The sequence below is a fragment of the Marinifilum fragile genome, assembly GCF_963677365.1.
Classification (GTDB): Bacteria; Bacteroidota; Bacteroidia; order Bacteroidales; family Marinifilaceae; genus Marinifilum; species Marinifilum fragile.
Genome location: NZ_OY781962.1, coordinates 749,730 through 865,072, shown reverse-complemented (window position 1 = coordinate 865,072; position 115,343 = coordinate 749,730). Strand labels below are relative to the sequence as shown.

The following is a 115,343-nucleotide window of genomic DNA, read 5'->3' as shown; positions in this document are numbered from 1 at the left end:
CTGGTTTATCGGTGGTAAGTGTGCGTCTTAAAGATGAAGTTGCTCCAGAAGATCTCCAGGCTATCTGGGATAAACTTAGAAGAAAACTAAATAGCCTAAGAGATCTACCTCAGAGTGTAAATCCAAGTCTTAATGATGATGATGTTGGTGTCGTGTATGGAATTATGGTCGGTTTAATAAGTGACGGGTACTCTTATGTAGAAATGAAAGAAGCTGCCGATGACCTAAAAGATGCCTTAATTAAACTTGACGATGCAGCCAAAGTCGAACTCGGAGGTGTGCAAGATGAAAGAATTTTTATTGAGTTTGACGAATCTCAACTAAAAGAATATGGATTAAGCTCGTCCAAGCTGCAAAACATTATTGCATCCACCAACATTTTAGATTCTGGTGGAGAAATTAACCTTGAATCGGAAAGAATAATTCTCGAACCAACAGGCAACTATGAATCATTGGAAAGTATTAAGAATACGCTGATTCCAATAGGTGATGGAAGTCATGTTGTACAATTGCGAGACATTACCAGCATTCGCAAAGCATATGTTGAGCCTGCCAGTACCATTGTTCATGTAAATGGTAAACCAGCCATTTCACTCTCTATTTCCTTAATCGATGGCGCTAATATTATTAAGTTGGGCGAAGATGTAGATAAGATTTTAACAGAGTGGAATGAACAATTACCAATTGGTTTAGATGTTCAACGTTTAACTTCATTAGATCACTATGTTGATAAAAGTATCGATAATTTTATCGGCAATTTGATTCAATCCATTGTGATAGTATTGGTAGTAATGTTAATCTTCCTGGGATTAAGAACAGGTTTGATTATCTCCAGTTTGATTCCTATTGTAACCATCATGACTCTCATGTTAATGGGGATCATAAATATGGGATTAAATCAGGTAACATTAGCTGCCTTAATCATGGCACTAGGAATGATGGTAGACAATGCCATTGTTGTGTCAGAATCGATAATGGTTAAAATGGAAGAAGGAATGACGGTAAAGGATGCTGCCGTTTCATCTTGTACCGAGCTAATTGTTCCATTGTTGATTTCGACTTTAACTACTTCGGTAGCTTTCTTATCCTTCTATTTGGCAGAGTCAACCATGGGCGATATTATGGGACCAATTTTCGTAGTGATCACATTGGCCTTGGTATCTTCCTGGATCGTTTCTCTTACCATTATTACCATGTTGTGTTTCTACTTCTTAAAAGTGAAACCTAAGGAAGAAGCTAAGCCTAACTTCATGGATCGAATTTTCGATGCTTTAAAAGTTTATTACAAATCCCTTATTCTATCGGCTTTAAATCGTAAAGGAATTGTGATTGGAGGAATTGTTTTGCTATTCATATTATCCTTAAAAGGTTTTAGTTTGGTACCGTTTATTTTCTTCCCGGATAGTGATAGAAATATGATTACCGTTGACATCAACCTTCCTCTGGGAACTAAAATTGAGCAAACCGAAAAGGTGGTAAAAAAGATTGAAAAACACATTGCTGAAGAATTACAAATGAATGATGAGAGAGAAAAAGGAATCATTGACTGGTCTTCCTTTATTGGGCAAGGTCCAGAATCATATGACTTGGGATATGCTCAAGATGAAGCAAACTCAAGTTATGCTCACATCCTTTTAAATACTAGCTCCTTTGAAGAAAATGCAGAAATGATTCGTCGATTAGATGAGTACAGCTTTAAACATTTCCCAAATGCCGACATTAAGGTATCAGCTTTGGGTTCAGGTGGTGGTGGAACTCCAATTGAAATTAAAGTAAAAGGAAATAATCCTGATGTACTTGCAGACCTATCTGAGAAAATCAAATCAAGACTATCAAAAATTAATGGAACTAAAAACGTTAAAGATGATTGGGGACCAAAAACCAAAAAATTTGTAATTAATATCGATCAGAACAATGCACAGATTGCCGGGATCACCAATCAGGATATCGCTACTTCATTAAAAACCGTGCTGGATGGTTTTCAAACTGGTGAATATCGCGAAGATGATAAAAACATTCCGATTCTATTAAGAGGTTTTTCAAGCCAAAATCAAAGCTATGAAAAGATCGAAACCATGAATGTGTTCTCTCAAAGTTCAGGAAGAAGTGTTCCGCTTTCTCAGGTGGCCAGCATTATTCCTCAATGGCAATATGCAAAAATTAAACGCCTTGATTTGATTCGTAGTATTAATGTTTCCAGCGAAATCACAGAAGATGGTAATGCGTCTGAAATTATGAAAGAAATGCTCCCCTGGTTGGACGAAGATGTGAAAAGTTGGCCAACTGGCTACAATTACGAACTTGGTGGTGATAGTAAAAATACTTCCGAAAATATGGGTGCAGTAATCGCATACCTGCCATTATCTGCATTTCTAATTCTGTTATTGCTGGTAATTCAATTCAATTCGTTTAGAAAAACAGCAATGGTGGTAAGCACCATTCCACTGGGGATTATTGGCGTGGTAATTGGTTTAATTGCACTTCGCTCCTATTTTGGTTTTATGGCTTTCTTGGGTGTAATATCACTTGCCGGAATTGTGATTAATAATGCCATTGTTCTAATTGACAGGATTGAAATTGAACTCTCCGAATTGAAACGAACACCTCAAGACGCTGTAATTGCGGCCTGTTTGCAAAGATTCAGACCAATTCTGTTGACCACATTTACGACTTCTCTGGGACTGATTCCTTTGTATCTGGGAGGAGGTTTAATGTGGGAACCAATGGCTGCTTCAATTATGGTAGGCTTACTTTTTGGCACAGTAATTACGCTGATTTTTATACCTGCTCTCTATAGTGTATTCTATAAAGTGGATTATAAAGATTATCAATTTAACGAAGCACTTCTAAAAGATTAAAACAAATAAATTCAAGCAAGCCTGTCAGTGAAAATTGACAGGCTTTTTTATGCACATTAACAAATCAATAACAAGCCAGATTATTCTGCTTCAACGATTAATAGTATATTTAATACTTACAAGTCTTATTTATACAATATCATGAAAGTGAAGATTCTATTCTCGATTACCTTACTATTTGCAATCAGTCTGACAGTTAAATCTCAGTACTTTAAAACCTTAAATTTTAAGGAACTGGAACCTAAATTCCATCTACAGAATGATACCACCTATGTTATTAATTTTTGGGCCATGTGGTGCAAACCCTGTGTTGAGGAGCTTCCTGAATTTGAACACATCAGAAAATCATACGCAGATAAAAAAGTCAAGGTCTTATTGGTAAGCCTGGATTTTGGTTCAAAAGTAGAGGAACGCCTGACCAGATTTCTTACGAAGAAAAATATAACTGCCGAGGTTCTAATTCTCGATGATCCGGATGCAAACTCATGGATTGGTAAAGTGGATGACCAATGGGATGGTGCATTACCTGCAACAGTATTATATACAAAGGATAAAAGAAAATTCTTTGCCAGGAAAGTAACTTATTCTGAACTAGCAGAGACAATTGATAATTTGAATAGATAAAAATTTTAGTATTAACCAATTTATTTAGATGATGAAAAAGATATTATTACTTAGTTTCCTTCTAATATCAGTAGCAGCAATTCATGCTCAAGGATATAAGGTAGGCGATTTAGCAACAGATTTTAAGCTGAAAAATATTGACGGCAAAAACATCGCATTGGCTGATTTTAAAGATGCAAAAGGATTTGTAGTGATCTTTACTTGTAACCATTGTCCATATGCCGTGGCTTACGAAGACAGAATCATTGATATCGATAAAAAATACAAGAAGAAAGGCTTTCCCGTGATTGCTATTAATCCGAACGATCCTGCTATTGTTCCAGGAGATTCTTTTGAAGGAATGCAACAAAGAGCAAAAGAAAAAGGTTTTACATTCCCTTATCTTTTTGATGCAAAGCAAGAAGTTTACAGGAATTTTGGAGCTACCAAAACGCCACATGTTTACATTTTAAGCAAAAATGGTAAAGATCTCAAGGTAGAGTATATTGGCACCATCGATAACAATTATAAAGATGCCTCGAAAGTAAGCACCAAATATGTTGAGGACGCCATCAATTCTCTTTTAATGAATAAAAAGCCCGCAGTAACCTATACAAAAGCAATTGGTTGCTCGATTAAATCAAAAGGGTAAAACAATTATGAATCAATGATTAATTGAAATACAAAAACCTCTGTCAAGCTTGATTAATTTCAACTTACAGAGGTTTTTTATTGCCTTACCTCACTCTATCTCTCCTTGAGGAGAAGGTTGGTATGAGGTAATTATTCAGTAATTTTCAAAGACAGCTTCCCTACAACTCTTCCCGTTTCACTATATTGATGTGCTTCTACAATATCATCCAATTCATAAGTCTTGTCGATGTAAGTTTTAAGTAATCCTGCATCAACAAAATCGGCTAACAACTCAAGGTCTTTTTTACTTTCCTGCACAAAGATTTTTTTCATTTTCTTAGAGCTAACCAAATTATGAATTGAACCCAGCAAAAGAATATTAAATGAAGGTAAAGTGGTGACATAAACACCACCTCTTTGTAACAAGTGTTTTATTTTTGAGTATTCCAGATTGCCAACCACATCGAAGAAAATATCATACTCCTCCTGAACTTCCAACAAATTTTCATTTTGGTAATCAATCACTCGATCAGCTCCTAGTTCTTTTGCAAATTCAACATTTCGCGTACTGCAAATACCTGTTGCTTTACATTTAAATGCCTTGGCCAATTGTAAAGCAAACGAACCAACACCGCCCGAACAACCATTAATCAAAACACTCATTCCTGCTTTTATACCACCCATATTGCGCAAAGCCTGTAGGGCTGTTAACCCAGCCAAAGGAATCGTAGCTGCCTCTTCAAAATTCATATTCTGAGGCTTAAGAGCCAAATGATCGGGAGTTGTAGCCACATATTCAGCATACGCTCCATTCTTGATAATATCTACTTTGCCAAACACCTCATCGCCTACACGATAAAACTGCACCTTCTTGCCTACTTCCAATATTCTGCCTGCAATATCTCCACCCAAAACACAAGGCAATTTTTTTCTCATAAATAGCTTCAGCAATCCTTTTCTTATCTTCCAGTCTACCGGATTAACGGAGGATGCATAGACCTCAACTAAAACTTGATTTTCTTTTATTTTTGGCCGATCCAGATTGGTAATTTCCAACACTTCAGGAGAACCATACTTTCTTATTACAATAGCTTTCATCGTCGTTTTCTGTTCAGTTAGGTTAAATTTGCACTGAGTACAAAACTCACTAATCAATTTACGACAAGTTTAGCTCAATTTCAAGGTATCAGATAGTATCTCCCACTTACTACTTATCAGCTAAAAGGTATGTAATTTCAACATAATCAGTCAATACAATTGGATCTGGATTGGTGAATGATTGCGAACCCGAATATTCGGCCTTACTTATTCTCATTTCGGCCATATGTTGCTTTGGTCCATAGATGCTTTTAACTGTGCCGTAATTAATATTCTGGATGCTTTTAAGCTGAACCTCTGCCGATTCTGCCAACACCTTCGCTTTGGTTTTGGCATCATTCACAGCCATTTCAATTAATTGGGCCTCGGTAGATTTAATCAACTCAGGACTCAAACCATAGTTGGCATTATAATTCAGCTCAACATCTGATGACTTTAACACTTCAAGACAAGAGTGAATGTTTTTTGGTTTAGCTTCCAACTTTAGCTTGATACTGTAATTAGCTCGGTAACCATCAGGAATTTGTCGGCCCGATGAATAGGTTTTTTCTTCATTAATTCGCTGACCAACATCAAATATTTTCAAACTCTCAATCTTTGCCAATTTCAAAGATTTCTTTAATCGATCAACATCGGAAAAATTTTTATCCAAACAAGCCTCATATTCACTGGCCTTGGTACTTATATTTACCGATATCTCCACAATATCAGGTTCTTGAAAAATCTTACTCTCTCCTCTTACATCTAATGTAGGAGAGGTATTTTGAGCTTTTACACAAATGCCAGCAGTCACGATCAATACTAATAGAATTAATTTCTTCATCATTTTTAATTTAATGGTTTGCTATTTCTTATATGATCCGAAAATCAGGGATGAAAGTTTTCAGTCAATTAAAAGATATTTTAGTCTTTTTTAACTATCTTGCGTCCTCTTAAATTCAAAACACGTTTGATTTAGGAACGATTACTTGCAATAAGTTATCAATGTAAATTATCAACAAAAAAGGCTCTCTTGGGAGCCTTTTTAGTTTGTACAATCTTACCTCATTTTATCCCAATCGCCATCAAACAACAATTGGGCCAAGTTTTTTCTATCGCGTTTAGACGATTCTATTTCTCTCATACTTTCGGGCAACTGTTCCGGATTTCCCAAGTATCCGACAGCAATCATGGTAACAGCTTCAAAATCTTCTGGGATTTCAAAAACCTCACGAGCCTTTTCTGCTGAGAAACCAGCCATTTGATGCATGTACAAATCCATACTCATAGCCTGTATCGACATGTTTCCAATGGCCAAACCCAAATCATGACGCGCATGGAAATTAATTTTTTGATTGCGGGCAAAACTCTTGGATACTACTGTCAAAATGATCATCGGAGCAGTTTTTACCCACATCTGATTATACTCGCCTAAACAAGAAAACAACTGCTCATATCTCTCAGGATAATCTTTTGTAGCATATACAAATCGCCAGGGCTGTTCGTTATAACATGATGCAGCAAAAGAGGCTGCCTCAAACAATTTTTCAATCTTATCCTCCTCTATCTCCTGATCGGCAAAAGCTCTCGGACTCCATCTTTTGTCGATTAATTCGTGTATCTGTGCCATATGAATTGATTTAAAGTTCTTTCACAAACCCCAAATATCAAATCCCAAGCTCCAAAAGATAATAATGTGGGGTTTGGTTTTTGGATTTTGAAGCTTGAATCTGAATATAACTCTTTTTTAACAATTATTAAGGACTTGGTAGTATTAAATTCTATATATTTGGAGCTGATTTTAATATCATTACATCAATTGTAGAGATATTGTTCCGGTATGAGTTGTATCTAATTTTAAAAACAATTCGTAAGCAATGAATGTTTAAAAAATATCGGAATTAATCAATTAGAAACGGTTTAAATTTGTTTTTAGAATTTTTTATCGATGAAAAATGAAGCGTAACAAGGCAAATTTTGTGCGAATAGTGGTTCTATTTAAATAGAATTTAACGATGTTAGGTTTCATTTTTTCATATAAAAAAGCTGAAGGATAAATTACAAACGGTTTCTTAAAATCTTTGAAATAAGGATGAGAGCGAGCATTTATTTATTGATACCTCTGTTACTATTTATGCTTTTGGTAGACATATACACCTACCGTGGCATAAAACCTCTGATTGCAAGAATAAAATATTCTCTTGCACGACACAGCTTAACGATACTATTTTGGGGCATTTCAGTTTTTATTTTTGCTGCCTTTACCACATTCATGTTTGGTATTAAGCACGTGCAAAAAGCAGATGCCTACATCTATTCTGGCTATTTGGTGGCCGGGTTTGCGTTATTTTATTTTCCAAAGTTTGTATTCATATTTTTCGTCTTAATAAAGGATATACAAGGGGCGATTAGGAGAACCATTGCATGGTTCAGAGAGAGAAGGAATAAAAGTGTACCACAATTAAATTCGAAGAGAAAGATGGAGAGATCCGAGTTTTTGTACCAGATGGGATTGGTATTGGCAGCCATTCCATTTGCATCTATCCTTTACGGAGTAACCAAAGGAAAATTCAACTACCGAGTAATGCGCGAGAGCATTCGTTTCAACAATCTTCCAAAAGCATTTAAGGGATTAAAAATTGTTCAGATATCGGATATGCACCTGGGAAGTTTCAACAAAAACTTCGAGAAGGTAGAAAAAGCCGTAGAACTGATTAATGGACAAGAACCAGATTTGATTGTTTTTACTGGGGATTTGGTAAACAACTTTGCCGAAGAGACCGATGGTTGGGCTCCCGTACTCGCTAAAATGAAAGCTAAAATTGGCAAATACTCCATACTGGGCAATCACGATTATGGCGATTACTCTTATTGGCGATCGGAAGAAGATAAAGCTAAAAACCTTGCGGCAATCAAATATTTTCACAAGCAAATGGGATTTCGATTGTTATTAAACGAAACCGAAACCATAAATATTAAAGGAGAAGAAATTGCTTTGGTAGGTGTTGAAAATTGGGGCAAACCTCCATTCCCTCAGCATGGCGATTTAAGCAAAGCTACACAAGGCACCGAGCATCTTCCGTTTAAAATATTGTTGAGCCACGATCCTTCGCACTGGGACGAAGAGGTGATTAAAAACTCGAATATCGACCTAACTTTTGCAGGACACACCCACGGAATGCAGTTTGGAATTGAGCGTGCAGGAATCAAGTGGAGTCCGGTACAGTACAAATACCCTCGCTGGGGCGGATTGTACCGCGAAGGCGATCAGTACCTGTATGTGAATCGCGGATTTGGATACATCGGTTTCCCTGGTAGAATTGGTATGCCACCCGAAATTACCGTGGTAGAATTGGCATAAAACAAAAAGCTCCAATGAATATTGGAGCTTTTTTTTATTTCGACTCATCGTAAATTGGAAGCCTTATTTTAAAACTTGTACCATTGCCCACGTGGCTTTCAACTTTAATTTCACCATTGTGCTTATCAGCAATTTCTTTAGAAAGGAGTAAACCATATCCCGATCCCATTTCACCTGAAGTACCCAGACTCGATTGAGGATGCTCTTTATCAAACAAATTGTTCAGTTGATTTTCATCCATTCCCACTCCTGTATCTGTAATATCAATTTCGATCATATTACCGATTACCCTTGTTTGCACAGTAACAATGCCTTGTTGGCGCGAAAACTTAATTGCATTTCCTAAAATATTTCGAATCATTGTAGCAATTAAATCTTTGGTACCAAAAGTTGATTTGGCCTCTCCAAATATTTGCACCAACTGTATCTTTTTTAATGCTGCAGTAGGTTGTACAATTTGTAATACTTCTGAAATTAACCTGTGTACATCTATTTTCTCTAAAGTAGACTCAGCTTGTTTTTCAAGATCACGTGCATACACCAGTAAATTATCCAAAAGTTCCAGATTCTTTGTAGAAATATTGCAAATCAATTCAGCATACTTTTGGGATGCTTTATCTTCACTCGCTTCTAAATTCTCCAGCAATAATCTCGAAAAACCAATCAACGAATGAAAGGGACTTCTTAAATCATGACCAATGATCGAGAAAATCTTATCCTTAGCAAGCATCAATTCATGTATTTGCTTATGCTGAATTTGCAATAAGGAATGTGTAGAGACTTTTGAAAGTAACTCTTCCAACTGAAATGGTTTTGTGATTACATCCCTACATCCTACTTTAAATGCTTTCGAGATATTTTCCTGATCGGTTTTCTCGGCCATAAAAATAACGGGAGTATTACTGTTTAAATCACTCACTCTTATTTTTTCAGCAAAAGCAAAACCATCACGTGGCATTCTGATATCGATTAACAATAGGTCAAACTCAATTTCGTTGCACAGTTCATATGTTTCCTCGTATGAACTTGATGTTCTTACGTAATAGTTTGAATCTTCAAAAAAGCTTGAAATCAGATGTAGGTTTTCAGGTTTATCATCAACTACCAGGAGTTTGATAACATTTAGTGTATTCATTTTAGATCTTTAGTTCGTAGAAATAGTCTTCCAAATTTATATTATTTTCCAACATGTACAGTTTCAATTTTATATCTGATTCAACAGTATGATTGAGAAACCATTCTTTTAGAAATGCATGAAATCCTTCAAAATTACAATTTTTAAACTTTGCCAGATTAAATTTTTCCAACAATTCAAAATGTTCAATTTGATGCTCTTTAAATACAGGATAATTCATCCTGCGCATTGCATTTTCTTCACTAATAAAATGAAATTCTGCATACTTTTCTATTTCATGCATAATTCTATAAAGCTCTTCATCTGAACGCTTTAAATTGATTTCATGTTTAAATGAATTCAACAATTCTATAAAGATTTTATGTTCGAAGTCTATTCTCGCAATACCTGTTTCAAAATCGGACTTCCATTCTATAATCCCATCTAATCCTCTACTTCCCATACACTTCTGTTTTAATGTTAGTATAATGTTGCCTAACAAACACCTTGCAACTTGTGGTAACTCCCAACAATCAGCCAGTTCGCACATTGGGTTTTGGCGTTATGTCTAATATATGAAATTATGTGTAAGAATCTCTCATTTATTTTCAATAATTATATTACCATCTCTTAACATCCTCTTTATCAGAAACAACTATCTTTTTATTAGATATCATTCATTAGTTTCTAGTATAAAATCAATTTTCTTGTTCAAATAATATCTAAATCATTTTAGCTAAAATGATACATTCGCAAATAGCTCCCACGCTATCAGGGCTGTCCTTTTTATTTAACCTACCATTACACAAAAACACACTGTATTTATTGGCACACAGAACTTCTACTTAACCTAAGTTAACACGTTACCCAACGTGGTAAAATACGTTGGTAAACCTACTAAAATACGTTACCTAAATGGGTACAATAGGTTAGTATACCTATTCGAAACACTTACCTGACCTATTTGAATAGGTTGATGGACGTATTATAATAGGTTACCCAAGTGGGTAAAACAGGTTGGTGTACCTATTACAGTACGTTCCCTAAATGGCTAAAGTAGGTTAGTAAACCTATTTGCAATACTTACCCAACCTATAAAAATACCTTAAGAAAGCTCACTCCTCCACGCTACTTACACCTTCTAAATACTTATACTTTACAAGTCTTATTTTTAATGATAATGAATTAGTTTACAAGACAATATAACATGAAATTTATGATTAAATTTATATGTGCAACCAGAAATTGATGAAGCCTTGATACTCTTGCAAAACGCAAGTGCATTTTTATCAACTTTAGCACACAAACAAAAGATTTTAAACAACTTACAAAAAGTAACAGATAAGTGATATAACATCAGCATGATGTTATTCCTACGTTATGTGCAACCACGAAAGGATAAAATTTAGATTATGAATTATACATTCTTGATACTTATATTTTTTATTTTTCTAATTCCATTTTCTGTGAATCAAAAAATATACTCCTTTGACAAACCTGACTTTAAAACATCAAAAGTCATTAATATTCTTTGGTGTATTTTTTTGATTTGGTATGCATCAATTAATGGGAATAATGTTAAAATGTTAATTTTTGACTTTGTAGCATTCAAAACTAAATACCTACAAAATGTTGGAAGTATAAATGGGGTTGTAATATTTTCAAGTGAACTGCTTGATATCTTTCTAAATTTATACTTAATTTTTATTGTATTCTTCCTGGTTCGGAGAGACAAAATATACAGAAAAAGACTTGTATATTTAATTCCATTATTATTCGTAGTAAACACAGTCGAAGGTTATAGAGTGCTTGTAATGAATCTTGAAGAACAGGTTTCTTTTCTTCAAAGTTTTCTTTTTCCGATAATTATTTCACTATTGATATTTGTGCCACTATTTTTGACATATAATAGTAAGACTTTCAGAAAAATGATGATTTTGAATAATGAGGAAGTGAGAAAAATTGTTAAAAATGAATAAATGGCAGCCCCTGCTAGCGCGAGCTTGTAGCTCGTGCTCTGCGAAGCAGAAGCAGAAGCAAAAAACTTAAGTAAAAATAATATGAATTCTAAATGAGTCGCAAGTATAAATTCCATAACAAAGAGGGGTTGTATTTTGTAAGTTTTGCAACTACCTACTGGATTGATGTTTTTGTACAAGAACAATACTTTTCGGCCATAGCCAATAGTCTTACTTATTGTTGTACGCATAAAGGGATGTGTATTTTTGCATACTGTATCATGCCAAGTCATATTCATCTGATATTTAATCATGGGGATTCTAACCCCAGTAAAATATTAAAAGAATTTAAAACTTTCTCCTCAAAAGAAATTCAGAAACTGATTGAAGAAAATCCTCAAGAAAGCAGAAAAGAATGGATGCTTTGGATGATGGAAAGAGCAGGAAAGATGAACAGTAATGTAAAGTATCGACAATTTTGGCAGCAAAACAATAAGCCAATAGAGTTATGGAGCAATAATGTAATAACAGAAAAACTAAACTATATTCACAATAACCCTGTAGAAGCAGGATTTGTAGAAGAAGCACATCATTGGAAATATAGTAGTGCAAAAAATTATGCTGGGGAAACAGGAATGATACCTGTTATATTGATATAAAATAATTTTTTCTGCAAGCAGAGCACGAGCTACAAGCTCGCGCTAGCAGGAGTACCTATTACAGTACGTTCCCTAAGTGGCTAAAGTAGTTTAGTAAACCTATTTGCAATACTTACCCAACCTATAAAAATACCTTAAGAAAGCTCACTCCTCCACGCTACTTACACCTTCCAAATACTTATACTTTACAAGTCTTATTTTTAATGATAATGAATTAGTATACAAGACAATATAACATGAAATTTATGATTAAATTTATATGTGCAACCAGAAATTGATGAAGCCTTGATACTCTTGCAAAACGCAAGTGCATTTTTTATCAACTTTAGCACACAAACAAAAGATTTTAAAAACTATAAAAAGAAACCCATAAGAGATCTAAAGTGCATTGCACTATACACATGCGTTAGACACAAGCAACAAAGACGAAAACAGAGAATAATTACTAAAAAACAACAATATGAGCAACTGTAAATTTTCATCTAAAAGGGTATTGGTATTCATTTGCCTACTAAGTGCAATTGCAATTAGTTGTGAAAAAGAGTCAACCCCATTAACATTACCAACAATTAAATCATCTAAAATTTTTACTCTTAGTTCAAATGCCATAACAATCAAAAGTACTTTTGATATTACCAATAAAGAAGGTATCACAACTATAGGCATCTGCTGGGATTCACAGTCTAACCCTTCCGTATGTGGCAACTTTACGAGTAGTTCTTTAAGCGATAGCATCCTGTATACTAGAATTGAGGGACTGGTACCAAATACTAAATACTATGCGAGAGTTTACGCAAGTAATAAAGACCAGGAAGTATATGGCCCAGAAATTGAGTTTACAACCAATAACACTGTCGAAGATATCGAAGGAAATTTTTACAACACAGTTACTATTGGAACCCAAACCTGGATGGTTGAAAACTTAAAAACAACTAAATATAATGATGGATCAGACATACCGTTTGTCAGCAGCAGTACAAATTGGGCCGAATTTAACTCTTCTGGCTATAATTACTATGATTATCAAATCGTAAACAAAAATCTTTATGGAGCATTATACAACTGGCAAGTAGTGAACTCGGGAGAACTATGTCCTGATGGCTGGCATATCCCTACCGATAAAGAATGGACTACATTAATCGATTACCTCGGAGGTGAAGATGTTGCATCTGAATTTTTAAAGGCTGTAGGAAACATTTGGCCTTCCACAAATAATGAAGCAAATAATTACTCAGGATTTTGTGCTCTTCCTGGAGGTGAATCAGGAACAGCTCTTGGCTCTTTTTCAGGACTAGGTAGAGAAGGAATATGGTGGTCATCCACAATAGATCATTCTTCGGGGGATAGCGAGGGATGGAATATTACTAGGGCAATACTTGAAAATAGCACGGTACAAAGAAATGGATTTAGTTCCAATGCTGGAACCTTAAATTTCTTATCTGTTCGCTGTATTAAAAACTAAAATCCAATCCTAAAAAATTTATCCCCGCCAGCGCGAGCTTGTAGCTAAAATAAAAATAATATGAAATCTCAATGAGTCGTAAGTATAAGTTCCACAATAAAGAAGGTTTGCATTTTGTTTGTAAGAGTTGAAAATGAGTACCCTCTATTGTAATTTCAGGTAAAAATATGACTAAAACATCAGACTATAGTTTATGACAAAACAACTCAACATACTACTTGCCTCTCTTGTTCTTTTGTGCTCGTGCAAAGGGCAAGAATCGGTGATTGACAATAGTGTAGTGAAGGATTTGAATATTGATCGCTACCTGGGAAAGTGGTACGAAATTGCACGCTTCGATCACAGTTTTGAAAGAGGTTTGGTGGGGGTAACAGCACACTATTCCATGCGTGAGGATGGGAAAATAAAAGTGGTTAACTCGGGATTTAAAGGAAGCTTGGATGGTGAGAGTTCGGAAGCCATTGGCAAAGCGAAAATTCCTAATCCAAACCTTCCTTCCAAATTGAAAGTTTCCTTCTTCTGGATTTTTTATGGCGATTATTTTGTTCTGGAATTAGATGATGATTACCAGTGGGCCATTGTTGGCAGCAACACCGATAAATACCTTTGGATACTGTCACGAAATCCACAGATGGAGGATCAATTGTACCTCAAACTTCTGAACAAATTAAAAGCAAGGGGTTACGATACCAGCAAATTGATAAAAGTGGAACAAGGAAAGGAATAAAATGAATTACTTATCTCCCTCCTACTATTTCGATTATGAAAGCGATGTGATTCAAAAGCTCATATCTGAATTTAAAGATGATCGCATTTCTGATAAAGAAAAGGCGATTGGTATGTATCTAAAAGTGCGCGACAATTGGAGATATGATCCTTACACCATCAGTTTGGCAAAAGAGAGTTTCAGAGCTAGTTTTATTGCACAAAAGTCGACTGGTAACTGTGTTGAAAAATCAATATTGCTTATTGCATGTTTGCGTGCTTTGGGTTTACCTGCCAGACTACATTTGGGAAAGGTTAAAAATCATATTGCGGTGGAACGACTTACCGAAAAATATGGAAGCAACGAGCTTACACCTCACGGCATGCTAAATGTTTACTTGAACCACAAATGGTTGAAACTATCGCCAGCATTTAATAAAAGTCTGTGTGAGAAGTTTAAGGTAGCTCCACTTGACTTCGATGGTGAGAACAATTCTTTTCTACAACAGTTTAATAGCGAAGGAAGTCTTTTCATGGAATACACTGCTGATTATGGACATTTTAAGGATGTACCCCTGGATTTTATGAAAAGAAATATAAAAGAACACTATCCTCATATTTTTGATACAGGTGAAGATATTATTGAATTCAAGCTTTAAAATTACCAACAATACACACTCATTAAATTCTCTTCTTACTCAATGAACAAATCCAAACTCCAATCCCTCGAAATTTCAGCAATTGTAATTACCGTATTGGCCAAATTTCTGTTCATGGATTATTTAAACTGGCGATTTCCTTTCGTATTGAGCGCAACCATTTTGTGGTGTGCATACATTTGGTACAGAAAGAAGAACAACAAGGAAATACTAAAATACTGGGGATTTAGAACCGATAATTTTAAAAGTGTTTTAAAGGTAGTTCTCCCCTTCGGTCTTACTGCAGTAATCGCATTTTTTACAATTGGTGGCATTCAAGGAACTATTAATGTAACATGGCACATCATCCCGGTTTTGTTGTTTTATCCACTATGGGGCAGTATTCAACAATTTCTACTAATTGGTTTGGTGGCAGGAAACCTGTACGACAATCCAAATCGCAAACTTAATAAGCACATTATTGTACTGTTTGCAGCTACCCTATTCGCTTTGGTTCACTATCCCGATTACTGGTTGATTGGTGGTACCTTTATTTTGGCAATATTCTATGGCTATGTTTATCTAAAGGAGAAAAACTTGTATGTTCTGGGAATCTTTCATGGTTGGTTAGGGGCTTTGTTCTATTACACGGTATTAGACAGAGATCCTTTTTATGAAATATTTGGAAATTTGTTGAATTTGTAGAATAATCAGCATGATTATTTAGCAATGGTAAGCCCGATAATCATCGGGACCATCTGACCTTAACAAGAAAATTATAAACTGATGAATAAAATAATCCTTGGCATTCTTTTGGGAACTATACTTAGTTCTTGCTCCTATAAGAGTATTTACTCACTAAAAGAATTTCATGTAAATCCATTACAGTCAGAATATCATTCAGGATACTCAGAATGCACGACTGACAAATACAAAATTCAGTTGAAGTATATTAACAGAAATGAAGACAAAATTGACTTTGAGGCAAGAATTACCAACACCTCCAAGGATACCATTTTTATTGATCCTAGCTTGTTTCACTATAAGGGATATCGAAAAACTGAGATTAGTTTGTACAACCACATTCAAACCTATTCTTGTATTAACTCTGATAGTTTATTACAAAGAGCATTGGTAGTGAAACAAGAGTTAAGCCATGCCAAAAATCCATACGCTCCCGAAAACTACAAAACAAAAACAATTGTATCCGAAGCTTTGGTTACTGGTGCAATTTATACCCTTTGGGGAGTAAAGGATGATGAAGATAACTACGAATCTCGTGAAGAAAAGGAGGCAAATTGGGAAAAAGAACTTATCCAAGCATTAAAACGCTGCGATGATACCATTGACTACCTTCAAAACCAAGCCATTTTAAATACAAGCTTGGCACCAAACGAAATGGTAACAGGCAAATTGCGTTTCACCCTGATATTAAAAGCAAAACGGGTGAAGTTTCATTTTCCTGTACCTGGATATCAAACCTCATCCTTAATTTTCGATCAACAAGCATTTTACCAATAGAGCCTTCAATTTCATTCGCTTTTTAGCTCATTACTTATAAGTTCATCCTACAGGAACATATAGATTATATCGCATTAAAAAAAGCCACAAACTCTTTTCGAGTTTGTGGCTTTTCTATGATTGGATGTAAGTTTAATAGGCTGCCAAATTGAAAGAAATCAGGAAATCGGCAAACATGCTATTGGTTTGATTTTCGTAACCCAATCGAACTCCCAAGTCAAGGGGAGCCGAAAATCTTAATACATGCAAATCAGTTCTTAGTTCAATGCCACCTGAGAAATAGTCATTCTTAAATGGGAAAATTTCTCCTTCTTCATTTTCCAGGTATCTTTTCTCATATCCATAATCTGCAAAGGCATTCATTTTAATTCGCTTAAAATAGGCCAATGGACCCAGATTCCAGTCCGGATAAAAAAGAGGCATTGCATAATCTGCTCCAACACTTGCAATGTGTTTTCCATATAAATCAATCATCCCTCTTGGGCTCTTTACCATATTCGAAAATCGAGAATGATTTAACGATCGGTATTGATACCCACCATACAACTTGATTCCATGATGTTTTACAATTCCAGGGAAATACAAATGTCCCTCGGCAGACCAGGTATTGCCAAGATCACGATCGCCCCAAGGTGAATGTCGGTAGTTCACCTCCAATATCTGAGCCCATTGGTATTGTACATCTCTTGGTGCAGTTTTGGCAATATTGTAGGCAAACAATTGGTATTCCATAATTTCCTGTGTGAAGGATTCATCGCCAAAATTGTACTCACCTATACCAAGTGTATTATTTTGAGTTGTTGCCAACGCCTGAGTATTTAAATCGCCGAATTTTACAATACTATATGTCAATTTCGGAATCAGTTTCCTAATATATTGTCCCGATGATAAATTAAATGGCAAACTAATGCTGTTTTCCCACTCCCACTGTTTCCACTCGGTATTCACCAGTAAAGTATCCATCTGCTCAGGCTGCAGGCGTTGTGCCACAGTAGCATAAGTAGCATTCCTATCTCCTACGGTGAATTTAGAATCTAATATTGGAAACCATCCCCTGTAAGAAAGGTTGGCATAAAACTGACCATTATCAAAGCCTTCCTCCTTTTTGTAACCTACTGTAGTAAGCAAAGTACTCAACTTGTTTTGGCTGGCAACAGAAATTCCCACATCTGCTTTGCCTTCAATGCCATCAACAAATATTGGAGCCCAGGAATGGAAATTGAATAAATTAGCACATTTCGAGTAATTCTTTACTTCGAATCGGTCGAGACTTGTGGTATCAGCATTTAACTTTTCTCCCAATTGATTGGATAGCTGTTCAGCCAATGGATATTGATAAAAATCACCCTTCCACTCCTTCCAACTTTCTTTATCGACAGCTGTTTTTGCAAGAAGATAGCCATCTGAAGTATAATCAGAATAGTACAGATTCCTATTGGAATCAACATATGCATCTCTGGCTCCAAATCGCGAAGAAGTTACATGGTAAACTTTTTTGGTATTTAAATCAAGAGCAAAAATATTATCGATGCCAGTAAATGAAGCATTAAAATACAGGTAATCACCGTAAGGAACCGGACGCGACATGTCGGCATACCCAGAACTCAAAAGTTCTTCTCTTTTTTCAGATTTCAAGTTCAATTTTACAATCTGCTTCCCTTTATCATTCAAAACAATCAGAACAACATTCCCATCATCGATAAAGTGAGGTGTTTGAAAATACTCATTCTTATCTGCAGCAATTCTTTGTTTGATTAGGCCTGTTTCATGATCAATAATCACAAGGCTATTATCACCCTTCTGATCTGACGAAACGGCAACAATTTTACTTGCATCCATATTAAATGATGGAGCAAACAATGACTTCTTGAAACGATGCGTCTTCTTCTCTTTTGATTTGATATTGTAAATCACCAAAATACTTTTGTCTGCATGTTCCCAACGAATGTTCTGTTTCGATTCTGTCCACACCAGGTACTCATTTCTATAATCATAGTCGATATCTGACAAAAACCCTGGCACCAAAACTTTAGCAGATTTTCCGTTGGCATCCATCCTCTCAAAACACAGAGCATCCGATAAACCGTTTTTTAAATAGATCAAATCACCTTGTTCGGTTACATGAGGAATTATTTTGCTGGTAAAGTATTTTTCTCTTTCGCTCACCAACTGAAAAGCAGATTTATCCGTTTCAGTATCTTGTTTCTTCCACTCCCAAAGCAACTCCTGCATGGTATCGAAATACAACAATAACTTCCCATCAGAATACGTTTTTGCTCCCTGAACCTGATCCCAATCTACATCTTCTGCTTTTCCAAACTTCTTTTGCAGTTCAAGTTTAGTTTGCTTCCTCTTGGCAAATAGGCTTTTCTTTATACCATTCGAGAAGCTAACTACTCCTAATGGGTGTCGAGCTACATTTGTTAAAGTATTATCCCAAATTCTATCTCCATAATTGGCTCTTGCCTTACCCACTAAATAATATCCCAATTTGTATCTGTCGGTCACATAATCATTATACGAACCATTAACCGCTTTATCGTAAGAAAACTCACCTTTTTCAAGCAATTGAGCTCTTAATTCCTGCTCAAACTTTGGCGATCTCCCTCTTCCAGACTCGCTCATGCTGGTCTCCAAACAAACCGCATCACCTTCCATAAACCATGGTGGCAAATACAAGCCCACCACAACTGCAGTAGCTTGTTGCCCGAATACATAATTTAATACTCTTGTAAATCCTTGCTCTATTTTATCCATTTGAACTACATGTCGAAACTCATGCGTTGCCAAATGATCCAGCCAGATTTGCGCATCATTATTCTGAGCCGAAGTGGTATAAAGCTCCATTCGTTTAGGAGCCCAGGCCACTAATCCATTTGAATTAGCCGAATGTGTATGCAATACCACAGAAAATTTCTTAGGCACTCGATTTAAACTCTTCCCTCCTTTGTGTAATAAATCCTCAAACAAAGCTGCCACATATCTGGCCTTATCTTCTGATTCCTGTGGAAAAATAATTTGAAATTCCTTCGTATTAATCTGTTTCCATTTGATGGAGGCAGGATCTTGTCCCGTATTAAAATACTGCGCGAATCCCGATACAAATACCAAAACCAAGCACACTAAAAGCACAAACTTTCTAATCATAAATTGTCTTTTAATTTTGAAAGCCTTAAAATACCAAACTAATTCACTGTAAACAAAATTAATTTAAAGGTGTTTTGTGAATATTAAATGATATCTCATTTTCAATTTGCAAAAGTCGATTTCAATGCAGACCTTTGCCTCCTTAATTATGGATTGAAAAACAGTATCTGAATAGATCGAAATTATGGGTAAAATTATAATTAAAACACCGGAGCAAATTGAAGGAATTAGAAAAAGTTCTCAATTGGCCGGCAATACATTAAAATATATTAGCAATTACGTTGAAGAAGGTGTATCAACACACTATCTCGATAAATTAATTGAAGAGTACATCCGCGACAACGGAGCAATTCCAGCTCCTTTAAACTATCATGGTTTTCCAAAATCATGTTGTATCTCACTTAATGATGTAATCTGTCACGGTATTCCTGATGAAAAAACCATTTTAAAGCCAGGAGATATTCTTAACGTTGATGTTACAACCATTCTTGATGGCTATTATGGTGATACCAGTACAATGTTTACCATTGGTGATATTACCGACCAGGCTGCAAGATTAGTTGAAGATACTGAACATGCTTTATACCTGGGTATTGAACAAGTAAGACCTGGTAATTATTTTGGTAATATCGGTTTTATGATTGGACGTTTTGCTCAATCAAAAAAATACAGTGTTGTGTATGAGTTCTGTGGACATGGAATTGGATTAGAATTTCATGAAGATCCTCAAGTAGAACACATTGCTCCAAAAAACTCTGGCCCAAAAATGAAAGAAGGAATGGTTTTCACCATTGAACCTATGATCAATTTGGGTAAGGCAAGAGCTGTTGTTGATGAAAATGATGGATGGACTGCAAGAACGATAGACAAAAAATTATCTGCTCAATTTGAACATACCATCTTGGTTACAAAAGATGGGTACGAGATTTTAACCGATGTAGGTGATTACGAAATCTTCAGATAAGAAGTCTCCCACACCAATTGAAATATAAGCCGTCTTAAATAAAATTTGGGACGGTTATTTTTTTTCACTTTCCCAATGAAAGAATTTGTATTAATTTAGCTCATCACTAAACTTTAAACTATGAAGAACGTTGCAGTTCTATTGGCTGGCGGAAGCGGTAAAAGAATGGGAACTTCACTCCCTAAACAATTTTTAAAAATTGCCGATAAACCAATTATTCAACACTCAATTGAGGCGTTTGAAAATCATCCCAACATCGATGAAATTTGCATTATTATTAATGCCGATTATCACAAAGAGATCAACGATTTGGTTACAAATAAGAACTACAATAAAGTAAGATATGTATTAAGTGGAGGCAAAGAAAGAAGCGATTCAAGCCTTGCAGCAATTAAAGCTTATGAACGTGAGCAAAATGTATATCTGATTTTTCATGATGCTGTTCGTCCTTTCGTTTCTGCGCGTATCATTAGCGATGTAATTAATGCATTGAAAGATGGAAAATCAGTAGCCGTTGCAATTCCAACTACCGACACCATTTTCTGCTTGAATCAGGATGAAACCATTGCATCTGTTCCCAATCGCAACTTACTAAGAAGAGCTCAAACCCCCCAGGCATTCTCATACAAAACCATTAAAAAAGCCTATGATATTGCAATGAGCGATTCAAATTTTGTGGCAACTGATGATTGTGGTGTTGTTCTAAAATATCTTCCAAATGAAGCCATCCACATTGTTGACGGTGATGAATCCAATATCAAAATCACCTTTGAGCAAGATTTACTGCAGGGAGCACAAATTGCAGATAAAAAATAGTTTTAAATTGTGAAGCTGTTTATTCTGTAAATCACAAAAGTTGATTTTTACTAAAATAATGTACCTTTACGGCTATTAATCATTAAGCAAATATTAGAGCTTCGCTATCAAGTAACTATAGAAATATCTGGAATTTTTCCTCATTGCACTTGTTATTTTTAGGGCTACAATTTGTTTGAGTATTAATTAAAGCAGAAAATAAAATATAAATTGAATAGATATTAGCATGAAGGATACAAAAATCGCTCTTCTTATCACTACTTACAATAGTCCCAAATTTTTAGATTTGGTTTTCAGAAGTATATTAAAACAAACTGTAAACCCTTATGAGATTGTTATTGGTGATGATGGATCGAAAGAAGATACAAAGAAATTAATTGATTCATACCGAGATCAATTCCCATTCGAAATCAAACATGTTTGGCAAGAGGATGATGGTTTCCAGAGATGTAGAATCTTAAACAAGGCAATTGCACAGGTAAGTGCTGATTACATCATTCAACTTGATGGAGATGTTATGCTTCATCCACGTTTCATCGAAGATCATTTAACAGTTATTAAACCTAAGCAATTGGTTTGTGGAAATCGTTGTTTCGTTCTAAAATCCAAAACAGAAAAGTTGGTAAATGATCCATCTAACATTAGTTTAAATTTACTAAACGTTAAAAAAAGAAAAAGATTCTTCAGAATTCCATTCTTATCGAGCCTATTTAAAAATAAAAGAAACAACACATCCAGAAAAGGCAATGTAGGTTGTCACATGGCTTACTGGAAAGAAGACATGGTTAACATTAATGGCTATAATGAAGATTTTGTTGGTTGGGGATACGAAGATATTGAGATGGTTGAGCGATTAATGAATTCTGGGGTAAAAAAAACAACCCTGCTAATGATGGCTTTACAGTACCACCTATGGCACCCAAAAAGCTCTAGAGCAAGCTCAGATAAAAATAAAAAAATGTACTTTGATTGCAGAGAGAAAAAACTATCCTACTGCGAAAAAGGTATCAAACAATACTTATAAAAAAAAGGCTTGATTGTAAATTACAATCAAGCCTTTTTTCTAATTCGGATATTTTAATCCACTAATGGATAGTGCCTAATTTCCACATCCATTTGATGAACTGGTTCAATTGAATTCAATTTATTTCCATTCAATACCTTTTCATACAATTTTAGATAGTCATCACACATTTTGGTAGCAGAGAAATTATCACAAACATATTCGTGACAAAATTTTCTATTGTAATCTCCGTAATTTCTTGCTGCTTCAATTAACTCCGAATAAGAATTTGAAGTAACACCAACTTCAGGAATAATTAACTCTGGTAAAGACCCGTAAGTACTACCAAAAACGGGAGCTCCAAAGTATAAACTTTCTACAATAGCCAATCCATATGGTTCATGCCAAATAACCGGGAACAATAAGGCTTTAGATTGATTAATGACATAACTCTTCTCTAAACCTCCCAGAAATCCCTTGTATTTTACAGTTCTTGAAAAAGGCAAGCCTCTACCTCCAACTACAGCAAGCTTTTCATTCAAAGCTTTTGCCATTTTAATACATCCTTTTAAGTTCTTTTTACTTCTATTTGCCTTACCTAAAAAGAGCATATGTTCTCTTTTCAAATTCCAATCAACAGGACCATATTCATTAAAATCCAAACCATTGTATACAAAGGTCGAACTACCATGACGCTCCGCATGATTCTTTGAAATAAATACCGTATTGATATCGTATTTTTCACTTGGCTTACTATTACCATGTAGAGTTACCATATATGGAATTGTAATCTCTTCATGAATAGGAAAATGAAAATGTACCAAATCTGTTCCTTCCGGAATTTGGTCATTTAGAGACTTTTTAGGATTATAGAAATACATTTTTGCGAAATCACATGTAGATCCTTCGGCAGCCATAAAGCTCACTTCATGCCCCTTTTTTATTAACTCTTCTCCTAACCACCAAATAATTCTTTCAATACCACCATAATGCTTTGCTGGTATAACTAAATCTGTAACGAGTAATATATTCATGTTATAATATTTTTCACTTTATAATTATATAACCTTTATGGTATAGAATTTTATTTAGAATGCTCAAAATTATACTTTTCAAACTAAGTTTCAAGCCTCAGGAATTTTTCTTTTTGCTATGGCTTGTTATATAATATTCCTGATTTAGACAATCGAATGAAAAAACCAAGGTTATCCTTAAGCAATTTACCTTTATCCATAGCACAAGCTACATCAATTTTAAATGGAAGTTTTTTAGCTGGAATCGTAAGTTCTACAAGACCTGAAAATTGATTCAAACTATTTTCGTAAGGAACTGCATATGTTCCATAGTTTTTGCTAAAGGTTAAATATGTTTTGTATGGTATGCTTCCTAAATATCCCTTTACACCTAAATGAACTGCCTTAAACCTATTATTTGCAATAATTGTATGTCCATTGCTTTCCCCGGTAATAAAAAGTGGAGAACCAATAACTCTACCATAATGAGTCCATCCTGATTTATACTCACTATGATTAAAGTAATTATCTCTCCCTCCATAAGCAATACCGTCAATTAAACCAAATTTATCTCCCGACTGATCTGTGGTGTGATAAAATTCAATTATTGCCGACCGAATGAATGAATTCTCATTTGCTTTTTTAGTATAATACAAACCATAAAGAGCATCTGGAAAACTCCTAAACTTCCGTCCTCCTCCATCTTCAAAAACCGATTGATAATAAGCATTTAGACTAAATTTTTCTTCAGTATAATATAAATCGAAACGCCAGCTTCCTATATGGTCACCCAAACGGTATTCATCATTTATAAAAGCTCCATCATCATCACCACTACCAGTAAATATTTTGAAATATTTATCAAGACCTCCTGAAATCTTTCCAGATTCAGGATGAGTACCTGACCACAACGCATAATGCTCCATTCCAGCGCTAGCACTTAATTTTGAGTCTTTGAAAAATTTCACATAAAAATTCTTGTGATGTATTCTGGCATTGTCTGTGTACCTATTATCTGTAGTTAATCCATCCGACAACAAACCTTTAAAAGATAAAATCCCTTTCAAAAATGGAACATCTGTCCAATTTGGAATACTAAACTCATATCTAGGATACGATCTGGCATTATTTGAGTATAACAAATTTCCATTTGTAGAAGATATCCCATTGTAGATAACATCATCACTTTTCTGTCCTAATGAAAAATTGAAAATTTTCCATCGTAAACCAACAAACAACTCATCCAATAATAAATCTGATTGATGACCAGTATATCCAAGCCCACTGGCTTTCCACATAAAATCTATTTTATCTTTCTGATTATCATTAAAATTCATCCCTAAAGTAAAATCGGTCATTACATAATTCTCAGAAGGAACCACCCCTCTTTTATTCGAAACCAACCAAAATGGCAGATCTCCATCTTTTCCAATTGAGGAGGAGATTCCAACATCATATTTTACTTGTTTTTGAGCACTAATTGTTGATGTTACCATTAAAAACAACACAAATAATAATCCTTTAAATTTCATGTAATTTATTTTAAGTCTATTTTTCAAAAAACAATAATTCTCTATTAATAAATAATTAAACAGTAAAAAGAGAATTTTATTTTTTGAATTTTTTCTTGATTGCTAATTTTCGATTAATTTTCTCTTTATGCTCTTTGTCAAATTGAATTAACAATCTCAAGGCTTCCTCTTCATCCTTTTCATTTAAACTGGCATATTCTCTCGCCACCACTTCCAATTCCTCATCATTTGCCCAAATCTGAGCAAAATTCTTAAGACCTTTCAAGTAAGGCATTTTCTCAAAACGCATCCTATTAATATCAACTACACTGAATTGATATTTTTCATTATCCAACCTTTTGATTAAAATATTACCCCTTGAATAATCTAGGTGATGTATACCATTTTTATGAAGTTTATAATAGGTATATTCAGCAAACTGGCGTAAAATATTATCCTTATCCGGAAATTCAAATCCAATTAAATCACGAATGGTAAAATTATAATCATGATGAATACTAACATAGTAACTTCTATTAAACAAGCCCATTTTAAGTGTTTCAACACAAGCTACAGGTTCAGGTGTATCTGCTCCTAAACTTATCATTTTCATTGCATATTCATAGGAATGCTTCGCTTTCGATCCTCGTAACCAAGCATATGCAACTTTATTAATCAAGTGAGGAATTTTAAATGATTTTACATTTAATTTTACACCATCACAATCAAAAACTTTTATTTCATTTCTTCCTTTATAAATTGATTCGCCTGAAGTATCAAACTTCTGTGGCAATTCATTTATAAACGATTTTAGCTTTTTATATTTTGGATTAACTATTACTCTCATCTAATTTTGATTTTATAAATGATTTTACGATTTCTTTTATTGATACCGATCCAATCTCATCCAATGGAATATCTCCAGGTTTATAAAATTCAAACGAGGAAATATCATCTTCGGCTTTAATATTTTTAAAAGATTCTACCTGACAAACAAAAGCTAAATCTGTTGTGAACACCGATAATCCTCCAAACACATATTCATTAGGAAATGACATAAAGTATTTCATCTCTTTAATGTCCAAATTCAACTCTTCTCTAATTTCTCTTTCTATGGCATTTTCAGCTGTTTCCATTACATCTACAAATCCTCCTGGCAAATCTAGCATTCCCAATTGTGGTTCAATTGCCCGACGAGTCAACAATAACTCTCCTTTCTCGTTTACAATTAAAGCAGCCACAGCTGCTGCCGAATTGATATAGAGATGAAATGAACATGTTCCGCACAAAAAGGAATTGTCCTTATGGTAAACAAATTCTCTACCTCCACATTTTGGACAATATCGAATTACTTTTTCTGGAAATGTTGGTGCCATACTCTTACGGTTTACTGTGAATCAAATTTTTAATTCAAAAAATTCTTAATCAACAAAGTTGAATTGAATAAAAATATAATGAAAAGGCAAAACTAACTTATTGTTATCTGAATGCCAATAATTAGCTGTTTAATTTTAGAATATTTCCTTTAAATACTTTAAAGTCATTGGCAAATATTACAAACCCATCTTCCTGATCTTTTATTTGGATTCATCCCAAATTAGCTTTTAAATCGATTGCAGTGCTTTGTTTATTTCAAAAACTTATTACTTTTAGTGCCGAAGCAAATACGATGGGTATGGCCAAGCTCAATATTTTTTATCCTGACTAAAAAAGAGCTTGTATCTTATTCAAATCAAATGGTCGCTAATTTTACTTGAACAAGGTATTCAAGCCGCCCCATTCATTTTGATTCTAACCCAAATACCATATATAAAAAAAGGCATTTCCTATTGAAATGCCTTTTTTATTTAGTAGCCAATAGCTCTACTATCTTTATGCCTCAAAGTATCAGGAGCTCCAACCAATAATCCATCTTCATTTACTGCTATATTAGCCATCATTCCAATTCTGGATTGTTCTTGAATTGTATGTCCCAAATCTTGCAAATTTGTTTTTACGGTTGGCGAAATTGCATCTGTTTCTGCATATACTTTGTCGGGCAACCATTGCGAATGGATTCTTGGAGCGTTTACACAATTCTGAGGATTCATTTTAAATTCAACAGCATTGATGATATTTTGAAACACTGAAGTAATAATAGTTGAACCTCCCGGCGATCCAGTTACCATAAACAGCTTCCCATTTTTCTCAACAATAGTTGGAGTCATACTACTAAGCATTCTCTTTTCAGGTTCAATTGCATTGGCTTTTCCACCTACCAAACCAAACTGATTTGGCACTCCTGGCTTAATGCTAAAATCATCCATTTCATTATTTAAAAAGAAACCACCTCCTTCAACAATCACTTTACTTCCATAGTTCCCATTTAATGTTGTAGTTACCGAAACTGCATTTCCCCACTTATCTACAACAGAGAAGTGAGTTGTTTCAAAACTCTCTATTACTTCTACATTACCTGCTTTTATTTCTTGTGAATTCGACTTATTATCCATACTAATATTAGAAAAGCGATTAACCAAATACTCTTCGCTTAATAACTTATTCACAGGAACAGAACAGTAATCAGGATCTCCTAACCAAGTGGCTCTATCCGCATATACCCTTCTTTCCAGTTCAACCATTAAATGGATATGTTCAAATGATCCGAATTGATATTGTCCCAAATTAAACTCTTCGGCTCCTTTTAAAAGTTGCATTAAGGCAATTCCTCCACTTGATGGTGGCGGCATGGAAATAAGCTTGCAATCGCGATATTTTCCAATCAGAGCCGGACGCCAAACAGCCTTGTATTCTAACAAATCTTCTTTTGAAATTAATCCTTTTCCCCTTTGCATTTCGGAAATGATAAGTTCAGCCGTTTCTCCTTCATAAAACCCTTTCCTCCCCTGTTCCTTAATCCGAATCAAGACATTTTCCAATTCAGGATTCTTAATTACCTCTCCTTTTTTAAAATCTGTTTTTCTCAGGTAGCAACAATTGATTTTACCAGAATTCACCTTATTAATTCTCTCGCGATATGCATTTAACTTATCAGCTTCCAATGCTGTAAGTATCACTCCATTTTTTGCTAAGTCAATTGCTGGTTGCACCAATTTTTCCCAACTCAGTCTTCCATATTTTTCATGAAGCTTAACCATTCCATCAACGCTACCAGGAACTCCAACAGCCAAATGTCCTATCTCACTTAATCCTTCAATAACATTCCCATTTGCATCAAGATACATTTTCTCCGAAGCAGCTTTAGGTGCTTTTTCTCTAAAATCAAGGCTTTCCGATTCTCCTTTAGCTGTTCTAATCACTGCAAAGCCTCCACCAGCAATGTTACCTGCTCTTGGGTACACAACGGCTAATGCAAATTGCACAGCAACCGCAGCATCAAAGGCATTACCCCCTTGTTTTAATATATTATTCCCCACATCGGATGCCAGGTAGTGTGCTGTTACAACCACACCATTCTTAAATACATTATCCGACTTTAATTTATTATTTTGATTACATGCTAATAGTAGCAATAGCAGAACAACAATTGATAGGACTCTGTTTAGTTTCATAGCTTTAGTTTCATAGCTTTAGTTTCAGTAATGCATAAAGATAAAAATTATAAATTTATGTATACAAAAAAAGCGGTTACAATTGCAACCGCTTTACTTTTTTAAATCCAATATTTAGTTAAAAATATATCGTAATCCAATTTGTAATTGCCATTTTGAATTCACTGAAACATCATCAGTATATGATTCTTTTAGTTTAGGATCAAAATGCATCCAAGGAGTTCCATTATTATCTACTCCATTTACCGTAATTGGTCTTGTTGTTGTTGCAAATTGTCGAACACCCCAATTTGAGCTGATCATATTTCCAAGATTCAATACATCTATTGAGAATTGAAGCGTATTTTTCTTTCCTCCAACTTTGAAGTTGTAATCCTGCATAAAACGGAAATCGAGCTGACCAAACCAAGGTAACATTGCACCATTACGTTCAGCATATTTGCCTCTACGATCTTCCAAATAATCATCCTGACTGATGAATTTATCAAGAGCAATCCATTGTTGAGCAGCATCGGCAGCCTCAATTCCTACACCATCTTCAACCGTACCAAATCTGATATCTGATGAATTTCTCGGTACATAGATCAAGTCGTTATTACTGATTGCATCACCATTCACATCTCCTGTATATGTGTATGAGTAACGGTTTCCTTTTCCTGCTTCGTAGAACATTGCAAACGAAGAAGCAAATTTACCGTAATTAACCTTGTACATAGCCGAAGCAATTACTCTGTGCTTCAATCCATATCTCGACCACGAATAAGCCGGATGGTTAGGATTACCCACAACAGGGTTTCTTTGGAAAGCATCAGCTGCAATCTCAGCAGGAATCGACGTTAAATCTTTAGCAGTTAAATAGGTATAGGCAATATCTGCAGAAAATCCCCAATCCCATTTTTTAGCTAATTTACCGGTTGCTGTAAACTGATATCCTTTACTTGTATTGTCCATTACAATAGCTCCAGCATCAAGAAATGCTTCTGATCCTGCTGAAGAAGAGTAAATATTAACTTCATTAAATCCAGCAAAACTTTCACGATTATCTCCTGTTCCTGTTAATTGTCCTGTTGGTGGAAGCATATTGTAGTTTCTATGAACAACAGCATTTACATCTTTTGAGTAAATTCCTTCAACAGTTGCCAACCAACCTTTTCCAAATTTCATGTCCATTGCAACATTATTTTTCCAAACTTGCGGAAACTTAAAGTCATCTGCAGTAGCATTTAATTGGAATTCGTAGCCAGCATCAATTCGTGCATTTGAAGATTGATTTCCTAACCATACGAAAGGAATACGACCAGTAAAAATACCTGATCCACCTCTTAACTGCATTGTATTATCTCCTTTTACATCCCAGTTGAAACCAAATCGTGGTGACCACATAATTTTAGAATCAGGCCAGGTTGCAGGATCTAATCTTACACCTTTTCCTCTTTCATCAACCCAACCCGTAAAGTCACGACCACGATCTGTTGCTGCATCTTGTGGAATATCATTATAGTATTTAGGAAAATCAACACGTAAACCTAAAGTTAGCTTCAAATCATCGTTAACCTGGAATTCATCCTGGGCATAGAAAGCTATCTGGGCAACATCAACATCCGACCAAGCAAAAGGGTTCTGATTTGCATCTGTTACATCTTGATTGAAATCGTTGGTAGCATTACCAACAAAGTAAGCAAAATCATCATTTAAGAAATTTTGAACGCTAAAAGCAGTAATCCATGGATAATAGAATAAGTTGAAAGAGTTTTCGAACTTAAATCGTTCATAGTTAAAACCGACTGTGATTGCGTGACGATCAGAGTAGTAAGTTAAGTTATCAGAAATCTGCCACACATCCTGATTCAGACGATTATGAGTAGAGAACATTTCGGAACCAGCCGTTAAAGCTACATTACCGCTTCCATCAAGAATATCGATCACAGGGAATGGATCTGAATGTGGATTACGTCTATCGCGAAATGATGTAAAACCTACCATTAATTTATTTGAAATCTTATTCGAAAACATTGAGTGTAATTCACCTACAACCGAATGAATCTTATTAAAAATTCGATAAGACGAGTTCTCAAATGGCAAACGAAAGCTTGTTGGTCCACGACCACCAACGGCCTCGGGATGAGGAAGAATATCCTTCCAGGCATCTAACATGTTATATCTAAGAACCAAATTGTGCTTTTTAGACAAATTAGCATCCAGTTTTACCAGAAATTTATCGTTTGATGTTTCGTGATTATACCCCTGATACGCACCTGGATCATATCCCCATCGATTAATTAAGTGTTGCTGAACTGCTATTGCATCTGCTTCGGATACACTTGTTGTATTTGAATTACCTGCATTTGAGCCGTTATTTGCAACAAAACCATGAGCCATTTGATCTCTTCTTTCCTGCTCAAAGTTTATGAAGAAGAATAATTTGTTTTTTATTATTGGACCTCCAAGACTAATACCATATTGCTTAGTGCTAAAATCAAGATTTTCCACTTTAAGACCGTTTACCTTATCACCAATCATATTTTCGTTACGGAAATAGTAATAAGTTGATCCTTTAAATTCATTAGTACCTGATTTTGTTACTGCATTTACACCAGCACCAGTAAAACCTCCCTCACGAACATCAAAAGGTGCTAACGACACTTGAATCTGGTCGATCGCATCTAATGATACCGGTTGAGCATCAGCTTGTCCGCCAGGAGTTGCTACATCCAGACCAAATGAATTATTGAAAATTGATCCATCCAATGAGAAGTTGTTGTAAAGATTATTTCGACCACCAAAGCTATTACCATCGGACTCGGGTGTTAATCTGGTCATATCCGACTGACTACGTGAAATGGTTGGCAATGATATAATTCTTTCACGATTCAAGTTGGTTTGAGCACCTGTTCTATCCTGACTAATCACATCGTTCTTGTCATAAATTACTGTAATTTCATCAATCTGAACATTGTCTTCGTGAATAACTAAATTAATTTCTGCAGATTTATTTAACTGTAAATAAATATTTTCTTGCTTTGACTCTTTATAGCCTATAAAAGTAACAGTTACCGTGTATGGACCACCAATTTTCATGTTACGAATGTCAAAGCGACCATCATCTTGTGTGATGGTTCCGTATTGCGTGCCTGTTGGAGTGTGTGTTGCAACGACAGTTGCCGCAAAAATAGGGGAATTTTGAGGATCGACAACTTTACCGCGCATCGATGAAGTTGTTACCCCTTGCGAAAAAGCACTTGGCAGATAAACGACCAAGGCTACAACAAGAAATAAAAATTTTATTTTCTTCATTTGAACAAAGATTAGATTATAATTAGGTAGACTATAAATGTATAAAAAAACAAAAAACAAACCTATAAGTCTTTAAACCATATTTATTAACAACCAACACAATAGACAATCATGTCATCGTTATATTGTTAAATCTAATCTTTTGATTTAAAAAAAAAGAAAAATATCTTTTATTACTGATATTAGTACATTGCTAATCATTAATTTATCTTAAAGAAATATTTTAAAAATACAAACTGTTTAATTTTAGTTCAGAGAAATTAAAAGTAGTTTGTACTGATATTTAATTACTATGCCATTATTCTGACCAAATTTTACTTTCCTGATTTATATACCATGTTTTACCAGAGGCAGCTTGAATTGAAATTAAGAACTGTTTGCTCGTTGTTTCAATTAAAACTCCATAACCAGAAGTGATCTTGTTAAAATATTTGCCATACTTTTTATACATTTTCTTCTCAAGATTGTAAAGTCTGATCAATTCTATTTTGGCTGGATAATCTTCATCTATTCGAGGTGTAAGTTCTTTTCCTCCAACAATTTCATCAGTAAACTCAACATATCCCCATGTTTCTGGCTGATGCATTGCAATTACTCCTTGTGGAGACCAAACCCAGTTATATTCCGGATAAACTTTCCCTGTTTCGGGATTCATTTTCTTTTGGTACTTTCCATTTTTAACCTCAATCTCCCAATTCACTCTGGAGAAATTAACCCTCCACTGCTCTCCCGATTTTGGTTTTCTTCCTTGGTATGCACACTCTCTCAAAACCTTCCAGGGAAAAGCAATTTCTATGGTCCACTTTTTATCTTTATCATCAGGATCATTCAATGTTCCATAGATCTTCACTGCTGATTTTAATCCTTTAATATCCCATGCATTTATAGCAGGTGCACCATCGCGATATGGTTTGGCAAGCATTAAATCCCAAATGGTATTTAATGCATTGATTTCAAACTCGTAATATCTACGATTATCTCCTTGAGGATCAATAAAAACCTCAAAATCATTATCGTAAAAAATTACGGTATCACGCTGTTTTAGATTTGCCCAAATGTGTGGTTCCTTCAATTCTGCAGCTACGTAAAAATAGTTTTCATCCCACAGCATTTTCACTCGAGTTTTGTATTTAGGCTTTGGTTTCTTATCTCCTTCAATATCTACAAACTTATTGGTCCATTTGGCCTTAGCCCACTCTTCATCCGACAACAAACCATCAATAGTAATATCTGCATTAGCCCTATAACACATATAAGATTCTGGATAATCTTGAGCGCTTACACCAAATGCCAACAAGATCAAAAATAACGTGACAAAACTCTTCATAACAATACTTTTTAGCGGATTTTCCCATAAAAGTAATGAATAATTTAGGTAAGGAAGAATTCATATATCCAATAAAATATTGCATGAACAACATATTTATTACATACCTCTATGGCTAAACTGGTTTAGTTTTAATTTCCTATTTTTGAAATTGTATTAAAAGAAAATTTATCATGCTAGATATACTTTACAAACGAAGAAGTGTAAGAAGATTTACTGCCGAAAAAGTAGCAGAAGAAAAACTAGACAGAATCCTACAATCAGGCTTACTGGCTCCATCATCAAAAAGTAAATACCCTTGCGAATTTATTGTGTGCGATCAGCCAGAGCTTAACTTCAAACTATCAGAAAGCAAACCTGGAGGTGCAAGTTTTCTTAAATATGCTCCAATATCAATAGTAATAACAGGAGATGAAGAAAAAAGCGATGTTTGGATTGAAGATACTTCAATTGCAGCTGCCTATATGTTGCTACAAGCCGAGAAAGAAGATTTGGGAGCATGCTGGGTGCAAATAAGAGGTCGTGAGCATAACGAAAATTCTTCGGCCGAAGAATACATTCAAAAACTATTAGGCATTCCTAAAAATCAAAAAGTTCTTGCCATAATTGGTATCGGAAATAAAGATGGAGTCAAAGAAAGTAGAGATGAATCTTTCCTAAAAAAAGAAAAAATACATAGAAATCATTTCTAATATTTTTTTTGATCTGAATGTACAGCTTGTAAAGATTTTAATTTTTGCAAGCTTTTTTATTTTCCTTCTTCAAAAGCAATTTACATTACTAAAAACGAAAACTTTTACTGCCACACAATAAAGTTACCCTCAGAATAGACTAGTATTCATTCTCATTTTCAAAATTATACACACAAAAGCTTTTTAATGTTTTTTTGAGTATTGAAAATCTATTTTCATATAATCATTAAATCTTATGTGTGAATTTTCATTTAAATTAATTATTTTAAGTCTTTAAAATTCTCTTAAAGAATGGGACGTAAAATACACTTCATTTTTCTTCTTCTCTCTCTTCTTGTTATTCTTTCTTGTTCAAGAAAAGAATACGACATCCTTACTTTTAAAGAGAGACAATGGTTAGAAGAACACCCAAGTGTTTCTATTGCCGTATCTTCATCTTTTCCTCCCTTTCAATATACAGATGAAGAAGGTAATTCAACCGGAATATCCATAGACATCCTTTCATTACTGGAAACAAAACTCGATTATACATTTAGAAAAAAAATATATCCTACATGGAAAGAAATACTTCAAGCAGGAATAAAAAAGGAGGTTGATGTTATTTTGGAGATTCAAGAAACTCCCGATAGAAGAAAACATTTCTTTTTTACCGAACCATTCATTTCTATCCCTCATGTCATTTTTATGAGAAATAATGCTCCTGAACATGTAAAAATTGAAGAATTGGAAAATATGGATGTTGGAGTTGTAGACAATTATGCCATACATGAACATTTAAAAGTAATGTATCCGGAAATTAATTTGGTTCCTTACAAAAGCGATTTGGAATGTCTACTTAACTTATCGGCAAAAAAAATAGATGTTGTAGTTACACAACAGGGGTATGGTATTCAAATTATTCACAACCAATTAATACCGAATGTTAAGATTGTTGGTAATGCCAACTACGACAACAAACTGGGCTTTGCCATAAGAAATGATCAACCCATATTGGCTAGAATCATTTCAAAAGGATTGGCAGAAATAAGTCCAAAAGAACAAGACCAAATTTATAACCATTACATTCAAATTAATTCAAAGCCTTTCTGGCAGAATCCTTTTTTTTGGGGAAGTTTAGTAGCCACATTACTCCTATTTGCATTAGGATTACTACTAATGTGGATTTGGAACAAGGCTTTAAGAAAAAATGTTGCAATAAAAACAAGAGAACTTAAAAAAGCAAAAGAAAAAGCTGAGGAAAGCAACACTCTAAAAAGTTCATTTTTAGCTAACATGTCCCACGAAATCAGAACGCCATTAAATGCTATTCAAGGGTTTTCAGAACTTTTAACATCAAAGGATTTAAATCAGGAAAAAACCGATTTATTTGCAAATATTATCAGGTCAAATTGTAATGATTTAACACACTTAATCGACGAGATTTTAGATTTATCCATTATAGAATCAGGACAAATCAAATTAGTCCATAAAGAATTTAATATTATAAGGCTAATTAAAGATATAGTCGAAATTCAAACCCAAAATATTCCCAAAAAGAAGAATCTTAATATTCGATTTCTCAATCAGTTAAATACAGATAATTTTAAAATTACAGCGGATCAATTAAGAGTAAAGCAAATTTTTAATAACTTAATTGAAAATGCAATAAAATTTACTGACAACGGAACCATCAGTGTTTATGCTAGCTACAATAGCGAGAGTGAGTTAATTTTCTGTATAGAAGATACAGGTATAGGAATCGAACCATCATCCCTAAACTATATTTTCGATAGATTCCGAAAAATTGAAATTGACACGACTATATTATATCGAGGCTCAGGTTTAGGCTTAAATATTTGTAAAAAACTATTACAGATTATGGATGGACAAATTTGGGTAAAATCAAAATATGGAGAAGGCTCCTCATTCTATTTCACCCTCCCCATACGTTAGATTTTTTTATTTAGAATGTCTTGTTTCCAATAAGGCAACAACTTGCTCTAAACTATATCCTTTTGCCGTTAACAATACAAGGTAATGAAACATCAAGTCAGCTGCTTCACCCATAAATAAATCTTCATTATCATCCTTGGCTTCAATTACCAACTCAACAGCTTCCTCTCCCACTTTCTGTGCAATTTTGTTAATTCCTTTTTCGAACAAACTTGCAGTGTATGATTTCTCAGATAGATTCTTCTTTCGCTCTGTTATTACTTGCTGCAATTGCAAAAGAAAATCGATAGAACTTGCCACATTAGCTTCTTCCCAACATGTATCAGTTCCTTTGTGACAAACAGGTCCAACAGGATCAACTTTTATTAATAGTGTATCCTTATCGCAATCCAAGCTTAGATCTTTTAGATTTAAGAAATTTCCACTTTCCTCTCCTTTGGTCCACAATCGTTGCTTGCTTCTGCTATAGAAGGTTACTTTCCCAGACTCTATGGTCTTTTCGTATGATTCTTTATTCATGTAACCCAACATCAATACTTTTTGGGTTTTTACATCTTGTATAATGGCAGGAACTAAGCCATCTCCTTTATTAAAATCAATTTGGTTTGTTAGATCTTTAAAATTCATTTTTTATTCTTTTTTTATAATTGTCACCTCTTGTCACACAGTATCATCAAAAACCACCCCTCTGGCTATCGCCATCTCCTCTTAAAATGGGAGAACTCATAAATTAAACATTCATATATTTAATTCTTTGTCTTTCTAATTCAATAAAATAAGTGTGTGAAAAATTTGTAATACAGTTAAATTCTTACTGGGATATTTTTAGTTTTCAGATATTTCTTCAGTTCTGGTATTTCAATTTCTTTGAAATGAAAAACACTTGCTGCCAGGGCTGCATCAGCCTTTCCATCAATAAAAGTATCGGCAAAATGCTCCATATTACCTGCTCCTCCCGAAGCAATTACCGGAATATTTACCATTTCAGAAATCTTAGCTAAGGTTTCATTGGCAAAACCATTTTTAGTACCATCGTGATTCATGGATGTGAAAAGAATTTCACCAGCCCCAAGCTGCTCTGCCTTCACAATCCATTCAAACAGATCGATTCCGGTTGAAAGTCGACCTCCATTCAAGTATACTTCCCAATTGCCATCAACACATTTAGCATCAACAGCTAAAATCACACACTGACTTCCGAATCTTTTTGCCAAATCGGAGATCAATTGCGGATTTCTTACAGCTGCTGAGTTTATGGATACTTTATCTGCGCCAGCATTCAAAAGAACACCTACATCCTCAGGTGTTGATATTCCACCTCCAACGGTAAACGGAATATTCAGTTCTTTGGCCACTTTTTGTACCAATTCAACCAAAGTTTTTCTTTTTTCGTGGGTGGCTGTAATGTCAAGGAATACCAATTCGTCGGCTCCTTGTTCCGCATAGTAAGCAGCCAGCTCAACCGCATCACCGGCATCACGAAGATCAACGAAGTTAACTCCCTTTACCGTTCTACCATCCTTCACATCCAAACATGGTATTATTCTTTTCGATAGCATAACTTACAATATAAATTCGTTAACCAATTCATTCACATCAATTCGCTCTTCGTAAATCGCCTTACCGATGATTACTCCCCAGCACCCAATCTCATTTAGTACTCGAACATCCTCAATATTACTCACACCACCACTGGCAATCAAGTTGAGTTCTGTAAATTCTTTCATGATTCCTTTGTACAAATCTACAGCAGGCCCCTGTAACATACCATCTTTCGAAATATCGGTACATATAATACTCTTTACTCCTTTGGCCTGGTATTTTTCCAAAAACTTGTACAGGTGATAATCCGAATCTTTCTGCCATCCGGAAATTGAAACCATTTCATTTCTAACATCGGCACCAAGAATTATTTTTTCTGCTCCATATTTCTCCAGCCAGCTCTCCATTAATTCCGGATTCGACACTGCTATACTTCCTCCCGTTACCTGATTTGCACCTGATTTAAATGCCAATTCAATATCTTCATTGGATTTTACTCCTCCACCAAAATCTATTTTCAAATTGGTACCTTCTGCTACTCTTTTTAAAACTTCGGCATTACAGATGTGTCCTGATTTTGCGCCTTCCAAATCTACCAGATGTAATCGCGTAATGCCCAATTCTTCAAATTTCTTTGCTATTTCCAAAGGGTCTTCACTGTACACTTTTTCAGTATCATAATCACCTTTTGTAAGACGAACGCATCTCCCTTTTATGGTATCTATTGCTGGTATTATTTTAATTTTTGCCATTGCTCTTTCTTTTGGCCTTAGTTTGATTTAAAATATCCCAGTGTTCTTTCAGTTTTTTTAATGCAAATCTTAAATAAATCTGACCTTTTGTGATGGATATTTTTAATCGAACTAAGATTTTATAAATTGATAAAGTTTTCCAGGATTTTTACACCAACATCACCCGATTTTTCGGGATGAAACTGACATGCATAAAAATTATCTTTTTGCAAGGCTGCACTAAAAGGTACAATGTAATTGCAACTGGCAATTGTTTCCTCTATAACCGGCACATAGTAAGAGTGCACAAAGTAGGTAAAATCACTTGGCTTAATACCATTCAGCAACCCACCTTTTAAATCATCCAGCTGATTCCAGCCCATATGCGGCACTTTTTGCTCATTGGTAAAACGCTTTACGGATACAGGAAAAATGCCTAAAGCCTTGGTGTTCCCTTCCTCAGTAGTTTCACACATTAATTGCATTCCCAAACAAATACCCAATACAGGTTGCTTCAAGTCAGGAATCAAATCAATCAAATCATTTTCTTTTAGAGAGTTCATTGCCCATGAAGCTTCTCCAACTCCAGGGAATATCACTTTATCAGCATTACGAATCACCTCTTTATCCTTAGAAACTATTACAGTAATTCCCAATCGTTCAAAGGCATATTTTACCGACTGAATATTACCTGCATCATAATCTATAATTACAATATTTTGCTTCTTCATCCTTTATAACTTTCCTTTGGTTGATGGTAATTGCAAACAGTTTACATCTCTTCTAATGGCCATACGGATAGCTCGGGCCAAGGCTTTAAAAATGCCTTCTATCTTGTGATGCTCATTTTGTCCCTCTGCCTTAATATTCAAATTACATGCAGCTCCATCGGTAAATGATTTAAAGAAGTGATAGAACATCTCGGTAGGCATACCTCCAATCATTTCGCGTTTGAATTCAGCATCCCAAACCAACCAGTTTCGACCTCCAAAATCCAGGGCAACTTGTGCAAAGCAATCATCCATAGGCAAAGAAAAACCGTAACGATCAAGTCCTAACTTTGATCCCAATGCCTTTTTAAAAGCTTCTCCCAATGCAATAGCGGTATCTTCAATGGTATGGTGCTCGTCAACTTCCAAATCACCTTTTACCTTTACAGATAAATCAATACCTGCATGCTTGGCAATTTGATCCAACATGTGATCGAAGAAGCCTATTCCCGTATCAAACTCTCCCTTTCCTTCTCCATCCAAATCCAATTTGATTTCGATTTGAGTTTCTTTTGTATTGCGAACTATTCTTGCTGTTCTTTCCTCTAATCTTAGATACTCGGATATCTTTAGCCAACTATCCGTTGCAAGAGCAATGCAAGCTTGAAGATCATTTTTAGATTCCTTCAATTCATCATCACCAATATTTCCACTTGATGTGATAAAAATGGCTTTCGATCCCAGATTTTTGGCCAATTCCACATCCGTCCATCTATCACCAATTACATAAGAGTTAGCCAAATCATATTCTTCCGAAAAGTATTTTGTCAGAAGAGCAGTTCCTGGCTTACGGGTAGGTGCATTTTCTTCAGGAAAAGTTCTGTCAATACAGATATCGGTAAATTCAATCCCTTCGTTTGAAAAGGTATTCAACATCTTGTTTTGTGAAGGCCAAAATGTTTCTTCAGGATATGAATCCGTTCCCAAACCATCCTGATTGGTCACCATCACCAACTCATAATCCAGTTGATCAACAATTCTTGATAATCCTCTAAAAACAGCCGGATAAAACTCCAACTTCTCTAAACTATCAACCTGGTAATCTACAGGAGGTTCAAGTATTAAAGTACCATCTCTATCAATAAAAAGAACTTTCTTTTTTGTATTCATAGCTTAAAATTTAGAGTTGTATTCACTTAATGATTCGCACAACAGCTTATTTTCTTCTTGGGTGCCAATGCTTATTCTTACACAATTTTCCAAGCCAACAATCTTTGAACGATCTCTAATAATTATTCCTTTTTCCAACAAGTAATTGTATAATTTTTTAGCATTTTCCACCTTAATCAAAATAAAATTCGCATCTGAAGGGTAAATCTTTTTCACATATAATAAGTCAGATAAAAACTTGCTTAACTGTTCCCTATCTTTTAAAATCTCATTTAACTGATTTAAATACCTCGCCTCATCATCAAGCAATTCCAAAGCTTTTGTTTGAGTTAGGCTATTTACATTGTATGGTGGCTTTATACGATTCAACACTTCTACAATTTCTTCTGATGCAAAACCGATTCCCAATCGAATACCGGCCATACCCCATGCTTTCGACAAAGTTTGAAGAATCACAAGATTTGGATATTCTTCCAACTTATCCAAGACCGATTTTCCTGGAGCAAAATCTATGTAAGCCTCATCTACAACTACAATCCCTGGAAAAGCTTTCAGGAGTTGAATAATCCTAACTTCATCCAACAAATTTGCTGTAGGATTATTCGGAGAACACAAAAACAACATCTTAGAGTTCTCATCGGTAAGCTCCTGTACCAGATCTAAATCTGGTTGAAAATCCTCATTTAATGCAGCCTCTTTAATACCAACTGCATTAACATTGGCTGCAACCTCGTACATTCCGTAAGTTGGCGTGCAAATTACCACATTGTCTTTGTTTGGTTCACAAAACACTCTAAACAATAGATCAATTACTTCATCACTTCCATTCCCAAGAATCATTCTTGTTGGAGGAACTCCCTTTATTTGAGTTAATCTTTTTTTCAATTGATTTTGCAATGGATCAGGATAACGATTGACTCCATTTTCATAAGGATTTTCATTTGCATCGAGAAAAACAGAACCATTGCCCGAAAATTCATCACGAGCTGAAGAGTACGGAACCAATTGTTTCACATTCTGTCGAATCAGATTATCAATTGTAAATGTTGTATTCATCCTTTGGCCTCCTCTCTCAATTTTTGTAAACGCACACTTACTGCATTGCAGTGAGCATCCAACTGTTCAGCTTTTGCCATCACCTCAATTACCGGTCCCAACTCAAGCAAACCTTTTTCGCTTATCTTTTGAAATGAAATACTCTTCATAAAAGATTCAAGACTTACTCCCGAAAAGGATTTAGCAAATCCATTCGTAGGCAATGTGTGATTTGTTCCAGAAGCATAATCGCCAGCACTCTCCGGTGTATAATTTCCTAAAAACACTGACCCTGCATTCAATATTTTATCGACACATTTTCCTTCATTTTCAACGGATAAGATAAGGTGTTCAGGTCCATATTCATTACTTAGTTCCAATGCTTCATCCATAGAAGAAACCAAAATAATTTTAGAATTCTGTAAGGCCTGCTCAGCAATCTCTTTGCGAGAAAGTTTACTCAACTGTCTTTCAACTGCCAATTGAACTTCTTTAACTAACGATTCTTCCCAAGTAACAAAAATCACCTGACTATCGGTTCCGTGTTCCGCCTGCGATAATAGGTCAGAAGCAATAAATTCCGGATTCGCACTTTCATCTGCTAAAACCAATACTTCAGAAGGGCCTGCTGGCATATCAATTGCTACCCCAAGTTTGCTCACCCTCTGTTTTGCTGCAGTTACGAACTGATTTCCTGGTCCAAAAATCTTATAAACATTGGGGATACTTTCTGTTCCAAATGCCATCGCCCCTACTGCCTGTATTCCACCTACGCAAAACACTTTATCTATCCCCACCAATTTACTGGCATAAAGAATCGCTGGATCAATCTTACCATCCTTACCTGGTGGTGTACACAAAACAATCTCTTTACAGCCTGCCAGCTTTGCAGGAATTCCCAACATTAAGACAGTTGAAAACAATGGAGCACTTCCCCCAGGAATATACAATCCAACACGTTCTATCGGAGTAGCCTTTCTCCAACACGCAACACCTTTTGTAGTTTCAATAATTTTAGTTTTTTGAAATTGTGCAGCATGAAATTTTTTAATGTTATTGGCAGCAACCAATAAAGCATCTTTTAATTCCGTACTTAGTAGTTCCTCGGCTTTATCAATTCCCTCCTGAGGAACTTCAAGCTTATCAATTTTAATATTATCAAACTGCCAAGTATATTTTTTCAGAGCCTCATCTCCACCAGTTTTTATCTCATTAAAAATTTGGTTTACCACATTCTCCAAATCATCATTATCAATCAAAGGACGTGACAAAATCGCCTTCCAGTCTTTCTTATCGGGGTATTTTATTACTTGCATGATTAAATATTCTGTGATTAATAGTCTTTTTCTATTTAAATGTTAGAGTACCATCTTTTCAATTGGGATGATTAAAATACCTTCGGCGCCATTCAATTTTAACTGGTCAATTACTCCCCAAAAGTCATTTTCGTTAATTACAGAGTGTAAAGAACTCCATCCTTCCTGAGCCAATGGCATAATTGTAGGACTTTTCATTCCAGGTAATACTTCGATGATATCATTGACCTTCTCATTTGGAGCATTCAAAAGAATGTATTTATTATTCTTAGCTGCCAAAACAGATTTCAATCGGAACATTAGTCTGTCTAGAATTGCCTGTTTTATGCCAGAAATATTTTTATTGGCAACCAAACAAGCTTCTGATTTTAGAATTTGTTCTACCTCCTGCAGTCCATTTTTAAATAAGGTACTTCCTGAACTTACAAGGTCGCAAATACCATCGGCCAAACCAATATTTGGAGCAATTTCAACCGAACCAGAAATAACGTGTATATCACAATTCAGATTATTCTGATCAAGAAATAGTTGAAGAGAGTTTGGATAAGATGTTGCTATCTTTTTACCATTAAAATACTCCAGGCCATTGTATTCAACATCTTTTGGTAATGCCATTGCCAACCTGCATTTCGAAAAACCAAGCTTCTGTAATATTTCCAGTTCTTTTTGTTTTTCTATTACAACATTTTCACCTACAATAGCAATATCAGCCACCCCATCTTCCACATACTGAGGAATATCTGAATTTCTAAGATACAAAACTTCCAATGGAAAGTTAAAAGCACTGGCTTTTAATTGATCTTTTCCATTATCGATAGAAATTCCACATTCTTTAAGGATTTTAAGAGAATCTTCTTTAAGTCTTCCTGACTTTTGAACTGCAATTTTTAATTTTTCACCCATGATTAAAATTTTGAGACCACCTGATTCTTCACGGGTAAAAAAAATGCCCACCTGAATCAGGCGGGCATTAATAATGTTAGTTAAAATATCTTTTTAGAATAAGGCATAACATCGTCAGCTCACCTGCGGGTAAGTAAAATGATGATGACGATGATGTAATGCAATAAACTTCATTTTTGTTCTTTTTGTACGGAGCAAAGATTAGCATTTATTTTTTTTCAGACAAATCTTTTTTTCAAGAATATTGAAAAGTTAACGATTTAGCCACATAGATTCTATTCAAAATGATATAGCATAGATATCCCTATTCTTAAATTCAACCACCATTATTTTTATAGACCTCCCCCTAAAAAATCAAAAATAATTCAAGATACCCCCTTTTCGAAAACGATATAATTTAAAAAAATGCACTTTTCACAAAAAGAACCCCAAATTTTTATTTGCTGATATGAATTTTTTAATACTTTTACAAAAGCAACCCTAGAAAATATCAGGTGTATTTCTTAAAAAAACCACAATTATTTAATACACCCCCTTTAAAAAAGATGTTGCTTAAGAAAAAAACTATAATTACTAACTATTATTAAAAACCATTATTAACCACATGAAAATGAAAATTCTCAATTCGGAAGATAAAGCTTACCTGCTTTTCTCAAGACAACAAAAACATTCAATTTCTTCAATTTTTCGACAAAAGTCGAATTTACGCTTGGTCTAAACACGAAACCCGAGGTTCCTTAATCCGGGGAACCTTGGTGTTTCAAATTAAAAGACTCATTTAAATTAAAATCCTATAACAGAATATTTTATGAAAAAGATCGAAGCTATTATTCGCAAAACTAAATTTGAAGACGTTAAGAAAGGACTACACAAAATAGGTATAGACTACCTGACATTTTGGGATGTAAGAGGTGTAGGAAAATCGGTAGAAGAGAGAGTATACCGAGGGATTAAGTATGATACAAGCAGTATTGAGAGAACCTTGGTATCTTTTATTGTAAGAGACAAATTTGTAGACAGTTGTATTGTGTGCATCCATGAAAATGCATTTACAGGAGAAATAGGAGATGGAAGAATTTTCATTTACGAGGTTCTTGATGCTTATAGAATCAGAACCGGAGATTCTGGAGATCGCTCCTTATACGATGAAGAATAGGGCTAAGCTTAATTAATCACAAATTTAAATTTATTATGATGGAAGAAACTCTGAGTTTAAACACAATACAATCAACAATTACGGCAACCAGTCATTCATTAGATGTAGTATGGGTGCTACTATCGGCAGCATTAGTAATGTTTATGCAACCAGGTTTTGCCATGGCAGAAGCGGGTTTTACAAGAGCTAAAAACACAGCCAATATCCTTATGAAGAACTTACTGGATTTTGGAGTAGGATCAATTTCATTCTTCTTAATTGGATATGCCTTAATGTTTGGTTCCGATTTAGGAGGATTAATTGGAAGACTTCCCTTTCTGGAAGAAACAAGTCCTCAAATTGACTATTCATTTCTAATGTTTCAGACAGTATTTGCAGCAACAGCAGCCACAATTGTGTCCGGAGCTGTAGCAGAAAGAACAGAATTTAAAACCTATCTATTTTTCAGTATTATCACCACTGCCATAATTTACCCTATTTCAGGCCACTGGGTCTGGGGAGGCGGTTGGTTAAGCAATCTTGGCTTCCACGACTTCGCAGGATCAAGCGTTGTACATTCAGTTGGTGCTTGGATGGGGTTAGTAGGTGCTGCTTTAATCGGACCACGTATAGGTAAATACAATGGAAAAGCAAATGCAATTCCAGGACATAACTTAACTTTTGCCGCTCTCGGAGTATTTATCCTGTGGTTCGGATGGTTTGGATTTAATGCAGGTTCTCAGTTAGCTGCCTCAGGAACAGACAATACGGCTGCTATTTCTCATATCTTTTTAACAACCAACCTATCAGCAGCAGGTGGAACCATTTCAGCTCTAACGGTAAGCTGGTTACGATATAAACGTCCAACCCTTTCGTTAACTTTAAATGGTGCGTTAGCAGGACTAGTTGCCATTACTGCTGGATGTGATACAGTTACACCTCAAGCTGCAATCGTAATTGGTATTTTGGCAGGTATAACTCTTATATTTTCAGTTGAGTTCATCGATAAGAAACTTAAAATTGACGATCCTGTAGGTGCCATAACCGTACACGGCGTGAATGGAGCACTGGGAACTCTTTTAGTAGGAATTTTTGCCACTGATGGAGGCCTATTACATGGTGGCGGGTTTAAACTACTTGGAATTCAAGCCTTGGGAGTAGTAACCATAGCAGCCTGGGCTTTAGGAACCGCTTATATACTCTTCAAAATATTAGACAAATCAATTGGACTTAGAGTTCCAGCAATTGTAGAAGAAGAAGGTTTAGATATTTACGAGCACGGTGAAAAAGCATACCATTAATTACCAAACAAATACTCGTTTCTTAATAAAGATGATGTGAAGTAAGATTCTTCCATCATCTTTTTTTAATAAAAAAAACTTTGTAATTTCATGAGAGGAAAAACAAAATGAATAACAATATTTAATTTTATTTGCCGTTCTTTTGCAAAAAGTAAGGATTTTAAAAATAACATATTAATAAATTAAATTGATGAACATGAAAAAGATTAATATTTTCTTATTAGCTTGTCTATTCTTCACTCTTAGCATTGGACAAACAGGTTGTTACGGCCCCTTTCGTTTGACCAAAAACCTTCATGAATGGAATGGAACTGTAGGAGATAAATTTACAAATGCATTGGTATTTTTTGCATTTGTTGTAATTCCTGTTTACGAGGTTGCTGTTCTAGTTGATGGATTGGTTTTAAATACCATTGAGTTTTGGTCAGGAGATAATCCTATAGCAATGAAAGAAGGTGAAAAAGATGTTCAGATTGTGAAAAAAGATGGTAAAAAATACAGAATCACAGCTACAAAAAATAAATTTCACATCGAACAGCTACAAGGTCCAAACAAAGGCAACTTTGCGGAATTGGTTTACGACCCAACTAGTTCAAGCTGGAGCCTAAAGGATGGTGACAAAGAATTACAAAAATTAGTAAGTTTAAATGAAGAAGCTAATCTAATCGAAATCTACAAGCCAAATGGCGAGATGATTCAGGTTAATCCAAACAATTATGATTTAGCACTAATTAAAGAACAGGTTAATTCCAACTCAATCAATTGGGCAATGAAATAACACTCCTCCCCGACTTTTAAAAGTCGGGGATTTTTCTTTCTCAAAATTTTGCTGCTCCATACTATAAATGTAACTTTATTAACAGCACTTAAAATGCTGTTAACATGAACAAATCTCCAATACCATTCCTCTCGTGTAATCTGATCTTAACTCTTATATTTCTTTTGCTTTTTCTCAATTCTCAAGCAAACGAACCGACAAAAGCACCAAGCCTTGATAAAATCAGATTACAACTAAAATACTATCACCAATTTCAATTCGCAGGATATTATGCTGCACTGCACAAAGGATTTTATAAAAATGAAGGTTTAGATGTAGAACTTTTAGAAGGTGGGACGGTTAACGCAGTAGAAATTGTTTTGCAGGGCGATGCTGAATACGGTGTAGGTGCAAATGATATCCTTATTGAGCGTATTAATAACAAACCAGTTGTACTTCTTGCCTCTATCTTCCAAAGTTCTCCATCTATATTCCTTAGCCTAAAGAAATCAGGGATAAATACAGCTCATGACCTTATCAACAAACGAGTAATGCTTCTGGATGAATATAGAGATCCTGAACTATTAGCTATTTTCTACAAAGAAGGAATTCCTTTGGACAATATACTTAGATTAACCACCACCTACAATGTTAATGATTTAATTACTGGCAAAACAGATGTTTTAAATGCCTACTCGACAAACGAACCTTATTTTTTAAGTGAGCAAGGTATTGATTATACAATCATTTATCCTCAAAACTATGGTATTGACTTTTACGGTGATGGAATATTTACAACTGAAAATGAAGTTAAAAATAACCCGAAACGAGTTGATGCATTTATTAGAGCCACAAAAAAAGGTTGGGCCTATGCATTAAAAAATCAAGATGAAATCATCGATATCATTATTAACACTTACGGAGTAAACAAAAGTAAACAGCACCTTCAATTCGAAGCAAAACAAATTCAAAAGTTGATTTTAAATGATTATGTTGAAATCGGACATATTAATCCAGGCAGACTAGATAATATTGCAAGAATTTGTGCTCAGATGGGTATGATTTCTACCAATTATGATTTAAGTGGTTTTATTTATAAGCGAGAACAATTTAAAACTCCAACATGGTTAAAATGGGCACTAATCATCTCTATTATAACAATATCAATTGCTGTTATCATTCTACTGTATCTATACATTTTTAATAAACAATTAAAAAAAGCTGTTGACCGACAAACGACTAATATTAGGCTGAAAAATGAGGAATTAATTAAATCTGAAAAACGTTTTAGAGAGGTAATTGAAAATTTACCTTCAGGAGCTATTCTTGTGGAAGGAGAAGTTTTATTCACCAATAAAAAAGCCTATGAGATAACCGAATATACCAACGAAGACACTCCCGATATTAATTCTTGGTTTACTGCCATTTACAGAGATCAAAAGGAAATAAATTATAAAATTTATAAGGCCAGCAAATCCCAAAATTTTAAAAATCCAACAATCACATCCATTATAACTAAATCAGGAAAAATAAAACAAGTTGAATTTCACGCCTACCGTTTCGATGGTAAAGAAATTTGGCTTATGAATGATATTAGCCAGAGAATCGAGATCGAGCAAGCCTTAATCGCAAGCGAATACAAACTTAGAACCTACATTGAAGAATCTCCTAATGGCCTCGTAATATTTGATAAAAACACCAAACTCAAGTTTGCAAACCCTGCCTTTCTAAAGCTCTTAGATATTGTAGAATCTGAGGAAATTAATTACTACATAAAAGATTTTTTCTCCTCATGGCAACTTGCAAAAAACGTTGAGATGATGAAACAACTTTTGGAATCAGGAAAAATTCAAGGAGAAGTTATGGTTAAGTCTGTTGAAAATAGGAGTTTTCCAGCATTCATTAGTGCTGTGAAAATTCATGATGATGAATTCCTAGGTTTTCTTATAGATACTTCTCCCTTAAAACAAGCCGAAAACAAACTAAAGGTAGCACTTGAAAAAGCAGAAGAAAGTGATCGATTAAAGTCAGCATTTCTTGCCAATATGAGTCATGAAATCCGTACTCCTATGAATGGAATATTAGGTTTTAGTCAATTATTATTAAAAGAAAATCTATCACAAGCCAAGAAGGAACAGTATATTGATATTTTGCATCAAAATGGGAGCCAACTATTGGAAATCATCAACAACATAATAGACATATCTTATTTAGAAGTCAACCAATTAAGAATAGTCAAAGCTACTTTCTCCATCTCAAAACTCTTTAGCGATCTGGACGCATTATTTAAAATTGAAAAGCCAAAATATCACAAAGAAAATCTAGAAATTTCATTTATAAATAATGTCCCAACAGAATTCGATCAAATCGATTCTGACCTTGGTAAAATTAAACAAGTTTTGATTAATCTAATCAATAATGCTCTGAAGTTTACCAAAGAAGGATTTATTAAAATTAGTTCTACCTTAATTGAATCGAAATTATTTTTTGTTGTCGAAGACTCAGGAATAGGAATACCCAAAGAAAAGCATGATATCATATTTGAACGCTTTGGGCAAATAGAAAATGTATATACTAAACAATTTGGAGGAGTTGGACTTGGCTTGCCAATCTCAAAAGGTATTATTGAACTGATGGGCGGAAGATTAATACTTGACTCTAACCAAAATAAAGGTTCCAAATTTCAATTCTATATTCCAATACAAAAAAAAGAAACCAAACTAAATGAAAACAACAATCAACAAAGTAGGTTTTCCTGGAATGGAAAAAAAATTCTCATTGTTGATGACGTGGACATTAATATTAGCTTTCTGGAGGAATTACTTGATAACACAGGTGCAAATATCACAATATGTAAAAATGGCAAAGAGGCTGTAGATTTATGCAAATCGGGATATCACCCAGACTTAATTTTAATGGATATTCAAATGCCTGAAATGAATGGATTAGATGCTACCAAAGAAATCAGAAAATATCTTAAAAAGACTCCCATTATAGCGCAAACAGCCTATGCAACAGAAAATGATGAGAAACTAGCATTATCGGCAGGTTGTAATGACTTTTTTTCAAAGCCTTTAAATTCAGAAAAATTATTAAATAAAATCGATCACTTCTTATTTGCGAGCAATTGAAGCTTTGATTTTGAACCTTGCTTGTGTTTAAAACCTTTACGTTCCATTTTACCCCAATTTCGATTCCCTCTCGCATATTGAATGTTACCTTTAATAGAGAAAAATAAAGATATTGGGTGTAATATAAATGGTTCCAAAAGAGCTGCAATCCACAATCGGAATACATCTCCTTTCTTTTCGTATCTATGGAAAGTCAATTCTTCGTAAAGAATTGCCCAGGTTGTAAAAAATAAGGCAAATGTGTATACAAAAAGAAAGGTTATCAGAATAAAATTCAAGCTTAGATTGCCTGTAAAGTACAGAATAATTGCATAAATGATACCAAGCACCTCAATCAAAGGAGCCAGCCATTCAAACAAAAACCAGAATGGATATCCCAGCATTCCCATGGCACCATATCTTGGTGAAAAGAAAATTTTTGAATGATCGGTCAAAGTTTCTATTGTACCTCTTGTCCAACGGCTTCTCTGACGTCCAAAAGTAGAAACGTCCGATGGGGCCTCTGTCCAGCACAATGGATCAGGTACATATTCTATTTTGTACTTCTCTCTTTGCTCTGACATATAACGACGGATTCGAACCACCAACTCCATATCTTCTCCAATGGTATGAGCATATCCGCCACTTTGCACCACAACATCCCGATCAAACATTCCCATGGCACCTGAAATAATAATCAAACCATCTAATTTGGCCCAAGCCATTCGTCCCATTAAAAATGATCGTGTATATTCCAAAACCTGCATTCTAGCCAATAAATTCTTTGGCACACAAACCTCTGCTATTCTTCCATTTTCAATTACACACGAATTTGCAATACGAACAACACCTCCAGCTGCAATTACTCTTCTATCTGTTCTTTCCAAGAATGGTTTCACCAACTTTAATACTGCATCTGGTTCCAAAATCGAATCAGCATCAATAGCCATAAATAAGTCTTTATCAGAAACATTAATTGCTACATTTAAAGAATCGGCCTTTCCTCCATTCTCTTTGTCAACAACTATTAAGTTTGAGTAAGTTTCAAGTTGCGATTTGTAAACTCCTCGAACCTCTTTTGTTTCTATTTCATGATTGATTGCAAAATTAACCCGCTCTAACTTGAATGCTTTTTGCAGCTCTTCAAATGTGTCATCCGAACTTCCATCATTTACTACAATTACATCGAAATTATTGTAGTGTATTGTATATATAGACTCTACATTATCGACAATGGTTTTTGCTTCGTTAAAAGCAGGCACCAAAACTGAAACCGACGGAGCAAGAGGTGAATCGAGAATTACACTATAATCAACAAAACTGTTCTTTTTCAGATAGTAATTTAAGGCTATACCCGAAACAATACTTAGTCCTGTATAACTAAATATCAATAAGAATGCATAAGATATAAATACCTTATCCAAGAAATAACTAATAAACCTAATTAACTCATCGTAATTCATATTCTAGGATCTAGTACGTGGTTGATAATCCCTTTTAATTCTTCATCAGCATTTACTGATAAAGCATTTAGCCTGGCAACGCCTGTTTCCCCAATTTTAGCAATTGACTTACAGGCCTCCATCCTAATCTTAAATTCATTGCTTTTCAGTTTATCTTCCAAAAAGTTTATTTCCGATTCCATTTTTAACTGCCCAATGGATCTTAGTATATTCAACTGATTTGGTAATTCTTCCAAATAATATATTTCTTTAAGCTTTGAAATTGCCTCATAACTTTCCAAGTCGATTAAAGTTTTAATCACTTTTCCTTTTACATAGTCATTGTCATGATATATTAACTCCAAAACCTTTGGTGCCGCCTGCTTTTGTTTTAATATTCTAATCATATCCAAGCAGAACATAACCACCGAATCATTCCAATGTTCTAACCACAAATGAAACTCAGGAATTTCAATCCTGTTTTTACGTATCAAATCAAACACATTAATTTGCTCCCAAACTGTAAAAGGTTTCTCCTGAGAATCCAAAAATGCGAAAGGAACAAATGGTAAGAGTTTTATCAATCCCATTTGTGATTCTATCCTCAATACATCATTATTTTTCTGCTGAAAAGAAATAATTTTTTGATTCTCAGACTTTACCCTCATGTGACTCAATTCGCGAATTCCAAAAATCTTTTTGTTCCAGGAAAACTTATCCAGTTTTCGAATTGATTCCTGATTCAGTTTTAAATCCAGATACAAAGCTCTTATCCTATCACTTACAGCCTTATTTTCGGCTTTATCAATTGCCATTAAAACATCAATCATTACATTCCGATGAAATCGACTTGATTTTAGCTTATCTCTATCATTAATATCATGAACCTCTTTATTTCCAATTAGGTAATCGATAATGATCTGAGAATATTTTACGTGAATTTGATTGTACCTTGTCTTTTGATAAGCCAGGTATAATTTTGAAATTAAAATTGTTGGCAGCAATATAATCAACGATACAAAAAAGATCAGTATCATATATACAATCAACCGATTCAATGCATTATAAGGCAAACTCTCAAAAACATAATTGATCACAGCTTGTAATCGACCTATTAGATTACTTAAAAAGTCGAATACAGCAATCAAGAGAGCCAGTGTTGAGCTCACCAGTTCCTGAAAGTCAAATAGAATAATATGTTGATCCAATAATAACACTCTAATTTCTGTTCTTTTCTTTAATATTTAGCTCTCTTTTTACTGCCTGCACTCTCTTCTTTGCAAAAGTCTTTAATCCCGGGATAAATGCACCAGGATCTAACTCATCACCCAAATGTGTTGTTAAATTCTTTTCGAACTCTGAATTGCTATACATTTTCATTGTATCCTGATAAACATGTTTTCTAAGCCTGATGGCAAGCCCATCAATTTCATGTTCTAAATGGTCTATCGTAAGCTTTTCATTCATTAACTCCTTTATGTAGTTTGTATAGAACTCACGGTACTTTTTTATTCCAAAAACAGTTTTCATCAAGCTATTTTCATAGCTGCTATCCATAAAATAAACACTTAAATTTTCCGCCTGATGCATGGTAAACTTTGAACTAAACGCACAAAATGCATAATTGCCATCATGAGGAATCCATTTAAATTGATGATTAAAAGTATTTTTGTACAAATAGTAATTATGAATATTCAACAAATTCAAGGCATCAGTATTCATAAACAAACTAGTGATTGCAAATATTTTTAAGCACTCATATACATCAAAAACCTCATCAAGATGTTTTAAAGATTCCTGATCCAATTTAACACAGCCATAAAGCGTTTTTATAAAATCCATTAATTCCTGATAGTCTTTTCTATCCTTTGATTTTATCTTATACGATCGTTCATAATCCAACTGATTATCGCCTAAATAAAGCAAACTTGCCTTGGGTTCTCCCTTAAAGAATGCACCAGAATTATTCCCAAAATTTCTTTTTACAAAGCCTTTATTGATTTCCTCAACCAGCACATATAAACCAAACAATTCACCATTTACATATACATTTGCATAAGTCGATCTTGGCACAGGCAATCCCTCTGATCTCATAAAATCGAGGTATAATTTTTCTCTCATAAAAGTGGGATCCTTGAAAGCATTATTGAGATTAATGGTTTTTAAACCATTTAACTTTTGCTTTTTAATGTACTTGCCAAAATTTATTTTCAAAGACTTCTTTCTACCTGGATAATAATCATATGACGACTCACCTTTTATTCTTACGCCACAGGCATAAAACTTCTTACCATTTACCTCAACATTCCCTTGTAAATATTTACTTATATTTAAAGAGTCGCGTATTTCTTTATGATTTACCAATGAATCCCATGCAGAACATTGTAAAAAATTAATTCTTATCTCATGAATTTTCTCGCTGTCAAATATTTCACTTCCAGCCATACTCTTATCATCATCCTGATTATTTGAACCAAACAAATCAGAACTCACAATAAAAAAACACAACAATAGGAGTACAGACTTCATCATTTGCATTTACAATTGATATGACAATTTAACTGAGACAGCAAGAATTCGACGTTTCTCATTTACCAAATATTCTTCTCTTTCATAACCAGCGCGTAACAAATAGGTTAACCTTTTATCAATTAACTGATCTTGATATGCGAATCGAATTTTCCAACTATCATATTTATATGTATCAAAATTTGATACATTTCCTCTTGCATCATCCGGAGAGGTTCCTGTTCCCAACTCCAATCCGATATATTGTTTTGCATCTCGCAAATATCTTCTGGTGATAAATAATACTGACCTTGATACATCACTATTCTTGGGAGTAAAATACCCTCGTAATGAGAACCAATAATTTCTGTAGTACTTTCCAAGCGAGCCTGTGTAGATGTATACATTTTTATGACTGGAACTGCCTTTGAATCTCAAAAAACGCATGCCCGCAGATACTTCAAACTTTGCAGGTAATTTCTGATAAAACTCGGCACCTGCTCTATGTTCTGGGAATAAATTATCCGGAGAGTATCCATAATTCAAGTACATATAATTGCTCGCTGAAATACGTGGATAGGCATCAATTTCAAACTGTTTCGAAATTTCCTTTGACCACAATGCTTCTCCCTCTTTCACCAAATCGCCAATATTTACTTTTCCTATCAAACTTCCCCATGAATTTCTTCTTGAAACTTGAAATGAACTCACATGCCATCTTCGAACATATGGCTCCTCGAAATGTTCGAAATCATGTTGAATGATTAATGAGTATTTTCTTGTTGCTGATTTATAAGCTTTAAAAAGTTTGATCCCTTCAGCATTTCCAGGGTTAATTTCTAACAGCTCATTTATGGTTTGTAAAGATTTAGCATCCAAGCCCTTTTCTTGTTGAATCTTTATTTTCTTAATTAAGAAATCTTCCTCCCTTGGATAAAAAGACTGCCCGTATTCACAGTAAAACAATGCCTTTGACAGATCTCCAGACCACTTCTCCAAATCAATTAATGCAGATATTGCATCTTTATTATCGTAATCTTTATCTAAAACATCCTGCAATTCTTTTCTTGCCTCATCATATCTTTTATCCCATGCAAAAGTTCTTCCTATTAAAATCCTAGCATCATGAAAATTTGGCTTGCCTTTAAGTATCCTATAACAAAGTTTTCGAGCCTCTTCTCGATTGCCATTAAATGCAAGTCCTTGCGCTTCCTTAAATTCATCAGAAAAACCCTTTGTCTTAAGCGTATCAATTTCCTGAGCGTTCAAATTCATTGAACACAACAATGCAAAAGAAATTACTAATGAGAGAGATAAAAGTTTAATCATATTTAATTTATTCAGTTATTTTCTTTCAGAATTTTAATCCAAATATTTCGTTTTGCGTTCCTGTTTTGCGCTAATACTATCCATTACCGTCAACATAAATGGTCGATAATAATTCCAAAAAAACATTTTTCTATCTTTAATCTGATCAGGACTATAAAAAGCACTACTAATGTTTTCAATTCCACGAAAATAAGAAGAGTATATCCCCATATTATTATCTGAGAAATCGCAGGCAAAATAAAGGAATTTGTAATCCTTATCATGTTCAATAATGGCAGGAAACTTATTGGGTACATTCAAAGAATCCAACAGTCGTTTCCCCTTTTCATTCACATCAATCTCAAAATTTGCCAGTACATGGTTTCGTGTATCTGCTTCATTGATATCGAACCAAAACGGATAGTAAACTTCCTCTGGCACATTATACTCCAATTGAGTACTTAATGAAGATTTTAGAATTGGTAATCCTTCATTCAGGTGTACATCCTGTTCCAAAATAATAATCTGTTCCCTGTTATTTACCAAAACAATTCCTCCTTTTCGGAACTGATATTCTGAATTGTAATTTTTACGGTATAATTCTGGAAGCCATTGAGGAATTTCCGGATTAATTAATGTATCCAAAGAGTGATAATATTTACCAATCCACCCACTCCAATTTACACCTAAAAGCTGTTCGGTTTGCTTTCGAATTATCGGGGATGTTGGAGAAGCAAAGAAATTAAATTCAGCTATTATGGTTTTACCCTTTCTTTTTAATTCCCGAAGCAGATTAAATTCTTCAGCCTGCAGCCCACCGTAAAAAAGTGAGATCGTATCTTTTCCATAATCTGGATGATCTTTCCAATTGGAATTGTAAATACCGTAAGTATCTGCGAAAAATACAACATCCAATGAATCGGCTAAATGTGCACTACTTCCCTTGCCGAATACTTTTAAATCCTTTATTACGTACTGGCCATTTTCACCTGGATGAAAGCCTAGAAAATCTTTAGAATAGTCATACTCTTCTCCGGTAGGTTTAACCCATTTACTTTGGTTAGCCACCCAGAAAAAAGACAAATGCTCCGAGAAATTCTTCTCTGGAGTTGTTTTATCAATTACAAGTAAATTTATGGGTCTCTTTTTTTCCAATTTCCATGCAAGCCATGAAATTACTGGAATAATTAAAATGAGAAAAACCAATACCCGAACTAACTTCCACATTCAATTTTTATATTAAAATTACTTATTATTCACTTTTTTAACGGAAAGTCTCATAAATAAGTTATACTTTTTTGATAAGTATTTTTATTTAATCCATATAATGCCTATTTTCCTATTTAATTAATCAGCAAATTTTTAAAGAATACTTTTTTTTATTTGAACAGTTTTTTTTGATTTATTAAATAAATTTAATCATCCATGAATAAGGTTTTATTAGTTTTCGTCTTACTAGTTTTTTCAGTGCAAATTCAATAGTAAATTGTAGTGCAAAAAATAATCTTTCTCAATCCTCAAACATTAAAATGAATCAAGACAATAAACTAGCAATTGTTTGGACAAGCGCTGATAAAGAAGTCGCTGAAAAAATGGTTTTCATGTATGCATATAATGCAGCAAAATTTGAATGGTGGGACGAAATAAATTTTATAATTTGGGGACCATCTTCAAAACTTCTTAGTGAAGACAAGGATTTACAGGATTACATTAAGAAAATGAAAGAAGCAGGAATAAATGTATATGCTTGCAAAGCTTGTGCTGATATGTATAAAGTTTCTGACAAACTCTCGAAAATTGGTATAGAGGTAAAATACATGGGAAAACCTTTAACTCAATACCTACAAAAAGATTATAAAGTAATTACATTCTAAATCGTATTAAAAATGCTTAACAGGTCGGTATTTGATTTTCTATTGGAACTTAGAGAGAATAACAACAGAGAATGGTTTCATGCCAACAAAAAACTGTATGAAACCGCAAAAAAGGATTTTCAACTTTTTGTTGAATTAAGCATAGAACAAATCAAAACTTTTGATCCTAGTGTTTCTGGTTTAAACGCAAAAGACTGTTTGTTTAGAATATTCAGAGATGTTCGCTTTTCGGAGGACAAAAAGCCTTACAAAACCAATTTTGGAGCTTTCCTGGCTAAAAATGGCAGAAAAAGTCGATATGGAGGCTATTATATACACATCGAACCTGAGCAATGTTTCCTGGGAGGAGGATGCTATATGCCAGCCTCAAATGTTTTAAAAGCCATACGAAATGAAATTTTTCATCATCCTGAAGAATTTAAGGGAATCATTGAGAATGTAGAGTTTAAAAAACACTTTCCAGAATTGTACGGAGAAAAACTAAAAACAGCTCCAAGAGGATTTCCAAAAGACTTTGAACATATAGATTTACTTAATTACAAGCACTATGCTGTTTCTAAGATGATTGATGATCAAACGGTCAATTCAGATCAATTTGTAAAAGAAATTGATAATGCCTTTAAAGCATTGTATCCGCTAAACAGATTCTTAAACGAAATAGTTCAAGATTTATAAAACAAAAGCCAGGAAATGCCGTTTTAACAAATAGAACGGCATTTTTTCGAATTAACAAAGAATAACATCTTTTAATAGAAAACATTTTTTTGTTTGCCAATTCATAACTTATTTAGCTACAGAATTAAGCAATAAATGTACGACAGTAAAAACTACATATTAAAAGTTGAAGAGTTTGTCACAGAATTGTTATGTGGCTTGCCTAAAAATCTATGCTATCACAACTTAAAACATACCAAGGAGGTTGTAGAAGCGTGTAATTTAATAACAGAAAATTCTGGCCTTTCAACAAGTGATACCGAAATCGTAATTATTGCTGCGTGGTTTCATGATGCTGGGCATGCTGTTACTTACTTTGGGCACGAAAAAGCCGGAACTAAAATTGCAGAAGAGTTTTTGAGCAAAATGAATTATCCTGCTTCCAAGATAAACAAGGTTATCAATTGTATTTTAGCTACACACTATCCTCCTAAACCCAAAAATGAGCTTGAAAAAATTCTTTGTGATGCAGACATGTATCATCTCAGCTTAGATGATTATGAATCCAGAAGTTTTTCTTTGCGCAAGGAACTAGAAACGGTTACCTCAACCGAAATTCCGAAACAATATTGGTGCGATAAAAATCTTGAGTTCTTAAAAAATCATTGCTACTTCACAAATTATGGCAAAAAGGTACTTCAATTTCTTAAAGAAAAGAATCTAAAGAAATACTTTCTGTCGCATTGTAATAATTGCAAATAAAAGTTTCAATAATTATCAGAAATTTGACATTTACGAAGAGTCAGTAACATCTAGTAATTTCAGTATACCAAATAAATATTGAAATAGATGTATCTATTCAGTTCTGCCGGCCATTAAGCTATAAACATTTAAATTAAAAACAGCAATACATCTACATATTATTGTAATTAGAAGAGTACTTTAATTGCCACTGGTATCACTTAGCTTAATATATATTCATTCTTAAATTTTAGTTTACTATATTATCCGCATTGTAAACTAACCTATTCTATCTATGAAAAATTTTACGATTCTTAGAACTATCGTTCTTGGATTAACAATTCTTTTTATTAGTAATTTTGGTTTTGCAGCTAAGGCTCCAATTAAATTCGGAAAAGTAAGTATTGATGAGCTAAAAATGCAAACATATGAAAAAGACAGTACTGCCGTAGCTGTTTACTTATGTGATTATGGAGTAAGCGAAATTCCATACATGACCACTACTGGAGATTTCCAATACAATTCCACAAGAATTATCAGGATAAAAATATTAAAAGATGAAGGACTTGATTATGCAGATCTTGAATTTTCATTTGATAAAACACGATCTAATGTGGGAATAGTTAAGGCGTGCACCTACAATTTGGAAAATGGAAAGATTGTAAAAACAAAAGTTAGTGGTAAAGACAGAATTCTTGAGAAATCCTCTGATGATATTTACACCTACAAATTAGCCTGTGAGAATGTTAAACCTGGATCTGTTGTAGAATTCATGTATTCAATAACTTCAGATATACCATGGAACATCGGTCCTTGGTATTTTCAACACAGTATCCCTACCATTTGGAGTGAGTTTAGAGTTAATGTTCCTGAGTACTTTGACTACAAAAAAAATGCAAAGGGATATTTGGTTTTTGATATTAACGAGCATGATTTTGGGAATGGAACCAGAAGAAACGGTACAAATTTTTCAATTGACCAATATCGCTTCGTCATTAAAGATGTACCTGCCTTTAAAAAAGAACCTTATACAACTTCCAGCAAAAACTATATGTCGGCTATTGAATTTGAAATTGCTGGAATCAAAAGCAATACTGGTATTTACAAGGATTTAACCGGTAACTGGGATAAGATTAATAAAACCCTAATGGAAAGTGAGTATTTTGGGCTACAGTTAAAAACAGGTGGATTTTTAAAAGATGTAGTTGCTGAAATTACCAATAAAACAAAATCGGATGAAGAAAAGATTTTGGCTGCATTCAATTACATTAAATCCAATATGAAATGGGACGATTCCTACGGAAAATTCACCACATCCACTTTACGCTCTGCGTTTAAAGAGAAAAAAGGGAATGTTGCTGATATCAATTTAATGTTAGTGGTTCTGCTAAATAAATTGGGTATTAAAGCTGATCCTGTAATTCTAAGCACAAGAAGCAACGGTTTATTGAGCCTGTTCTCTCCTAGTCAATCCAAGTTCAACTATGTTATCGCAAGTTGTAAAGTTGGAGAAAATAGAATTTATTTGGATGCTACTGATGCCAATTGCCCATGCAACCTTCTTCCTGAGCGTTGTATCAATGATAAAGGAAGACTGATTAGTAGCCAAGGTTCATTCTTTGTAGACATCAAGTCAAGTAGTATTTCAAAATCAGCCACAATTGCAAAACTAAAACTTGATGAGGATGGTGTAGTTTCAGGCAATCTTGATTTGTCGCTAAATGGATTTACAGCTTTACAATTTAGAGATGCCATTCAAGATAAAAGTGAAGAAGAACTGCGCGAAACCATGGATGAAGCTTATAAGCTAATAGATGTAGAAAGTGTTGAAATTAGTAATCTTAAGGAGGTAGAAAAAAGTATTATTTCAAAAATGGAAGTTGAAATGACTGAAGAACTTGAAAACGTAAATGATCTTATCTATTTCAATCCATTTATCGTGAATAAAATTGAAGAAAACCCTTTCACCCTGGAAGAAAGAAAGTATCCTGTTGATTTTACTTATCCAATTGATAGAACTTTTATGCTTGAGCTTACTGTGCCTGATGGATATACTTTAGAAAGTAAACCTGCTCCTGCAAGAATCAATCTTCCTGAAAAATCAGGTCAATTCATGTATTCAGCAAATCAGAATGGCAATAAAATTATGGTGGTTAGCAGGTTTAAAATTAACAAGCGAACATTCTTGTATAATGAATATGCTAACCTAAAAGAATTTTACAACCTGATTGTAGCCAAGCATGCAGAAATGTTGGTTCTTAAACGAATGTAGAGATACCATTAATAATTCCAAATGAATTGTTAATGAAGTGATGAACCGTAGGGCAAAGAATTAATGGAGTGTTAATCACTTATCTGTGATCTGTTTTTAAAAGAAGATTGTCACTTGGTTTATCTCTTCTCCATAAAACCTGACCATTGATCTTTGCTTGCCGTTCATTGTTAATTTATGATATTTTAAAAAACCTTAACCAATACTTATGAAAGTCCGATACATTTATTTGTTGCTCCTGACATTTCTATGTACAAATCAACTATCTGCAAAAAAAACACCCGTTTTCCCTGTAAGTGAAATTCCGGAAGAGCTAAAAGAAAATGCAGATGCCGTAATTAGATTTGATGAGACAATTGTCGAAATCAATTCGATCTATAATTTAAAATACTCTTACCATAAAGCCATTACAATTCTCAACGAATCGGGCGATGAATTTGCTGAAGTTGTTGCATTCTATGAGAAATCGATGCCTTTAAGCAACCTGCAAATTGCTTTATATGATGCGGAAGGAATGTTAATCGAGAAGGTAAAATCCTCTGAAATTAATGACTATAGTGCTTCTGGAGAATCGATGTTCTCTGATAACAGGGTAAAACAATATGAAACAGTTCAAAAAAATTATCCATATACCATTGTGTATTCATACAATCAAAGTTTAAACGAATATACAAGCATTGCTGGTTGGTATCCTTATGATGGTTACAGATGTTCAGTACAAGAAAGTACATACAAAATTGTAACAAGTGATCCTACTTGTTTCAAACACAAACTATACGGCTCAGTAATCGAACCTGAAGTAACAAATATCAAAGGACAAACTTCGCATTCATGGAGAGCAAGCAAGCTAAAAGCATACAAGTACGAACCTTATTCCTCTCCTAATTCAATTCAAGGCCCCTTGTTAATTTGTGCTCCTACAAAATTTCAATACGATAAAATTGAAGGGAATACAAGTTCATGGAATGAATTGGCCAAGTGGTTCTCTAAGTTAAATCATGGAAGAGATGTTCTGGACGAAAACACCATTGCCGAAGTAAAAGAAATGGTGAAGGATTGCAAAACAGAATTTGAGAAGGTGAAAATTCTTTATGAATATTTACAAAACAAAACCCGCTATGTTAGTATTCAGGTTGGTATCGGTAGCCAACAACCATTCCCTGCTCAAGATGTTCAGGATAAATCTTATGGCGATTGTAAAGCTTTATCGAATTACATGAAATCGCTTCTTAAGATAGTTGATATTCCATCCTATTATACCATTATCACATCAGCGAATAAACAACGCGACCTTGATACAACTTTCGTTAAAAACTTTGGAAACCACATTATATTAATGGTGCCATTACAAAAAGATACCGTTTGGCTGGAATGTACCAATAAATTCAGTCCTTGTGGATTTTTAAGTTCGAGTACCGATGACAGAACCGTACTTGCCATTAATGAAAATGGTGGACATTTGGTTCGAACGCCAGAATATAAAATGGAAGATAATACCCAAAATAAAAGTGGAGAAATCGTTATTAATCTAGATGGTACTGCTACGGCAAATATTACAGAAAAATGCAGGGGTTTGCAATACTCATACCTAGCTGGGCTTTCTCACTTAAGTCCTGAAGATCAGAAAAAGAAAATATATAGTGACCTGGAACTTCCTGATTTTAAAATCAACAATCATGAAGTATCCAAAGAGTTAACAAGAATTCCAAGTTCGGTTTTAAAGCTTGAATTGGACATTAGAAACTATGCTTCCAAATCGGGTGATCGTTTATTCATTCCTCTTAATTTGATCAACAGAACCAATAAGGCTCCCAAAAAGATTAAAGATCGCAAAACAGATATCTGTTACACACGCGAATATTATGATACTGACAGCATACAATTTACACTACCAGATGGTTTTGAAATGGAAAGTATTCCGGAAAAGGTAATGATTGAATCGGATTTTGGAAATTATTATAGTGAAGCCAAACAAGATGGTAACACGGTAACTTACATCCGAAAAGTGGAATACAAAAAATTCAATTTACCGGCAGAACGATACGATGACTTAAGAGATTACAAAAAAGCAGTGGTTAGAGCCGATAAGGCTAAGATGGTTTTGAAGAAGATTTAAACGTGAACAGTCGAAACGGTCGCACAGTCTAAACAGTCACACAGTCGAATAAGTTAAAATTATTAAAGAATGGCGACAATAAAACAGTTTGAAGATTTACTTATCTGGAAAGATGCCAGATCTTTAGTTCGAATGGTTTATGACTACTGTAATCAAATAAAAGATAAGGGTTTTACCAATCAGATGCAACGAGCAGCAATATCCATAATGAATAACATTGCAGAAGGATTCGAGAGAAGCTCTGATAAAGAGTTTTATCGGTTTCTTGATATTGCAAAAGCTTCATGCGGTGAAGTACGAAGCATGAGTTATTTGGCATTTGACTTAAATTACATGTCCTTGGATCAAAGTCGAGAATTAGAATCAAAATCACGCCTTTTATCAGGAAGCATATACAATATGATGAAATACCTTAAATAATAAGAAAAGCACAATTAGATAATTAATAAACCTAATTGTGCTTTTCTTTAATATGATTTTGCCAAAATTTACATTTAATTATTCGACAGTTTGACTTTTGACTGTTTAGACCTTTTTTTTAATACTCCGGAAGCAGAAATGAAACACAAACCCCACCCTCTTTCAGATTTTCAACATCTACTTTGGCCTTGTGTAAATCCATTACCAGTTTAACGGCCACCAAGCCTGGTGAGAATCTTTTAAATTCTTCGGTGCGCTCGTTTTTCTCTAAATCGAAGAATCGGAAAGTGTAATTTACCTCTCCTGCAGCAAAATGAGTTCCTGCATCTTTTACAAATACCTTAATTTTTTGCCCCATCAATTCAGCTCCTACATACACTTCGGAACGCGATGGCGTGTTTGCAACAGCATTCTCAATGATTTTCTCCATACAAACCAGCAATAAGCGCTCATCTCCACGAATGATGTAGTTTTTAGGAATATCAATCTTCAATTTGACCTTACGTTCTGTAATCAGCCCTTTCAGTTTATCAGAACTCGTTTTTACAATTTCATATACAGGAAGTCCCTGTACTTTCATTTCATAACGTTCGAATCGCAAGGCAGAAAGTAATAAGGCAATATCAGATACGCCAATCAACTTTTCGACTGCTTGCTTGATAAATCGAACATATTTTAAGTTGGTTTTGTTCTTGATAGAGAACTCCAACATATCAGCAAAACCCACGATCCCATTTAATGGTTCACGCAATTCTGTTGACATTAAAGAAAGGAAATCGTTCTTGGCATCCTCCAATTTTGCCAACTGAAGGTTTGCCTCTTGCAATTCATTATTCGCCTCCTGCAATTCCATAGTACGAGCTGCCACACGCTCTTCCAATTGCAAATTCATGAACTTTAAGGATTCATTCTTATGTTTTAATTCAAGATGAGTATTCACACGAGCAATCAATTCTTGCGGATTGAAAGGTTTGGTGACATAATCCTGTCCTCCTGATTCAAATCCTTTAACAATGTCCTCGCTGTCTACTTTGGCAGTAAGATAAATAATCGGAATATCCTTGGTTTTATCTTTTGATTTTAGATACTTGCAAACTTCATATCCATCCATTTCAGGCATCATGATATCCAATAATATCAAATCAAAACTATCTGCCACACAAAGCATTAAAGCATCCTTACCATTCAGTGCATACTGAATTTCATAAGATGAATCGGAAAGAATTGCTTGTAGAACTTTTATATTTTCAGGGATGTCATCAACGATAAGAATACGATGTTTCTTCATTGTCAAATTTTATTTGAAGGGGTTTAAGTTGTATTAATTGAGTTGATTACGAATAAGAACTTATAGGGGGCTTATCCTAATCAAAGCATAAATATAACATATTAATTTTAAGATTTGATAATTAAGAGGCAAAAAGTGGAAATGACAATTGGTAATTAATAATGAGCAATGAATAATTACAAGAAGTACATAGGGCGGTGCCTCTTTTTTTGTCGGATCGAATGCTCAAATAGACTAGCAGTCAAATAGTCTAACTGTCGAATGGTCGAATGGTTTAACTGTCGAATGTTGAAAACATTGTGCTATAGAAAGGTCTGGAAAATAGTGAACAGTTAGCAGTAAGTAGTTATCATTTCAATTTTGTGGTCATCCCGAGTTAGTCGAGGGATCTCTCAATTTAAACTCCAAAACACAAAGCCCAAATCCCAAGTAGAAAGGAGAAAGTGTTTCCTGCCATTCAACGGTCGGACTATTCGACTATTGGACTGTGCGACATTTTGACTACCTATAGACGAATCAAACGTTTTCGATAATGAAATGATCCAATTTTACCATTAAAAATATAAGTTGACACATTTGACAGCTTGACAGTACAAATTATTTTTATAGCTTTGTTTGTTATAACACTACTATTACAATGTTTTAATATGGAAAATTTGCCAAAGGAAATAGCGGAAGCTATTAAAAATGGGGCGGCAGACAATCAATTGATTAAAATGGCCCAGGATCTTTTAGAGAATGGTGACCAGGAAAATGCCGCTAAAGTTTTGGATTTTTGTTTCTAAAGAAATAAATATTCAATAATAAAAGCCTCAAGGAATTCATCTTTGGGGCTTTATTCTTTTCCAATGATTCTCCACAAATATAAAAGAACACGAATGGATCGCTACGGATTGTAAATTTTAACAACAAAGGCAAACGAAGGCGTTTCACAAAGAACACAAAGGCGTAGACGCAGATGTTGATGATAGATCTGATTTTCGCTGATAAGTCTTGTCCACAGATGAACTCAAATGAAGCTGTTTCGTAGAGAACCGTATGATTTCAAAACTGTAATGTTCATTGTTAATTACTCATGGCAGTCATCCCGAGCCTGTGGAGGGATCTCTCAATTTAAACTCAAAAGCACAAAGCCCAAGAAACAAGGTCAAAGGTGAAAGGAGAAAGGGGAATGCCTTATGTATCATTGAATTTACTCCAAGGGTTTAAATTATTTTAAATTTTTTTTTAAATAATCTCTAAGTTTTATTTGTCAGTGTAAATTTATTTTGTTTACCTTTATATTGTCTACAAATTAATCGGGATACCGATATTCCATTTATAAGGTTCTTTAAATGAGCCTAAATATATCTCACGAACATATATTTCCGCTTGTATTGTACTTTGCAGTTGTTGTAATTTATAAATAAGTATGATGTATAGCGTAAACTTATTGCTTGAAAGAGGCAGATCTATAAGATCACCCATTGAAAGAAACTAAAAGTATCCGGTGGCTTATTGATTTTTTCATGCATACAAGTAGTATAAATGGAAAAATTTGTAGACAAACAGTAAGTCACCGGATTAAAATAAAGTCTCCCTAAATGAACAAATAAATTTTAATGTATCCAATATTTAAAATTACCGCAAGAGATTGAAATGCTGCTATTAATACAAGAGAAGTGCCCGAGAGTGACATGAAAGCCTGTGTTTGTAATACAGAAAGATTCTGAAATGATACAAAGCGTATTGGACAATGATAGAGAGCAATGCGTTGAGGATACAAAAAGTTGTAGGGATGATACGGCAGTCTTTGTTTATGAGACAGAAAAGTGTGGGGATGATACAAAGAGTGTATGTTGACGATACAGAGCAAGATGTTTACGACACAAAAAGTTACGGGGATGACACAGCATGATCTGTTTATGACACAGAAAAGTGTAGGGACGACACAAAAATGTTTGTTGATGATACAGAGCAAGACGTTTGCGATACAAAAAATTGTGGGATTAGCACAGAAGCCTATATAACTGTTGCTTTAAACCACCAACTCTCTCAACTATCCAATGATAGCCTGCTTGACGAACTTGTAATCGTCTAAAATACCACTTGTACATACCAATTATTTTTCATCTGACATGTTCCTGCCCATGCAGTGCTTGTCATTAAAACTACTGATACAATGAAAAGAGTATTTTTTACTTACCGCGAAATGAAAAGAAGACTTGAGGACTTCTATAGCGCAAACCATGCAAAAATTGATGCCATTCCTGTACTGAAGGACATCTTTGATGCCCTCTTTGCCAGCTTCAACAAGTTTGAACTGTCCTGGGAAATTCTCACTCAGGATTATTCTGGCTCTACCCTTAGCAAACGGAATGTAAAAAGTCAATTGGCCAAGCATCTCTCCAAATGCAATATGTTGATATACAACTATTGTATCAAAAATGAGATCACAGCAGAATTGCCAAATTTTAAAGGCAGTGAAGGCAGTTTGAATAGACTTTCGGATGAAAAGTTGATTAGCCGCAGTAAATACAGCATCCAGTACCTGGAAAAAATGGCTGAAACAATCGGTGAAACTGGCCTTGCGACCCAGGATTTGGATGATTTGAAAACCCTGTTTACCAACTACGAAGCCTTGGCTCCAAGACCAAAGATTTTGATTGGCAAACAGAAAATTGCCCAACAAGACCTAAGTGATGCTCATACAGATGGTCTGCACATCATTCAGGAAAGGTTGGACAAGGTGATGGAATCGATGTTTGAGGATGCGGAACCCGATTTCTATCATACCTATGTGGAAGCCTCGGAAATTGAGAAGCCCAACTCCAGTACACTGGCTGTAAAAGGTTCCATTCTGGACAAAAGCACCAAATTACCGGTACCACAAGCTCACGTGATTATCGAATCCATCAATTTGGATCATGAGGTGAAAGGAAAAAAGGGAGGTTTTCGAATCAAAAAACTGGAGCCTGGTACTTATACCGTAAAAGTGGAAGCAGTTACCTACAAAAGCATCAGCCTGGACCTGATTCATCGTCTGGGAGAAACCAATGTGCTGGAGATTGAACTTGAGACAGTCGAATAATCCAATAGTTGAACAGTCAAACAGTCGAATGGTAGAAAGGTAATTGTGCCTATCGCTAAAATCAGGGCTGACAAGGAGGTGCAAATTCTCAATTAGTAATGAGCAATTAAACAAGAGGTGCAAACTCTCAATTAGTAATGAATAATTAACAATGAGTAATTAAAAGAGGTGCATTGGTTTGTGCCTCTTTTGTTTTTATAGTCGAACAGTTGAATAATCAAAATGTGTGAAAAGTTGAAAAAGTCTGGAAGGGTCTGGAAAAGTAGAAAGGTAGAAAAGTAGAATGGTCTGGAAAAATATTGAAGAGTCTGTAAAAGTAGAATGGTGGAAAGGAGAAAGTTGCAGTCATCCCGAGCTTGTCAAGGGATCTCTCAATTTAAGCTCCAAAACACAAAGTCCAAATCCCAATCCTGAAAGTTCTCGATACCAAGTTTTTAAGGAGGAAGTATAAAGGAAAAAAGACAGATCCTTCTCTGCGCTCAGGATGACCAGAAGGTTTCCTAGGCAGTTCGAACCAGTTGTCATCCCGAGGAAGCGAGGGAACTCTGTCAAAATACAAAGCCCGAAGAGTTTCTTCGAGCTTTTGTTTTACAATCGGCCCCGCAAGCGCTAACTGCTGTTGGGATGGTACGCCGAAGATTATTCATTTATGACAGAAGCACGAAACTCTTTTATACGCTGCTCTTCTTCTTTTTGACAGATCAATAAAACATCATTGTCTTCTACAACAATGTAATCCTGTAGACCCTGAATCACAACCTTCTTGTCTTTGGGCATGTTTACAATGCAGTTGTCCGCTTCAAACAAATGTACCTTCTCTCCTACAACTGTATTTCCTTGTTCTGTTCTTTCACGTTTTTCCCAAAGAGATCCCCAGGTACCCAAATCAGACCAACCAAAGTCTGCCGGTTGAACAAAAATGTTATTGGCCTTTTCCATTACAGCATAGTCAATGGAAATGTTGGTACAGGTAGGGAACATTTCATCAATAAAAGCTTGTTCTTTATCAGTATTGTAAAACTCCTCGCCCTTTTGGAAAATGGCTGCCACTTCTGGCACAAAACATTCAAAAGCTGACAGAATACTCTTTAATGACCACAAGAAGATGCCTGAATTCCAGAAATAGTTACCTGCTGCCAAGTATTCTTTAGCTGTTTCTAAGTTTGGTTTTTCTTTGAAGGCAGAAACCCTACTCACACCCCCTTCAGTTCCCCCTAAAGGGGGAAAGTCAGCCTGCGCACCATTTTCTGTATTTGGCATTGTCTCATAAGATTGACCTTCAGAACCAATATGCACACCCTCACTATTAATAATTATTAATTGTTCATTATTAATTGAAGGCGAAGCCTGTATGTATCCATAGCCAGTTTCCGGACGGTGAGGTTGAATCCCTAAAGTCAATAGTGCATCATTATTGGCTGTGAATTCCAATCCATTTTCGATAATTCGAGTGAATTCCGATTCATTGGTAATCAAATGATCAGATGGAGCTACTACAATATTCGCACTAGCATTTGAAGCTTTGATTTTATAAGCTGCATAAGCAATGCATGGTGCAGTGTTACGCATACAAGGCTCCAATAGAATATTGCTCTCCAACAATTCCGGGCATTGCTCTTTTACCAGTTGCTTATATTTTGCAGATGTCACAATTAAGATGTTCTCTGCAGGAGCAATAGTTTTAAAGCGTGCAACAGTCTGTTGTAATAAACTCTTGCCTATTCCCAAAACATCTAAAAATTGCTTAGGTTTCTCTTCTGTACTCATGGGCCAGAAACGAGAACCTACTCCGCCGGCCATTATAATGATATAATTGTTATTCATATAGGACAAATTATTACTTCAATAGTTTTGAATGCAGTTCTTTCATGTATTTTAATGTTTCTAACTCATTATCCCCCTTGGGTGCCCACGGAGCAAATTCTACACCTACTCCTGGGAAATAAGGTCCCTCCTTAATTTCGTAAATCACAGAACCTGGTTCTTCAACCAAGATAGTGTGCCAAACACCTATAGGAATTTCTACACCATATTCTCCAGAGTTTGGATCCAATTCCTTTATTTCAAAGACTTCTCCAGCATCATCAAAAAGCAATACCTGCACCCTACCTCTTAACAGCAAAAAGATTTCCACTTTCTCTGTATGCTTATGAGGAGGTAAGTAAGTTCCAGGTTCCAATGCATTGAGCATTCGTTGCAACAATTCTTCACTATTTTTGTGAAAATTGTAATTCATGCGTTTGCGAGGGTTTTTAATAGCTTCCTCCGAAACACGATTTAGTAATTCTGCATTAATATTTTTCACAATTCTTAATCAAATTAATTAAACCTGTTGTGGTTTTCAGTTAATACACTATGCAAGTTGGTGCAGGTGAAAATATCTCCGCTTAACTATCACATAAGTGACTGTCAGGATTAACAATACAGACAAAACTGATAATAGTATCATTGTAAATCCAACATTTGCTTTCATTAAGAATAAAACAGAAAAATTTAATACAATCTGAACAATTGAATAGCCCATCGCGACCCACAAATGTGGAACTTTTGCCTCATTTGCTAAAATCTGATACAAATGTTTTCTGTGCGCCTGGAAGATATTTTCTTTTAACAACAAACGATGAATAATGGTTAGAACACTATCTACTCCATATACACCCAGCAATAAAAATGGGACAATCGATGGCTGAACTAAAAGTAATTTACCAATCATGAACAGCAGAATAAATGCTATGGCTATAGAACCAACATCTCCAGCAAAGCACTTTGCTTTCTTTCTGAAATTATAGAAGTTAAAAACAAGTACACTTAATGAAGTACAATAGATCAAATCATTTTCAATGAAATTCACATGGTAATTGTTAAGCATCCACAGACCAGCTAAAACCGCAATACTGTATGCACCTGTAATACCATTGATTCCATCCATAAAATTGTAGGCATTGGTTATCCCTATGAATAAAATAAAAGCCAATACAATCCAATACCATGGTTGCTCAAACAAATTCAATTGATAAAAGAGCAATGCCATAGCAATCAAATGAACGGAAAGGCGCAGCTTGTTCGATAGTGTTAAAATATCATCTAAAAAACTAACTAATGTGATTAAGCTTAATCCTAAGAAAAACCATGAATATTGAAAACCTGAGTAAATAAAAAAGGATAAAGCTCCAAAGAAAAAGATAATACCTCCTCCTCTTAAGGTGATGGAAGTATGAGAGCTTCTTTCATTAGGTTTGTCGATAATGTTGAAATGATCAGCAATTTTAAAATAAATATTTATAAAGCAAAATAATGATAGTAACAAGAGTAAATACATAAATTAAGAAATTTTTATAACCATTTTTTTGTAGTATTAAGTACATTGCTGGGATTCCAACCAATAGCACGAGCCTTTGAATCATCAAAAGTCAGATTATTTGTCATTTTTGTAAGTTGTCTTGAATTAAATGGAACTGGTTTTCTAAAAATGAAACTGATAAAATCTCCTATTTTAGCCAAAACAGTATCAATCGGTTTTGGTATATTCAAAATTCTAGTTTGCATGAAGTGATTTCCGATTTTCATCGACAATTCTTTAAATGAGGGATTATAACCATCTGTCAAGTTAAAAACACCTTCCACTTCAAGCAATTTTGGAAAAAACTCAACTAATTCCTCAACAAGTACCATTGATCGCTTTGCATGTCCCCCCCTAATATTAGCATATTTTCCTGTCTTTATACCTTTGATCATCGCAGCTAAATTTCCTGGTGCATTTTTTCCAATCAAAAGGGGTGGACGGATAATCACTACCCTTACATTATTCGTTTTGCCCCATTCAACAATATACTCTTCCGCTAAAGCTTTACTTCTACCATAGGGATCTGTTGCGTTATTGCATTCAGTTTCTTTTATAAAATCTCCTGTTTCAAGTCCATATACCGCAACTGAACTCACAAATAAAATTGCTTTTGGAAGTTGATCCAAATCCGCTATAGCTTTTAATAAATTTTTAGTTCCTTCGAAATTTACATTATAAAATTGCTCACTATCCTTATTCGATTTCGGAATCATATGAGCTTTCCCAGCTGCATGAATTACATAATCATATGTTCCTAGCTCTTTCGTAAATTCTTTAGATAAATCACACTTAATATTATCTGTTTCATGGATGCCTATGGAATCAAAATCCCACTTTTTATTCTCTGCAAGTTTAACAATATATCCTCCGAGAAATCCAGAAGCGCCAGAAATTAAAACTCTCATATCCAATTTTATTTAGGAATTAAACAATTTTGTAAATTTATACAAGATCAAATCTTTTGAATAAATATCCTCAGCTAATCTTCTAGAACTTTTCCCTCTTTTTAATATATCTTCTTTGGGGGAGTTTATAATTTCATGTAGAACACTATTTATACTACAGGGATCACCTGCCTTAGCAAACCAACCATTTTCATATTGATCTATTACATATTTCAATTCTGTATCTTCATCTCCAATATAAAAAATAGCTTTACCTGAGGCTAGCAAATTATAGAACTTCGATGGTACTCCCATTCCATACATTCCAGGCGCTAAAGAAACCACACCAATATGGCATTGATTTAAAAAATCATTCTGCTCCTCTCTTGGTCGAGCCCCATGAAAAATAACATTACGTAACTGATTCACTTTGCAATAAGATTGTAAACTTTCCTTCATTGCTCCTTCTCCAATGAAGTTAAAATTAAAATCATCTTTAGAAACAGATTTAATACACTCTAATAACAAACTCAAACCTTGTAATCTCCCAATATTACCTGCGAATAAAAAGGACAGTTTACTTTCTTCAGTATAGGAATTATTATTTATGAAAGGATTCGGAATCAGATCTATTTCCGCCCAATTTTCAATTATACTTACCTTAACTTTTGGATACTTTCTTTGTAAATAATTACTCATATCTCTACCCAAAACAATAAATTCATTTACCTTAAGATAGGCACGCTTAAAAATAGTATTCAACAAATTAAAGATTACACTCCTCTTTTTAATTATGCCAGCAGGAACAAGATTATCAGGAAAAATATCATGAACCAATAATAAAACTTGCCATTTCTTAAATTGAGAAAAGAAACTTAAGATATACAATAATAAAATCGGATTTGTAACAATTAAGACTTTTGAGCCTGAAGAAATGTGTTTTAACATTAATCTCATTAGCCCTAGTGAGATTCTCAATTGTCCTATTAATCTGTTAAGAAGACCATTTTTATCATATCCTTTCCCTGTTATACGATAAATATTAATTTCACCATTCTTCCCTAATAAAGCTTTAGTACCTGCTACTATTCTATCATAGGACACAGGTCCTGCAATAACATTTACATTACAATTACTTGAGAGTTCTTTGGCAATCTCGGTCATTATGTAACCCGTAGAAGTGGTTTCCGGATAAAATAATTCAGAAACAACCCAAAGTGTTTTTTTTTCCTTAGTCATTCAAATCAACTCTATTTAGACCATACTACTCGGCTTACATAATCAGTATAAGACATGATGATTCTTACTATTTTATCAGAAACATTTGGCATAGAGTAATCATATACTGGTCTCAAATTTCGGTCCACACCTCTTTTCTGAGAATCTAATACTACCAATCCCTGCATGATTCTTTCCGGATTTAATCCAACCATCATTACCGATGCTTCTTCCATAGCTTCAGGGCGTTCATGCGCTTCTCGAATGTTCAAAGCTGGAAAGTTCATAATCGACGACTCTTCTGAGATAGTACCACTATCTGAAAGAACAGCCTTTGCTTTCATTTGCAAATGATTGTAATCATGAAAACCTAAAGGCTTCATCAATTGAATCAAAGGATTAAACTCAACCCCGGTTTCGTTAATTCTGTTGCGAGTACGTGGATGAGTAGTAACAATAACTGGTATATTATATTTCTCTGCTACCGCATTCAAACTTTTCACTAAGTTTAAGAAATTATCGGAGTTGATATTTTCTTCTCTGTGCGCGGAAACCAGGAAATACTCTCCCTCTTTTAATTCCAACCTTGATAAGACATCAGAACTCTCAATTTTTTCTTTATAAGCATGAACAACCTCATAAATCGGTGAACCAGTTTTAATCACCCTATCTGCCGATAATCCTTCTCGTAATAAATACTCCCTGGCAATAGAGCTATAGGTCAAGTTAATATCTGCCACATGATCCACAATCTTGCGATTGGTTTCTTCCGGAACACGTTGATCAAAACAACGGTTTCCAGCTTCCATATGGAAAATAGGAATTTTACGCTTCTTTGCAGCAATGGCACATAGGCAAGAGTTCGTATCTCCCAATACCAGGAAGGCATCCGGTTGAATCTCTTCCAAAACAGGATCAATATTCATCAAGATCTTACCTGCAGTCACTGTAGCATTCCCACCCGCAGCATTTAAAAAATAGTCAGGCTTTCTTAATCCAAGATCCTGGAAAAAGACTTCGTTTAACTCGTAGTCATAATTCTGACCTGTATGCACTAATATATGATCTATACTTTCAGTAGCATCCAACTTTAACAATACCCTTGACAAACGGATGATTTCAGGGCGTGTTCCTACTACTGTAACAACTTTTAATTTATTCATTTCAATTTTCTTTTTACAAAAACAATCAGGCTTTAAGACTCAATTACACTTCAAGATAAAAAGTGTCAGGCGATTCAGGATCAAATGGTTCATTCACCCACATTACGGTAACCATATCTTTTTCTCCCAAGTTCTCAATGTTGTGAGTATAACCAACAGGTATATCTACTACCTCCAATTTCTCACCAGAAACAAAATACTCATGTACTTTTTCTTCATCAATTTTTCTGAAACGGATCACACCTTTTCCACTTACCACTAAAAACTTCTCATTTTTGGTATGGTGCCAGTGATTTCCTTTTACGATTCCTGGTTTTGATATATTCACAGATACCTGTCCCCTGTCCTCACTTCTCAACATTTCCGTAAATGAACCACGATTATCCACATTCATTTTCAATGGATAAGAAAACTCTTCCGTAGGCAAATAGCTTAAATAAGTGGAATATAACTTTTTAGAAAAAGAATCGTTCATTTTGGCAACTGACAGATCATTACGACTATTCTTAAAAGAATAAAGCAAATCAACAATCTCTCCCAAACTGATTGGATGAGTCACAGGAACAGCACAAAACTCACCTTCTCTATTTTCATTCCCCTCCAGTGCATGAATTAATTCTCTAACCAAGTCATCGATATAAACCAGTGTCATTTGGTAAGATCTGTCCGATACTGTAATATCCAAATCATGGGCTATATTGTGACAAAAGGTTGCAACAGCTGAGTTGTAGTTGGGCTTACACCATTTTCCAAACACATTCGGGAATCGGTATACCATTACTTTCGCACCTGTTTCCTTAGCATATTGAAATATTACATCCTCCCCAGCCTTCTTGGACTTTCCATAGGCATTATCCAAAGTGGCCTGGGTTGAAGAAGATATCATGATTGGGCAAGTATTTTGATACTTCTTTAATGAATTCAACAATTTACCTGCGAAATCACAATTTCCTTCCATAAATTCGGATTCATTCTCCGGACGGTTGATACCTGCCAGGTTAAAAATGAATGTTGCCACCTTACAATATTGATCCAATGCTTTCTCATCTGTATCAATATCACATTCCAATATTTCAAAGTTGGGATCAAGTGTATAAGTTTTGTCCTTTCCTTCTTGTATATTTCTAAGCTGTGCTACTAAGTTTCTACCTATAAATCCTTTGGCTCCTGTTACTAATATCTTCATACCTTTAAATATTACATATTAACAGGTTCATCTTTTTCTTCCAATACATCCTCACGTATGAAATCCAATTTTAACAACAATTGTTTCATTCCTTCTACATCCAATGATTTGGTATTGTGGGAGTGATAATCCTCAATTTTAGACAATTCTTCATCACCTTCTTTGAAGTATTTGTCGTAGTTCAAATCTCTTGTGTCACAAGGTATTCTATAATAATCACCCATATCAATGGCTTTTGCCATCTCTTCACGAGTTACCAAAGTTTCATACAATTTCTCACCGTGACGAGTACCAATGGTTTTCACTTCTGTATCTGCCTGGTACAATTGTTTCAATGATTCCGCCAATACTGATAAAGTTGCTGCAGGAGCTTTTTGTACAAACAGATCACCATTTTCACCATTTTGGAATGCATAAATTACCAAATCAACAGCATCATCTAAAGTCATCATGAAACGAGTCATGTTAGGATCTGTAATGGTAATTGGGTTTCCTGCTTTGATTTGAGCTACCCACAATGGAATCACTGAACCTCTACTTGCCATTACATTACCATAGCGAGTACAGCAAATGGTAGTTTTTGCCTCTATTCCCAATGCTCTACCATGTGCGATGGCCACCTTCTCCATCATGGCCTTGCTAATCCCCATTGCATTGATTGGGTAGGCTGCTTTATCGGTTGATAAAACCACTACATTTTCGACTCCATGCGCAATTGCAGACTGTATAACATTATCAGTTCCATCCACATTGGTTTTAACTGCTTGCATTGGGAAAAATTCACAAGATGGAACCTGTTTCAAAGCAGCAGCAGCAAAAACGTAATCAACGCCAATCATTGCCAAATCCACAGAACGACGATCTCTTACATCACCAATGTAAAATTTCACCTTAGGGTTTTGCAATGAGTGACGCATGTCATCTTGCTTTTTCTCATCTCGGGAGAATATTCTAATTTCTTTAATATCTGAATTTAAAAAACGGTTTAATACGGCGTTGCCAAAAGAACCGGTACCACCCGTAATTAGGAGTGTTTTATTTTTAAACATCTTTATTATTATTAATAAGGTTTGAATAAACTTGATTCGTTGTTTCAATAAATAAACCACGATAATTTATTAATTGATTTGTGTTTTTACTTCTATAAGATTGTCTTTCCTCTTCTGTTAATGAACACAACCAGTTCATTTTCTCCGCTAAGCTAATAGCATTCTTGGATTCAAACTGAAAACTTAGAGGAATTAACGGATTACATTTAAACATTGGTATATCAGATGTAAGCAACAACGAATCTAAAGAAATAACACTAGATGGTATTCCACTATTGGTTCCTCTTTTGTAAGGTAAAATAACAACATCTAATTCTTCAATTAATTGCTTGTACCGTTCATCACTTAGAAATGATGGGATTACCTTAATTGATAAACCATTAAAAGTACTTAAATCATAGGCATCTGAAGTTGCAAAATTTCCTGCAATTATAAGCTCTACATTTTTGTCTGGCTTATAAAAGAGTCGCCAGGCATCGATTAAAACATCTAATCCCTTTTCATTTCGGATATGGCCTATCATACCAAACTTTATAACTCCATTACTTTTCTTCTTTAATGGATTATCGGTCCTCAAACTCATTACTGGAAAAGGATATTGAATAATGTTATCAGTTATCTGAAAGTGTTTTTGTAAATCATGCTTTGAGGATTCATTGTGTACAATTAAGAAATCTGCTAAATCAAAGAACATTTTTTTTCTTAGAATCTTCTTTTTTAATCCAAGTTCATCATCCGTACCGAAAGGGACTACATCATGACAAGTAATGAGAACTTTAGTTTTTGTGGTTACTTTAACTATTTTTAAAAATAGGTACTCTACAAAAAGGTCCGACGTTAGGTTATAGTTTAGAACAGAAACCTTATGGCTAATTAAATAAATATATGAGTATAATAAAGTAAATAACAACTCAAAATATCTAATTATTAATCGAATTTTTTTGTTCCTATACTTAAAAGGAGATGAAAGTTCGGAAAAGCGATAAAAACGCCTTTTTGCATCTCCGTATGATAGAGGGTAATAATAATTGACAACAAGTTCTTGATCAAAATTGGGTTGTAAGCCTAAAAATAACTCTCTTATATAACTACCGGCACTACCCGCTGAACCTGCGTAAATATGCAAAATATCTTTTTTTCTCATTTTTGTTCCCTATTTCTATAATTATGAAATTCTAATTACATTAATCTTCAAATTGTTAATTGAGAATTTCTCCGAATCGTTTAAAGAATTGATCATCGCCAAAATTATTTAGGCATTGTTCAGAAATATGCTTCCCATTATAAACTTTTCTTTGACAATATATTTTCTCAATAACATGAGTTAACGATTCATTAGAATTTTGTTCATATCCATACCCATTTTCACTTTCCAAAATTGCGTCATTATATATCGATAAATGAGTCGGACAAATTACAGGTATACCGGATAATAATGCATCAATTATTACCATAGGAAACCCCTCTGATAATGAAGTCATGATTATAGAAGTGTAACTAGGCATCTCACTAAATGGTGGAAATCTCAACCCAATCCAATTTATATTATCTTGTATTTCTAATTTTTCACATAAATCATATGCTCTTTCTTTTTCTGGTCCCTCTCCAACAATATCTAACTTCCAATTATCTAATTTTATTTTCGCCAACGATTCTAACAAAAAGCATAAGTTCTTCCTCTGGTCGATACGCCCAACAAAAATAAAGTGTGGCGAACTAGGAGATTCATTTAATGTAATTTGTGCTCTTTGATTTAATGGGGCAAAGGTAAGAAATCTTGCTGTTTCATCTATATAAGATAGTTGTTCACGAATCTGGCTACTAATGCATATCGCCCCATCAAAAGGCTTCACCATATACTTTACATATTTCCTTTTGAGGAAGTTATAAATATGATTAACCATTTTGTAACCTTGCGTTTTGGCATTGAAAACAGTATTCATAGGCCAATAATATATATGAGTATCAAAATGACTTTTTAACCTCCCTACAAATAATCCTAAAAGAGTATGAGTTATTAAAATATTTGAAGGTAAGTATTCTTTAATTTCCTTTTGCAAAATACGATTTACTTTACCGAAATTTGATATTACATTAAATATACTAATTTCATTTTCCTTTTTAAATACAGGGTAAAAGGAAATAGTAAACTCCTTGTTTTTGAACCAATTCCATTCTAAATAATCAGATAATGATATAACTTTAATTTCATATCCTTTGACGGACATTATCCTACTAAAGTTTGAAATTACCGTTTCAACACCTCCCCCTGGCAGCCATGCTGATATAATCAATATTTTCTTGTCTTTATTTATCATGAATCGATAGTATATTGTGTTTAGATTACTATTGTAATAATTTTAACCTACTTCAGATAGGCTAACAAATCATATCGCAATTTATTTCAGCTAAATTTTATAAATTATAAATAAGTATTACATATTATAAAAAGAAGTTAGTGATTCTTTAAAAGCCTGAACTTCACTATAAATATTCCAACGGCTGTCCACTTCACTGAAAGTATTTGTCCTTATTTCTTCACGTTTTACAGAATTTGTATTCTCAAGCCATTTTTGAATCACGTCAGCTAGATCTTCTACATCACCTTGCTTAAAGAAATCTCCGGTAAAATTTGGATTGATTGCCTCAAATTCAGGTCCTTGATAACTAAAATCTCCATGTGTTATTACAGGACAGCCAAAAGTCATTGCACTAATTGCTGTTAAGCCAACATTTCCAGGCGAAACGCATACATCCGCATTATAGAAAAGATTTCCCAAGATTGTATTATCGTAGCAAGGTCCATATAAATGCACATATTTTTCAAGTCCATTTAACTTCACAAGATCATTTAAATTAACTCCATCAATATCCTTTCCTACAACTAGGAAATTAAGGTATACGCCTTTAGCATTTAAAATCTTCATACTATCGATAATCATGTCCAGGCGCTTTTCTTTTGTTACTCTTCCGACAAAAATTAGTGTTGGAAAATCATTATTGAAATACCCTCTAAATATATCACTCTTTATTAGCGACTTACGAACATTCAAATCTTCATCTGTATCTAGAGAATTACCAACACTAATTATCTTATTTTTCTGTATCCCACATTCTGTCATTAATTTTTTGGCCCTTTCATTGTAAACAAAATTAATGTCACACAGCTTATAGTACCAGGTTTTAATCAGTTTCCTAAGTTTTTTTTCTCGTCCATAGATACCATGAGACCAAGAAGCAACATTTTTTCTACTAAATTTTGTCAGAAAAATCAGCATCCAATACGATAAGCAAAATGGGCCCCCCACAATATATAAATCATAAGGTTTATTAATTAGACTAACCGCATTTTTCAGCCAATAAAAATTACCCAATATAGAACGAGGTAGAAGAGAACCTTTATAATTGATTAATTGAGAATAATCATATGTTTTTATACCCTTTGAAGGATCATCTTCACATATATAGAAATCACAATCTAGTTCTTTTGCCATTATATTATATATTGGCAACCTATACATTGATCCCCCTCCAAAAATACAAATTTTCTTTTTTGTCATAAATCTTTTCAATTCATAAAATGCTGTACGCCTTTACTTCAAAGGCTAGTATCATCTTTCGTCTTGTTCACCTTGATATACCGCCAATTTTTTAAATTGTGATATTAAATCGGCCTGCCTTTGGATTATAAGATAATTATCAACTCTTTTTGATTCATCACTTATACATTGATAAAAACACTCAATAGATTTTTCAAAAGTATCATCTGATGATAAATCACGCGTCTCTATTTTCTGATTTTTCTTTAACGTATAGCTCGGAATAAAATTTGGAGGTGCTGTCAATATGCGGTTAGATGTTATTGTTCCATTACTTCCCCATATCTCAATTTCGCATTTGTAATCGTTATCCATACCAAATGCCAATTGTGCTGTGACACCTTGATGATTCACCATAGTTGCAGAACCAAAAATGTCTACTTCAAATTCATCTATGTAGTTAACCTGAGCGGTAGTAAGTTTAGCTGTTTGTCCTATCAAATATGTTGCATATTTAATTGTATAACCACCTGCATCAAGTAAAGCACCCCCACCTAATGATTTTATGTAACGAAAATCATTAGATGCCCTACGAGGAAATCCAAATGAGATTCTATATAGTCGGATGTCTCCAATCTCACCACTCTCAACAACTTCTTGGATTTCTCTCAATTGCCTATGAAAGATAAACATATAATTTTCATGGAGAGTTAATCCTTTTTCTTTTGCAATCTTGATTAAATCTGCTGTATCCTCAGCACATGTAGTAGAAGGTTTCTCCACAAAAACATGTTTACCATACTTTAATGCCATCTTGGCCCACTTGTAATGCAAAGCAGGTGGCAAAGGGATATAAATAGCATCAATTGATTCAGATTCTATTATTGATTTATAACTATTGAAGATTCTACCTCCATAAGTCTCAATGAAAGATTCTGCTTTTTCCTTTTCACTTCTTTGTTGCTCAGTAATCACATTATTGCTTATGCTATCCAAATTTCCGAACCACTCTTCTGGACTGGCTATCGCAATACCAACAAACTCAAATTTACTATTTGCCTTTTGCAATGCAGGCATGAACCTTCTAAAAGCTATCTCGGAAGGACAAATTATACCAATACGTATCATAATTAATAAAAACTAATAGCCGACAATAAACTGCGGGCTGCAATGTTCAAATAGTTATTGTATGTTACAAAAGAAAGCATTTGATTTAAGGTCATCCAGCAATAGTTTTCTTCAACATCTATTGGGAATTCATCTCCTACTTCTACTATCAAATTCAAGTTCTGCTCTTGGAAAAAGCGCCCTCCTTCCTCACTCTGATGTGTCGAATACCAGATATTTTCAGTCTTTGCCCCTAGGAAATATTCAAGATAAGGAATGCTATATTCGTTCTCACCTGTGCGATAATTTCCTGTTAGACATTGGACAGTCGGTGCCATTTCCACAATATCAAAATTCCCTGACTCCAACTTTGCCTGTACAAGAAAATGATAGATTCCGTTAATTTTTTTAACAAGAAATCCCATTACACCCTCTTGGGCCGAACGTACCATAGGCTGATCCCATGCAACAACTTCACGATTCCCAATCTGCACATTAACACCAATAATATCAAAATATTTATTGTCCTCATGATGAATAGTATCACCATCATAATTCCAACATGTCATTTCAGATATTCCAATTTTTGAAACTTCCAATTCATACTTGAATTTTAAAGCTGAAATCCATTGAATAATGTCCTGTGTATCGTGAAGATGATTAGTCGCGCTTAACACCGAATAAAGAAATGATTCTGATTTTGAGGAAAGCAATTTATTATGGTTTTGAAATACTGAAAGTAACCTTAAAGTAGATTCCGAATAGTTGCCAAATTTAATACAAGAGATCACTGTTCGAGTATCCATATTAATTATATTCGGATATCTCAACAATTCCTTTATCTGACCAAGGGTAACCCATATAAAATTCTCTTTTACTTCAATATCTGCATTCTCTGCAACTTCAATAATGATATTTCGGTTTCGCTTCTGAAGAAAACGAGCTCCCTGTTCTGACTGTAGTTGATCTACGAGTTTGGTAACTAGCATTTTTCCAGTAAAATACTCTAGGTAGTTTGGCGCTACACCATTATGAACCCTCGTATAATTACTTCTGGTTGCCTGTAGTGTTGGCGATAACTGAACAATATTCAAATTCCCAGGTTCAATTTTAGCTTGCATCAAGAAATGGACTACACCATTAAACTTCTTCACAATAAAGCCAAGGAATCCAATTTCCGGTTGATTTATGATAGGTTGATCCCATTCTGGAGTGATACCATAATTAGTTTTAATGTGAATTCCGTCAATACTATAGAATTTACCACTCTTATGACGTATTCTATCATCCTTATATGTCCAATCCTTCAGTTTAGAAATAGGTATCTGCGTAATTTCACTATTCACTCTTTCATTCTGGTGCTTCATCCACGCTAAAATGTCTGAAGTAGAAATGAAACAACCATGATGAAGAGCTGATACCAAAAAATCAAATTGAGTATCTTCTACGTTACGTGTTTTCATATAACATCTTAATTATAAATCTTTTGCAAAATCAAATAACTTTTTATATGGAGGCATCTTTATCAATGATTGTATTTTACTATCATCAAAATATGTATGACCACTCTCAATTCTCAAGTCACTGTCAGGCCAAGGTACTGCCTCCACTTCTTGATTGAACTTATTAGCAATTGTAACAGCCGCATCCTTTAAAGAAAGGGTTTCCCCCCCAATATTATAAATCCGACCGTCTGATTTTTCGACGAAACCTCCTTTTACAATTTGATAGCACACATCTTCTATATGTGTAAACGTACGCTTTATCTCTCCACCCCCATATAGAGATATATTATTACCGGCTTTTACTTGTTTAATAAAGAAGCCAATAGTACCAAACGAATAATCTGTAGAAATTAAATTGCCATAAGGAACACATAAACGAAATACAGTATAAGGAATTCCAAAACTATTTCTGTATGCATCAAGTAAACCTTCACAAGCTAACTTATTAACAGCGTAGACTGTTTTGGTTTCTTTGGTATCTTCTTCTTTCAGAGGATTGTCACTGCCTTTATAAACTAATCTAGTCGATGGAAATATAATCTTTGGGCGATAAGGTGAGTTTCGAATGGTATCCAATAGATTTAGCAAACCCAACTCGTTTATTTCAATAAATTTCTCGTAATCGGTAAATCCTGCGTGTGTACCAGTTAGTCCCGAAAACAGAAAAAGATAATCCATATCCAAATTAATCTTTGAAATAGACTCTTTGGACGTTAAATCAATTTTGATATATCCAGGAGAATCGACAATATCGTATAGTTCAACATTAATTCCTAGATTTTTCATATAGAAACTAAGATGTTTGCCAATATATCCCGATGCTCCAATTATTGCACATTTCTTCATAAGTGGATTTATTATAGTTCTGTTCATTTTTTTTTAATCTAATTTTTATCGTACTTAAGATTTACAAACAAAATTGTTAGTATTATAAGAATAACCCCTTCCGATAAAAGAAATGAAAAAAAGGATGTGTTCAATAAAGCCACCATCGGTATTAAAAATAATATGCACAAAAAATTTCTATTCTCCGCTGTTGCCAGGCTATTAATTAAAATAAGAAATAATAAAAATAAAAAACTTACAATCGCAACTCCTGCCACCCCCATGGCGGTGACGCCATCCATTGCCCAAAAAATTGCATTAGCATTCATACCTCCTTCCGTTACAACTTTACCAATAGGTTGACCTGCATAAGGATTAGAATTAGTAATTGCATTAATAATATTGACATGACTAAAATAAGTATGTGGATTATCTTGGAAAAAAGGAAGGTAGTAACCAGAGAAAAGACAACCACCAATTGTAATCGTTCGCATTAAGAAAACAGCAGCTAATACATAAACTAATTCATTTTCCAAGTTGCACAATAAGAAAAGGCTAATTAGTCCCAAACTGATCGATAAGATACTTAACAAGTTTATATTCATTTTATCTTGCCATAAGAAGAATTTATAAAAACTAAACAATATAATAGGTGCTAAAAAATCTGCTTTCGCTCCAAAAATACTATAGAGAAATAAAAAAGAAAGTGCACCAAAAAGAATAAACCTTTTATCCTTTCTGAATAAACCATATACAAAAATTAATGGGAAAATATAACTAGCTGACCATGAGTTAATGTACCCCATAAACGCATTTCCAATTTCAGCATTTTCTGCGCGAAGCTGATAAACAGATGTAAAATCAACTATCCTCATATTATTGTGGTATATTGCAAGTTGCATCACTAAAGTTATTAGAGCAAAAATCCAAATGATTTTAATTGAAATTTTCCTTCTTGGATGCTTTATTTTTATTTTAATCCTATCAGAATAAAAATACAGACTCATAGTAATACATAAAACCATCCAATATTCAATAACATGATAATTATTGTCTTCTTTAAAATTAAACAATAAGCTTAATACAATAGGAACATATCCAAAATAATATAAAATCAATGATAGCCAAGAGGATACATTCCGAATACCTCTGTAAAATACAATTGGGATTAGAGCAATAGAATATCCAATAAAATCATAGAAAAATGAATGAGGTACATCAAAATAGAAATAGGCATGCCAAACAGTTACACAATAGTATTTCCATACATATGAAAAGGTAAATATATATAGGGCTCCAAATAAAATGTTTTTAAATGTGCCATTGCCGCAAAATAATATTCTTAAAAAACTATTCATGAATTAATATCTAGATTGCCGGATTAATACTGAAGTAACTATAATCTAATAAATTAGTATCCCGGAATAAATTATTCTTATCAACAATAACACATAACATATTAACATGCTCCCCATAAAGTACTTAGAAACTTCTCTCAATCGTAAGTTAGTAATCTTTAAAATCTTATGATATATTATAAATTGCACAAGCGCATATAAAATTGAATACACAAACAAGACTAAATTAATTTTATCAAAATATACTGCAGAAATGATTAATGCTCCAATAGCCAAAATAAAATTAAGCAAATTCAATTTAAATCGTATCTCTTGTCTATCAAGGGTTTTAAAAGCTGGAAGAAGTGACTGAGCAAGTATAACAGGGACTGAAAAAACTGACATAATAATAGCCATACTTCCTGCAGGAATCCATTTATTACCTAAAATAAAAACAAGAAGCTTATCGCCTCCAAAAGTTAGAAATAGAATGGGTAATAAGGAAATAGGAAATGTTATTTTCGCAACTTTTCTAGTAATTAATGAAACCGCTTCAGGATCACATAAATTTTCTGATAATTCACGATAATAAACACTACCCATTGCAGAACCAAATACAGTTATTGGCAATAAAATGAATTGAATTACCATAGAAAAATAACCTATTTCATCTTTGCCAAAATAATTTGACAATATTATTATAGTAAGATTTAGCACCGCAAATTCTATAAATCTTGCTGGGGCCTCATAAAGAGGAAATTTCTTATATTTCTTAGCAAGTAATTTAATTTTTGCTATTTTGATACTGCTAGTTGAATAATTCTGTATATAACTTCGCAGAGGAAAAACAAAATAAATTGTAGCGATAAACTGAGAAATTATATTACCAACAATTAAACCATATGAAACAAAAGGAAACTTACCAAGAAAAACCCTTATTGCAGCTTGAGATGTACCATTTATCACATTTGATACAGACATTGCTCCATATTTCTTAGTCCTATTGGCGATACTATTAAAAATATTATAGGAAGCAGTAATAAACAACATGGATGTGAGGAGAGGAATACTATGAAAATTAACAAAAAAAGGAATTCCCATCATCTTACCAAGAGTAAATACAAGACCAACTATTATCGTAATAGATAATGAAATAGTTAGGCATAGCACGATCAAATCAGGTATCTCTTTATCATCATTTGACTTTACGATGGTATTTTCATAAGATAAAAAAATAAAGGAATTCACAATATAAAGCACACTAGAAAATATACCCCATACACCATAATCTTCAGGAGAATATAACCTTGAAAGAATTGGAGTAATAAGAAATGGTATTAGCATTAATATCATACTACTCGATGATAATTTCAAAGTATTTTTAATTAATGGAGATTCAAAAATTGTTTTTGTTTTTGCAAGCATTTTACTGTCTGTAATGGTTGTAAGCTAATAACCCATTATTTTCCAAATTTATGAAGCAACATCAATAATTTGGGATTCTAAAATAGAGCATAGCGTTAAAATCAGTTTTTTAGATTCGTTAAGAGACTGTATATCCTGACACTCATACTTCTTTAATTGAATCTATATGTCCAATCTAAAGAAGTATGAGTGTCAGGAATATTAATTAAATAAATTCTAATTGTAACTCAATTTGTGATTCTTTGATGGCTGTTCTTGTTCTAAAAAAATGGTAAGTGCTATATAAAACTTTGAGTAAATATTTAGAACAGGTAAACTTTACCAGTTAGAACCTTACAATTTAAGTGTTTTTTTAGGATCTGGCTTCACATAAACTGTTTTCCCATGTCTACCAAGTTCAATCATTTTATTTATTAGATAACTCGCATCATATGAATTCATAGTTAAATTTGAAATACGTGATTTAGCATACTTTGATTTATCAAAGTATTTATTCACGATATATTTGGTTGATCGTTTTGTATGCAGTCTAGCAAAAGTTTTGCTAGAAGTTAGCTCATGTATATTTTTGACCGTTCCATTTTCAAATTTGAATTTGGTAATAGACTCGTCTGTAAAAAACTGTTTGAAATATGGCACTTCTTCTCTTAAAACACTTTCAGCACAATGAAAAGCTGTTGGGATATATGACTTGCCTAGCCCCATTGATATAATAATCGCATCAGTTAAGGACAATTTGAAATAAGTGGATTTTTCATCCCATCTAGTCACAGAAAATTGATGTTCTTCGGTTAAAAAGTTAGCATTCGGTCCCAAAGCACAAACGGAATGCATATTCACACTCCTTACTACTCCAGGGTACCTTCTAAAAATTTCTGCAAGTAAACCTGCTCCTGTTGGAGTTCTTTTGATATCAAATATGTCATTTTTCCCAATATTATGTAGAGGATATGCTGGCATTAATAAAGTTCCTTCTTCACCAATTTCAAAAAGCAATGCATCGATAAATTCTTTAGGAGACCCCGTATAATTATAAAATTCATCCCAAGAACAATGCAGCATGACAGTCATTCCTTTTTTTAATCCAAGTTCATTTAGACTACTTATAAGATTATCCGTATTGTACTTTTTTTGGTAATACGTTCTGTCAACTTTTCTTTTAATACCATTCACTAAAAACGACTTACCTCTAATGTTAAAACGTTTTTTTATTAAATTCCAAATTTTACGTTTTATGTCCATTTCATTTATGAGTTTTATACTTTACAATCAACGTTACCCCCCCTTTTCTCAGGGGGGGGCATAGTACTTAATGTTTGGATTTAAATCTAGTTTAATTTTTGCTCCATAATAACAACAATATCCTCTAAATTTTTCATTTTTAATATTTCATCCGGTTCAAGAGATATGTCAAAATGAGTTTCTAATTCATAAGTTAAATTTAAATGATTTAACGAATCCCATTTGGAACAGTTAGCCTGTGAGATATTATCATTTACAGAGTTAAGTTTAAATGTATTCTTAATTATCTCTTTAATTTGATTTTTCATTTTTAACTTTTTATAATGTTATAGTATGGTTTTATTTCGAATTTTTCTTGAGACAAATTTAATTTATAAGATTTTTCAGAACAATTTTCATAGTTATCTTCAATTTTCTCAAATCCAACCTTCTCATAAAATTCACTCACCTGCTTATTTTTGGGTGAAGAAAGGTATGACGCATAAACAGTATTGATTCCATTGGATTTTAAATCTGATAAAAGTGACAAAATGAACGCATCTTCAATACCTCTTCCCAGTATTCTACAACTTAACAAAAAGGAATCAATTATAGCACTTTTTTTAGTCTTATCTAATTTTATAATTGCTACTCCTGTAATACCGCTATCTCCAAATTTATCCTTTACGCTTATACAATTAACTTTACTCCCCCCCTTAACCAAATCAATAATTTCAGATTCAACATACCTTTTTGTTGTTAGATTGAACTGGTTCGTTTTTTGAGTTAACTGAGCTATTCTTGAAAAATTAAAAGAGTCCGCATCTTGAAGTGTTATTTCAATTTCGAGACTTTTTATATAATCAGAAAGATCACTATATGCATTCTTGGCATTAACTCTTTGTTTGTTAGCAACATACTGCTCTGTTTTTACCTTATCTTCAGCAGTGATATTGTAAATACCAAAATATTTGTCAATAATTGTATTAATAAAGAAAGGTAAGCTATAAACTTGAGCAGGAAATTCTGGGGTCTCAACCGATGGTAATAATTGCCTAACCAACTCTCTCTCGACTGGATTGTCATCAATAAAAACTATACTATCCAGTCCGATATTTAATTCCTGTGCAATCTCTTTTATATTATCAACTTTATTATTCCAATTTATACGATATGCAGAAAAATCCTTATTTCGCAGTAATAAAAACGGATTCTTCTCCCAAACATCAATAACATCTTGCTCATTATTTTTACTACAAACAGTTAGAATAACTCCTGTTCTTTTCAATTCCAAAAGTGCTTTTTGAAACTCCAAAAACACATTTCCAGGGTAGTCTCCACCAATCTGAATACCGTTAATACCATCCTCTCCTAAGATACCTCCCCATAAAGTGTTATCCAAATCAAGAACTAAACACTTTTTTCGAATCAAGTTAATTTCATTTACCTTATTCTTAAACCAAGAATTAAAATCATTAGTCAATTTGGGAGAAATTGGCATCTGGGAAATAAAGTAATATTTCCAGTCAATTAACTGATCACTCGTGTAATTGTTTCCAAATGTTGAGAAATCAATAATTCTTATATTATTATTTTTTTTAGAAAGCTCTACAACATCCATATTAAATTGATGAATAGCTTTTTGTATTGAAAAATCACCTGATACAATTTCTTTATAAAAAGGTGACAATAACGTAAAAACATATAAGAATTTATGCTTAGGTATTTGATTGTAAACTATTAATAGCTTATTATAGTAATCTTCTATTTCTTTAACTAAATCTTGATTACATTGCTTATAAGGCAGAACGTAAAACCAGATGAAACATTCGCTTTCAGAATCCATATAAGAGATATCTGCATATCCGGAAAACAAGGCCTTTTCTTTATTAAACAGTGGTTCGATAGTACTATTTCGGAAAATAAAATATTTCATATTATATTATTCATTTATATTTACACAATAAAACCAACTACTTTGTTGTAAAACAATAATTGCTGTTGATTTTATGAAGAATGTCGCTCAATTAGGCAGTTTAAATTTCAATCTACGATTCATAATCCTATTACAATAGCTGATCTCAATACATGATGGCTTCTTTTATAAAGATCTTATAGTCCAATTTAGATTTTATTAGTTAATAAGTAAGAGGCTTTAAAGTGTTTATCTCCCTACGCTTTTAAAAATTCACCATTCATGTTTCGCAACAAATAAAGTAGCGAGATTTAACTATATTGGTTGTTAATATGATTTTATTGCTCATCCGCAATAGATATTAAATATTGACCATATTCATTTTTCTTCAATGGTTCAGCCAAATCTAGTAATTGTTCTTTTGTGATATATTCCTTTAGGTATGCTATCTCTTCTAGACAAGCTACTTTTAATCCCTGTCGTTTTTCAATGGTCTCAACAAATCGACCAGCATCAAGTAAGGATTCATGAGTTCCTGTATCCAACCATGCATAACCTCTACCCATCAATTCCACTTTTAAATCACCTTTCATTAAATATTCTTGATTAACCGTGGTTATCTCTAGTTCACCACGGTAAGATGGTTTGATATTTTTCGCAATCTCAACAACAGAATTTGGATAGAAGTATAATCCAACAACAGCGTAGTTTGATAATGGCTTCTTAGGTTTTTCTTCTATTGATGTTACATTTCCATCTTTATCGAAAGCAGCAACTCCATATCTTTCTGGATCACTTACATAATACCCAAAAACAGTAGATTTCCCTTCTTGCTCAACATTTCTACGCGAATTGGCAAGCATCTGTGAAAGCCCATCTCCGTAGAAAATATTATCTCCAAGTACTAAACAAACATCATCTCCTGCTATAAATTCTTCTCCAATAATAAAAGCTTGTGCTAAACCATCTGGGGAAGGTTGTTCGGCATACGACAATTTAATCCCATAATCAGAACCGTCACCCAGTAGTCTTTCGAATCCCGGTAGATCTTGTGGAGTAGAAATAATCAAGATGTCCCTAATACCTGCCAACATTAAAACTGACAATGGATAATTAATCATTGGCTTGTCATAAATTGGAAGTAATTGTTTTGAAACTCCTTTTGTTATAGGGTAAAGTCTTGTTCCACTACCACCTGCTAATACTATTCCTTTCATCTAATTAGGCTTTATACATTTCGTTATAATAATCTTGATAATCTCCAGAAGTGATATTTTCCAACCATTCCGCATTTTCGAGATACCACTTTACCGTCTTTTCTATTCCTTCTTCAAATTGAAGGGATGGCTCCCAACTCAACTCTTCTTTTAATTTGGTTGAATCAATAGCATATCGTAAGTCGTGACCAGCTCTATCGGTAACGTATTTGATCAAGTTTTCGGAAGCTCCCTCTTCTCTTCCCAATAAACGATCTACAGTTTTAATCATTACTTTAATCAAATCGATATTTTTCCACTCATTGAATCCACCGATATTATATGTATCCCCTAGTTTCCCTTCATGGAAAATTACATCAATGGCACGCGCATGATCCTCAACATACAACCAGTCCCTAACATTCTCCCCTTTTCCGTAAACAGGAAGAGGCTTATTATTGCAAATATTGTTAATGAACAAAGGAATTAATTTTTCAGGAAATTGGTAAGAACCATAATTATTTGAACAATTTGAAATAACAGTTGGCAAGCCATAGGTATCATGAAAAGCTCTCACAAAATGATCCGAAGAAGCTTTTGAGGCGGAATATGGTGAATGAGGATCATATGCAGTAGTTTCCAGAAAGAAGCCCTCCTCATCCAATGAACCATATACTTCATCGGTCGATATATGATAAAATAACTTACCATCATAATCTCCATTCCAAGCTTGCTTTGCAGCTTGCAATAATGACAATGTACCCATTACATTAGTTTGTGCGAAAGAAAATGGATCTTTAATAGAACGGTCCACATGTGATTCTGCAGCCAAATGAATTACTCCATCAATTTGGAAATTCTGGAAAGCTTCCTGCACACTTTCAAAATCGCAAATATCGCATTTAACGAACTCATAATTCTCATTATCTTCAACATCCTTAAGATTAGCCAGATTACCTGCATAGGTTAGAACATCCATATTAACAATTCGATAATTAGGATATTTATTGACTAATAAACGAACCAGATGTGAGCCAATGAATCCCGCACCGCCAGTAATTAATATATTCCTCTTATACTGCATTAACTTCTTTTTAAAATCAAATTAATAATTAAACTCCTACAATCTTCCATCTACAAGATCTTTATCCCAACATCCTTTTATATCATAAATCACGGCATCGTGACCATTTTTCAAATCATCCAAATTCAGATTTAAAAATTCCTTGTGGGAAACAGCTAATATAACGGCATCATATTTATCTGCCATTACTTTATTAACATTTCGTTCAACACCAAATCCATACTCATGGTACACCTCTTGCTCATCAGCCCAAGGATCACAAACTTTAACATTAGTTCCAAATTCATTTAGTTCGTTTATAACATCAACTATTTTCGTATTTCGGATATCTGGACAATTCTCTTTAAAAGTAAAACCTAATACTAATATCTTACTGCCTTTTATCCTATGCCCCTTCTCAATCATGAGTTTAACGACCTTATGAGCTACAAATTGCCCCATCACATCATTAACCTTACGACCAGAACTAATCACATCAGGCTGATATCCCAGTTGCTCTGCTTTCCACTTTAAGTAGTAAGGATCAACACTAATACAATGTCCACCAACTAAACCTGGCTTAAATTTTAAAAAGTTCCATTTCGAACCAGCCGCTTCAATTACCTCATTGGTATCAATACCCATTCTATCAAAAATCAAAGCCAACTCATTAACAAATGATATATTTAAGTCTCGCTGTGCATTTTCAATTACTTTAGAGGCTTCCGCTACCTTGATAGAAGATGCCTTATGAGTTCCATTCAAAAGAATTGAGTTATAAAGTTCATCAATATCAGTAGCAATTTGAGGTGTCGAACCAGAGGTAACCTTCTTTATTGTCAACAATGTATTCACCTTATCTCCAGGGTTAATTCTTTCTGGAGAATAACCTGCAAAAAAATCCTCGTTAAATTTTAACCCTGAAAACTCTTCCACTACAGGTAAACAGACCTCTTCCGTAGCACCTGGATATACAGTGGACTCATAAATGACAATATCTCCTTTCGAAATAACTTTACCCACAGTCTGACTTGCCTTTATAAGAGGATTCATATCTGGTCGTTTATCTTCTGTAATAGGGGTAGGTACAGTAACAATATAATAATTAGCATCATTAATATCATCAAGCGATGCAGACAAATACAATCCATTCTCCCTATTATTTTTTAATACAGATTGTAAATTATCATCTTCAACCTCTAAAGTTGCATCATGCCCTTTATTTAATTCAAAAACACGATTAGTATCAATATCAAAACCAACAACAGGATATTTCTTAGCAAACTCAACAGCTAAAGGCAATCCTACATAACCTAAGCCAATAATAGCAATTTTAATATTTTCCATTTTTAAATCTTGATTCTATATCTTTTTATTTCTTTACTTAAAAAACTAACACCCCAATAATTACATATTCATTAATAAACAAAGAATTTTTTTCACCAATGACTATCAACAGATGTTAAACACTCTAATCAACTATACTAAGACAAATCCTGCTATATGAAAAACAGACTTTCATTCCAACTACTCTTCCGTCCATTGACTTTTCATAGTACAGAGAAATACTTTTCCGAAAACAATCCCTACTCCTACAATTCCACCAAAAACAACCCAGATAAGAAGTATAGTAGCACGCTTAGGTTTTGATTTTTCAAATGGAATTACTATTGGTTTAATTATTGTAAATACAGGTGTATCTTCTTTCACCTGTATTTTTTGTTTCTCCAATTGCTTTGCCAGTTCAGAGTAGACCCCGTAAACCAAGTTGTATTCTGCTGTTAATCGCTCCAATTCAGTCTGAGCTATCGCAGTACTTACATTTTTATTACCATCTCGAAATAAAGCCAATTTATGCATAGCCACATTCGCTTCTTTTTCTTTTTCTGCATAACGCCCTTCTACAAACATTAATTGTTCTTTTGCTTTTTGGATTTTAAAATTGGTTATGGCTTTCTGCAAAAGAATTTGAGCTTTTTTTGCCATTTGAGCAGCGGCCTTTGCTTGTGGCATACGGGCGGATAATGAAACGTAACCATCCTTATCATTGACTTCTAAAGAGAGTTGAGAAGAAAGAATATTGATTAGTTCTTTTTCTTCTTGTGTTATTGATAAAATTTCATCTTCAGAAGACGCAAGCATTGCGTCTGTACGATCACCACGGATGGCACCAAGAATTAAACCAGGTAAACCAATGGTGTATTTCTTAACATAGCCAAATAATCCCGGGCTGTAAATTTCTTCGTAGTAATGGGCAAATGTTACTTTTTCTTTCTGACCTTCGATTGACAAAAGTGTTTTCATCAATTCCTTCTGAAAAGGGATACTATTCACAATCTTTGGATAAAGTGTTGGGGGTATATCCGATCCTCCACCCATTGATCCCAAGTTGATTCCAGCCATTGCTGCTAATCCTCCTAAACTACCACCTAGTTTGGATCCACCATCTGCTGATTGCGGCACCATGGTACAGGAAGCAGTGTATTCTTTTTCTGAAAAAATGGCTACGAAGAGGCCGATGAACATGAAGATGATGGTGGTTTTAATGACGGTCTTTCTGCCTTCCCAGAGGGTCTTTGCTAATTGAATCAAATCAATCTCATCGTCGGGGTGGGTTTGTATGTTGTTGTTTTCTTGCATACTGTGTATGTTGATTACGCGGATTTTAAAATAGATTTCGCGGATGGGGCGTTTCTGCTTTTAATCGGCGTCAATAATTATTTTTTAACTGTGTTAACGAATCTCTTATATTTTAGGGAGCTTTCACCAAAGTTGACTAAAAGTCCTAATTGATATTTGGTTGCTTTTAAATAATTTATTGTTTGTTGTTCGTCAATCTTCAACAAACAAGATTTACTTTTTATTTCTATTATAAGCGAATCAAAGCAGACAAAGTCCGCTTTAAAATATTTGATCATTTTTTGACCGTCATAAAAGAGCTCTATCTTCTTCTCTTTCACAAACGGAATTTTTCGTTTTTCTAATTCTTTTGCCAATGCTTCAGAATACACACTTTCTAAGAAACCAACACCAAGTTTTCGATGGACTGTCATGCAGGCCCCAATGATGGAATAGGTTTCTTGTTCGAATAAGAGTTTCTGTGTTGACATTATCGTTATCTCATTAGTGTAATCCGTTTTTAATCCGCGCAATCTATCTCTAGGAGATCCCTCGGTTCCTCGGGATGACGAGAAGCTCGGGATGACTGCTAATTTGTTTTTTCTTTTCCTCTTTCAACCCCTAAATCCCCTGAAGGGGACTTTTCCTGCACTAAACAAGCCCCTTTAGGGGTTTGGGGTATTTTTTTTCTTTACACGATTCCCTTTTATTGAGAGATCCAATTATACTTCTTTGAGAGAGTTTCCTCTCCCTACTTGTTTGCAAGAGATCCCTCGATTCCTCGGGATGACAGCAAAGATCGGGATGACTGTAAATCTGTTCAAGCCACATCAAAACATCCCCCTGCATCCCCCTTCAAAGGGGGACTTTACCCTAACGGGTAGCCACCGCAATGGCTGTAATCAAACTCGCCAATGTTGATGTGAAGGCCAGCCACTTGCTTGCGTTTGCGGCTTTGTCCACTTCTGGTTTTTCCGGAACGATGATTTCACAGCCTGGTTCGACTCTTGGGAAGCGTCTTCCGAATAATCCGCCTTTTGTGGCTGCTGTTGTTCCGTTGGCATACAGCACATATACTTTTCCTTTCTTGGCTCTTTGGGCAAAACCACCTGAGCTCATGATGTAATCTTTGGCCTTTTTCTTATCCGTAAAGGTATGTGCCACCGGGTTCAAGACAGACCCTGACACCATTACTGTTTCCAGTTTTGATGGTACCATCAATTGATCCCCTTCCAAGACATGTAAATCTTCCACACAACCTGGCTTCTTCATGATTTTTGGCAAGTCAATACCGACTATCTGATACTGCACCTTTTCTACCTCTTCGGCATTCATGGTGGTATCCTGCATGGCAATGGCCAGTTTTGCCTGATATTCTGCATCGCTCAATTCAATTCTTCTGCGCAAAGAAGCTCCCTTTACATAGGCTTCAGGGGTTAAACCTCCTGCCCTGCGAATGACATCGGATATTTTTTCATCCTTGCGGGTAATTCCATATTCTCCTGCATACTTTACTTCTCCTTGCACACTTGCTGTTCCTTGCGGACGATATCCCGGTGCACGGCGAATGTATACCTTATCGAAAGCATTTAGTACAAAAGCTTCTCCTTCTGCGTCCAGCTTCAGGTTTCGATCCAAGCCATATTGGTAGGTATGCAATAGTGATTTGGTCAGGTCTTTGGTTTCATTGTAGTCCAATACACGACTTACTTCCACAGAGCTCACCTCTGCATTTTCCAAAAATCCACCTGCCTGGAAAATCAGGTCGGCAATTTTCATATTCTCTGCCCAGGCATAAGTTCCCGGAAATTGTACTTCTCCTACAATTTCAACCGTACGTGCTTCACGCAAATCGAAAATGGAAGAGATCTGGATTCTATCTTCGCGTTGCAACAGCACATCCGCTTTTCCATTCAAGACTTCGCGAGGTGAGAATGAGATGGCCTCCAAGCTCAAATCCTTTTGTTTGCGAGTGATTACGCCACGCTCCATAAAGGCTTCCTCTTTCAAGCCTTCTGCTTTTACAATCAGTTCAGACAATTTCATTCCCTCCAACAACTGGTAATCTCCAGGGCGATAAACTGCTCCGGCTATGCTGATTCTATTTTCGAAACGCTCTGTAATGGCTCCTGCCTTTATGGAATCCCCATTCATCAATTCAATTTCCTTATATTGATCGGCAGCAACATCCACAAAACTTAGAGTTCGAGTATTGTTGCGATACAAATCCAAAACGTGGGTATAAGCCTTATCAGTAAAACCACCTGCATAGCGCAAGATATCTGCTACCAACTCTCCATCCTTGGCTTCGAACAAACCGGTACGTTTGAACTCACCCGCTACCTTAATGCGATTCACGTATGGGCGAACCATGATCACATCCTGATCGCGCAACTGTACATTGTTCTGTGTTTTTCCATCAATTAGATATTCATAAACATCAACCGAATTGATAATTTTTCCATCACGAATCAAATCGATTACACGGAAAGATCCATTTTCATTCGGTCCTCCTGCCAAATACAGCGCATTGAAAACAGAAGCGGTTGCAGGCAAAGCATAAGTTCCTGGCAAGTTTACCTCCCCAATTACATTCACCTTCACTCCTTTTAAAGCTCCCAGACTTACATCAGCAAAGGTGTTGGGCTGATTGCCTTTCATGCCATTGTAAATAGAAATTAACCTGGATTTGATTTTCTCACTGGCTTTTGCAAAAGACATTCCGTATACATTAACCGGTCCCAAGTCGGGAATGATAATGGCTCCATTTTTTTGAACCACCAACATGTAGGACTGTTGAGATGCACCGTAAACCGCAATATTTACTTCATCTCCTATGCCTAAAGCATAAGAATCAGAAACCGGAACATTAACATTTGGTGCGAAACTTAAATTCTCTGAATTGAAGAAGTGAAAACCAAAAATCTTTTTGTTCTTTTCCGTTGCTTTGAACTCTACTTTCTCCGACAACTCTGCAGGCAATTCAGTCGTAGGCAATTCAGTCGTAGGCAATTCAGAAGTTTGCACATTTGTATTCGATCCAACAAATTGATTTTTCAATTTGTAATCTTTGATGCGCTGAGTCATTTGATCGATTTGCATTTGCGAAGCTCCTCGAGCACGAGCCAAAGCCATTGCTTCTTCCAGACTCATCCCATTCTTCTCCATTTCGGAGATAATTCTTTCAATTTGCTTGTCGCTTAATGCATTTACATTTACCGTGGCTGGATTGATGTTTGTATTTTGCGCCTCAGCCCCGATGGTGGCAAAAGCCAAGATCAATCCCAAGAAAAAAGTTTTTCGAAATAATCGAATCATAATTGTATTCTATTAAAATGCTGGTTGTTTACACCTATTTATTCAATTTAGACCGTTTTGCTTTGATCAAACCCCACTTTTGTCTGATCAAAGATTTTTGCGGTTGCGCAAAAATAAAAAACTACTATCCAATTCCCTAATTTTCGAGCCTATTTTATATTAAATTTTTCTAACATAGTTTTCACGCAAGAGTAAAATCCAAAAAACCAAATTTCAAAGTCCAAAACTCAAACCGGAAAGCTGTTGGGACCAAAACCTAAGCTTAATTAGCCAAGCCCTGTAATCTGTGATCAAAGATCAATTAACAATGATCAGTATGCTGAGAACATTATACCTATTTAAAGGTTTTAGATCCCTCGATTCCTCGGGATGACAACTTAATCTTCTGGTCATCCTTAACCGAGTGAAGGATCTGTTTCTTTAAGAATGAGATCTCTCAATACTTCGAGATGACAATACCCAGCTTTAGATCCCTCTCCCGACCATTCGGGATCGGGATGACTGCTAAACCTTCCGGTCATCCTGAACCGAGAAGGATCTGTTTCCATTAGAGTTGAGATCCCTCGATTCCGCGGGATGACTGCAAACTCTGGATAACTGCTGATTCAAAGCCAGTTCAAATTTCTAAAGTAAAATATCAGAACCATACTCATTTTACTATTTGACCTTTCTACTTTTCCAGACTTTTCTCCTTATCCTTCTGTTTAATATTAGCATACAATGGTAAATAAAAATTCTCAATAAAAAAGCTGCCAAATGTGTCAAGTTGGATTGCATCCCTACTCCTAAACATTTTGATAAAATAAAAGCTGTTTTACACTTGGTGCAGAACAGCTTTTATTTTATCAATTTCTTTAGGACATTTAGCTCAACATCTCTTTTATTTCTTCAGACAAAGCTGGCTCACCCACCAACTTCGATTTTGACACGAAACGCTTATCCAGTTGTTCATATATAGAGTTCATCGATTTAAATTCCGGAACTATAGCTTTCATATGGGCCACAATCTTAAAATTATCGTTGGTTTCCAGCAAGTCATAAAAATGCTCAATCATCAGCTGAACTTCTGCCAATTCATATTCTCTCACTTTTGCCACCATAATCCTAGGATGCTTGGTTGGAATGGTATTTTCTTTCACATTCAACAACTCCTCATACAGTTTCTCCCCAGGTCTTAAGCCTGTAAACTGAACCTTTATGTCTTCATTTAATTTTAAACCACTTAACTTTATCATCTTATAAGCCAGATCTGCAATTTTAACAGATCTCCCCATATCAAAAATAAAGATCTTACCTCCAGAGCCGATTGCTCCAGCCTGCATCACCAATTGGCAAGCTTCGGGTATGGTCATGAAATACCTAGTAATTTCAGGATGTGTTACTGTAATCGGCCCTCCTTTTTCAATTTGTGCTTTAAATCTAGGAATCACCGATCCATTCGATCCCAAAACATTACCAAAACGCGTAGTAATAAAATGGGTAGGACATCCTGGATAATTCAAAGATTGCGTATAAATCTCTGCTATTCTCTTCGACGCACCCATTACATTGGTAGGATTCACAGCCTTATCCGTGGAAACCATTACAAACCTCTCTACCCCATATTCCAAGGAAAGATCGGCCACATTTTTAGTTCCCAACACATTTGTTTTAATCGCCTCAGAAGGATTATTTTCCATCATAGGCACATGCTTATATGCAGCTGCATGATACACCAAATCAGGCTTATAAACATCAAACATTCTTTGAGTTCTCTCCTTATCGCGAACATCCCCAATTACAATTTCAGCATTGTAAAAATTCAACTCTTCTTTTAATGACAATTCTATATCATACAACGGAGATTCCGCCTGATCAAACAAGACAATACATTTGGGAGAGAAACGCGCCACCTGTCTAACCATTTCAGAACCGATAGACCCAGCAGCTCCTGTAACCAAAACGGTTTTTCCATTTACCTGTTCATTGATTTGATCCCAATCCAAGTTAATTGGATCTCTCTCCAACAAATCCTCAATTTTTATGGCTCTAATTTGTTTTACACTCAACTCGCCATTCACCCAACTTTCAAATTTAGGCACCTCCCAAACTTTCACATTGAACTCAAGACACTTTTCAACCACCTCACTCTTTTGAGCATGAGTTAAATCTTTTTTGGCAATAATCACCTTATCCACCTCCTTTTGCTCAATCAAATCCTGTAAATCGGAAGTACTATAGATCTTCACATCTTCCAATTTACTACCTACCTTTTTGTTATTGTGGTCAATAAACGCAACGATGAAACTATTCACTTCGCTACCACTATCCAAAGCATGCTTTGCCATGATACCAAATTCATCACTTCCGTATATTAATATGTTTTCACGAATCTTAGATCGGGTAAGGTATCTATAGTAAATGGCCTTGAATATGATACGACTACTGGTCATCAAGAAGACAACAGCAATGTATTCAATAATCAAAATTGAGAAGGGTACAATAAACACACCATCCCTTGCAACAAAACTTAATAAATTGAGCAATGTAAATACAGCTGACCCTACCGAAACTACAACAAATATCCTTTCGGCGTCCTTAGAACTTGTATACCTAACAATACCTGCATAAGTGCCTCCATAAAGAAATGTTAAAGCCCTTAACAATACAAACAAAGGAATAATTACCTTTGCCGAATTTAGATGAATATCTTCTATATTAAAATTAAAACGCAGAAGATAAGCAGCTGTAATCGAAATCATACTAATCAATAAATCGATCAGAAAAACGATCCATCGTGGAGTTGTCTTATCAAAGATATTAATTTTAGGTAAAGTCATAATAAACAATTTATAGTAGTATAGGTGGTATTACATACCCATATAGTTAACTTGACAAAAGTACAGCCTTAATTTATCAAAAACAAATGTCAAACTTGTCATTTTTTTATTTTTATCAAAAGCTTAAAAGCCTTCACACAAGTTTAATATCTATTCATCACACTACAATGTGTCATTCTTAAGATTACAAAAAAAGCAAACGGTTGCGTCATCACTTTGTTTTTTGTCAATAATTATACCGATTTATTTAACTATTACCCTACGTAGCATTAAATAATTATCTTAACAAACTCTTTTTTAAGTTTTTAGACATCAAAGCAGAAAAAAGGGACGATCAAAATGTCTGGAAAGATGAAAAGTGAAATAGTAGAACAGTATAATGGTAGTAATGAGTAATGAGTAATGAGTAAAACATCCTCAATTAGTAATTAATAATGAGTAATTAATCAATAGATGCAGAGGACTGTGCCTCTTTTTGTGTATGAGCAAAAAGTCACATCGATGAATGGTCAAAGAGTCGAATGGTCTGGAAAAGTATAGAAAACAGTTAACAATGAACAGTTAGCAGTAAAAGCTTGTCATTTTGAATTGGCAGTCATCCCGAGGAAACGAGGGATCTCTACCTGGCAATTAATAATGAGTATGCAAAGTTCGGAACTCATAGCTATCTTCCGCAACTTTATACTTTATACTTTATACTTTATACTTTATACTTTATACTTTATACTTTAAATACTTTCTATCCCTAAGGATTGGGACCTGCAATCTGGCATTATACTTGCTTTTGGCTTTTTTGGTCCAGAAGGCTTTCGGGCTTGATTTTTTTTTGGGGATTTGAGATTATCAACCACAAAAAAACCACCTCAATAACTTGAGATGGTATTATTAATTAATAATTGTTCATTACTAATTAAAATTGGCAAACCTATAAGCCGGGTCCTGTCCTCTACAAAAGAGTTTCTATCATTTATCTTGAACATTTGTTGCCAAATGTCTCTAGCAATCTACCCCCCGACATCGGCCGAGTAAGCCTACAGCTGTCGGTATACTTGATCTTGCAACACATAAGGTACACGGCTACCCATGTCACCACAGGTACCGGTGAGCTCTTACCTCACCTTTTCACCCTTACCAAAATTACCGAAGTAGCTTTGGCGGTTATTTTCTGCTCTACTACTAAAGCCTTTCGACCTTCTTCCAGTTAAGAAGTATGTTACTCTGCGTTGCCCGGACTTTCCTCTCTTTCTTGCGAAACAGCGATAGAACGGTTTGCCGGTGGCAAAGATAATGAAATTCTCTTTGCTTCAAATACCAAAAATCAAATTCCAAAAACCAAAATCCAAGAATCAAATTCCAAACTTCAAATTCTAAAATTCAATGTCCAGAACAATTGAAAACAGATTACAAATTATCAGTAAAAGCTAAAAGAACAGTAAAGTTATTTTTTCACTACTGTCTTATTATAGATGCTAGCCAGAATTTTAATAATTTCCTTGGATTCTTTTTCCAGTTTGATCCATTCAACCTTAGCATCGGAAATTGCAACAATTATCCGGATCCAATAATTAGTCTCCCTTGCCTCTTTCAATGCAATAGCCACCTTATTGGCAAAGTCTGCGGTAGATACAGCAGCTTGAGCTTCTTCAAAGTTCGCTCCTATAGATGTAGCCGATTTAAGTATTTGATAAGAAATTACTTTGTATTCATTTGAACTTGGCAAGCTACGAACTTCATTCACAATTGATATTGAGAATTCAAACAAACGTTGCTGCAAATCAAATTTAGAAGTCATTAGTTCAAAACTTTGTAGTCTTTGGGATTTGGTTTTGGGAATTTGTTAAATTGCAACTTCGTTACAATTTAACGATAAACGCATCCCTAAAACCTTTCTTGCGCACTTCGCGCAATTCGCGACGGCAAACCCAGTAGTCATCGTAGTTGCCTACAAAATAGCGATACAACTCATCATGTTGATCATAGGACTGGCTCACATCTTTTAGGTTAAAACGAGAGCTTTTCACTTTGTTTTTGCCAGCAAAAATCTGAATGGTATAATGAGCATCCGCTGCAGCATCAGGTTGATTTATTACTCTCTTGTCTTTACTTGGGTCCTTAATTCCTGCTCTGGTAAAGCCTAAATCATGAAGTTTTTGAACTGCTTCATCTGCTTTATCCTTATCGGCGTATGGTCCAAGTTCGATATAATAAATTGGTGATTTGGAAATCTTCAAGCTTGATAGCTCATAGTAATAATCAACATATTCCTTTCCACGCATTTTGCGCCCCATATTATAAGTTCCTGCATCCGCTGTTTTTACTTTTTTAGACTTTGAGGCATTCATCAATTTTCCCTGGCTCATCACAAGCAATTCTGCATTTGCATACTTGCTTTTTACCATGTCGTTAAGGTATTTTTCTGCATTACCCACATCTTCAAACTTCCCCAACAAATAGTAATATACTCCCTCCTGTTGATGAACCTTAGGCTTAAGGTCTTCAAATTGATCTGCTGTTAAAATCTCTTTTGATTCTTTTAATTTAATGGTATAGAAATATGCATTTTCTACATTGGTCAATTTTGATATTGCCAGTTCGGCAGCTTTCTTTTTTTGAACATCCTTTTTTTGAGGTTCCAAATCAATTACTCCCTCCAGCTCTTCTTTCGAAAATTCTTCTAACAAATCAACCACCCTAGCCTCTGTATATCCAATTTCTTTGATCTTCTCGCTCAACTCCTCTGCTTCTTTCAATGACTTCGTAACACCGGATATATAATGAAAATCACCCCCCTCGCTACTCAATTCGATCACTCCATCCAGATTTTCAAAGTAATCGGTATAAACAGGATATTTATACTTCACAATCTCAACCGCATAGGAAGTACTCCCAGATGATGCTACATTAAAGTTCAAATCTAAAACTGGGGAAAAGTAGCCGATTGTTCCAACCGATAAAACAAAACAGATGATAAAATAGATATTTCTCATAGTGTAAGATAGTATAGGGTACAGAGATAAACTGGTCGCAATATTAGTAGTAAATATAATAATTTCCTACTTATTAACAATTAAGATTTTCCATTAACAATGAACAATTATATGGAGGATGAAAGCAGATTGATGAATGTACTATAGTTGCAGTCTAATATCCAAGTTCGAAACTTCAAATACCAATCTTCAAATCCCAAAAACCAAGTATAAAGTATAAAGGAGAAAGTGTAGTCATCCCGAGCTAGTCGAGGGATCTCTCACTTTAAGATTCAATCCCGAAAGCTTTCGGGACCAAATTCCCTGATAACTGATAACTGATAACTGATAACTGATAACTGAAATGGCTAGTTGATTACAAATAACAGCTCCAACCTTCGATTTTGTCGATGTTGTTCTTCCGTACAATCTACGCCATCACAGCATTCATTCACCACAAAACGCTCTCCATAGGCATTACAGCTTACTTTACTGGAATCAACTCCTTTAGAAACGATATACTCCTTAGCCATTTTGGCTCTCTTCATAGATAAAATCCTATTGGATTCAGCAGCTCCTTTCGAATCGGTATGCGAATTGATAACGACACCCAATTCGGGATACATCTTCCAAAATCCAGCCATTTTAGTCAATGTTAACTTGGCTTCGGAATTTAAACTCTCCTGCCCAGCATCAAAATGAATTTTACGGAACATTATTCGTTTATCCGGGTAATCAATCGGAGTCAACTCTTTGGCAAAATCTCCACCCATATTTTTCTCCAATCTCCTTAATAAGATATCCACACTCAAATTAGATTCTACTGGATAGTATTTCAAATGTGCTGTCGCATAACCTTGCTTTTCCGCATTTATCTCGTAAAGTATACCTTTACCCAATTCGTAACAGGAAACATCAAACTGAAACTTATCTGTTGTGATTTGTTGCGGTACAATAACCTGATCACTTATCACCTTTTTGATTTCCAGTTTTGCATTTGGAATGGATTCCTTGCTGCTCGCCTCTTTCACAAAAAGTTCAACCGGTATTTTTCGATCTGCACCAAATGAATAAATTCGATCCCGAATCCCCTTATTGTTTCTATCCGAAATAAATAAAAGTTGTCCCTCTTCAGGGCTATCCTGAATGCTAAAATCATTCAGAGACGAATTTAAACCCGCTCCTGCATTCTTTACCTCTCCCCACTTCCCTTCTTTTGTTTTCGAGGCATAAAACAAATCCAAACGACCATAACCAACTTGTCCATCGGATGCAAACCACAACTTTCCATCTTTTAAAAGAGAAGGGTATATTTCATGATGTTTGGTGTTGATTTCATCGCCCAGATTAATGGGTGTTCCCCAAAACTTCCCTCTCTTATGACATACATAGATGTCCATTCCTCCATATCCACCTGGCATATCCGAAGAAAAATACAAACTCTTGCCATCTTTGCTAACATAGGGATAAGCACATGAATACTTTCGCCCATTAAATGGCAGAACAAAACTTGCCTTCCATTTATCATTTTTGAACTCTGCCTCCACAATTTCCATATACTGCCTGCCTTTCCTGGTATACCAGCACGTATAATACATGGTTTTCTCATCATCACGAACGGCAACTGCACCCAGATCAACACCATTGTCCAATTGATTGGCCCAGGGCTTCACTTCAGAAAACTCCTGATCAGCAAACTCACTATAAAACAACTGATAGCTTTTATCGCCACGAGCATTTTTTTTGCCCAGGTTAGAATATATGATTTTATTCCCTGCCACACTCACTCCCAGACTTTTCGATTTGGGTTGTGGATCGATTGATCGTAAAATCATCCCTGAATGATCTTCGGTTTTATGCAATTCCTGAATTGCTTTGATTCTTTTGTCTATAAGAATCCGATTGGCCCCTTTAATCGCAGCTCCTTCACAACACAATATAGCAGCTTCATACTTTTCTAAATTTAGGTAGATATGGGACAAGGCCAACAAATCGTCTGCAGATTTCTCACTATCATATATCTTCTGATAATAATTTTCAGCCTCCTGGTAATCACCTAAAAAGTAATAGGACTCAGCGATCTTCCGATTAATTTCCGGATTCTTGTTTTTAACATTTTTAAAGTTTGCGATTGCTTCGGCATAATGGTTTTTTACAAATGCCTTCTCTCCTCTCCTTAAAAATCGGTTTTGAGCCGACAAGAGAAAGGTGAAACATACAAATAACAAAGTCAGTTGAATTTTGGTAGCCATACTTTTACTGTGTTTGGGATGAACATAAATAAAAATAGGGCTTTTTTATCAGAAAATCCAAACTTCAAGCATCAAATACCAATAAATAAGGAGAAAAGGTCAAGGGAGAAAGTATCTCCAGCCATTTTATATTTCTACTATTTTACATTCTACTATTTGTATTTTCTTCCGTCGCATTTAAACGATCTTCATTAACCAAGGGTATTCAGTTGCGACGACATATGCATGAACCATATACCTTGGGCTACATTCGCTTTGCTCATTTACCCAAGGCTATAAAGATTACACCCCTCCGGGGCTATCCTTTGAGTCTTTTGGACTCGCTTCTTCAAGACCTTTCCAGACCTTTGGACTATCCAACTATCTCACTCTTCATCAATAGTGAACTATCACCATAACTTAAGAATCGAAATTCGTTCTCAAGGGCATATTGGTAGATTCTTTTCCAATCTTCACCAACCAATGCTGAAATTAGCAATAACAAGGTACTTTGTGGTTGATGAAAATTGGTAACCAATCCTTTGATCACCTTAAAATCGTAACCTGGAGCTATAATAATTTGTGTAGCTGCATTAAACAGGCTAATTTCATTCTCTTCCATATAAGAACAAATGGCCTGAAATGATTCTTCTACCGTATGGTGTTTTGGCAATTGATAAGCTTCCCATTGCTTCAATAACTTTGGATCTTCTGCCTCTGTCAGGATTTTAACTCCCATCCAATACAAACTCTCCAGTGTTCGAACAGAGGTTGTACCTACCGCAATCACACCATTTTTTGCAGCAGCAATACTTCTTAAACTTTCTGCAGTCACCTGAATATGCTCGGTATGCATTTCATGATCTCCGATCTGCTCTGATTTTACCGGCTTAAACGTACCCGCGCCAACATGCAAAGTCAGCTCTTCACGTTCAATTCCTTTGGCATCCATTTCTGCAAAAACCTTATCGGTAAAATGCAAACCAGCAGTAGGAGCCGCAACAGAACCTTCATATTTCGAGTAAACCGTTTGGTATCGAATCAAATCTCCTTCTTCTGTATCGCGATTCAAATAAGGAGGAATCGGAATTTTACCGGTTTGTTCCAACACTTCGCTAAAACTTAGTTCTTCGTGATTCCAACTGAACTGAATTTCCTGAGCACCATCCAGTAACTGAATTCTCTCTGCCTGTAATTGATACTCCGTATCACCCACAAAGAAAGGCATGCTTAACACACCTGATTTCCATTTTTTAGAATTTCCAACAATACATTTCCAGGTAGATTTTTGAGTAGCCTGAAAAGCCAGATTGTAATCTGCCGGATTCAGCGGCTCCAAACAAAATATCTCAACACGTGCACCTGTTTCTTTATGGAAGATTAGTCTTGCCTGAATTACCTTGGTGTTGTTGTACACCATTTTCGTTCCCACTTCAATTTCATCTGGAAGATGATTAAATACAGATTCATTGATCTCACCATTTCGATAAATCAATAATTTAGATAAATCTCTATTTTGCAAAGGATGTTTTGCAATTCTATGATCAGGTAAGTCGTAAGTGAAATTTACAATTTCAATCTGTTGTGTCTCTAATGTTTTATTTTCTGTATTAATCTCCATCTTCCTTCATCTGTAGGCCACACATAATCGTGCAGCAATTCATTTTGATCGGCAAAAATAGCTAACTTTGTTGGGAATTAAAAAAATCAGATCAAATGCAAATCAATATAGGCGATAAAGTCCGTTTTTTAAACGATATAGGTGGAGGAATCGTAACCAAAATCATTGATGCAAACACGGTTATGGTGTTGAACGATGAAGATGAATTTGAGATTCCAAGCATTAAAAAAAACCTTGTAGTTGTTGAGGCAGCCGGTGGCGAACAAGCAAATCAGCAGCAAACCACAAATATTACATCAGAAAGTTCGACTGTTAAACCCACTGCACAAAGCTTATTTGTGGAGAAAGAAGAAGTATATGCAGCATTTGCTCCTCGTGAAGGCTATAACCCAACCGAGAGTCCATTAGAACTTTATCTTATCAATGATACCAATCATATTCTTCTGTATGGATTCTATGATAAAAAAGGAGATAAAATGGAAGGCCAAACAGCTGGTAACCTTGATCCAAAATCAAAAATCCTACTGAACGAATACGATCTTAAGGAATTAAATGAACTATCTAACTGTTTCTTTCAGATTTTATTCTACAAATCAGGCGAGTCTGATATTAAAAAACCACTTGAACGAAACATTAAGATTCAACCGGTTAAGTTCTACAAATCTACAAGCTACAAAGACACTCCATATTTTCAACAAAATGTGATTCTCTACAAATTAACAGGTGAAGATTTGGAACACAAACTGGAAGAACTGAGCCAGAAAGAATTTAAAAAAGTAATTCGGGAAAAAGAATCTGACAACAAATCTAAAAACCAACAAGTAAATGTAAAAGGCAAAGAGGACTTGGTTGAAGTCGATTTGCACATTAATGCTTTGATTGACTCTGTTACTGGCCTTTCGAATGCAGACATTCTGGAATTTCAAATGAATAAGTTTCACGAAATCATGCGTCAATACCAAAATTCAAAAGGAAAAAGAATTGTGTTCATTCATGGAATTGGAAACGGAACTTTAAAGAAGAAAGTACACGACGAATTGAAACGCAAATACAAAAAGCACTATCAACAAGATGCTTCGTTTAAAGAATATGGTTGGGGAGCTACAATGGTTACAATAAGATAGCGTAATACAAAGAGAAGAGTACAGATGGCTGTACTCTTTTTTATTTTTTGAATCAGAACAGACTACAAGGAACAAATACAGCGATGATTTTGCTTTAATGCTGATTTTGCTAACGATTTTAGCATTGAATGACTTTTAATGGTATAATTGCACAAATACGAGCGAAAAATGTAAAGAAATTGCCGTTTTTGTACAAATACGAGCATTTCATCACTTGCAATGGTCGTTTTTGCACGAATAGAAGCATTGCAAGAGAATAAATCTTCATTTTTGCGCAAATATGTACGTTTATTTACTTTAAATGCTTGTTTTTGTCATCAATATGAGCTTTTCAATACTTTAAACGGCCATTTTTGTACAAATACGCCTGTTTAATCTCTTGCAACGGCCGTATTTGTAGCAAAATACCCGTTGCATCATTTGCAATGCATGTTTTTCCAACAAATAGAAGTATTAAAGTATATGACTTGCACAATATGAGCCCAAAATCGTGATTCAAGCATTGTCACTGGCTTGATTTGCCAATCATTTTTATTTAAAACCTTCGGATAATACGATTTAGTCACCCCATAAGTACAACACGCACACAAGGACAATCAAGCTCCAGTAAATATTTGTAGATTTAAATCCTTTAAGAATCCAAGAATGATTTGATGGGCTCAAAACATGAAAGAAATACCAGGAATCCTAAAATGGCAATGATTAATCCGGATATTTTATTGATCCAAAACATCTGTTTTAGTCTAAACTTTTTTCTAAACAGATCCACTATGGTTGATAGCGCATACCACCACAGTGCTCCACCCAATAAAACTCCTAGCAATAAATAAAGACCAGTCATTACCGAATGGGAATTTCCAAACACGGAAGCTCCAGCAAACATAGCCCCAAAAAACAAAACCGCAATAGGATTGGATAGTGTTAAAAAAAAGATGGCTAAAAAATCACCAAACATACCTCTTTTACCAGGCGATTGTGATTTTTTAAACTGTTTTACCGTATTGGTTAAGAAAATTCGTAGTCCAACTAAAACCAGAAAAATGGATCCAATTAATCTGAAGTAAAATTCCTGAGCTTGAATAAAATTGATCACAAAACCTAAACCCAACACTGCAATGGAGGCAAATAAAGTATCAGCAACAGCTGCTCCTGATCCTGAAATAAAACCAGCCAACCTTCCCTTCTGCAATGTTTTTTGAATGATTAGAACACCAATGGGTCCTAACGGTATTGAAGCCATTAAGCCCACAACTATCCCTTTAAAAATATATTGAAATTCCAACTAATCGTCTTTTTCAGTTAACAAAATTGAGTCGCAAAGTTCGGAATAAATCTCTTAAAATTCCATATCATCCGAAGAAAATCTTTGAAGAATTGTATCATCGTTTATTTCCTTCGATAACGATTCAATCACTTTCATTGGAACATCAAACAAATCCAACACAAGTAATCCATCCAAACAATCATTAAAATTTGGATCAATATTAAATCCTACAATTTTAGCATTCAGAGAAATATACTTCTTCAATAACACAGGCAACTTGTCATTGGTAATTTCAAAATCACCAATTAACTTATCCAATTTATTGATATCATTCTTGGCCGTTTCCAATAAAATATCAACATCCAAATCCTTAATCTTAACTTTAAACTGCTTTCTCGATTTGATATGCTGCCCCATTTCATAATTGAAATAATTAGCCATTATAAATTTAATGATCAAATCCTTCGACAAATTCGAGTATTTATTACTAATACTAACCGGACCAATCAAATAACGAGATTCTGGATTTTTAAGTAAGAAGTACAAGATCCCTTTCCAAAGCAAGAACAGAGGCATTGGCTTTCTTTGGTATTCCTTCACAATAAACGAACGTCCAAGCTCCAACGACTGACTAAGAATAGGCTGAAATTTCTTACCCATTCGGAACAGACTCTGCAAGTAGAAGCCCTTTAATCCATATCCAGGCAGGATCTCATGTCCTTTTCCAACGCGATAAGCTCCTACAATCTTGTGGTTTTCTTCATCCCAAATAAAGAGTTGATGATAATACAAATCAAACTCATCAATATCTATACTCTGATTTGTACCCTCTCCAACCTCACGGAACGTGATTTCTCTCAAGCGACCAATTTCATTGAGTATATTAGGCAATTTTGATGAAGGTGCACAATACACACAATACGATCGGCTTTTAAACAGCAAATACTCCTCTTTCAGGCCTTCTACCTCATTTCGAATCACATTCCCATCAATAGGAGGAATTACATCTTCCACCTTAACCACCTTTGCTTTGCGCTTAAAGCGATAAAACTTCTTCACCTCAATTGGCGTTCCCAACATGTAGGTCTTTGCACGCAAAAATCTTCCATACTGATTGATATCCACAAAACCCTTCTGATCTTTTTGAGAGATTGGGTTACCAATTCTGATGCGTACCACCTTATTCTTTTTATTCAACAATTCGGAAGGAAGCTTAACGGTTCGCAAACCTGGATGAATCATACCCAACAAATGGAAAACCAAGCTGTTGTTTCCTTGAAAGTAGATCGGTATTACAGGTACATCAGCCTTCTTTATAAATTTTAGAATGGAAGGCATCCATTGTTTATCCGAAATATTATGCGTTGCCGACTGGTAGGTTGAAACCTCTCCTGCCGGAAAAATCCCCAATGGTTTTCCATCGCTCAAATGACGCAGTGCTTCTTTTAATCCACCTGTACTTGACGCTGCTCCTTTTCTATCTTCGAAAGGATTAACTCCCAGAAAATAATCCTGAATGGGCTCTATCTTTTTCAGTAAAAAGTTCGCCATGGCCTTAAAATCAGGTCGAACAAGGCTCAACAGTTTTATCAAAATAATACCATCAATCCCTCCAAAAGGATGATTCGAAATGGTAATAAAGGCACCTTCGGTAGGAATTCGCTTTAATTCTTCTTCATCAAATTCAAACTTAATTCCAAGCTCTTCAATTAAAGCATCTATAAACTCGATTCCGTCTTTACAACAATTATCAGAGTATAGCTTGTTCAGCTTGTCTAACTTCAAAATGTACATTAAAAATTTGGCAAAACTTTCACCACCAAACCAATTTAAACTCTCACTGGCTTTTAGCAAATCTTTCGGATCAACTAATTTCATATATTAATATTTTCATGAAAGTCCTTTTTTATAAGGAAAAATCTTATTCAAATCATAAGATTAACTTTCTTTCTTAGTTTTTGTTTTGATTGTCCTTTCGCTAGTATTCGCTTTAATCGAACACTTCGTCTTAATTAGGCAAAAATAGCATTATTTCTTTTATGATACCGTTCATATTTGGTTAAATCGATACTCTATTCTTCTATTTAAATACTTTCTTTAATCCAAATTCCTTTATGAAAAACACTAACTTGCTTAAAACCTATCTGTTTCAACCTCTTTATCGTCTCATCAAAATGGCTTAATAATTCTGTCGGTTGATGTGCATCAGTGCCAATTGTAACTGAAATGTTCCTCTTACAACATTCCTTCAAAAAATAATCATCAGGAAAAAGCTTAGCAGATTTCTTTTTGTAAATGCCACGAGTATTCACCTCTACTATACAGTCTGATTTCTCAAGTGCATTCAATGTTTTATTCAGCAAGTTGAGATACCATCCCTCCGTTTCCTCAAAAAATCGTCCCTTATTATTCATCTTCACCTTGTCAACATGACCAATAACATCTGGCTTTTGGGTCTCGATCATTTCTATCACCTGGCCAAAATAAGCAGATACTGCTTGCTCAACATCTCCATGAAACAGCTTCTGAATTCCTTCTGAATAATTTGTGTCCGGACCATCCAAGAACCAAAACTCGTCATTTGAATCTCCTTTCACCAAATGCACCGATCCAATGGTATAATCCAATCCCAAAGTCTCTTTCCAGGATTTAAAAGGCTTTGTAATTCCAGGAATATAATCCAACTCCAACGACAGGTATACTTCTATTTCATCCTTATGTACCTCCTTTAAACGATTGATCTCATTCAAATAGGGTTTTACGCGCGAAGATTTCATTGCCCAGGGAACATTTTCATTTAAGGGTGCATGAGATGAGAAACCAATTGCTCTCATTCCCAGGTTGATTCCTTCTTTTATGTACTCTTCCGGATCTCCTTTACCATCACAATAGGATGAATGTGTATGATATGAAAAATATTTCATTAGCTCTTTTTATGTTGTGCAAATATAAACCAATATGGAGAACTTTCAAGATGAGCTTAGGAATAAGAGCATGCTTCTTTAAAATGTTTTTAAATAATCCTATCTTTGCAGTAATTTCAAGACTTATGGAGAATAAAGAAACAACTAGATATAATCAATGGCTACCTACATCAGCCAAAGAGGTTAAAGAGAGAGGATGGGAGGAATTAGATGTAATTCTTTTTAGCGGAGACGCATATGTTGATCATCCATCATTTGGTGCTTCGGTAATTGGACGAATTATTGAACACGAAGGCTTAAAGGTCGCAATTATTCCTCAGCCCAACTGGCGTGATGATTTAAGAGATTTTAAAAAGCTAGGACAACCAAAATTGTTTTTTGGAGTAACTGCCGGTAATATGGATTCAATGGTGAATCATTACACCGCAAACCGAAGACTGCGTCACGATGATGCTTATACTCCTGGTGGAAAGCATGGATTCCGTCCCGACAAACCTACAGTTGTTTATACACAAATCTTAAAAAAGTTATATCCTGAAACACCAATATTGATAGGCGGAATTGAGGCTTCTCTGAGAAGATTAACTCATTACGATTATTGGGAAGACCAGCTGAAACCCAGCATCCTAATGGATAGTGGTGCGGATTTACTAGTGTATGGAATGGGAGAAAAACCATTAAAGGAAATTATCCGCTTAATGAAACGAGGTGTGCCTTTCTATTCTCTTACAAATATTCCTCAAACTTCATTCATTGTAAATCAAGATGAAAAGTATGCCACTAAAAAGCAATGGCAAAGTCAGGAGCTTTTTTCGCATGAGGACTGTTTGGCTGATAAAAAGAAATTTGCAAGCAACTTTAGATATATTGAGATGGAATCGAATGCCATGATGGCAAAGAAACTAACTCAAAACTTTGGCGATCAGCAAATCGTGGTAAATCCTCCATATCCTGTAATGAATGAAAAAGAAATGGATGAGATCTACGACTTGCCTTACACAAGACTTCCTCATCCACGCTACAAAGACAAACACATCCCTTCATTTGAAATGATCAAATTTTCGGTTAATATGCATCGTGGATGTTTTGGTGGTTGCTCGTTCTGTACCATTTCTGCCCATCAAGGTAAATTTATTGCCAACCGTTCAGAAAAATCAATTCTAAAAGAAGTTGAATACATCACAAAAATGCCTGACTTCAAAGGATACCTATCTGATTTAGGAGGTCCATCTGCAAATATGTATCAGATGAAAGGGATTTTTGAATCAATTTGTAAAACTTGTCGTCGCCCTTCGTGCATCCATCCTGATGTTTGTCCTAACTTAAACACAAATCATCAGCCAATGCTTGATATCTACAAAAAGGTGGATAAAATTCCAGGGGTTAAGAAATCATTTATCGGTAGTGGCGTTCGTTACGATTTAATGTTGCATCAATCAAAAGATGAAAACATCAACAAAGCAAATAAGGAATATGCGGTTGAATTGATCAAAAATCATGTTTCCGGCAGACTAAAAGTGGCACCAGAGCATACTTCTGATGAAGTTTTGGAAATCATGAGAAAGCCTTCATTCAAATTATTTTACAAACTAAAAACTCTTTTTGATGAGATCAATAAGAAAGAAGGTACAAACCAACAACTCATTCCTTATTTTATCTCTAGTCACCCTGGAAGTCATGGTACCGACATGGCTGATTTGGCAGTAAAAACCAAAGAATTGGATTTTAAATTGGAACAGGTTCAGGATTTTACACCTACACCAATGACTGTTGCAACGGTAATATATTATTCTGGCTATCATCCTTATACTTTAAAAAAGGTTTACACTGCCAAAACCAAAAAAGAGAAATTGTCGCAAAGAAAATTCTTATTCTGGTACAAAAAAGAATATCGTGATGCAATTAAACAAGAGTTAATCAAAATGGGTAAAAAAGATTTACTCACCAAGCTATTTAGATAGTTTAACAAACAATAAACACTATTGATAATAATTTGGTCGACATTGAATGGGTAATATTTTATTATTAGTCTATATAATTGTACATTAGGTGTTCAAACTCTAAGCTTAATTTATGAAAGCATTTTACCAAACGACTTTTAAATATTTGTTGTTATTAGGATTCATCTTTTTGTTTACAAATTGTGAAAAATCAAAACAAGACAGACAAAATGAGAAAGGAATTGAATTGCTGGCAGATAAAAAGTTTGAGGAAGCCGTCAAGTATTTTACCACGATTATAAAAGAAGATAAAAACTACTTGCCTGCATATTTTAACCGTGCCATTGCTTATTCTTACCTTAACAACAACAGGGTTGCCATAAAGGATTTGAATGCTGTAATCGGCAAACAGAAATTTGAGGAAGAAGCCTATTTAAATCGTGCAATTCTTTATGAGAATCAGAAAAATTACAAGCAGGCCATTAAAGATTATACACAGGTTTTAACCATTAATCCCAGAAATATTAAAGCATATCACTACCGTGGCATATGCAAATATTATATCGAAGATTATAAAGGAGCCATTGAAGATTATAACCATTCCATAAGGATTGGTTTAAATTCTTCAGGCGTATATTACAACAAAGCAGTTTCGCTTGATTGCACAGGCAACTTTAATGATGCCATCAACAATTACAACAAAGCCATTAAAATAGATAAGAAACTCGACAGAGCATATTACGCACGTGGAATTGCCAAACTAAAGAATGGTGACAAAAATGGCGCGATAAAAGACATTCAAACATCAGTTACTATGGGATATAAAAAAGGAGCTGATATTCTGAAGCAGATCAAATAAATCTATCTCTCGAATAGCTTACCCTGCCAGGTATTTCTCTCTTTTAGGAGATTATTCAGTTTGTTTACGAACTGATAATTTTTTAAGCCCCATTTGGGGGCTATCAACCATCCCGGAGGTGCCTGGTTGGTAAATCGTTCCAACATCACATCTGGATTTATTCTCTCAATTACATTCACAATAAAATCCAAATACTCATCAAGTTCAAACATGTAAAATCGCTCAGGATCTTGCTCATATTCCTTAGCCATTTGAGTATTTCTAAGTATTTGAAGCTGATGTAATTTTAATGTTTCAATAGGCAATTTCGATAATTCAACTGCATGGCTTAACATATCTTCTTTGCTATCATGCGGCAAGCCATTTACCAAGTGCACACCAATATGAATACCACGATTGGCTGTTCTTTGAATGGTTCTTTCTGCTTCAATGTAGGTATG

91 protein-coding genes and 1 other RNA gene (2 of these 92 cut by a window edge) are annotated in these 115,343 nt (G+C 34.7%); 30 read left to right on the top strand and 62 right to left on the bottom strand.

The features are described 5' to 3' along the window. The 3 genes from ACKPCA_RS03225 to ACKPCA_RS03215 form a co-directional block, all read left to right on the top strand. Nucleotides 1-2,858, top strand: partial view of an efflux RND transporter permease subunit gene (locus tag ACKPCA_RS03225; RefSeq protein ID WP_321281360.1) — the 3' portion only. 256 nt of this gene lie to the left of the window's left edge; the window shows 2,858 of its 3,114 coding nt (coding positions 257-3,114); its start codon lies beyond the left edge, outside the window; it ends in the stop codon at nucleotides 2,856-2,858. A gap of 141 nt (nucleotides 2,859-2,999) precedes the next feature. Next, nucleotides 3,000-3,482 carry a TlpA disulfide reductase family protein gene (locus ACKPCA_RS03220; RefSeq protein ID WP_321281359.1) on the top strand — a complete coding sequence of 161 codons (483 nt, stop codon included), beginning with the start codon at nucleotides 3,000-3,002 and terminating at the stop codon, nucleotides 3,480-3,482. Nucleotides 3,483-3,513: 31 nt separating this feature from the next. Then, nucleotides 3,514-4,113, top strand: coding sequence for a thioredoxin family protein (locus tag ACKPCA_RS03215; RefSeq protein WP_321281358.1), 600 nt, complete (start codon nucleotides 3,514-3,516; stop codon nucleotides 4,111-4,113). A gap of 131 nt (nucleotides 4,114-4,244) precedes the next feature. Here the strand turns inward: ACKPCA_RS03215 and ACKPCA_RS03210 are convergent, their stop codons facing one another. The 3 genes from ACKPCA_RS03210 to ACKPCA_RS03200 form a co-directional block, all read right to left on the bottom strand. Beyond that, a complete protein-coding gene (locus ACKPCA_RS03210; RefSeq protein WP_321281356.1) occupies nucleotides 4,245-5,192 on the bottom strand; it encodes an NAD(P)-dependent alcohol dehydrogenase in 948 nt (315 codons plus the stop codon). Nucleotides 5,193-5,301: 109 nt separating this feature from the next. Continuing rightward, nucleotides 5,302-6,015 (bottom strand): SIMPL domain-containing protein, encoded by a 714-nt coding sequence (locus tag ACKPCA_RS03205; RefSeq protein ID WP_321281355.1) that lies wholly within the window; start codon nucleotides 6,013-6,015, stop codon nucleotides 5,302-5,304. A gap of 216 nt (nucleotides 6,016-6,231) precedes the next feature. Further along, nucleotides 6,232-6,801, bottom strand: a complete 570-nt coding sequence (locus ACKPCA_RS03200; RefSeq protein WP_321281353.1) for a nitroreductase family protein — start codon at nucleotides 6,799-6,801, stop codon at nucleotides 6,232-6,234. A 462-nt stretch (nucleotides 6,802-7,263) separates the two neighbouring features. Between ACKPCA_RS03200 and ACKPCA_RS03195 the strand changes: the two genes are divergently transcribed. Further along, complete coding sequence (locus ACKPCA_RS03195) at nucleotides 7,264-8,532, top strand: metallophosphoesterase (protein ID WP_321281351.1); 1,269 nt, start codon at nucleotides 7,264-7,266, stop codon at nucleotides 8,530-8,532. A gap of 34 nt (nucleotides 8,533-8,566) precedes the next feature. Here ACKPCA_RS03195 and ACKPCA_RS03190 read toward each other — a convergent pair whose 3' ends face one another. After that, a complete protein-coding gene (locus tag ACKPCA_RS03190) occupies nucleotides 8,567-9,667 on the bottom strand; it encodes a hybrid sensor histidine kinase/response regulator (RefSeq protein WP_321281350.1) in 1,101 nt (366 codons plus the stop codon). Nucleotide 9,668: 1 nt separating this feature from the next. Next, complete coding sequence (locus ACKPCA_RS03185) at nucleotides 9,669-10,109, bottom strand: bacteriohemerythrin (protein ID WP_321281349.1); 441 nt, start codon at nucleotides 10,107-10,109, stop codon at nucleotides 9,669-9,671. A 1,608-nt stretch (nucleotides 10,110-11,717) separates the two neighbouring features. On the opposite strand from ACKPCA_RS03185, the gene ACKPCA_RS03180 reads away from it, so the two are divergent. The 6 genes from ACKPCA_RS03180 to ACKPCA_RS03155 all read left to right on the top strand — a co-directional run bounded on the left by ACKPCA_RS03180 (nucleotide 11,718) and on the right by ACKPCA_RS03155 (nucleotide 16,589). Further along, nucleotides 11,718-12,263 (top strand): REP-associated tyrosine transposase, encoded by a 546-nt coding sequence (locus tag ACKPCA_RS03180; protein WP_321281347.1) that lies wholly within the window; start codon nucleotides 11,718-11,720, stop codon nucleotides 12,261-12,263. Nucleotides 12,264-12,723: 460 nt separating this feature from the next. Beyond that, nucleotides 12,724-13,725 carry a fibrobacter succinogenes major paralogous domain-containing protein gene (locus ACKPCA_RS03175; protein WP_321281346.1) on the top strand — a complete coding sequence of 334 codons (1,002 nt, stop codon included), beginning with the start codon at nucleotides 12,724-12,726 and terminating at the stop codon, nucleotides 13,723-13,725. Between the two features lie 193 nt (nucleotides 13,726-13,918). Next, nucleotides 13,919-14,452, top strand: a complete 534-nt coding sequence (locus ACKPCA_RS03170) for a lipocalin family protein (protein WP_321281344.1) — start codon at nucleotides 13,919-13,921, stop codon at nucleotides 14,450-14,452. A 1-nt stretch (nucleotide 14,453) separates the two neighbouring features. Then, complete coding sequence (locus ACKPCA_RS03165) at nucleotides 14,454-15,089, top strand: transglutaminase-like domain-containing protein (protein WP_321281343.1); 636 nt, start codon at nucleotides 14,454-14,456, stop codon at nucleotides 15,087-15,089. 42 nt (nucleotides 15,090-15,131) lie between these two features. After that, the gene (locus tag ACKPCA_RS03160; RefSeq protein ID WP_321281341.1) at nucleotides 15,132-15,773 is read left to right on the top strand and encodes a CPBP family intramembrane glutamic endopeptidase; all 642 of its coding nucleotides are present in this window, start codon (nucleotides 15,132-15,134) and stop codon (nucleotides 15,771-15,773) included. A gap of 81 nt (nucleotides 15,774-15,854) precedes the next feature. Beyond that, nucleotides 15,855-16,589, top strand: a complete 735-nt coding sequence (locus tag ACKPCA_RS03155) for a hypothetical protein (RefSeq protein ID WP_321281340.1) — start codon at nucleotides 15,855-15,857, stop codon at nucleotides 16,587-16,589. 132 nt (nucleotides 16,590-16,721) lie between these two features. Here ACKPCA_RS03155 and ACKPCA_RS03150 read toward each other — a convergent pair whose 3' ends face one another. Next, on the bottom strand, nucleotides 16,722-19,736 hold the full coding sequence (locus tag ACKPCA_RS03150; protein ID WP_321281339.1) for a TolB family protein: 3,015 nt from the start codon (nucleotides 19,734-19,736) through the stop codon (nucleotides 16,722-16,724). A 184-nt stretch (nucleotides 19,737-19,920) separates the two neighbouring features. Between ACKPCA_RS03150 and map the strand changes: the two genes are divergently transcribed. From map to ACKPCA_RS03135, 3 genes are all read left to right on the top strand, one after another. Continuing rightward, nucleotides 19,921-20,700 carry a type I methionyl aminopeptidase gene (map, locus tag ACKPCA_RS03145; RefSeq protein WP_321281338.1) on the top strand — a complete coding sequence of 260 codons (780 nt, stop codon included), beginning with the start codon at nucleotides 19,921-19,923 and terminating at the stop codon, nucleotides 20,698-20,700. A 120-nt stretch (nucleotides 20,701-20,820) separates the two neighbouring features. Continuing rightward, a complete protein-coding gene (gene ispD, locus ACKPCA_RS03140; protein ID WP_321281336.1) occupies nucleotides 20,821-21,516 on the top strand; it encodes a 2-C-methyl-D-erythritol 4-phosphate cytidylyltransferase in 696 nt (231 codons plus the stop codon). Between the two features lie 226 nt (nucleotides 21,517-21,742). Further along, nucleotides 21,743-22,540 (top strand): glycosyltransferase family 2 protein, encoded by a 798-nt coding sequence (locus tag ACKPCA_RS03135; RefSeq protein ID WP_321281334.1) that lies wholly within the window; start codon nucleotides 21,743-21,745, stop codon nucleotides 22,538-22,540. Between the two features lie 53 nt (nucleotides 22,541-22,593). On the opposite strand, the gene ACKPCA_RS03130 is transcribed toward ACKPCA_RS03135, so the two are convergent. The 7 genes from ACKPCA_RS03130 to ACKPCA_RS03100 all read right to left on the bottom strand — a co-directional run bounded on the left by ACKPCA_RS03130 (nucleotide 22,594) and on the right by ACKPCA_RS03100 (nucleotide 33,215). Continuing rightward, nucleotides 22,594-23,553 (bottom strand): glycosyltransferase, encoded by a 960-nt coding sequence (locus ACKPCA_RS03130; RefSeq protein WP_321281333.1) that lies wholly within the window; start codon nucleotides 23,551-23,553, stop codon nucleotides 22,594-22,596. 116 nt (nucleotides 23,554-23,669) lie between these two features. Continuing rightward, on the bottom strand, nucleotides 23,670-25,064 hold the full coding sequence (locus tag ACKPCA_RS03125; RefSeq protein ID WP_321281332.1) for a capsule assembly Wzi family protein: 1,395 nt from the start codon (nucleotides 25,062-25,064) through the stop codon (nucleotides 23,670-23,672). Between the two features lie 76 nt (nucleotides 25,065-25,140). Next, nucleotides 25,141-25,890 (bottom strand): hypothetical protein, encoded by a 750-nt coding sequence (locus ACKPCA_RS03120; RefSeq protein ID WP_321281331.1) that lies wholly within the window; start codon nucleotides 25,888-25,890, stop codon nucleotides 25,141-25,143. Next, nucleotides 25,874-26,419: an NUDIX hydrolase gene (locus tag ACKPCA_RS03115; RefSeq protein ID WP_321281330.1), complete on the bottom strand. Its 546-nt coding sequence runs from the start codon at nucleotides 26,417-26,419 to the stop codon at nucleotides 25,874-25,876. The genes ACKPCA_RS03120 and ACKPCA_RS03115 overlap by 17 nt, the downstream gene beginning before the upstream one ends. Before the next feature lie 471 nt (nucleotides 26,420-26,890). Continuing rightward, complete coding sequence (ggt, locus tag ACKPCA_RS03110) at nucleotides 26,891-28,594, bottom strand: gamma-glutamyltransferase (protein ID WP_321281329.1); 1,704 nt, start codon at nucleotides 28,592-28,594, stop codon at nucleotides 26,891-26,893. 114 nt (nucleotides 28,595-28,708) lie between these two features. After that, nucleotides 28,709-31,888, bottom strand: coding sequence for a TonB-dependent receptor (locus ACKPCA_RS03105; protein ID WP_321281328.1), 3,180 nt, complete (start codon nucleotides 31,886-31,888; stop codon nucleotides 28,709-28,711). A gap of 298 nt (nucleotides 31,889-32,186) precedes the next feature. Continuing rightward, nucleotides 32,187-33,215, bottom strand: coding sequence for a carbohydrate-binding family 9-like protein (locus ACKPCA_RS03100; RefSeq protein WP_321281327.1), 1,029 nt, complete (start codon nucleotides 33,213-33,215; stop codon nucleotides 32,187-32,189). 173 nt (nucleotides 33,216-33,388) lie between these two features. On the opposite strand from ACKPCA_RS03100, the gene ACKPCA_RS03095 reads away from it, so the two are divergent. After that, entirely contained in the window at nucleotides 33,389-33,907 is a 519-nt protein-coding gene (locus ACKPCA_RS03095; protein WP_054719229.1) for a nitroreductase family protein, read from the top strand. 291 nt (nucleotides 33,908-34,198) lie between these two features. Continuing rightward, the gene (locus ACKPCA_RS03090) at nucleotides 34,199-35,839 is read left to right on the top strand and encodes an ATP-binding protein (protein WP_321281326.1); all 1,641 of its coding nucleotides are present in this window, start codon (nucleotides 34,199-34,201) and stop codon (nucleotides 35,837-35,839) included. A gap of 6 nt (nucleotides 35,840-35,845) precedes the next feature. On the opposite strand, the gene hisIE is transcribed toward ACKPCA_RS03090, so the two are convergent. The 8 genes from hisIE to hisG all read right to left on the bottom strand — a co-directional run bounded on the left by hisIE (nucleotide 35,846) and on the right by hisG (nucleotide 43,246). Then, a complete protein-coding gene (hisIE, locus tag ACKPCA_RS03085; RefSeq protein ID WP_321281325.1) occupies nucleotides 35,846-36,466 on the bottom strand; it encodes a bifunctional phosphoribosyl-AMP cyclohydrolase/phosphoribosyl-ATP diphosphatase HisIE in 621 nt (206 codons plus the stop codon). Nucleotides 36,467-36,642: 176 nt separating this feature from the next. After that, a complete protein-coding gene (gene hisF / locus ACKPCA_RS03080; protein ID WP_321281324.1) occupies nucleotides 36,643-37,398 on the bottom strand; it encodes an imidazole glycerol phosphate synthase subunit HisF in 756 nt (251 codons plus the stop codon). A gap of 3 nt (nucleotides 37,399-37,401) precedes the next feature. Next, nucleotides 37,402-38,133 (bottom strand): 1-(5-phosphoribosyl)-5-[(5-phosphoribosylamino)methylideneamino]imidazole-4-carboxamide isomerase, encoded by a 732-nt coding sequence (gene hisA / locus ACKPCA_RS03075; protein ID WP_321281323.1) that lies wholly within the window; start codon nucleotides 38,131-38,133, stop codon nucleotides 37,402-37,404. Between the two features lie 119 nt (nucleotides 38,134-38,252). Then, complete coding sequence (hisH, locus tag ACKPCA_RS03070; protein WP_321281322.1) at nucleotides 38,253-38,843, bottom strand: imidazole glycerol phosphate synthase subunit HisH; 591 nt, start codon at nucleotides 38,841-38,843, stop codon at nucleotides 38,253-38,255. Between the two features lie 3 nt (nucleotides 38,844-38,846). After that, nucleotides 38,847-39,992, bottom strand: coding sequence for a bifunctional histidinol-phosphatase/imidazoleglycerol-phosphate dehydratase HisB (hisB, locus tag ACKPCA_RS03065; RefSeq protein WP_321281321.1), 1,146 nt, complete (start codon nucleotides 39,990-39,992; stop codon nucleotides 38,847-38,849). Nucleotides 39,993-39,995: 3 nt separating this feature from the next. Next, nucleotides 39,996-41,048, bottom strand: coding sequence for a histidinol-phosphate transaminase (gene hisC, locus ACKPCA_RS03060; protein ID WP_321281320.1), 1,053 nt, complete (start codon nucleotides 41,046-41,048; stop codon nucleotides 39,996-39,998). After that, nucleotides 41,045-42,343 (bottom strand): histidinol dehydrogenase, encoded by a 1,299-nt coding sequence (gene hisD / locus ACKPCA_RS03055; protein ID WP_321281319.1) that lies wholly within the window; start codon nucleotides 42,341-42,343, stop codon nucleotides 41,045-41,047. The genes hisC and hisD overlap by 4 nt, the downstream gene beginning before the upstream one ends. A gap of 42 nt (nucleotides 42,344-42,385) precedes the next feature. After that, nucleotides 42,386-43,246: an ATP phosphoribosyltransferase gene (gene hisG / locus ACKPCA_RS03050; RefSeq protein ID WP_321281318.1), complete on the bottom strand. Its 861-nt coding sequence runs from the start codon at nucleotides 43,244-43,246 to the stop codon at nucleotides 42,386-42,388. A gap of 808 nt (nucleotides 43,247-44,054) precedes the next feature. Here hisG and ACKPCA_RS03045 point away from each other — a divergent pair. The 4 genes from ACKPCA_RS03045 (at nucleotide 44,055) to ACKPCA_RS03030 (ending at nucleotide 49,570) form a co-directional block, all read left to right on the top strand. Next, nucleotides 44,055-44,402: a P-II family nitrogen regulator gene (locus tag ACKPCA_RS03045; protein WP_054719203.1), complete on the top strand. Its 348-nt coding sequence runs from the start codon at nucleotides 44,055-44,057 to the stop codon at nucleotides 44,400-44,402. 38 nt (nucleotides 44,403-44,440) lie between these two features. Beyond that, entirely contained in the window at nucleotides 44,441-45,682 is a 1,242-nt protein-coding gene (locus tag ACKPCA_RS03040; RefSeq protein WP_321281317.1) for an ammonium transporter, read from the top strand. Between the two features lie 196 nt (nucleotides 45,683-45,878). After that, nucleotides 45,879-46,460, top strand: a complete 582-nt coding sequence (locus ACKPCA_RS03035; RefSeq protein ID WP_321281316.1) for a DUF3332 domain-containing protein — start codon at nucleotides 45,879-45,881, stop codon at nucleotides 46,458-46,460. A gap of 104 nt (nucleotides 46,461-46,564) precedes the next feature. Next, complete coding sequence (locus ACKPCA_RS03030; RefSeq protein ID WP_321281315.1) at nucleotides 46,565-49,570, top strand: ABC transporter substrate-binding protein; 3,006 nt, start codon at nucleotides 46,565-46,567, stop codon at nucleotides 49,568-49,570. Here ACKPCA_RS03030 and ACKPCA_RS03025 read toward each other — a convergent pair. The 5 genes from ACKPCA_RS03025 to ACKPCA_RS03005 are packed head-to-tail and all read right to left on the bottom strand — an operon-like array spanning nucleotide 49,546 to nucleotide 56,034. Beyond that, nucleotides 49,546-51,012 (bottom strand): glycosyltransferase family 2 protein, encoded by a 1,467-nt coding sequence (locus ACKPCA_RS03025; RefSeq protein WP_321281313.1) that lies wholly within the window; start codon nucleotides 51,010-51,012, stop codon nucleotides 49,546-49,548. The genes ACKPCA_RS03030 and ACKPCA_RS03025 overlap by 25 nt on opposite strands. Continuing rightward, nucleotides 51,009-52,199, bottom strand: coding sequence for a HEAT repeat domain-containing protein (locus ACKPCA_RS03020; RefSeq protein ID WP_321281312.1), 1,191 nt, complete (start codon nucleotides 52,197-52,199; stop codon nucleotides 51,009-51,011). Before ACKPCA_RS03020 ends, ACKPCA_RS03025 begins: the two co-directional genes overlap by 4 nt. 10 nt (nucleotides 52,200-52,209) lie before the next feature. Beyond that, nucleotides 52,210-53,523: a CotH kinase family protein gene (locus ACKPCA_RS03015; protein WP_321281311.1), complete on the bottom strand. Its 1,314-nt coding sequence runs from the start codon at nucleotides 53,521-53,523 to the stop codon at nucleotides 52,210-52,212. Nucleotides 53,524-53,529: 6 nt separating this feature from the next. Next, complete coding sequence (locus ACKPCA_RS03010) at nucleotides 53,530-54,828, bottom strand: YaiO family outer membrane beta-barrel protein (RefSeq protein WP_321281309.1); 1,299 nt, start codon at nucleotides 54,826-54,828, stop codon at nucleotides 53,530-53,532. A 33-nt stretch (nucleotides 54,829-54,861) separates the two neighbouring features. Further along, nucleotides 54,862-56,034 carry a hypothetical protein gene (locus ACKPCA_RS03005; RefSeq protein ID WP_321281308.1) on the bottom strand — a complete coding sequence of 391 codons (1,173 nt, stop codon included), beginning with the start codon at nucleotides 56,032-56,034 and terminating at the stop codon, nucleotides 54,862-54,864. A gap of 302 nt (nucleotides 56,035-56,336) precedes the next feature. On the opposite strand from ACKPCA_RS03005, the gene ACKPCA_RS03000 reads away from it, so the two are divergent. The 6 genes from ACKPCA_RS03000 (at nucleotide 56,337) to ACKPCA_RS02975 (ending at nucleotide 62,884) form a co-directional block, all read left to right on the top strand. Next, on the top strand, nucleotides 56,337-56,681 hold the full coding sequence (locus tag ACKPCA_RS03000) for a DsrE family protein (protein ID WP_321281307.1): 345 nt from the start codon (nucleotides 56,337-56,339) through the stop codon (nucleotides 56,679-56,681). A 12-nt stretch (nucleotides 56,682-56,693) separates the two neighbouring features. Further along, nucleotides 56,694-57,356, top strand: a complete 663-nt coding sequence (locus tag ACKPCA_RS02995; RefSeq protein WP_321281306.1) for a DUF2461 domain-containing protein — start codon at nucleotides 56,694-56,696, stop codon at nucleotides 57,354-57,356. A gap of 135 nt (nucleotides 57,357-57,491) precedes the next feature. Further along, nucleotides 57,492-58,097, top strand: a complete 606-nt coding sequence (locus ACKPCA_RS02990; RefSeq protein WP_321281304.1) for an HD domain-containing protein — start codon at nucleotides 57,492-57,494, stop codon at nucleotides 58,095-58,097. A gap of 274 nt (nucleotides 58,098-58,371) precedes the next feature. After that, nucleotides 58,372-60,348, top strand: coding sequence for a DUF3857 domain-containing protein (locus ACKPCA_RS02985; protein WP_321281303.1), 1,977 nt, complete (start codon nucleotides 58,372-58,374; stop codon nucleotides 60,346-60,348). Between the two features lie 208 nt (nucleotides 60,349-60,556). Next, nucleotides 60,557-62,464, top strand: coding sequence for a DUF3857 domain-containing protein (locus tag ACKPCA_RS02980; protein ID WP_321281301.1), 1,908 nt, complete (start codon nucleotides 60,557-60,559; stop codon nucleotides 62,462-62,464). 69 nt (nucleotides 62,465-62,533) lie between these two features. After that, nucleotides 62,534-62,884, top strand: a complete 351-nt coding sequence (locus tag ACKPCA_RS02975; protein WP_321281299.1) for a four helix bundle protein — start codon at nucleotides 62,534-62,536, stop codon at nucleotides 62,882-62,884. Nucleotides 62,885-63,002: 118 nt separating this feature from the next. Here the strand turns inward: ACKPCA_RS02975 and ACKPCA_RS02970 are convergent, their stop codons facing one another. After that, nucleotides 63,003-64,172 (bottom strand): hybrid sensor histidine kinase/response regulator, encoded by a 1,170-nt coding sequence (locus tag ACKPCA_RS02970; protein ID WP_321281297.1) that lies wholly within the window; start codon nucleotides 64,170-64,172, stop codon nucleotides 63,003-63,005. 647 nt (nucleotides 64,173-64,819) lie between these two features. On the opposite strand from ACKPCA_RS02970, the gene ACKPCA_RS02965 reads away from it, so the two are divergent. Both ACKPCA_RS02965 and ACKPCA_RS02960 read left to right on the top strand, forming a co-directional pair. After that, nucleotides 64,820-64,957: a hypothetical protein gene (locus ACKPCA_RS02965; protein WP_157471414.1), complete on the top strand. Its 138-nt coding sequence runs from the start codon at nucleotides 64,820-64,822 to the stop codon at nucleotides 64,955-64,957. A 1,376-nt stretch (nucleotides 64,958-66,333) separates the two neighbouring features. After that, nucleotides 66,334-67,242, top strand: coding sequence for a carboxypeptidase regulatory-like domain-containing protein (locus ACKPCA_RS02960; protein WP_321281296.1), 909 nt, complete (start codon nucleotides 66,334-66,336; stop codon nucleotides 67,240-67,242). Between the two features lie 639 nt (nucleotides 67,243-67,881). On the opposite strand, the gene ACKPCA_RS02955 is transcribed toward ACKPCA_RS02960, so the two are convergent. The 31 genes from ACKPCA_RS02955 to ACKPCA_RS02805 form a co-directional block, all read right to left on the bottom strand. After that, entirely contained in the window at nucleotides 67,882-69,066 is a 1,185-nt protein-coding gene (locus tag ACKPCA_RS02955; protein WP_321281295.1) for a mannose-1-phosphate guanylyltransferase, read from the bottom strand. Between the two features lie 13 nt (nucleotides 69,067-69,079). Then, entirely contained in the window at nucleotides 69,080-69,547 is a 468-nt protein-coding gene (locus tag ACKPCA_RS02950) for a WbuC family cupin fold metalloprotein (protein ID WP_321281293.1), read from the bottom strand. Nucleotides 69,548-69,595: 48 nt separating this feature from the next. Beyond that, nucleotides 69,596-70,561 carry an MraY family glycosyltransferase gene (locus tag ACKPCA_RS02945; protein ID WP_321281292.1) on the bottom strand — a complete coding sequence of 322 codons (966 nt, stop codon included), beginning with the start codon at nucleotides 70,559-70,561 and terminating at the stop codon, nucleotides 69,596-69,598. A gap of 14 nt (nucleotides 70,562-70,575) precedes the next feature. Continuing rightward, nucleotides 70,576-71,490 carry an NAD-dependent epimerase/dehydratase family protein gene (locus ACKPCA_RS02940; protein ID WP_321281291.1) on the bottom strand — a complete coding sequence of 305 codons (915 nt, stop codon included), beginning with the start codon at nucleotides 71,488-71,490 and terminating at the stop codon, nucleotides 70,576-70,578. A 12-nt stretch (nucleotides 71,491-71,502) separates the two neighbouring features. Continuing rightward, nucleotides 71,503-72,708, bottom strand: coding sequence for a glycosyltransferase family 4 protein (locus tag ACKPCA_RS02935; protein ID WP_321281290.1), 1,206 nt, complete (start codon nucleotides 72,706-72,708; stop codon nucleotides 71,503-71,505). Between the two features lie 11 nt (nucleotides 72,709-72,719). Further along, a complete protein-coding gene (gene wecB / locus ACKPCA_RS02930; RefSeq protein WP_321281289.1) occupies nucleotides 72,720-73,850 on the bottom strand; it encodes a non-hydrolyzing UDP-N-acetylglucosamine 2-epimerase in 1,131 nt (376 codons plus the stop codon). A 43-nt stretch (nucleotides 73,851-73,893) separates the two neighbouring features. Beyond that, the gene (locus tag ACKPCA_RS02925; protein WP_321281288.1) at nucleotides 73,894-75,036 is read right to left on the bottom strand and encodes a capsular polysaccharide biosynthesis protein CapF; all 1,143 of its coding nucleotides are present in this window, start codon (nucleotides 75,034-75,036) and stop codon (nucleotides 73,894-73,896) included. 11 nt (nucleotides 75,037-75,047) lie between these two features. After that, the gene (locus ACKPCA_RS02920) at nucleotides 75,048-76,085 is read right to left on the bottom strand and encodes a polysaccharide biosynthesis protein (protein WP_321281287.1); all 1,038 of its coding nucleotides are present in this window, start codon (nucleotides 76,083-76,085) and stop codon (nucleotides 75,048-75,050) included. Continuing rightward, nucleotides 76,078-77,229 (bottom strand): glycosyltransferase, encoded by a 1,152-nt coding sequence (locus ACKPCA_RS02915; protein ID WP_321281286.1) that lies wholly within the window; start codon nucleotides 77,227-77,229, stop codon nucleotides 76,078-76,080. Before ACKPCA_RS02915 ends, ACKPCA_RS02920 begins: the two co-directional genes overlap by 8 nt. Nucleotides 77,230-77,284: 55 nt before the next feature. Further along, nucleotides 77,285-78,403 (bottom strand): glycosyltransferase, encoded by a 1,119-nt coding sequence (locus tag ACKPCA_RS02910; protein WP_321281285.1) that lies wholly within the window; start codon nucleotides 78,401-78,403, stop codon nucleotides 77,285-77,287. 117 nt (nucleotides 78,404-78,520) lie between these two features. Next, nucleotides 78,521-79,579, bottom strand: coding sequence for a glycosyltransferase (locus ACKPCA_RS02905; RefSeq protein WP_321281284.1), 1,059 nt, complete (start codon nucleotides 79,577-79,579; stop codon nucleotides 78,521-78,523). 117 nt (nucleotides 79,580-79,696) lie between these two features. Beyond that, nucleotides 79,697-80,752 (bottom strand): Gfo/Idh/MocA family protein, encoded by a 1,056-nt coding sequence (locus ACKPCA_RS02900; protein ID WP_321281283.1) that lies wholly within the window; start codon nucleotides 80,750-80,752, stop codon nucleotides 79,697-79,699. 2 nt (nucleotides 80,753-80,754) lie between these two features. Continuing rightward, complete coding sequence (locus tag ACKPCA_RS02895; protein WP_321281280.1) at nucleotides 80,755-82,194, bottom strand: NDP-hexose 2,3-dehydratase family protein; 1,440 nt, start codon at nucleotides 82,192-82,194, stop codon at nucleotides 80,755-80,757. Between the two features lie 12 nt (nucleotides 82,195-82,206). Further along, nucleotides 82,207-83,109: an NAD-dependent epimerase/dehydratase family protein gene (locus ACKPCA_RS02890; RefSeq protein ID WP_321281279.1), complete on the bottom strand. Its 903-nt coding sequence runs from the start codon at nucleotides 83,107-83,109 to the stop codon at nucleotides 82,207-82,209. A gap of 11 nt (nucleotides 83,110-83,120) precedes the next feature. After that, nucleotides 83,121-84,419, bottom strand: a complete 1,299-nt coding sequence (locus ACKPCA_RS02885) for a hypothetical protein (protein WP_321281278.1) — start codon at nucleotides 84,417-84,419, stop codon at nucleotides 83,121-83,123. 45 nt (nucleotides 84,420-84,464) lie between these two features. Continuing rightward, the gene (locus tag ACKPCA_RS02880) at nucleotides 84,465-85,823 is read right to left on the bottom strand and encodes an oligosaccharide flippase family protein (protein ID WP_321281277.1); all 1,359 of its coding nucleotides are present in this window, start codon (nucleotides 85,821-85,823) and stop codon (nucleotides 84,465-84,467) included. A 333-nt stretch (nucleotides 85,824-86,156) separates the two neighbouring features. Further along, a complete protein-coding gene (locus tag ACKPCA_RS02875; RefSeq protein WP_321281276.1) occupies nucleotides 86,157-87,065 on the bottom strand; it encodes an AAC(3) family N-acetyltransferase in 909 nt (302 codons plus the stop codon). Between the two features lie 86 nt (nucleotides 87,066-87,151). Then, nucleotides 87,152-87,373 carry an acyl carrier protein gene (locus tag ACKPCA_RS02870; RefSeq protein WP_321281275.1) on the bottom strand — a complete coding sequence of 74 codons (222 nt, stop codon included), beginning with the start codon at nucleotides 87,371-87,373 and terminating at the stop codon, nucleotides 87,152-87,154. Between the two features lie 2 nt (nucleotides 87,374-87,375). After that, nucleotides 87,376-88,980 carry an HAD-IIIC family phosphatase gene (locus ACKPCA_RS02865; protein WP_321281274.1) on the bottom strand — a complete coding sequence of 535 codons (1,605 nt, stop codon included), beginning with the start codon at nucleotides 88,978-88,980 and terminating at the stop codon, nucleotides 87,376-87,378. Between the two features lie 317 nt (nucleotides 88,981-89,297). Further along, nucleotides 89,298-90,176: a glucose-1-phosphate thymidylyltransferase RfbA gene (gene rfbA, locus ACKPCA_RS02860; protein ID WP_321281273.1), complete on the bottom strand. Its 879-nt coding sequence runs from the start codon at nucleotides 90,174-90,176 to the stop codon at nucleotides 89,298-89,300. A gap of 4 nt (nucleotides 90,177-90,180) precedes the next feature. Then, nucleotides 90,181-91,239: a dTDP-glucose 4,6-dehydratase gene (rfbB, locus tag ACKPCA_RS02855; RefSeq protein WP_321281271.1), complete on the bottom strand. Its 1,059-nt coding sequence runs from the start codon at nucleotides 91,237-91,239 to the stop codon at nucleotides 90,181-90,183. A 36-nt stretch (nucleotides 91,240-91,275) separates the two neighbouring features. Beyond that, the gene (locus ACKPCA_RS02850; protein WP_321281269.1) at nucleotides 91,276-92,565 is read right to left on the bottom strand and encodes a nucleotide sugar dehydrogenase; all 1,290 of its coding nucleotides are present in this window, start codon (nucleotides 92,563-92,565) and stop codon (nucleotides 91,276-91,278) included. A gap of 180 nt (nucleotides 92,566-92,745) precedes the next feature. Beyond that, nucleotides 92,746-93,858 (bottom strand): Wzz/FepE/Etk N-terminal domain-containing protein, encoded by a 1,113-nt coding sequence (locus ACKPCA_RS02845; RefSeq protein ID WP_321281267.1) that lies wholly within the window; start codon nucleotides 93,856-93,858, stop codon nucleotides 92,746-92,748. Between the two features lie 77 nt (nucleotides 93,859-93,935). Further along, nucleotides 93,936-94,328, bottom strand: a complete 393-nt coding sequence (locus ACKPCA_RS02840; RefSeq protein WP_321281266.1) for a GxxExxY protein — start codon at nucleotides 94,326-94,328, stop codon at nucleotides 93,936-93,938. A 382-nt stretch (nucleotides 94,329-94,710) separates the two neighbouring features. Then, nucleotides 94,711-97,155 carry an SLBB domain-containing protein gene (locus ACKPCA_RS02835; protein ID WP_321281265.1) on the bottom strand — a complete coding sequence of 815 codons (2,445 nt, stop codon included), beginning with the start codon at nucleotides 97,153-97,155 and terminating at the stop codon, nucleotides 94,711-94,713. Nucleotides 97,156-98,018: 863 nt separating this feature from the next. Continuing rightward, the gene (locus ACKPCA_RS02830; RefSeq protein WP_321281263.1) at nucleotides 98,019-99,974 is read right to left on the bottom strand and encodes a polysaccharide biosynthesis protein; all 1,956 of its coding nucleotides are present in this window, start codon (nucleotides 99,972-99,974) and stop codon (nucleotides 98,019-98,021) included. A 912-nt stretch (nucleotides 99,975-100,886) separates the two neighbouring features. After that, an RNA gene (gene rnpB / locus ACKPCA_RS02825) (RNase P RNA component class A) lies at nucleotides 100,887-101,250 on the bottom strand. 162 nt (nucleotides 101,251-101,412) lie between these two features. Continuing rightward, a complete protein-coding gene (locus tag ACKPCA_RS02820) occupies nucleotides 101,413-101,766 on the bottom strand; it encodes a four helix bundle protein (protein WP_321281262.1) in 354 nt (117 codons plus the stop codon). A 61-nt stretch (nucleotides 101,767-101,827) separates the two neighbouring features. Then, nucleotides 101,828-102,961: an SPOR domain-containing protein gene (locus ACKPCA_RS02815; RefSeq protein WP_321281261.1), complete on the bottom strand. Its 1,134-nt coding sequence runs from the start codon at nucleotides 102,959-102,961 to the stop codon at nucleotides 101,828-101,830. Nucleotides 102,962-103,308: 347 nt separating this feature from the next. Next, the gene (locus tag ACKPCA_RS02810; RefSeq protein ID WP_321281260.1) at nucleotides 103,309-105,192 is read right to left on the bottom strand and encodes an OmpA family protein; all 1,884 of its coding nucleotides are present in this window, start codon (nucleotides 105,190-105,192) and stop codon (nucleotides 103,309-103,311) included. Nucleotides 105,193-105,544: 352 nt separating this feature from the next. Next, complete coding sequence (locus tag ACKPCA_RS02805) at nucleotides 105,545-106,792, bottom strand: S-adenosylmethionine:tRNA ribosyltransferase-isomerase (protein ID WP_321281259.1); 1,248 nt, start codon at nucleotides 106,790-106,792, stop codon at nucleotides 105,545-105,547. A 95-nt stretch (nucleotides 106,793-106,887) separates the two neighbouring features. Here ACKPCA_RS02805 and ACKPCA_RS02800 point away from each other — a divergent pair, with 95 nt between their 5' ends. Continuing rightward, nucleotides 106,888-107,916: a Smr/MutS family protein gene (locus tag ACKPCA_RS02800; protein WP_321281258.1), complete on the top strand. Its 1,029-nt coding sequence runs from the start codon at nucleotides 106,888-106,890 to the stop codon at nucleotides 107,914-107,916. Between the two features lie 631 nt (nucleotides 107,917-108,547). Here ACKPCA_RS02800 and ACKPCA_RS02795 read toward each other — a convergent pair. The 3 genes from ACKPCA_RS02795 to ACKPCA_RS02785 all read right to left on the bottom strand — a co-directional run bounded on the left by ACKPCA_RS02795 (nucleotide 108,548) and on the right by ACKPCA_RS02785 (nucleotide 112,104). Continuing rightward, nucleotides 108,548-109,156: a LysE family translocator gene (locus tag ACKPCA_RS02795; protein ID WP_054719053.1), complete on the bottom strand. Its 609-nt coding sequence runs from the start codon at nucleotides 109,154-109,156 to the stop codon at nucleotides 108,548-108,550. Nucleotides 109,157-109,252: 96 nt separating this feature from the next. Continuing rightward, nucleotides 109,253-111,058, bottom strand: coding sequence for a lysophospholipid acyltransferase family protein (locus tag ACKPCA_RS02790; RefSeq protein ID WP_321281257.1), 1,806 nt, complete (start codon nucleotides 111,056-111,058; stop codon nucleotides 109,253-109,255). A 206-nt stretch (nucleotides 111,059-111,264) separates the two neighbouring features. Further along, nucleotides 111,265-112,104 carry a histidinol-phosphatase gene (locus tag ACKPCA_RS02785; RefSeq protein WP_321281255.1) on the bottom strand — a complete coding sequence of 280 codons (840 nt, stop codon included), beginning with the start codon at nucleotides 112,102-112,104 and terminating at the stop codon, nucleotides 111,265-111,267. Nucleotides 112,105-112,229: 125 nt separating this feature from the next. Here ACKPCA_RS02785 and ACKPCA_RS02780 point away from each other — a divergent pair, with 125 nt between their 5' ends. Further along, on the top strand, nucleotides 112,230-114,065 hold the full coding sequence (locus ACKPCA_RS02780) for a YgiQ family radical SAM protein (protein ID WP_321281254.1): 1,836 nt from the start codon (nucleotides 112,230-112,232) through the stop codon (nucleotides 114,063-114,065). 112 nt (nucleotides 114,066-114,177) lie between these two features. Then, complete coding sequence (locus ACKPCA_RS02775; RefSeq protein WP_321281253.1) at nucleotides 114,178-114,903, top strand: tetratricopeptide repeat protein; 726 nt, start codon at nucleotides 114,178-114,180, stop codon at nucleotides 114,901-114,903. Nucleotides 114,904-114,905: 2 nt separating this feature from the next. Here the strand turns inward: ACKPCA_RS02775 and mnmL are convergent, their stop codons facing one another. Next, on the bottom strand, nucleotides 114,906-115,343 hold the end of the coding sequence (gene mnmL / locus ACKPCA_RS02770; RefSeq protein WP_321281252.1) for a tRNA modification radical SAM protein MnmL/YtqA. It continues 510 nt past the right edge of the window; only the last 438 of its 948 coding nucleotides appear in the window; its start codon lies off the right edge, out of view; it ends in the stop codon at nucleotides 114,906-114,908.

Excerpts from the sequence above, each read along its gene's own strand:
- ACKPCA_RS02920 (WP_321281287.1), bottom strand. The coding sequence starts at position 76,085 with ATGTTTAAAAATAAAACACTCCTAATTACGGGTGGTACCGGTTCTTTT.
- ACKPCA_RS03185 (WP_321281349.1), bottom strand. The coding sequence starts at position 10,109 with ATGGGAAGTAGAGGATTAGATGGGATTATAGAATGGAAGTCCGATTTT.
- ACKPCA_RS03165 (WP_321281343.1), top strand. The coding sequence starts at position 14,454 with ATGAATTACTTATCTCCCTCCTACTATTTCGATTATGAAAGCGATGTG.
- ACKPCA_RS02970 (WP_321281297.1), bottom strand. The coding sequence starts at position 64,172 with ATGAAGAAACATCGTATTCTTATCGTTGATGACATCCCTGAAAATATA.
- ACKPCA_RS02940 (WP_321281291.1), bottom strand. The coding sequence starts at position 71,490 with ATGAGAGTTTTAATTTCTGGCGCTTCTGGATTTCTCGGAGGATATATT.
- ACKPCA_RS02895 (WP_321281280.1), bottom strand. The coding sequence starts at position 82,194 with ATGAAAACACGTAACGTAGAAGATACTCAATTTGATTTTTTGGTATCA.
- hisC (WP_321281320.1), bottom strand. The coding sequence starts at position 41,048 with ATGAATACAACATTTACAATTGATAATCTGATTCGACAGAATGTGAAA.
- ACKPCA_RS02960 (WP_321281296.1), top strand. The coding sequence starts at position 66,334 with ATGAAAAGAGTATTTTTTACTTACCGCGAAATGAAAAGAAGACTTGAG.
- ACKPCA_RS03150 (WP_321281339.1), bottom strand. The coding sequence starts at position 19,736 with ATGATTAGAAAGTTTGTGCTTTTAGTGTGCTTGGTTTTGGTATTTGTA.
- ACKPCA_RS02915 (WP_321281286.1), bottom strand. The coding sequence starts at position 77,229 with ATGAGAAAAAAAGATATTTTGCATATTTACGCAGGTTCAGCGGGTAGT.
- ACKPCA_RS03035 (WP_321281316.1), top strand. The coding sequence starts at position 45,879 with ATGAAAAAGATTAATATTTTCTTATTAGCTTGTCTATTCTTCACTCTT.
- ACKPCA_RS02980 (WP_321281301.1), top strand. The coding sequence starts at position 60,557 with ATGAAAGTCCGATACATTTATTTGTTGCTCCTGACATTTCTATGTACA.
- ACKPCA_RS02830 (WP_321281263.1), bottom strand. The coding sequence starts at position 99,974 with ATGACTTTACCTAAAATTAATATCTTTGATAAGACAACTCCACGATGG.
- ACKPCA_RS02875 (WP_321281276.1), bottom strand. The coding sequence starts at position 87,065 with ATGGACATAAAACGTAAAATTTGGAATTTAATAAAAAAACGTTTTAAC.
- hisB (WP_321281321.1), bottom strand. The coding sequence starts at position 39,992 with ATGAATACAAAAAAGAAAGTTCTTTTTATTGATAGAGATGGTACTTTA.
- ACKPCA_RS03205 (WP_321281355.1), bottom strand. The coding sequence starts at position 6,015 with ATGAAGAAATTAATTCTATTAGTATTGATCGTGACTGCTGGCATTTGT.
- ACKPCA_RS02955 (WP_321281295.1), bottom strand. The coding sequence starts at position 69,066 with ATGAATAACAATTATATCATTATAATGGCCGGCGGAGTAGGTTCTCGT.
- ACKPCA_RS03190 (WP_321281350.1), bottom strand. The coding sequence starts at position 9,667 with ATGAATACACTAAATGTTATCAAACTCCTGGTAGTTGATGATAAACCT.
- ggt (WP_321281329.1), bottom strand. The coding sequence starts at position 28,594 with ATGAAACTAAACAGAGTCCTATCAATTGTTGTTCTGCTATTGCTACTA.
- ACKPCA_RS03040 (WP_321281317.1), top strand. The coding sequence starts at position 44,441 with ATGGAAGAAACTCTGAGTTTAAACACAATACAATCAACAATTACGGCA.
- ACKPCA_RS02820 (WP_321281262.1), bottom strand. The coding sequence starts at position 101,766 with ATGACTTCTAAATTTGATTTGCAGCAACGTTTGTTTGAATTCTCAATA.
- ACKPCA_RS03015 (WP_321281311.1), bottom strand. The coding sequence starts at position 53,523 with ATGATGAAGTCTGTACTCCTATTGTTGTGTTTTTTTATTGTGAGTTCT.
- ACKPCA_RS02905 (WP_321281284.1), bottom strand. The coding sequence starts at position 79,579 with ATGGCAAAAGAACTAGATTGTGATTTCTATATATGTGAAGATGATCCT.
- ACKPCA_RS02935 (WP_321281290.1), bottom strand. The coding sequence starts at position 72,708 with ATGACTAAGGAAAAAAAAACACTTTGGGTTGTTTCTGAATTATTTTAT.
- ispD (WP_321281336.1), top strand. The coding sequence starts at position 20,821 with ATGAAGAACGTTGCAGTTCTATTGGCTGGCGGAAGCGGTAAAAGAATG.
- ACKPCA_RS02880 (WP_321281277.1), bottom strand. The coding sequence starts at position 85,823 with ATGCTTGCAAAAACAAAAACAATTTTTGAATCTCCATTAATTAAAAAT.
- ACKPCA_RS02995 (WP_321281306.1), top strand. The coding sequence starts at position 56,694 with ATGCTTAACAGGTCGGTATTTGATTTTCTATTGGAACTTAGAGAGAAT.
- ACKPCA_RS02890 (WP_321281279.1), bottom strand. The coding sequence starts at position 83,109 with ATGAACAGAACTATAATAAATCCACTTATGAAGAAATGTGCAATAATT.
- ACKPCA_RS02790 (WP_321281257.1), bottom strand. The coding sequence starts at position 111,058 with ATGAAATTAGTTGATCCGAAAGATTTGCTAAAAGCCAGTGAGAGTTTA.
- rfbA (WP_321281273.1), bottom strand. The coding sequence starts at position 90,176 with ATGAAAGGAATAGTATTAGCAGGTGGTAGTGGAACAAGACTTTACCCT.
- ACKPCA_RS02985 (WP_321281303.1), top strand. The coding sequence starts at position 58,372 with ATGAAAAATTTTACGATTCTTAGAACTATCGTTCTTGGATTAACAATT.
- ACKPCA_RS03090 (WP_321281326.1), top strand. The coding sequence starts at position 34,199 with ATGGGACGTAAAATACACTTCATTTTTCTTCTTCTCTCTCTTCTTGTT.
- map (WP_321281338.1), top strand. The coding sequence starts at position 19,921 with ATGGGTAAAATTATAATTAAAACACCGGAGCAAATTGAAGGAATTAGA.
- hisD (WP_321281319.1), bottom strand. The coding sequence starts at position 42,343 with ATGCAAGTAATAAAATACCCCGATAAGAAAGACTGGAAGGCGATTTTG.
- ACKPCA_RS02795 (WP_054719053.1), bottom strand. The coding sequence starts at position 109,156 with ATGGCTTCAATACCGTTAGGACCCATTGGTGTTCTAATCATTCAAAAA.
- ACKPCA_RS03200 (WP_321281353.1), bottom strand. The coding sequence starts at position 6,801 with ATGGCACAGATACACGAATTAATCGACAAAAGATGGAGTCCGAGAGCT.
- ACKPCA_RS03155 (WP_321281340.1), top strand. The coding sequence starts at position 15,855 with ATGAATAAAATAATCCTTGGCATTCTTTTGGGAACTATACTTAGTTCT.
- ACKPCA_RS02815 (WP_321281261.1), bottom strand. The coding sequence starts at position 102,961 with ATGAGAAATATCTATTTTATCATCTGTTTTGTTTTATCGGTTGGAACA.
- ACKPCA_RS03180 (WP_321281347.1), top strand. The coding sequence starts at position 11,718 with ATGAGTCGCAAGTATAAATTCCATAACAAAGAGGGGTTGTATTTTGTA.
- ACKPCA_RS02845 (WP_321281267.1), bottom strand. The coding sequence starts at position 93,858 with ATGCAAGAAAACAACAACATACAAACCCACCCCGACGATGAGATTGAT.
- ACKPCA_RS02775 (WP_321281253.1), top strand. The coding sequence starts at position 114,178 with ATGAAAGCATTTTACCAAACGACTTTTAAATATTTGTTGTTATTAGGA.
- ACKPCA_RS03210 (WP_321281356.1), bottom strand. The coding sequence starts at position 5,192 with ATGAAAGCTATTGTAATAAGAAAGTATGGTTCTCCTGAAGTGTTGGAA.
- ACKPCA_RS02885 (WP_321281278.1), bottom strand. The coding sequence starts at position 84,419 with ATGAATAGTTTTTTAAGAATATTATTTTGCGGCAATGGCACATTTAAA.
- ACKPCA_RS03125 (WP_321281332.1), bottom strand. The coding sequence starts at position 25,064 with ATGAAATTTAAAGGATTATTATTTGTGTTGTTTTTAATGGTAACATCA.
- ACKPCA_RS03100 (WP_321281327.1), bottom strand. The coding sequence starts at position 33,215 with ATGAAGAGTTTTGTCACGTTATTTTTGATCTTGTTGGCATTTGGTGTA.
- hisIE (WP_321281325.1), bottom strand. The coding sequence starts at position 36,466 with ATGAATTTTAAAGATCTAACAAACCAAATTGATTTTAATAAAGGAGAT.
- ACKPCA_RS03045 (WP_054719203.1), top strand. The coding sequence starts at position 44,055 with ATGAAAAAGATCGAAGCTATTATTCGCAAAACTAAATTTGAAGACGTT.
- ACKPCA_RS02780 (WP_321281254.1), top strand. The coding sequence starts at position 112,230 with ATGGAGAATAAAGAAACAACTAGATATAATCAATGGCTACCTACATCA.
- ACKPCA_RS03120 (WP_321281331.1), bottom strand. The coding sequence starts at position 25,890 with ATGAGAGTAATAGTTAATCCAAAATATAAAAAGCTAAAATCGTTTATA.
- ACKPCA_RS03135 (WP_321281334.1), top strand. The coding sequence starts at position 21,743 with ATGAAGGATACAAAAATCGCTCTTCTTATCACTACTTACAATAGTCCC.
- ACKPCA_RS03095 (WP_054719229.1), top strand. The coding sequence starts at position 33,389 with ATGCTAGATATACTTTACAAACGAAGAAGTGTAAGAAGATTTACTGCC.
- ACKPCA_RS03105 (WP_321281328.1), bottom strand. The coding sequence starts at position 31,888 with ATGAAGAAAATAAAATTTTTATTTCTTGTTGTAGCCTTGGTCGTTTAT.
- hisG (WP_321281318.1), bottom strand. The coding sequence starts at position 43,246 with ATGGGTGAAAAATTAAAAATTGCAGTTCAAAAGTCAGGAAGACTTAAA.
- ACKPCA_RS02990 (WP_321281304.1), top strand. The coding sequence starts at position 57,492 with ATGTACGACAGTAAAAACTACATATTAAAAGTTGAAGAGTTTGTCACA.
- ACKPCA_RS03130 (WP_321281333.1), bottom strand. The coding sequence starts at position 23,553 with ATGAATATATTACTCGTTACAGATTTAGTTATACCAGCAAAGCATTAT.
- ACKPCA_RS02945 (WP_321281292.1), bottom strand. The coding sequence starts at position 70,561 with ATGTATTTACTCTTGTTACTATCATTATTTTGCTTTATAAATATTTAT.
- ACKPCA_RS02810 (WP_321281260.1), bottom strand. The coding sequence starts at position 105,192 with ATGGCTACCAAAATTCAACTGACTTTGTTATTTGTATGTTTCACCTTT.
- ACKPCA_RS03220 (WP_321281359.1), top strand. The coding sequence starts at position 3,000 with ATGAAAGTGAAGATTCTATTCTCGATTACCTTACTATTTGCAATCAGT.
- ACKPCA_RS03025 (WP_321281313.1), bottom strand. The coding sequence starts at position 51,012 with ATGAATTACGATGAGTTAATTAGGTTTATTAGTTATTTCTTGGATAAG.
- rfbB (WP_321281271.1), bottom strand. The coding sequence starts at position 91,239 with ATGCAGTATAAGAGGAATATATTAATTACTGGCGGTGCGGGATTCATT.
- ACKPCA_RS03005 (WP_321281308.1), bottom strand. The coding sequence starts at position 56,034 with ATGTGGAAGTTAGTTCGGGTATTGGTTTTTCTCATTTTAATTATTCCA.
- ACKPCA_RS03000 (WP_321281307.1), top strand. The coding sequence starts at position 56,337 with ATGAATCAAGACAATAAACTAGCAATTGTTTGGACAAGCGCTGATAAA.
- ACKPCA_RS03010 (WP_321281309.1), bottom strand. The coding sequence starts at position 54,828 with ATGATTAAACTTTTATCTCTCTCATTAGTAATTTCTTTTGCATTGTTG.
- ACKPCA_RS03215 (WP_321281358.1), top strand. The coding sequence starts at position 3,514 with ATGAAAAAGATATTATTACTTAGTTTCCTTCTAATATCAGTAGCAGCA.
- ACKPCA_RS02900 (WP_321281283.1), bottom strand. The coding sequence starts at position 80,752 with ATGATACGTATTGGTATAATTTGTCCTTCCGAGATAGCTTTTAGAAGG.
- ACKPCA_RS02805 (WP_321281259.1), bottom strand. The coding sequence starts at position 106,792 with ATGGAGATTAATACAGAAAATAAAACATTAGAGACACAACAGATTGAA.
- ACKPCA_RS03030 (WP_321281315.1), top strand. The coding sequence starts at position 46,565 with ATGAACAAATCTCCAATACCATTCCTCTCGTGTAATCTGATCTTAACT.
- ACKPCA_RS02850 (WP_321281269.1), bottom strand. The coding sequence starts at position 92,565 with ATGGAAAATATTAAAATTGCTATTATTGGCTTAGGTTATGTAGGATTG.
- ACKPCA_RS02910 (WP_321281285.1), bottom strand. The coding sequence starts at position 78,403 with ATGATAAATAAAGACAAGAAAATATTGATTATATCAGCATGGCTGCCA.
- ACKPCA_RS02840 (WP_321281266.1), bottom strand. The coding sequence starts at position 94,328 with ATGTCAACACAGAAACTCTTATTCGAACAAGAAACCTATTCCATCATT.
- ACKPCA_RS03170 (WP_321281344.1), top strand. The coding sequence starts at position 13,919 with ATGACAAAACAACTCAACATACTACTTGCCTCTCTTGTTCTTTTGTGC.
- wecB (WP_321281289.1), bottom strand. The coding sequence starts at position 73,850 with ATGAATAAATTAAAAGTTGTTACAGTAGTAGGAACACGCCCTGAAATC.
- hisH (WP_321281322.1), bottom strand. The coding sequence starts at position 38,843 with ATGAAGAAGCAAAATATTGTAATTATAGATTATGATGCAGGTAATATT.
- ACKPCA_RS03160 (WP_321281341.1), top strand. The coding sequence starts at position 15,132 with ATGAACAAATCCAAACTCCAATCCCTCGAAATTTCAGCAATTGTAATT.
- hisF (WP_321281324.1), bottom strand. The coding sequence starts at position 37,398 with ATGCTATCGAAAAGAATAATACCATGTTTGGATGTGAAGGATGGTAGA.
- ACKPCA_RS02865 (WP_321281274.1), bottom strand. The coding sequence starts at position 88,980 with ATGAAATATTTTATTTTCCGAAATAGTACTATCGAACCACTGTTTAAT.
- ACKPCA_RS02975 (WP_321281299.1), top strand. The coding sequence starts at position 62,534 with ATGGCGACAATAAAACAGTTTGAAGATTTACTTATCTGGAAAGATGCC.
- ACKPCA_RS02800 (WP_321281258.1), top strand. The coding sequence starts at position 106,888 with ATGCAAATCAATATAGGCGATAAAGTCCGTTTTTTAAACGATATAGGT.
- ACKPCA_RS02870 (WP_321281275.1), bottom strand. The coding sequence starts at position 87,373 with ATGAAAAATCAAATTAAAGAGATAATTAAGAATACATTTAAACTTAAC.
- ACKPCA_RS02965 (WP_157471414.1), top strand. The coding sequence starts at position 64,820 with ATGGAAAATTTGCCAAAGGAAATAGCGGAAGCTATTAAAAATGGGGCG.
- hisA (WP_321281323.1), bottom strand. The coding sequence starts at position 38,133 with ATGGCAAAAATTAAAATAATACCAGCAATAGATACCATAAAAGGGAGA.
- ACKPCA_RS02835 (WP_321281265.1), bottom strand. The coding sequence starts at position 97,155 with ATGATTCGATTATTTCGAAAAACTTTTTTCTTGGGATTGATCTTGGCT.
- ACKPCA_RS02785 (WP_321281255.1), bottom strand. The coding sequence starts at position 112,104 with ATGAAATATTTTTCATATCATACACATTCATCCTATTGTGATGGTAAA.
- ACKPCA_RS03175 (WP_321281346.1), top strand. The coding sequence starts at position 12,724 with ATGAGCAACTGTAAATTTTCATCTAAAAGGGTATTGGTATTCATTTGC.
- ACKPCA_RS03195 (WP_321281351.1), top strand. The coding sequence starts at position 7,264 with ATGAGAGCGAGCATTTATTTATTGATACCTCTGTTACTATTTATGCTT.
- ACKPCA_RS03115 (WP_321281330.1), bottom strand. The coding sequence starts at position 26,419 with ATGGCACCAACATTTCCAGAAAAAGTAATTCGATATTGTCCAAAATGT.
- ACKPCA_RS02925 (WP_321281288.1), bottom strand. The coding sequence starts at position 75,036 with ATGAAGATATTAGTAACAGGAGCCAAAGGATTTATAGGTAGAAACTTA.